The 115343-nt window shown below is 61.5% G+C and carries 99 protein-coding genes and 1 tRNA gene (1 of these 100 running past the window's edge); 53 read left to right on the top strand and 47 right to left on the bottom strand.

The genetic code is table 11. The features are described 5' to 3' along the window. From HK439_RS10540 to HK439_RS10510, 7 genes are all read left to right on the top strand, one after another. Positions 1–710: the 3' portion of a formate dehydrogenase subunit gamma gene (locus HK439_RS10540; RefSeq protein WP_190291368.1), read on the top strand. It extends 409 nt beyond the left edge of the window; the window shows 710 of its 1119 coding nt (coding positions 410–1119); its start codon lies beyond the left edge, outside the window; its stop codon occupies positions 708–710. A gap of 9 nt (positions 711–719) precedes the next feature. After that, the gene (locus HK439_RS10535; protein WP_209011713.1) at positions 720–2105 is read left to right on the top strand and encodes a c-type cytochrome; all 1386 of its coding nucleotides are present in this window, start codon (positions 720–722) and stop codon (positions 2103–2105) included. Continuing rightward, positions 2102–2269 (top strand): hypothetical protein, encoded by a 168-nt coding sequence (locus HK439_RS10530; RefSeq protein ID WP_190291367.1) that lies wholly within the window; start codon positions 2102–2104, stop codon positions 2267–2269. The genes HK439_RS10535 and HK439_RS10530 overlap by 4 nt, the downstream gene beginning before the upstream one ends. 135 nt (positions 2270–2404) lie before the next feature. Continuing rightward, on the top strand, positions 2405–2596 hold the full coding sequence (locus tag HK439_RS10525) for a DUF6494 family protein (protein WP_190291366.1): 192 nt from the start codon (positions 2405–2407) through the stop codon (positions 2594–2596). Between the two features lie 9 nt (positions 2597–2605). Continuing rightward, positions 2606–3391, top strand: a complete 786-nt coding sequence (locus HK439_RS10520; protein WP_190291365.1) for a biotin/lipoate--protein ligase family protein — start codon at positions 2606–2608, stop codon at positions 3389–3391. A 1-nt stretch (position 3392) separates the two neighbouring features. Next, a complete protein-coding gene (locus tag HK439_RS10515) occupies positions 3393–3887 on the top strand; it encodes a DUF6505 family protein (RefSeq protein WP_190291364.1) in 495 nt (164 codons plus the stop codon). Further along, complete coding sequence (locus HK439_RS10510; protein WP_190291363.1) at positions 3887–4900, top strand: DUF6352 family protein; 1014 nt, start codon at positions 3887–3889, stop codon at positions 4898–4900. The genes HK439_RS10515 and HK439_RS10510 overlap by 1 nt, the downstream gene beginning before the upstream one ends. A 29-nt stretch (positions 4901–4929) precedes the next feature. Here HK439_RS10510 and HK439_RS10505 read toward each other — a convergent pair whose 3' ends face one another. Both HK439_RS10505 and HK439_RS10500 read right to left on the bottom strand, forming a co-directional pair. Next, the gene (locus HK439_RS10505) at positions 4930–5388 is read right to left on the bottom strand and encodes a hypothetical protein (RefSeq protein WP_190291362.1); all 459 of its coding nucleotides are present in this window, start codon (positions 5386–5388) and stop codon (positions 4930–4932) included. A gap of 102 nt (positions 5389–5490) precedes the next feature. Beyond that, entirely contained in the window at positions 5491–5673 is a 183-nt protein-coding gene (locus HK439_RS10500) for a hypothetical protein (RefSeq protein WP_190291361.1), read from the bottom strand. A gap of 406 nt (positions 5674–6079) precedes the next feature. On the opposite strand from HK439_RS10500, the gene HK439_RS10495 reads away from it, so the two are divergent. Next, positions 6080–6964, top strand: a complete 885-nt coding sequence (locus HK439_RS10495) for a DMT family transporter (RefSeq protein WP_190291360.1) — start codon at positions 6080–6082, stop codon at positions 6962–6964. Between the two features lie 83 nt (positions 6965–7047). After that, positions 7048–8295, top strand: a complete 1248-nt coding sequence (locus HK439_RS10490) for a multidrug effflux MFS transporter (RefSeq protein WP_190291359.1) — start codon at positions 7048–7050, stop codon at positions 8293–8295. Positions 8296–8568: 273 nt separating this feature from the next. On the opposite strand, the gene HK439_RS10485 is transcribed toward HK439_RS10490, so the two are convergent. Beyond that, positions 8569–10620, bottom strand: a complete 2052-nt coding sequence (locus HK439_RS10485) for a 4Fe-4S dicluster domain-containing protein (RefSeq protein WP_190291358.1) — start codon at positions 10618–10620, stop codon at positions 8569–8571. Between the two features lie 187 nt (positions 10621–10807). Here HK439_RS10485 and HK439_RS10480 point away from each other — a divergent pair, with 187 nt between their 5' ends. Both HK439_RS10480 and HK439_RS10475 read left to right on the top strand, forming a co-directional pair. After that, positions 10808–11341 carry a DUF3305 domain-containing protein gene (locus HK439_RS10480; protein ID WP_190291357.1) on the top strand — a complete coding sequence of 178 codons (534 nt, stop codon included), beginning with the start codon at positions 10808–10810 and terminating at the stop codon, positions 11339–11341. Next, positions 11338–12036 carry a DUF3306 domain-containing protein gene (locus HK439_RS10475; protein WP_190291356.1) on the top strand — a complete coding sequence of 233 codons (699 nt, stop codon included), beginning with the start codon at positions 11338–11340 and terminating at the stop codon, positions 12034–12036. Before HK439_RS10480 ends, HK439_RS10475 begins: the two co-directional genes overlap by 4 nt. Positions 12037–12056: 20 nt before the next feature. Here HK439_RS10475 and HK439_RS10470 read toward each other — a convergent pair whose 3' ends face one another. The 3 genes from HK439_RS10470 to moaA form a co-directional block, all read right to left on the bottom strand. Next, entirely contained in the window at positions 12057–12731 is a 675-nt protein-coding gene (locus tag HK439_RS10470) for a 2OG-Fe(II) oxygenase (protein WP_235987762.1), read from the bottom strand. Positions 12732–12812: 81 nt separating this feature from the next. Beyond that, complete coding sequence (locus HK439_RS10465; protein WP_190291355.1) at positions 12813–13133, bottom strand: hypothetical protein; 321 nt, start codon at positions 13131–13133, stop codon at positions 12813–12815. A gap of 4 nt (positions 13134–13137) precedes the next feature. Then, complete coding sequence (moaA, locus tag HK439_RS10460; RefSeq protein ID WP_190291462.1) at positions 13138–14181, bottom strand: GTP 3',8-cyclase MoaA; 1044 nt, start codon at positions 14179–14181, stop codon at positions 13138–13140. A 311-nt stretch (positions 14182–14492) separates the two neighbouring features. On the opposite strand from moaA, the gene HK439_RS10455 reads away from it, so the two are divergent. After that, complete coding sequence (locus HK439_RS10455; RefSeq protein WP_190291354.1) at positions 14493–15917, top strand: cryptochrome/photolyase family protein; 1425 nt, start codon at positions 14493–14495, stop codon at positions 15915–15917. Between the two features lie 49 nt (positions 15918–15966). Continuing rightward, complete coding sequence (locus HK439_RS10450; RefSeq protein WP_328804135.1) at positions 15967–16335, top strand: DUF971 domain-containing protein; 369 nt, start codon at positions 15967–15969, stop codon at positions 16333–16335. On the opposite strand, the gene HK439_RS10445 is transcribed toward HK439_RS10450, so the two are convergent. From HK439_RS10445 to HK439_RS10420, 6 genes are all read right to left on the bottom strand, one after another. Then, entirely contained in the window at positions 16332–16778 is a 447-nt protein-coding gene (locus HK439_RS10445; RefSeq protein WP_190291352.1) for a c-type cytochrome, read from the bottom strand. The two genes, HK439_RS10450 and HK439_RS10445, sit on opposite strands and share 4 nt — an antisense overlap. A gap of 127 nt (positions 16779–16905) precedes the next feature. Then, on the bottom strand, positions 16906–17502 hold the full coding sequence (locus tag HK439_RS10440) for a L,D-transpeptidase (RefSeq protein ID WP_190291351.1): 597 nt from the start codon (positions 17500–17502) through the stop codon (positions 16906–16908). A 326-nt stretch (positions 17503–17828) separates the two neighbouring features. Continuing rightward, a complete protein-coding gene (locus HK439_RS10435; RefSeq protein WP_235987760.1) occupies positions 17829–19466 on the bottom strand; it encodes a fumarate hydratase in 1638 nt (545 codons plus the stop codon). A gap of 144 nt (positions 19467–19610) precedes the next feature. After that, on the bottom strand, positions 19611–20168 hold the full coding sequence (locus HK439_RS10430) for a YceI family protein (RefSeq protein ID WP_190291350.1): 558 nt from the start codon (positions 20166–20168) through the stop codon (positions 19611–19613). Positions 20169–20189: 21 nt separating this feature from the next. Further along, complete coding sequence (locus tag HK439_RS10425) at positions 20190–20774, bottom strand: cytochrome b (protein ID WP_190291349.1); 585 nt, start codon at positions 20772–20774, stop codon at positions 20190–20192. 80 nt (positions 20775–20854) lie between these two features. Beyond that, positions 20855–21439, bottom strand: coding sequence for a YceI family protein (locus HK439_RS10420; RefSeq protein WP_190291348.1), 585 nt, complete (start codon positions 21437–21439; stop codon positions 20855–20857). Positions 21440–21841: 402 nt separating this feature from the next. Here HK439_RS10420 and HK439_RS10415 point away from each other — a divergent pair, with 402 nt between their 5' ends. The 3 genes from HK439_RS10415 (at position 21842) to HK439_RS10405 (ending at position 26667) form a co-directional block, all read left to right on the top strand. Next, complete coding sequence (locus HK439_RS10415) at positions 21842–22564, top strand: glycerophosphodiester phosphodiesterase (protein WP_190291347.1); 723 nt, start codon at positions 21842–21844, stop codon at positions 22562–22564. A gap of 257 nt (positions 22565–22821) precedes the next feature. Further along, positions 22822–23847, top strand: a complete 1026-nt coding sequence (locus HK439_RS10410; protein WP_209011712.1) for a FecR family protein — start codon at positions 22822–22824, stop codon at positions 23845–23847. A 6-nt stretch (positions 23848–23853) separates the two neighbouring features. Continuing rightward, a complete protein-coding gene (locus HK439_RS10405) occupies positions 23854–26667 on the top strand; it encodes an EAL domain-containing protein (RefSeq protein WP_190291346.1) in 2814 nt (937 codons plus the stop codon). Between the two features lie 95 nt (positions 26668–26762). Here HK439_RS10405 and HK439_RS10400 read toward each other — a convergent pair whose 3' ends face one another. Continuing rightward, complete coding sequence (locus HK439_RS10400; RefSeq protein WP_190291345.1) at positions 26763–28220, bottom strand: NAD-dependent succinate-semialdehyde dehydrogenase; 1458 nt, start codon at positions 28218–28220, stop codon at positions 26763–26765. 229 nt (positions 28221–28449) lie between these two features. Here HK439_RS10400 and HK439_RS10395 point away from each other — a divergent pair, with 229 nt between their 5' ends. Beyond that, complete coding sequence (locus tag HK439_RS10395; RefSeq protein ID WP_190291344.1) at positions 28450–29481, top strand: Ldh family oxidoreductase; 1032 nt, start codon at positions 28450–28452, stop codon at positions 29479–29481. A gap of 245 nt (positions 29482–29726) precedes the next feature. Here HK439_RS10395 and HK439_RS10390 read toward each other — a convergent pair whose 3' ends face one another. The 3 genes from HK439_RS10390 to HK439_RS10380 all read right to left on the bottom strand — a co-directional run bounded on the left by HK439_RS10390 (position 29727) and on the right by HK439_RS10380 (position 32539). Next, entirely contained in the window at positions 29727–30119 is a 393-nt protein-coding gene (locus tag HK439_RS10390) for a helix-turn-helix domain-containing protein (protein WP_190291343.1), read from the bottom strand. A 161-nt stretch (positions 30120–30280) separates the two neighbouring features. Then, positions 30281–31192 carry a bifunctional methylenetetrahydrofolate dehydrogenase/methenyltetrahydrofolate cyclohydrolase FolD gene (gene folD, locus HK439_RS10385; RefSeq protein WP_190291342.1) on the bottom strand — a complete coding sequence of 304 codons (912 nt, stop codon included), beginning with the start codon at positions 31190–31192 and terminating at the stop codon, positions 30281–30283. Between the two features lie 165 nt (positions 31193–31357). Then, entirely contained in the window at positions 31358–32539 is a 1182-nt protein-coding gene (locus HK439_RS10380; protein ID WP_190291458.1) for an AGE family epimerase/isomerase, read from the bottom strand. A gap of 355 nt (positions 32540–32894) precedes the next feature. On the opposite strand from HK439_RS10380, the gene HK439_RS10375 reads away from it, so the two are divergent. The 5 genes from HK439_RS10375 to HK439_RS10355 are packed head-to-tail and all read left to right on the top strand — an operon-like array spanning position 32895 to position 39244. Beyond that, complete coding sequence (locus HK439_RS10375) at positions 32895–33953, top strand: polysaccharide biosynthesis/export family protein (RefSeq protein WP_209011711.1); 1059 nt, start codon at positions 32895–32897, stop codon at positions 33951–33953. 59 nt (positions 33954–34012) lie between these two features. Next, the gene (locus HK439_RS10370) at positions 34013–35371 is read left to right on the top strand and encodes a capsule biosynthesis protein (RefSeq protein ID WP_190291340.1); all 1359 of its coding nucleotides are present in this window, start codon (positions 34013–34015) and stop codon (positions 35369–35371) included. Continuing rightward, complete coding sequence (locus HK439_RS10365) at positions 35355–36659, top strand: capsule biosynthesis protein (protein WP_190291339.1); 1305 nt, start codon at positions 35355–35357, stop codon at positions 36657–36659. The genes HK439_RS10370 and HK439_RS10365 overlap by 17 nt, the downstream gene beginning before the upstream one ends. Next, positions 36656–38368: a hypothetical protein gene (locus HK439_RS10360; protein ID WP_190291338.1), complete on the top strand. Its 1713-nt coding sequence runs from the start codon at positions 36656–36658 to the stop codon at positions 38366–38368. The genes HK439_RS10365 and HK439_RS10360 overlap by 4 nt, the downstream gene beginning before the upstream one ends. 60 nt (positions 38369–38428) lie before the next feature. Beyond that, positions 38429–39244 (top strand): SDR family NAD(P)-dependent oxidoreductase, encoded by an 816-nt coding sequence (locus HK439_RS10355; protein WP_190291337.1) that lies wholly within the window; start codon positions 38429–38431, stop codon positions 39242–39244. 17 nt (positions 39245–39261) lie between these two features. On the opposite strand, the gene HK439_RS10350 is transcribed toward HK439_RS10355, so the two are convergent. The 3 genes from HK439_RS10350 to HK439_RS10340 all read right to left on the bottom strand — a co-directional run bounded on the left by HK439_RS10350 (position 39262) and on the right by HK439_RS10340 (position 50336). Next, complete coding sequence (locus HK439_RS10350) at positions 39262–40635, bottom strand: aminotransferase class I/II-fold pyridoxal phosphate-dependent enzyme (protein WP_190291336.1); 1374 nt, start codon at positions 40633–40635, stop codon at positions 39262–39264. After that, on the bottom strand, positions 40632–48224 hold the full coding sequence (locus HK439_RS10345; RefSeq protein ID WP_209011710.1) for a type I polyketide synthase: 7593 nt from the start codon (positions 48222–48224) through the stop codon (positions 40632–40634). The genes HK439_RS10350 and HK439_RS10345 overlap by 4 nt, the downstream gene beginning before the upstream one ends. A 570-nt stretch (positions 48225–48794) precedes the next feature. Beyond that, positions 48795–50336, bottom strand: coding sequence for a trimethylamine methyltransferase family protein (locus HK439_RS10340; RefSeq protein ID WP_190291335.1), 1542 nt, complete (start codon positions 50334–50336; stop codon positions 48795–48797). Positions 50337–50667: 331 nt separating this feature from the next. Between HK439_RS10340 and HK439_RS10335 the strand changes: the two genes are divergently transcribed. The 4 genes from HK439_RS10335 to HK439_RS10320 all read left to right on the top strand — a co-directional run bounded on the left by HK439_RS10335 (position 50668) and on the right by HK439_RS10320 (position 56433). Further along, positions 50668–53229: a GcvT family protein gene (locus HK439_RS10335; RefSeq protein WP_190291334.1), complete on the top strand. Its 2562-nt coding sequence runs from the start codon at positions 50668–50670 to the stop codon at positions 53227–53229. A gap of 5 nt (positions 53230–53234) precedes the next feature. Beyond that, positions 53235–54245, top strand: coding sequence for a betaine--homocysteine S-methyltransferase (gene bmt, locus HK439_RS10330; RefSeq protein WP_190291454.1), 1011 nt, complete (start codon positions 53235–53237; stop codon positions 54243–54245). 85 nt (positions 54246–54330) lie between these two features. Continuing rightward, positions 54331–55158: a DUF1194 domain-containing protein gene (locus tag HK439_RS10325; RefSeq protein WP_190291333.1), complete on the top strand. Its 828-nt coding sequence runs from the start codon at positions 54331–54333 to the stop codon at positions 55156–55158. Between the two features lie 42 nt (positions 55159–55200). Next, entirely contained in the window at positions 55201–56433 is a 1233-nt protein-coding gene (locus HK439_RS10320; protein WP_190291332.1) for an APC family permease, read from the top strand. Between the two features lie 9 nt (positions 56434–56442). Here the strand turns inward: HK439_RS10320 and HK439_RS10315 are convergent, their stop codons facing one another. The 5 genes from HK439_RS10315 to HK439_RS10295 form a co-directional block, all read right to left on the bottom strand. Then, positions 56443–58470, bottom strand: coding sequence for an ASKHA domain-containing protein (locus HK439_RS10315; RefSeq protein ID WP_190291331.1), 2028 nt, complete (start codon positions 58468–58470; stop codon positions 56443–56445). Positions 58471–58489: 19 nt separating this feature from the next. Next, on the bottom strand, positions 58490–59443 hold the full coding sequence (locus tag HK439_RS10310; protein WP_190291330.1) for a methyltetrahydrofolate cobalamin methyltransferase: 954 nt from the start codon (positions 59441–59443) through the stop codon (positions 58490–58492). A 16-nt stretch (positions 59444–59459) separates the two neighbouring features. Then, entirely contained in the window at positions 59460–59780 is a 321-nt protein-coding gene (locus HK439_RS10305) for a virulence factor (RefSeq protein ID WP_190291329.1), read from the bottom strand. Positions 59781–60118: 338 nt separating this feature from the next. After that, the gene (locus HK439_RS10300) at positions 60119–60766 is read right to left on the bottom strand and encodes a DUF1638 domain-containing protein (RefSeq protein WP_190291328.1); all 648 of its coding nucleotides are present in this window, start codon (positions 60764–60766) and stop codon (positions 60119–60121) included. A 22-nt stretch (positions 60767–60788) separates the two neighbouring features. Continuing rightward, complete coding sequence (locus tag HK439_RS10295; protein ID WP_190291327.1) at positions 60789–61490, bottom strand: corrinoid protein; 702 nt, start codon at positions 61488–61490, stop codon at positions 60789–60791. A gap of 182 nt (positions 61491–61672) precedes the next feature. On the opposite strand from HK439_RS10295, the gene HK439_RS10290 reads away from it, so the two are divergent. Then, on the top strand, positions 61673–62023 hold the full coding sequence (locus HK439_RS10290) for a hypothetical protein (RefSeq protein WP_190291326.1): 351 nt from the start codon (positions 61673–61675) through the stop codon (positions 62021–62023). A gap of 203 nt (positions 62024–62226) precedes the next feature. Here the strand turns inward: HK439_RS10290 and HK439_RS10285 are convergent, their stop codons facing one another. After that, the gene (locus HK439_RS10285) at positions 62227–63897 is read right to left on the bottom strand and encodes a formate--tetrahydrofolate ligase (RefSeq protein ID WP_190291325.1); all 1671 of its coding nucleotides are present in this window, start codon (positions 63895–63897) and stop codon (positions 62227–62229) included. Positions 63898–64275: 378 nt separating this feature from the next. Here HK439_RS10285 and HK439_RS10280 point away from each other — a divergent pair, with 378 nt between their 5' ends. Genes HK439_RS10280 through HK439_RS10265 form a run of 4 tightly spaced genes read left to right on the top strand, consistent with a single transcriptional unit; the run spans position 64276 to position 66508 of the window. Next, positions 64276–64989 (top strand): alpha/beta fold hydrolase, encoded by a 714-nt coding sequence (locus HK439_RS10280; protein WP_190291324.1) that lies wholly within the window; start codon positions 64276–64278, stop codon positions 64987–64989. Beyond that, positions 64982–65338, top strand: a complete 357-nt coding sequence (locus HK439_RS10275; RefSeq protein WP_190291323.1) for an extradiol ring-cleavage dioxygenase — start codon at positions 64982–64984, stop codon at positions 65336–65338. Before HK439_RS10280 ends, HK439_RS10275 begins: the two co-directional genes overlap by 8 nt. After that, complete coding sequence (locus HK439_RS10270; protein ID WP_190291322.1) at positions 65331–66173, top strand: class III extradiol dioxygenase family protein; 843 nt, start codon at positions 65331–65333, stop codon at positions 66171–66173. The genes HK439_RS10275 and HK439_RS10270 overlap by 8 nt, the downstream gene beginning before the upstream one ends. 11 nt (positions 66174–66184) lie before the next feature. After that, the gene (locus HK439_RS10265) at positions 66185–66508 is read left to right on the top strand and encodes a YciI family protein (RefSeq protein ID WP_190291321.1); all 324 of its coding nucleotides are present in this window, start codon (positions 66185–66187) and stop codon (positions 66506–66508) included. A 132-nt stretch (positions 66509–66640) separates the two neighbouring features. Here HK439_RS10265 and HK439_RS10260 read toward each other — a convergent pair whose 3' ends face one another. Next, positions 66641–67180 (bottom strand): PilZ domain-containing protein, encoded by a 540-nt coding sequence (locus HK439_RS10260; protein ID WP_190291320.1) that lies wholly within the window; start codon positions 67178–67180, stop codon positions 66641–66643. A 155-nt stretch (positions 67181–67335) separates the two neighbouring features. Here HK439_RS10260 and HK439_RS10255 point away from each other — a divergent pair, with 155 nt between their 5' ends. Continuing rightward, on the top strand, positions 67336–67650 hold the full coding sequence (locus HK439_RS10255; RefSeq protein WP_190291319.1) for a hypothetical protein: 315 nt from the start codon (positions 67336–67338) through the stop codon (positions 67648–67650). Positions 67651–67920: 270 nt separating this feature from the next. Then, positions 67921–68481: a ZIP family metal transporter gene (locus tag HK439_RS10250; RefSeq protein WP_209011708.1), complete on the top strand. Its 561-nt coding sequence runs from the start codon at positions 67921–67923 to the stop codon at positions 68479–68481. Between the two features lie 122 nt (positions 68482–68603). On the opposite strand, the gene HK439_RS10245 is transcribed toward HK439_RS10250, so the two are convergent. Together HK439_RS10245 and HK439_RS10240 are read right to left on the bottom strand one after the other, a co-directional pair. Beyond that, a complete protein-coding gene (locus HK439_RS10245; RefSeq protein WP_190291318.1) occupies positions 68604–68807 on the bottom strand; it encodes a YgaP family membrane protein in 204 nt (67 codons plus the stop codon). Between the two features lie 77 nt (positions 68808–68884). Next, positions 68885–70117, bottom strand: coding sequence for a winged helix-turn-helix domain-containing protein (locus HK439_RS10240; RefSeq protein WP_190291317.1), 1233 nt, complete (start codon positions 70115–70117; stop codon positions 68885–68887). Positions 70118–70262: 145 nt separating this feature from the next. Here HK439_RS10240 and HK439_RS10235 point away from each other — a divergent pair, with 145 nt between their 5' ends. After that, positions 70263–71009 carry a sulfite exporter TauE/SafE family protein gene (locus tag HK439_RS10235; RefSeq protein ID WP_190291316.1) on the top strand — a complete coding sequence of 249 codons (747 nt, stop codon included), beginning with the start codon at positions 70263–70265 and terminating at the stop codon, positions 71007–71009. 35 nt (positions 71010–71044) lie between these two features. On the opposite strand, the gene HK439_RS10230 is transcribed toward HK439_RS10235, so the two are convergent. Beyond that, on the bottom strand, positions 71045–72013 hold the full coding sequence (locus HK439_RS10230; protein ID WP_209011707.1) for a GlxA family transcriptional regulator: 969 nt from the start codon (positions 72011–72013) through the stop codon (positions 71045–71047). Between the two features lie 393 nt (positions 72014–72406). Here HK439_RS10230 and HK439_RS10225 point away from each other — a divergent pair, with 393 nt between their 5' ends. Together HK439_RS10225 and HK439_RS10220 are read left to right on the top strand one after the other, a co-directional pair. Continuing rightward, positions 72407–73219 carry a ferredoxin--NADP reductase gene (locus HK439_RS10225; RefSeq protein WP_190291314.1) on the top strand — a complete coding sequence of 271 codons (813 nt, stop codon included), beginning with the start codon at positions 72407–72409 and terminating at the stop codon, positions 73217–73219. 203 nt (positions 73220–73422) lie between these two features. After that, a complete protein-coding gene (locus HK439_RS10220) occupies positions 73423–74298 on the top strand; it encodes a class I SAM-dependent methyltransferase (protein WP_190291313.1) in 876 nt (291 codons plus the stop codon). Positions 74299–74317: 19 nt separating this feature from the next. On the opposite strand, the gene HK439_RS10215 is transcribed toward HK439_RS10220, so the two are convergent. The 6 genes from HK439_RS10215 to HK439_RS10190 form a co-directional block, all read right to left on the bottom strand. Continuing rightward, positions 74318–76186: a tetratricopeptide repeat protein gene (locus HK439_RS10215; RefSeq protein ID WP_190291312.1), complete on the bottom strand. Its 1869-nt coding sequence runs from the start codon at positions 76184–76186 to the stop codon at positions 74318–74320. 164 nt (positions 76187–76350) lie between these two features. After that, entirely contained in the window at positions 76351–79191 is a 2841-nt protein-coding gene (locus tag HK439_RS10210) for a toll/interleukin-1 receptor domain-containing protein (protein ID WP_190291311.1), read from the bottom strand. Between the two features lie 317 nt (positions 79192–79508). Beyond that, complete coding sequence (locus HK439_RS10205) at positions 79509–79976, bottom strand: TspO/MBR family protein (protein ID WP_190291310.1); 468 nt, start codon at positions 79974–79976, stop codon at positions 79509–79511. A 217-nt stretch (positions 79977–80193) separates the two neighbouring features. Then, positions 80194–80268, bottom strand: a tRNA-Val gene (locus HK439_RS10200). Between the two features lie 130 nt (positions 80269–80398). Further along, on the bottom strand, positions 80399–81067 hold the full coding sequence (locus tag HK439_RS10195) for an HAD-IA family hydrolase (RefSeq protein ID WP_190291309.1): 669 nt from the start codon (positions 81065–81067) through the stop codon (positions 80399–80401). Positions 81068–81165: 98 nt separating this feature from the next. Then, complete coding sequence (locus tag HK439_RS10190) at positions 81166–82932, bottom strand: methyl-accepting chemotaxis protein (protein ID WP_190291308.1); 1767 nt, start codon at positions 82930–82932, stop codon at positions 81166–81168. Positions 82933–83280: 348 nt separating this feature from the next. Between HK439_RS10190 and rpiA the strand changes: the two genes are divergently transcribed. The 3 genes from rpiA (at position 83281) to gor (ending at position 86147) form a co-directional block, all read left to right on the top strand. Beyond that, a complete protein-coding gene (gene rpiA / locus HK439_RS10185; protein WP_190291307.1) occupies positions 83281–83976 on the top strand; it encodes a ribose-5-phosphate isomerase RpiA in 696 nt (231 codons plus the stop codon). Positions 83977–84036: 60 nt separating this feature from the next. Beyond that, a complete protein-coding gene (locus tag HK439_RS10180) occupies positions 84037–84606 on the top strand; it encodes a DUF2059 domain-containing protein (RefSeq protein ID WP_190291306.1) in 570 nt (189 codons plus the stop codon). 164 nt (positions 84607–84770) lie between these two features. Continuing rightward, entirely contained in the window at positions 84771–86147 is a 1377-nt protein-coding gene (gor, locus tag HK439_RS10175) for a glutathione-disulfide reductase (RefSeq protein ID WP_190291305.1), read from the top strand. Between the two features lie 49 nt (positions 86148–86196). Here gor and HK439_RS10170 read toward each other — a convergent pair whose 3' ends face one another. From HK439_RS10170 to HK439_RS10155, 4 genes are all read right to left on the bottom strand, one after another. Continuing rightward, positions 86197–87711 carry a diguanylate cyclase domain-containing protein gene (locus HK439_RS10170; RefSeq protein WP_235987779.1) on the bottom strand — a complete coding sequence of 505 codons (1515 nt, stop codon included), beginning with the start codon at positions 87709–87711 and terminating at the stop codon, positions 86197–86199. A gap of 271 nt (positions 87712–87982) precedes the next feature. After that, positions 87983–89257: a flavin monoamine oxidase family protein gene (locus tag HK439_RS10165; protein WP_268956887.1), complete on the bottom strand. Its 1275-nt coding sequence runs from the start codon at positions 89255–89257 to the stop codon at positions 87983–87985. A gap of 61 nt (positions 89258–89318) precedes the next feature. Beyond that, positions 89319–90839, bottom strand: a complete 1521-nt coding sequence (locus tag HK439_RS10160) for a diguanylate cyclase domain-containing protein (protein WP_209011706.1) — start codon at positions 90837–90839, stop codon at positions 89319–89321. 164 nt (positions 90840–91003) lie between these two features. Then, positions 91004–92191, bottom strand: a complete 1188-nt coding sequence (locus tag HK439_RS10155; protein WP_190291301.1) for an aminotransferase class V-fold PLP-dependent enzyme — start codon at positions 92189–92191, stop codon at positions 91004–91006. 68 nt (positions 92192–92259) lie between these two features. Here HK439_RS10155 and HK439_RS10150 point away from each other — a divergent pair, with 68 nt between their 5' ends. Further along, positions 92260–92853, top strand: a complete 594-nt coding sequence (locus HK439_RS10150; protein WP_190291300.1) for a gamma-glutamylcyclotransferase family protein — start codon at positions 92260–92262, stop codon at positions 92851–92853. 3 nt (positions 92854–92856) lie between these two features. On the opposite strand, the gene HK439_RS10145 is transcribed toward HK439_RS10150, so the two are convergent. Next, on the bottom strand, positions 92857–93987 hold the full coding sequence (locus HK439_RS10145; RefSeq protein WP_190291299.1) for a carboxylate-amine ligase: 1131 nt from the start codon (positions 93985–93987) through the stop codon (positions 92857–92859). 88 nt (positions 93988–94075) lie between these two features. Next, a complete protein-coding gene (locus HK439_RS10140; protein WP_190291298.1) occupies positions 94076–94798 on the bottom strand; it encodes a VIT1/CCC1 transporter family protein in 723 nt (240 codons plus the stop codon). Between the two features lie 197 nt (positions 94799–94995). Between HK439_RS10140 and HK439_RS10135 the strand changes: the two genes are divergently transcribed. The 5 genes from HK439_RS10135 (at position 94996) to gltX (ending at position 101548) form a co-directional block, all read left to right on the top strand. After that, positions 94996–96378 carry a class II 3-deoxy-7-phosphoheptulonate synthase gene (locus tag HK439_RS10135; RefSeq protein WP_190291297.1) on the top strand — a complete coding sequence of 461 codons (1383 nt, stop codon included), beginning with the start codon at positions 94996–94998 and terminating at the stop codon, positions 96376–96378. 155 nt (positions 96379–96533) lie between these two features. Further along, the gene (locus HK439_RS10130) at positions 96534–97076 is read left to right on the top strand and encodes a response regulator (protein WP_190291296.1); all 543 of its coding nucleotides are present in this window, start codon (positions 96534–96536) and stop codon (positions 97074–97076) included. Between the two features lie 47 nt (positions 97077–97123). Continuing rightward, positions 97124–98812 carry an NAD+ synthase gene (locus tag HK439_RS10125; protein WP_235987757.1) on the top strand — a complete coding sequence of 563 codons (1689 nt, stop codon included), beginning with the start codon at positions 97124–97126 and terminating at the stop codon, positions 98810–98812. 94 nt (positions 98813–98906) lie between these two features. Beyond that, the gene (locus HK439_RS10120; protein WP_190291294.1) at positions 98907–100133 is read left to right on the top strand and encodes an MFS transporter; all 1227 of its coding nucleotides are present in this window, start codon (positions 98907–98909) and stop codon (positions 100131–100133) included. A 50-nt stretch (positions 100134–100183) separates the two neighbouring features. Then, positions 100184–101548 carry a glutamate--tRNA ligase gene (gene gltX / locus HK439_RS10115; RefSeq protein ID WP_190291293.1) on the top strand — a complete coding sequence of 455 codons (1365 nt, stop codon included), beginning with the start codon at positions 100184–100186 and terminating at the stop codon, positions 101546–101548. Here the strand turns inward: gltX and HK439_RS10110 are convergent. Together HK439_RS10110 and HK439_RS10105 are read right to left on the bottom strand one after the other, a co-directional pair. Then, complete coding sequence (locus HK439_RS10110; RefSeq protein WP_190291292.1) at positions 101508–102881, bottom strand: DUF2865 domain-containing protein; 1374 nt, start codon at positions 102879–102881, stop codon at positions 101508–101510. The two genes, gltX and HK439_RS10110, sit on opposite strands and share 41 nt — an antisense overlap. Before the next feature lie 139 nt (positions 102882–103020). Continuing rightward, complete coding sequence (locus HK439_RS10105) at positions 103021–103524, bottom strand: MarR family winged helix-turn-helix transcriptional regulator (RefSeq protein WP_190291291.1); 504 nt, start codon at positions 103522–103524, stop codon at positions 103021–103023. A gap of 488 nt (positions 103525–104012) precedes the next feature. Here HK439_RS10105 and HK439_RS10100 point away from each other — a divergent pair, with 488 nt between their 5' ends. Both HK439_RS10100 and HK439_RS10095 read left to right on the top strand, forming a co-directional pair. Then, a complete protein-coding gene (locus HK439_RS10100) occupies positions 104013–105158 on the top strand; it encodes an MBL fold metallo-hydrolase (RefSeq protein ID WP_190291290.1) in 1146 nt (381 codons plus the stop codon). 120 nt (positions 105159–105278) lie between these two features. Continuing rightward, on the top strand, positions 105279–105782 hold the full coding sequence (locus HK439_RS10095) for a CreA family protein (RefSeq protein ID WP_190291289.1): 504 nt from the start codon (positions 105279–105281) through the stop codon (positions 105780–105782). Positions 105783–105875: 93 nt separating this feature from the next. Here HK439_RS10095 and HK439_RS10090 read toward each other — a convergent pair whose 3' ends face one another. The 3 genes from HK439_RS10090 to HK439_RS10080 all read right to left on the bottom strand — a co-directional run bounded on the left by HK439_RS10090 (position 105876) and on the right by HK439_RS10080 (position 108269). Continuing rightward, complete coding sequence (locus HK439_RS10090; RefSeq protein ID WP_190291288.1) at positions 105876–106220, bottom strand: ArsR/SmtB family transcription factor; 345 nt, start codon at positions 106218–106220, stop codon at positions 105876–105878. Positions 106221–106285: 65 nt separating this feature from the next. Continuing rightward, complete coding sequence (locus tag HK439_RS10085; protein ID WP_190291287.1) at positions 106286–106474, bottom strand: sugar transporter; 189 nt, start codon at positions 106472–106474, stop codon at positions 106286–106288. Positions 106475–106610: 136 nt separating this feature from the next. Next, the gene (locus HK439_RS10080; protein ID WP_209011704.1) at positions 106611–108269 is read right to left on the bottom strand and encodes a L,D-transpeptidase family protein; all 1659 of its coding nucleotides are present in this window, start codon (positions 108267–108269) and stop codon (positions 106611–106613) included. A 306-nt stretch (positions 108270–108575) separates the two neighbouring features. Here HK439_RS10080 and cysS point away from each other — a divergent pair, with 306 nt between their 5' ends. Genes cysS through rarD form a run of 5 tightly spaced genes read left to right on the top strand, consistent with a single transcriptional unit; the run spans position 108576 to position 113523 of the window. Beyond that, entirely contained in the window at positions 108576–109997 is a 1422-nt protein-coding gene (gene cysS, locus HK439_RS10075) for a cysteine--tRNA ligase (protein ID WP_190291286.1), read from the top strand. Beyond that, complete coding sequence (locus HK439_RS10070) at positions 109994–110482, top strand: GFA family protein (RefSeq protein WP_328804133.1); 489 nt, start codon at positions 109994–109996, stop codon at positions 110480–110482. Before cysS ends, HK439_RS10070 begins: the two co-directional genes overlap by 4 nt. Beyond that, positions 110479–110946: a GFA family protein gene (locus HK439_RS10065; protein ID WP_190291285.1), complete on the top strand. Its 468-nt coding sequence runs from the start codon at positions 110479–110481 to the stop codon at positions 110944–110946. The genes HK439_RS10070 and HK439_RS10065 overlap by 4 nt, the downstream gene beginning before the upstream one ends. A 25-nt stretch (positions 110947–110971) precedes the next feature. Further along, the gene (gene cimA, locus HK439_RS10060) at positions 110972–112567 is read left to right on the top strand and encodes a citramalate synthase (protein ID WP_190291284.1); all 1596 of its coding nucleotides are present in this window, start codon (positions 110972–110974) and stop codon (positions 112565–112567) included. A gap of 23 nt (positions 112568–112590) precedes the next feature. Beyond that, complete coding sequence (rarD, locus tag HK439_RS10055) at positions 112591–113523, top strand: EamA family transporter RarD (protein WP_190291283.1); 933 nt, start codon at positions 112591–112593, stop codon at positions 113521–113523. 34 nt (positions 113524–113557) lie between these two features. Here the strand turns inward: rarD and HK439_RS10050 are convergent, their stop codons facing one another. Then, positions 113558–114163 carry a TIGR00730 family Rossman fold protein gene (locus HK439_RS10050; protein WP_190291282.1) on the bottom strand — a complete coding sequence of 202 codons (606 nt, stop codon included), beginning with the start codon at positions 114161–114163 and terminating at the stop codon, positions 113558–113560. A 250-nt stretch (positions 114164–114413) separates the two neighbouring features. Here HK439_RS10050 and HK439_RS10045 point away from each other — a divergent pair. Continuing rightward, positions 114414–115343: Ig-like domain-containing protein (locus HK439_RS10045; protein ID WP_235987755.1), on the top strand; the 930-nt coding region annotated here is incomplete at its 3' end.

Here is a 115343-nt window from a genome sequence, read left to right as displayed (position 1 = left end):
AGGCGGTGGAGCGTTTCGGCCACTGGATGACCGCTGTCTCGTTCGTCATCCTGGGCCTGACCGGGCTGAACGTCCTCTACGGCCGTTACGTGCTGAAGCCCATCCTCAGCGACAGCATCTTCGGCTTCATCTCCCAGATGGGCAAATACCTGCACAATTATCTCGCCTTTGCCTTCATGGCGGGTCTGGCGATGATCTTCATCATGTGGGTGCGCCACAACCTGCCGGACCGGACCGACATCAAGTGGATTCTGCAGGGCGGCGGCATCTTCTCCAAAAAGCTGCATCCGCCGGCGAAGAAGTTCAACGCCGGCCAGAAGGTGATCTTCTGGCTGGTGATCATCGGCGGCGTGTCGCTGTCGCTCTCCGGCTGGGCGCTGCTGTTTCCGTTCACCACCCACTTCTTTGCCGGCACCTTTGCCAAGGTCAACCTGATCTTCGGCACCGACCTGCCGACGGCGCTGACCGCGCTGCAGGAGCAGCAACTCAACTCGCTGTGGCATTCGATCATGGCGGTGTTCATGATGTGCGTGATCCTCGCCCATATCTACATCGGCTCCATCGGCATGGAAGGCGCGTTCGACGCCATGGGCTCCGGCGAGGTCGACCTGAACTGGGCGAAGGAACACCACTCGATCTGGGTGGAAGAACACCTTGCCGACATCCACAAGGCCTCCGGCTCCGGAGGCGCCCCGCAGCCGGCCGAGTAGGACTGTGTCATGGCAAAGGCGCCACGGCTCTGGCCCGTTGCGGCCGTCATGGTTGCCCTGGTCGTGCCGGTGATGCTTTCCTGTAAAGCGTTCGCCGGCTGGCCGGAGCGGCTGGCAGGCCATGGCGGTCCGGTCAAATCCGTCAGCCTGGACCCGTCGGGCAAGCGCTTGCTGTCGACGTCATTCGACTATTCGGCGATCGTGTGGACCTTGCCTGAAGGGGAAGGGGAGCCGACGCTCGAACGGCTGATCGGCCATAACGCGGCGGTCAACGACGGCCGCTTCCTGAGCGGCAATCGCGCCGTGACCGTGTCGGACGACAGCGACATGATCCTCTGGGACCTGACGACCAAGTCGGTGCTCTCCCGATTTTCGGGAAAGGGCGAGAAGGTCCTGAGCCTCGACGTGTCGCCGGACGAGCGCTACGTCGCCGTCGCCTCCTGGGAGAACGAGGCGCGGGTCTACGACATTGCCGCCGATCCGCCGCGCCAGGCCTTTGCCCTGACCGGACATCGCGGCAACGTCAACGCCGTTGCGTTCTCGCGGGATGGAGCCAAGCTCTATACCGCTTCCTACGACGGCGGCATCCGGCAGTTCGAACTGGAAACGGGCGCCCTGGAACGCGAACTTTACAATTTCGGCTGGGGCGTGAACACGCTGAAGGCGCTGCCCGACGGCAAGACGCTGCTGTTCGGCGTGACTGACGGCAAGGTCGGCGTTATGGACATTGCGACCGGTGAAGAGGTGAAGGTCCTGCCGCCGCACCAGCGGCCGGTCTTGTCCCTGGCGGTTTCCCATGACGGCAAGCGGGCGGCGAGCGGCGGCGGAGACGGTGTGATCCGCGTCTACGATCTGACAAGCTTCGAACTGATCGAGGAATTCGAGAATCCCTACGGCCCGGTCTGGGGGCTGGACTTTACCGCCGACGGCAAGAAGCTCTTTTACGCCGGTCTCGATGACCAGATCCATGTCTGGCAGATCACGCCGCGCAAGCCGTTCGAACCGGTCGATGTGGATTATCCCCGCCGGTTCCAGGTGACCAATACGGACGATCCGGGCGAGCTTCAGTTCGCGCGCAAGTGCTCCGTGTGCCATACGCTGACGCCGGACGGCGGCAACCGGGCAGGTCCGACGCTCTATGGCGTCTTCGGGCGCAAGGTCGGCACGCTTCCCGGCTACCCCTATTCGAAGGCGCTTCTGGACGCGGACTTCGTCTGGAACGAAAAAACGATTTCCGATCTTTTCGATCACGGTCCGGACGTGGTGACACCCGGATCGAAGATGCCGCTGCAGCGGCTGAAGACTGTCGAGGATCGGGACGCGCTCATCGCCTTCCTGAAAAGGGCCACCGACCCGAACGGCCCGAAAACCCAATCCGGAGGAACCGCCAAATGAAAGCCTTCATCTCAGGGATCTGTGCCATGGCCGTGATCGGCGTGGCGGCCTGGTACGTTTTGACGAGACAGCTCGATTATTCCTCCATGGCCGTCTACACGACCGGTCATGATGCAGTCCGGCTTGATCCCGGCATGGGACAACGGCCGGGCGAACACATGTGAGCCGGAAAATAGTATTATATTCAATGGATTATAGCGCCTTTGTGAATCAGCTCCGAAGGTGCTTGAATCAGTGCCTCAACAACCTGAATCACTTTGTCAGAAAGGACGGGTTGGATTTGGGAGGGAATCGATAAAATGAACAATGACAATTTCAACATGTCCATGCGCAAGTTCCTGAAGCAGGTCGGCGTGACATCGCAGCAGGCCATCGAGGAACACGTGCGCAAGGCGGGACTGACAAGCGGTCAACTCGAGGCGAAGATGACGCTGACCATCGAGGGCGCGGGCGTCGTCCACGAGGTCAAGGGACGGATAGAGCTGGATTAGACCCGCCTCATGACCGTCGCATTGAGTTTCGATCCATCTTTTCCGCCGCTTTTGACAAGCCGTCCGGTGGTGCCGCCCATCGATCCGCTGGCGGCCGCCGTGGATGCCGCAAACCGCGGCGCGGCGGAAGCCGGTGACGTGTTCTGGTCGTGCGACACGTCCGAGATCTCCTGTGCGGTTTTTCTCGAGCCGGATGTTCCGAGAGCACGCGCGCAGGAAATGCTGTTTGTCGCCATGACCGCCATGGCCGACGCCATCGGCGCGCTCTGTCCTCCGGAACTGGGCATCACCTGGCGTTGGCCGCATGTCGTCTATGCCAACGGCGCCGGTCTCGGCCAGGCCCGCATGGTGGTCAGCGAAGACGACGATGAGGACGGCTCACCGCTGTGGATGGCGGTCGCGCTCAAGCTGGCACTGACACCGACGGACACCAGCGAGCCGGGTCGGACCCCGGACCGCACGACCTTGTGGGACGAAGGCGCTGTGGAACTGGAAGCCCTTCCGGCGTTGGAGTCTCTCTCCCGCCATTTCCTGACCTGGGTCCATCGCTGGGAAGTGGACGGTTTCAAACCGGTGCACGAGGCATGGCTGTTCCGCTGCGACGGCTACCGGGAGGAGGTCGCCGTTGCCACAGCCGAGGGCGTCGTGCAGGGAACCTTCACCGGACTGGACGAGAGCGGCAACCTTCTCCTGAGCGAAGGCGGGGAGGGCGGACCGGTGAAGATCCTGAATGTTGCCGAGCACCTCGGCGACGACCGGGTCGCCAGGCCGCTTGCCTCGGTCACGGAGCGCTGACGTGGCGCGTTTCCTCAGAGCTATCCGCTTTGACCAGTCGGATGCCCATGTCTTTCCACGCGCTGCGGGCGAGAACGACTGGGCCATTCCCGGCAGTTTCGTTTTCGCCCATGGCCAGTTCGGCGATCCGGCAGACCTGACGGGCAAGGAGCGGCAGGCCTTCGTCAGCGGCTTTCTGGCGCTCGGGTCTTTCGGCTTTTCCACGCTCGTCAGCGTGGCGGATGCCGGCGAGGAAGATATCGATGCCTGCACCGAGCAGCTGACCGGCCATCTCCTGGATCATTACGGCGCTCCCTCCGAGCGGGCCGCCCGGGAAGCGGCCGAAGCCGAAATCGGCTTTGGCCGCGAGTTGGCGGATGGGCTTGAGTTGAATACATTGCTCGCCCTGAAGCGCGAGATCGGCGAAGACGGCCGGATCCGCGAAAGTTTTCATATCGTGACGCCCCCCGGAGAGAAGCCCCATGCGCGGATCTGGGATGTGGTAGAGGAGCCTTGATGCCCCCTTTCTGGAAATCCGCCGGTTATCATCTGGTCGAACGTGAAAAGAACGGCTGGCTGCTCGTGACGCCGGATCTGCTGCGCGCTTATCTCACCCGGCCCGAAATCCATCCGGTCGAGGAATCCTGCCCGGCCGAACACCGATTGTTCGAACGCCTGATGGACGATCCCTTCGCGTCGGTGAGCGAGAGCGAGCTGCAGGAAATCCAGGACCGGGACACGGCGGACAATTACAGCGTGGTGCTCGCCTTTCGCGATCACCTGGTGAAAAACAAGACGGTGGAAGGCGCCTATTCGGCCCTGTTTCGCGAAGGCACCATCTCGGTTCCGCCGGTGTTTCTCGACCAGTTGGTTCACCTGATCCTGCGCAACATCCTGCGCAACTGCCAGGACCCGATGCGCCTGCGCGCGGCCGAACTGTTCTTCCGCGAACAGGTGGTCACCCTGAATGAGGGAACGGTCACCATCGCCGATGCGGAGATCGTCGAGATGATGTCGGAAACCGGCGGCCTCGGCGGTCTCGGCGCGCTCTTGATGGAATCCGGCACGCCCATGCGCGAGGTCGCGCTCGATGTCTTAAGCGAGGAAAATGCGGAGATCTACTGGGACCGCTCGGACCGCTTCGACACCGCGCTCGATTTCCGCTTCACCCAGCCCGGCCCGGACGCCTTTGCCCGGGTGCTGGAAGCCTGGATCCGCCATTTCCATCAGGTTCAGGTCCGCATCCAGCCGGTCCAGCAGATCCGCGACGAGCACTGGTCCTGGCACATCGGCCTCGACGCAGACGCGACCGCGATCCTGAACGCGCTCTTCAACGAGGAACCGCTGTCGGAAGCCGACAACCTGCGCATCCTCGGCCTGTTCCGCCTGGATTTCGAAAACCGCTCCGACATGCGCGCCGACCTGCGCGGCAAACCGGTCTGGCTCGGCCTTGCCATGTCGCCCGACTACAAGATCCGCATGAAACCGCAGAACCTGCTGGTCAACCTGCCGCTGGCTTCGGAGAGTTGAAGAGGCGCGAGTTTAGTATCTGCGACTCGTCAGCTTTTTTCATCTAGTTCCCAATGAAAGGTCTGTCCGAACAACAGGCCGCTCGGGAAGGCCGTTCGTTCGACGTGATTGATCGAAAAATATTCGATGATCTCTTTGAAGAAGTCTTTCCTCTCTATAAGGAGGGCGGAAACCTCTTCCCATAGCCGTAGTTCTTCGCTCGTGTAGGCCTTCGTTACGTCGAAACCGCAGTTTTCCATGATGTCGTAGAAATCCAGCTCGATATCCGACATCCGGTCCCAGATCCGAAAATCAAACGATGCGACGATCAGCCAAACCAGGCCGAAGGCCAGTTCATCGTCGTCCTTGATCTCCGGATAGCCGGCGAGAAATTCCTCGGTCCGGTCATCGTCTGCAAGCTCGACCTCCCAATCCTGCTCCTGTCCGGTGGCGGGAAGGGAAAACATCCGGCTCAGAGTGTCTTCGGCGTATCGGGTGACGTACTTCATGCCGCGCTCCCATGAGATCTCCGAGAGATCCGGAAACCGGGCGCTGCACCCGGGCGAATCTTCCGGACATGGGATAGATGATCGCTGACATGGACGGCTTGTTCAATCGTCCCGTTCTTTGAGCGGCCCGGCAAGCGTTCCTTCCGGCAAGGTGTAGCCGCACTCGGCGCATAGTTTCGCGCGCGGCGTTCTGAACGGCTTCTGGCAGTTCGGACACAAGGAGCCGTAGTTCGCCATGCGGACGCAGTAAATGGCATTTGGATTATAGAGCGGAAAACCTGTCATTTTCCCGTAAAGGTCGAGGGCTTTGTAGCGCCGAGGTAGGCGAAACCCTGTAAATCTGGCGAGATACTTGTTTATCCTAATTCGCCTGAGATTGGATCGCCAATCTTTCTCAATTACCTTCTCGACCTTCCGCCACTCTTCTTCATTGAGAAGAGGGGCTCTCTCTCTAAATCGATAAGAATATTCCGTTCTCGACAAGGCAGGTCTCCCCTACGCATGGCGTGACTGTTGCTCTCCGCAGTAGCGGCCAAACGAGAGTTACAACTTGGGTATTCTGTCCGGATTCCATCTTTAAATGCAATGCCATCGCACCGCACCACAAGACGGCGCTTCCAAGCGGAATGCTTCATATGATAAGGAAAGCGAACTAATTAAATCTCGGTGCCCGCTTCCCCTGGAGATGAGCTTGGACTTTCGCGACAATGGCCGCGCGATTGCAGCGATGACGCTGTCTACGGCCGGATTCATTTTCAACGATACGCTGGTCAAACTGTCCGCGGACGATCTGCCGTTCGGCCAGATCCTGATCGTGCGCGGCGGCTTCAGCATCGTCCTGATGCTCATCGCGTTCATTGCGACCGGCGGCCACCGCTATGCCCGCAGCCTGCTGCACCCGGCGGTGGCAATCCGGACCCTGGCCGAGACCCTGGCGACCCTGTTTTATCTGACGGCCCTGTTCCACATGCCGATCGGCAACTCGACGGCGATCCTCCAGGCCATGCCGCTGCTGGTGACCGCCGGTGCGGCGATCTTTCTGAAGGCGCCGGTCGGCTGGCGCCGCTGGACGGCGATCGGGATCGGCTTTATCGGGGTGCTGTTGATCGTCAAGCCCGGCCTGGCCGGGTTCAACATCTGGTCGTTGAGCGCCCTTGCCGGCGTCATGTGCATGGCGGTCCGGGATCTCGCGACCCAGCGGATGCCCCGGGAGGTCTCCACCTTCGGAGTTGCACTGGCGTCGATCACAGCGGTGACCATCCTCGGTATCGGTTTCAATGTCAGCGAGGGCTGGCATCCGATGGAGCTGAAGGTCTACATTTATCTGGCCGGTGCGGCGACGCTGATCGTGATCGGATATGTCTCGCTGATCATGGCCATGCGCATCGGAGAGATCTCCGTCGTCGCCCCGTTCCGCTATGCAGCGGTCTTGTGGGCGCTGCTGACGGGATATCTGATCTGGGGCGATCTGCCCGATCTGCTGACGGTGATCGGGATCTTGATCATCATCTCGACGGGCATCTATACGTTCTTCCGGGAACAGCGGCTCAGCCGACCAGCTGTAAGGCGAAGTTGAAAACTTTTCTATTAAGGGTTGTTCGGGCAGTATGCTCCATCAGTCTCTACAACCAGACCACGAAACGGATCGTTTGAGTTTTAATGACCGCTGAATTTCAATCCGAGGTGACTACCGCAACTCGGCAGAGACCGGCAAGGCCGCCGTCCCTGTGGATCCTGATCGCCATTTCGACGATCAGTCCGCTGTCCATGAACATTTACCTGCCGTCCATGGCGGGCATGGTCACAGCCTTCGATACGACCACCGGAATGGTTCAGCTCACCATGTCGCTGTTTCTGGTGTCGATTGCGGTTTCGACCATCGTTCTGGGGCCGCTGTCGGACCGGTTCGGCCGCCGCCCCGTGGTTCTGTGGGGCATGGCGCTCTACGTGGTCTCCAGCGTTCTGTGCCTGCTGGCGCCGACCATCGAAGCCCTGATCGCGGCCCGCGTCCTTCAGGCGCTCGGGGGCTGCACCGGCATTGTTTTGAGCCGGGCGATCGTCCGTGACCTTTACGAGCGCGACAAGGCGGCCAGCATGATCGGCTACGTCACCATGGGCATGGCGATCGGCCCGATGCTGGCGCCCGTGATCGGCGGCCTTCTGGACCAGTTCTACGGCTGGCGCGGCGGTTTCTACACCATGCTGGTGCTCGGCATTGCCGTTCTCGGGATCGCCTGGTTCAACCTGCACGAAACCAACTTCAAGCGCTCCGAAGGGGCCGGTCTCGGAACCCTGTGGCGGAACATGCGCACGGTGATGCGCCTCCCCGTGTTCTGGGCCTTTTCCCTGGTCGTCGGTTTCACGTCCTCGGTCTATTTCGCCTTCCTTGGCGGTGCGCCTTTCATCGCCGGCAATATCCTCGGCATGCCGCCCAGCGAAATGGGCTTCTATTTCACCTTTATCGCCGTGGGTTACATCATCGGCAACTTCATATCCGGCCGGATCGCGGAACGGATCGGCGTGTATCCAATGATCGTTTTCGGCTCCGTCCTGCCGACCATTGCGGTCGCCGCCGTCAGCCTGGTCCTGATCCTGGATATCGGCCATCCCCTTGCCCTGTTCGTGCCGATGTTCTTCGTCGGGCTGGGGAACGGGATCTGTCTGCCAAGCGCCGTGTCAGGCGCCGTCAGCGCGAAGGCGGACCTGGCCGGTGCGGCATCGGGCCTTGCCGGCTCGATACAGATCGGCTCCGGCGCCATTACCAGCGCCCTGGTTGCCTGGATGCTGTCCGACACCATGTGGCCGACGACCGCCTGGCCGATGGTGGGCGCGATGATCGTCTGCGTCATCGCGACCCTGGTGAGTGTCGTCGCCATCAAGGTGTTCGAGGAACGCGAGAGCGTCTGAACGCCCGCGCCAGGCCATACCCTCGTAAAATAGACTGAAATGGCGCGGCAAACGGCAATGAGCTGCAAGGAAAAGCGTGAAAAGCGGGCTTCTGCCCGGTTGAGCGGTTAGACGCAGCAGATCGAAGCCGTTTTTGCGTCCCTTCAGGATAGGGTGAATTTGACCGGCTACATCGTTGCAAAACTTTGAAAACCGAGTGGTTTCCTGCAGCTTTGCACCTCGTATCCGAACAAATTCATCCCTACCATTTAAGCCTATTTTATGAGGGTATGGCTAGTCTTCCTTCAGGAAGTCATCCACCGAAAGTCCCTGCTTGTCGGCGTTGCGGTAGTCTTCGGTCGTGCGGATGCGCGGGCGGCTGCCGCTTCTCAGCAGGCTGTCGTCCATGTTCCACTGGGCATTGATGCGGCAGTCGTCGCACATCTCGATCAGGCGGATCTGGGCTTCCGATTTGAACATGTGATGCTGGCCGCCGAGCCGCGACTTGATCCGCTCGATGGTCGAGCGCGTACCGAACGGCTTGCCGCACGAGACACAGGTTGCCGGTTCCTCCTCGTGCAGGATCACCGGGCGCATGGCGGTTTCAGCCGTGTTGAAGCGCGGCTCCAGCGTGATCACCCTTTCCGGGCAGGTGGTCTGGCACAGGCCGCACTGGACGCAGGCCGTTTCGATGAAGCTGACCTGCGGCCGGTCCGGGTTGTCGCTGAGCGCGCCGGCCGGGCAGGCGGAAACGCACGACAGGCACAGGGTGCAGCCGTCGCTGGCGACCGTGATGCGGCCGTAAGGGGCGTTTTCGGGAAGCGGCACGATCTCCGGGGCGCGGGGGCTGGCCGCATGGAGCGCGGATATCGCCATGCGCGCCACGTCGCGCTTGCCGCCCACCGGCGAGAACCGGTGCACCTCGGACACGATTCGGGCGCCGGTTGCGGCACCGACCGCGGCGGCCAATGCATCCGGGTCGCTGTCGGTGAGGATCTCGATCCGGCCGTCGCTTTCGTGTCCCATACCGGCAAGCAGGGCGCGGGTGAGATCGGCTTCGACCTCGAGCGGCGCCAGTTCGTCGCGGTGTTCCGGGTCGCAGAGAACGACGATCCGCAGCGCGCCGGAATTGAACGCGGTCACCATGGCGTCGTGTCCGAGAGCCGTAACCGCATGGAGCGACAGCGGCAGGACATTGGCGGGCAGGCCGTCGCCGAACCGCGCAAGCGCATTGATCACCGCACCGCCGTGATCGGCTGAATGCACCAGCAGAACCGGAGCCTTGCCGCCGGCGGCGCCATAGGTGGCGAGCAGCGTCTGGATCCGGTTCAGAAGGTCGGCCCGGTAGGGATATTGATAGGTGATCGCGCCGGTCGGACAATTGGCGGCGCAGCTGCCGCAGCCGCCGCAGATGCCCGCATCGATGGCTACCTTTTCACCGGTGGAGGTGATTGCGCCCGCCGGGCAGGCGTCGAGACACTTCGAACAGCCCGTCTTGCCCGCATGGCCGTGGGCGCAGATGTCTTCCCGGTAGGAAACGTAGAGCGGTTTTTCGAACTCGCCGACCATTTCGGACGCTTCGCGCAGGACGCCGGCGATCCGGACCGGGTCGGAGGAGTCCGCACGGAAATATCCGTCGCGCCGGTGCGGCGCCGTCAGCGGCGGTGTGTCTCCGCTGAGATCCACGACGAGGCTGCAGGTGGAACGCGCACCGTCCCGGGGCATGAGGAATTCCGGTTTGCCGCGCGAGGACGGCAGCATCGGCGCGTAATTGTCCAGCGTGACCTGGAACCCGCCCAGCGAGCCGGTCAGCATCTTCAGCTTGCCCTGAAAGATCGGAAACGGCAGCACTGAAGGAAGAACGATGTCGTGGGCGGAACTCAGGACGAGGGTGACCGACAGGGTTTCTTCCAGCTGCAGGGCCGCATCCAGGGCTGCCTGTCCGGCTCCGTAGACAAGGCACAGTCCATCGGATTCGATCGGCTTGACCGGTGTGGGCTGGGCCTGCTCCTGAAGGCTTGCGTCTTCCAGAAGCGCGAGAATCTTCGCGGTCGCCGCCGTGCCCTTTTTCGTCCAGCCGGCCGTCTCGCGGATGTTGGTGAAATGAACCAGGTCGTCCGCGTCGGCTTCCTCTGCGATCTCCAGAAACAGCGGAGCTTCCTGGGTGCAGGCGACCAGCAGCGGTTCGCCGGAATTGATGGCGCTCTCGAAGACGGAGAGCTCTCCCCGGCAAAGCTCCGTGCAGACCGGCGCCTGAAGCTGGTCGGACAGGCCCTGGGCGGCTTTTTCAAGCTCCATGGTCTTGTAGCAATTGCAGAGCAGGATGCGGCTGGAACTGGCTGACATCTACTTCCTCCGGATGGGGACCGACCCCGGATTTTTGTTTTCTGAAGTCTAGCGTTTGCAGGCGTGTTTTCAAGCGCGGGGAAAGGCAAAGGTGTTGTCCTGGCGCCGGGGTAAACGCGTAGTTTCAATTGTTTGCCTAGGGCGCTTCATCGCCTAGAATAGAAGTCAAAAGAAAGGGAGGACGCAGGTGAAACGGGAAATCACCACATCGGTCGGGATCATCGTTGAGCGGCGTGAGAGCGCCAGCAAATGGGTGGACCATGTCTGGACCGCTCCGGCCGTGGTTCCCGACGCACCGCCGACGGACGGCTGGCAGTTGCTGCAGCAGGGCGAGGGGGTCGTCAGCTATCATTATGCGCCGGTGCGGGTGACCCTCCATCGCAAGCTGGGCGAAGCCTATGACGCCAATGTGGAAACCGAAGCGCCGTCCTTGTGGATCCTGCTCGACGATGCCGATACCGAGCCGGTTCCCTACACGGTCCGCGGCGTGACCGCCGATCCGTATGAAGCCATGGGCGTGCTCGATTCGGGTGAAGGTCTCGTCGAGCGGGTGCCTATGCCGGCCGAGCTGGTGCGCTGGATGGCCGATTACCTGAAACAGATGCCGGAGCCGGAAAAGTTCCGGAAACGCAAGCGGACCGCCGCCACGGTGGAGGAACCGCAATTCGGCAAGGAGCCGATCTTCGAACAACGGCGCCGCCCCGGAGGTCAGGACCAATGAGCCGGAACCCGCAAGACGGCGAAGGCTTCCTGACGCGCTGGTCGCGGCGCAAGCGCGAGCGCCACCATGCACCGGAGGACGTCGAAGACGCCGTCCTGACCCCGGCCGATGCGGTTGCGGAGCCGGAATGCGTTCTGCCGGAAGATCAGGCTGGTCCCTCCGAGGATCCGGAGCTTGTCGCCAACCGCGAGGCAGCCGAAGCGGTCGATCTGGAAAGTCTCACCTACGAATCCGATTTCACCGTGTTCATGAAGCGGGGGGTGCCGGATGCCCTGAAGAACGCGGCGCTGAGAAAACTCTGGCGCAGCAATCCGGATCTGGCGGTGCTCGACGGGCTCAACGACTACGACACGGACTTCCGCACCGCTGAAACGGCGATGGAAGGCTTCCAGTCTGCCTGGAAGGTCGGACGCGGCTATGCCGACAAGGCTGAAGAGGTGAAGGCGGAAATGGAGGCCCGGTTGGCCGGAACCGAACCTTCCGAAGACGTTGGCATTGCCGAAGCTTCTGCAATTGAAACCCGGCCGGAACTGGAAACAGAGGAGCCGGACGAAGCAGCAGAGGCTTGTGAAACGGAACAGCCGGAAGCCGACACGGACGCCGGCGAAAAGTCCGACTATGCGGACGTCAGAACCGGCGACGCCGTCAAAAAGGTATCTATCCGACGGCGTATGAGTTTCGAGGGTGACGGGTAAAGCCTGTTTGGGTTCTGGCTCTAGCGGCCGAATATGCCTTTGAGGACCTTGGCGAATGTGTTGCGCTTTTTCTTGCGCTCCAGTTCGGCCGCATCCCGGATCCAGGCCGTCTGAACGACCCGCCGTTCGCCGGCAAAGGGCGGATGACCGTGCCAGGAATGGTCGGAGCGCAGAAAGCCGAACACCGTGCCCATGACCGGCGGCACCTCGCAGGCGTAGGGTTCGAAGTGCTCGCCGTCGTAGAGCACGCGCAAACGGCCGGCGCTCTCGGCATCCCATGTGTCGTTCAGATAGACGAGCATGGTCATCACCTTGCTTTGGCCATCTGTGTGGATGCGTCCGTCTTTCAATTGCGACAGGCGGCGAATGGTGGTCAGTCTCGGAAACGGCGTGAGATCGAGCCCGAAGCGGTCCGACAGGACCTCGGTCAGTTCCGGGCTTTCGATTTCCTCGATCAGCTGCGTGAAACTGTCGGCAAGGGTGATGTCGCCGACTGTCAGAAAGCCGGGCTTGCTGACCGGGGAAATCGCGCCGCATTGCGTCGATCTTGTCTTCCCGGATGAAGTTTGAGCCGAGGAAGTGCGGATAAGGGTCTTGCGAATAATTGCTGCTACGTATGGCTTCCGGCTGGAGAATTTCGAATTCCATGGCCGCCCCCGGTCGACTGAATGTCGACCGACTATAGCGCACAGCATCGTGGAAAACCACAGGGTGCAGTCTTCGCCGTTTTCAATTCCCGGCCCTGTCGGGAAAGGACGCGGCGCAGCCTTGGCGGATCAGTTGCGCGGAAACTGCGCTTCGCAATAGTCAACGGCGCGTTGGTGGAACTCGTTGTACTGGGCGGCGTTGATGATGCCTTCCTTGCGCATCTTGTCGACGGCGCCAGACCGGTCTTTCAGACAGGCATCCAGCTCGGGATTACCCGTGCTTTCCTCAACTGGCCCTGTCCCGGAAACAGTGACCATCAGGCCGCGGATAACCGGCATGTCATTGCGGCCGATCCAGACCATGAGGGCAAGCGCACACAGGGCAATCGCCAGGGCCGCGATCCGCGCGGCGGCGGAATCCAGTGACGATGTCCGGCTTTGTGCGCTCATGGTCTTATCCCCCGGTAACGCTCATGTGCCGGGAGACCGCGGGCTGCCGGGTGCGCCGGTCGATGACGAAATCATGGCCTTTCGGCTTGCGCCCGATGGCCTCGTCAATCGCCGCATTCAAAAGGTCGTTGCCTTCAGACGCGCGCAAGGGAGCCCTGAGATCCGCCATGTCGTCCTGGCCGAGGCACATGTAGAGCTGGCCGGTGCAGGTGATGCGGACCCGGTTGCAGCTCTCGCAGAAATTATGGGTCATCGGCGTGATGAAACCGAGCCGCCCGCCGGTTTCCTTGACTTCCACATAACGGGCGGGGCCGCCGGTCTTGTAGGGAATGTCCTCCATGGAAAACTGTTCCCCGATCCGGCTGCGGACCAGAGACAGCGGCAGATACTGATCGGTGCGGTCGCCGTCGATCTCGCCGAGCGGCATGGTTTCGATCAGCGTCATGTCGTGACCGTGGGCATGCGCCCATTCCATCATCGGAATGATCTCGTGCTCGTTCACGCCCTTCAGCGCGACCATATTGATCTTGATCTTCAGCCCCGCGTCGGTGGCCGTCTGAATGCCTTCCATGACCTTGTCGAGTTCGCCCCAGCGGGTGATCGCCTTGAAACGGTCGGCGTCGAGCGTGTCGAGGGACACGTTGAGGCGGCGGATGCCGCAGTCATAGAGTTCCGACGACAGCTTGCTCAGCTGGGAACCGTTGGTGGTCACCGTCAGTTCCTCAAGCGCGCCTGTTTCCAGATGACGGGAAAGATTGCGGATCAGGCTCATGATGTTCTTGCGCACCAAGGGCTCGCCGCCGGTCAGGCGCAGCTTCTTCACGCCCTTGCCGATGAAGGCCGAGCACAGCCGGTCGAGTTCCTCCAGCGTGAGGACTTCGCGCTTGGGCAGGAACGTCATGTTCTCCGCCATGCAATAGACGCAGCGGAAGTCGCAGCGGTCGGTCACGGAAACACGCAGATAGGTGACCGCACGGCCGAAGGGATCGATCATCGGCGCCGTTCCCTGGCCTGATAGCGATGTGTTTGAGGACAGCGGCTTGTCCATCGTTCCGCCCGTCATTCAGGTCTCCCTCGCATGTCCGGCATCCGGGCCGGATATTTTCCACCTAACCTAGTGCAATTTCAGATCGACGCAATATCCCGTGAGGACAAAGAATATTGATGGTTTTGCAGGATTGGGAATGGATTTTGCCCGTCAGCGTTTCGGGAAAAAACGGATCCCGGTTTCCGGCGCCGAATTCGGCCCTATAACTTCGTCCAAACAGGTCGAAGCCGGCTGCGGTTATGGGACAGTCTCGAACCCGGTCGGTTTTCGCCTGAAAATTTAAAAGTGCACGCCAACCCGCAGATATCCGAATGACCGCAATCGTCTGGTTCCGCCAGGATCTTCGCATCGCCGACAATCCCGCTCTCCATGAAGCCGCACGCGCAGGGAAGGTGCTCCCCGTCTACATCCTGGAAGATGCAGACCGCGTCGGCGATGCCCATCCTCTTGGCGGCGCGAGCCGGTGGTGGCTGCATCACAGTCTTGAAGCCCTGCGCCGCGATCTCGGCGGCCTGATGTGCCTGCGCGGCGATGCGCGGGTGGTCCTGCCGTCTCTGGTCCGGGACACCGGGGCAACGGCCGTCTACTGGAACCGATGCTATGAACCCCAGGCAATCGAACGCGACAGCACGATCAAGGCCGATCTCAAGGCGGACGGCATCGATGTCAGGAGTTTCAAGGCTTCCCTCCTGTTCGAGCCCTGGGAAGTCGAAACCAAGGCCGGTGGGCCGTTCAAGGTCTATTCTCCCTTCTGGCGGGCCCTGCAGGAGAAATCCGTCACCGAACCGCTTGGCGCGCCTGAGCGGCTTGAGCTGGCAAGCGGCCATACCGGGGAAAATATCGCCGATTGGGGGCTGCTGCCTTCCGGACCGAACTGGGCGCGGTCCTTTGCCGATGTCTGGCAGCCCGGCGAACGCGGCGCAATGAATCGCCTTGAGAGCTTTCTGACGGAAGGACTTGAAGATTATGGGATTTTGCGCGATCGGCCGGACCTGCAGAACGTGTCGCGCCTGTCACCGCATCTGCACTTCGGTGAGATTTCGCCGCGCCAGATCTGGCACAAGACGAAACGGCTGGACCGGTATCCCGCCGATGCCGGAAAATTCCTGAGCGAGATCGCCTGGCGGGAGTTTTCCTACCATCTTCTCTATCATTTTCCGGCCATGCCTTCGAAGAACTGGAAGCCGGACTTCGATGCCTATCCCTGGCGGGACAGCCCGGAGGACCTCAAGGCCTGGCAAAGGGGAAAAACCGGATATCCGATCGTCGATGCCGGCATGCGCGAACTTTGGCAAACCGGCTACATGCACAACCGCGTGCGCATGATCGCGGCGAGCTTTCTGGTCAAGCACCTGCGCCTTCACTGGCATCACGGCGAAGCCTGGTTCCGCGACACGCTTGTCGATGCGGATCTGGCGAACAATTCCGCAGGCTGGCAGTGGGTGGCCGGCAGCGGCGCGGATGCGGCCCCTTATTTCCGGGTTTTCAACCCCATGAGCCAGGGGGCGAAATTCGATCCCGAAGGCGCCTATGTGCGCCAATGGTGTCCGGAGCTTGAAGCGCTGGAAACGGCCCATATCCATGCGCCCTTCCTGGCGCCGGATGACGCGCTGGCCAGGGCGGGCGTGACCCTTGGGAAGACCTATCCGAAGCCGATCGTCGACCATGCGGCCGCCCGCAAGGCGGCGCTTGAAGGATATGAGGAGGTCAGACGGGCAAACGGGAACGACGCTTGATCTTTCTCCAAAGCAGCTTATCGTCCGCGGCAAATGCGGGAGACATGACGTGACCAACGAAACAAAGGCCTGGCCGACCGAGATCCGGTTGAAGGACGACAAGAAGACGCTTGTCATCTCCTTCGACAATGGCGAGGTCCACGACTATAGCGCCGAATACCTCCGGGTGTGCTCGCCCTCCGCCGAAGTGCAGGGACACGGGCCGTCCCAGAAAAAGACCGTTCCGGGCAAGATCGATGTCGGCATCATGAAGATCGAGCCGGTCGGCAATTATGCGGTCCGGATCCATTTCGACGATCTGCACAACACGGGCATCTTCACCTGGGACTATTTCCTGGAACTCGCCAACGATCGCGAGAAACACTGGGGCGGCTACCTGAAAGAGCTGGAAGGCAAGGGCCTAACCCGCGAACGCTAGTTCCCCTGGTTATCCGTCTTGCCCAGCCTTTCGGCCATGGAATTCACATAGGCGAGAATCGCCTCGATATCGTCATGGCTCAGAATGACCTCATAGGTCGTGACCGGCAGGTTTTCCGGCCGGGGATCGTCGGTCTCCAGCCGGATATGCGCAGGGTGGGGATTGCGGGCCATGAAGGTCTGGAACCGGTCCTGCCAGTCCTTGAGAACCTCGATCATGATCTTGAACGACGGGGTTGAGGAGATGCCGGTGAAGCGGTCCTTGTCGCTGACAATGTGGCAGCGGGCGCAATGGCGTTTCGAAAGGTCGAGCCCCTTTTGTATCAGGCCGGTTTCTGCAGCGGCAGCGGACCCGCCGCACGCGATCATGCCGCCGATAAAGACAAGGGCCAGAACCGGGTTCAGGCGGGATGGCTGACGTCGCCGCGTCCTCCTCGCGGGCATCGGGCTCTCCTTTTGTTTTTTCTGATCTTAAGCCAGGATTGGCAATGGAAGCCAGAGCCGATGGGACAGCGGAAAAAAGAAAAGCCGGCTCGAGGCCGGCTTTCCTGTTTTTCACTCGGAACGGGTGTCAGCGCTTGACGATGACCTTCGCGCCGACATCGACCGACTTGTAAAGATGGATCACATCTTCATTGGCCAGCCTGATGCAGCCGGAAGAAACGGCGCTGCCGATGGTCCAGGGCTGATTGGTGCCGTGGATGCGATAGAGCGTGTTGCCGATATAAAGGGCGCGCGCGCCGAGCGGATTGTTCGGGCCGCCGGGCATGTGCGCCGGCAGGATGCGGCCGTTACGCCGTTCGCGAACGCGCATTTCCGGCGGCGGGGTCCAGCCCGGCCATTCGGCCTTGCGGGTGATGCGGTGCACGCCGGACCACTGGAAGCCTTCCCGGCCGACGCCGATGCCGTATTTCATGGCCCGGCCGTTATCCAGGATGTGATAGAGGCGGCGTTCCTTGGTATCGATGATGATCGTGCCCGGCTGTTCAGGTCCGTTGTAACGGATCCGCTTGCGGTGAACCGGCGACTTGCCGCCGTAACCGCCCGGGCCATAGGTAACCCACTCTCTTTTCTGCAGGTCGAAATAGGTGCCGCCACCGAAGGCGAGCGCCTGACCGCTTGCTATTGCGAAACACAGCCCGAGGACTGCCAGTACCAGCTTGCGCATAAATAACCCCCGAAATCCCGAAGATGAGGAATCACACTGAAAACTCTAGGCAAAGCTACAAATCTATCCTTGCCGGGTTATTAACAATGATGGCGGCAGTATAACAAAATCAAGGCTTGGCGACCATTCCTCGGGCTTCATAGAAGCGATGTGTTGCCGCAGGGCAACGAAATTCATCCTGTGGTTGAACTGGATTTTTACGCTACGTAAGAAGTGCGCGCGCTTCAGGCGTCCATCTCGCTCTTCAAAAGGCGATTGGGAGATCTTCTATCCGAAATGCAAAGGCCCGCGAAATGCGGGCCTTCGGTCTTTCGGAACGGGCCTGCTCAGCCCAGGTTCAGTTCCTTGAAGAAGTCGTTGCCCTTGTCGTCGACGACGATGAAGGCGGGGAAGTCCTCGACCTCGATCTTCCAGATCGCTTCCATGCCGAGTTCCGGATATTCGACGCATTCCACCGACTTGATGCAGTCCTGGGCAAGTCGTGCGGCCGGGCCGCCGATGGAGCCGAGATAGAAGCCGCCATGGGCCTGGCAGGCGCGGCGCACCTGGGGCGAGCGGTTGCCCTTGGCAAGCATGACCATGGAGCCGCCGGCGGCCTGGAACTGGTCGACGAAGGAATCCATACGCCCAGCTGTGGTTGGCCCGAAGGAACCGGACGGCATGCCTTCAGGGGTTTTTGCCGGCCCGGCGTAATAGACCGGGTGATCCTTGATGTAGTCCGGCAGCGGCTCGCCGGCCTCCAGCCGCGCGCGCAGCTTCGCATGGGCGGCGTCACGCGCCACGATCAGAGGACCGGTGAGGCTGAGGCGGGTCTTGATCGGATGTTTGGTGAGTTCCGCAAGGATCTCCGGCATCGGTTTGGTCAGGTCGATCTTGACCACCTGGTCGGACAGATGCTCGTCGGTCACTTCCGGCATGTATTTTTCCGGATGCATCTCCAGCTGCTCCAGGAAAATGCCGTCCTTGGTGATCTTGCCCACTGCCTGGCGGTCGGCGGAGCAGGAGACACCGATGCCGATCGGCAGCGACGCGCCGTGGCGCGGCAGGCGGATGACGCGCACGTCGTGGCAGAAATACTTGCCGCCGAACTGGGCGCCGACGCCGGTCGCCTGGGTCAGCTTGTGGATTTCCTCTTCCATGGCGAGGTCGCGGAAAGCGTGCCCCAGCTCCGAGCCCGCCGTCGGCAGGTTGTCGAGATAGCGCGCCGAGGCGAGCTTGACCGTCTTCAGGTTCATTTCCGCCGACGTGCCGCCGATGACGATCGCCAGGTGATAGGGCGGGCAGGCGGCCGTCCCGAGCGTCAGGATCTTTTCCTTCAGGAACTCGATCAGCCGGTCGTGGGTCAGGAGGGACGGCGTGCCCTGGAACAGGAAGGTCTTGTTGGCCGATCCGCCGCCCTTGGCCATGAACAGGAACTTGTAGGCGTCCTCGCCCTCCGAATAGAGCTCGATCTGGGCCGGCATGTTGTTGGCGGTGTTCTTTTCCTCAAACATCGACAGCGGCGCGAGCTGCGAATAACGCAGGTTCTTCCTGAAATAGGCGTCGCGCGCGCCTTCACCGAGGGCGGCCTCATCGGAGCCGTCGGTCCAGACCCGGCGGCCCTTCTTGCCCATGACGATGGCCGTGCCCGTGTCCTGGCACATGGGCAGGACGCCGTGGGAGGAAATGCTGGCGTTCTTCAGAAGGTCGAAGGCGACGAACTTGTCGTTCTCGGTTGCTTCCGGATCGTCCAGGATCTTCTTGAGCTGTTCTAGGTGGCCGGGGCGCAGATAGTGGTTGATGTCCTTGAAGGCCTCCTCGGCCAGAAGCCGCATGCCCTCGCGCTCCACGACGAGCACTTCCTCACCGTTGAACTCGGCCGTCTTCACGTAATCCGAGGTCAGCTTGCGATAGGGCGTTGTGTCCTCAGAAAGCGGAAACAGGCTGCTGTGCTTGTAATCGGGAGGCGTCAGGGGAGCGTTCATGGGTCTCAAGGTCTTTCTGGCTCTGGCGTCCGGCGCAGGGAAGCGTCGACCGGGGCTGGATCAGTGTCGAGGTCTTTTACGCAAAACGACCGGAAACGCCAAGCGCTCCGGTCGTCAACCTTGGTTGAAATGTCGGACAAGCGTTCAGCGCGTCGCCTTCAGGTCGAGTTTGACCTTGACCGCATCGGCGAGTGTGTCGGTCGCAACGCTCGCTCCGACCTTGTGCGCCGTGCGGCTGACCGTCGCCGTTCCATCGGCAACCGCCGTGTCGCCGGTGATCGTCAGGGTGAAATCGAGGGTGACCGGCTGGCTGATGTCGCGGATGGTCAGTGTGCCTTCCGCGCGATAGGCGTCGCCGCCGAGCGCCGTCACCTTGTCCGATTCGAACACGGCCTGCGGAAAACCGGGCGCATCGAAGAAATCGGGCCCGGGCAGCATACCGTCGAACTGGGCGCTGCCGGTGGCGGCACTTGCCGTGTCGATTGTGGCCTTGATCTTCGCCTGTTCCGGAGCTGCCGGGTCGAAATCGATGACGGCATCCCAGGAAGAGAACGAACCGCTCACGGTCCCTTCTCCCTGAACCACTTCAAAGGAAAGGCTGCTCTTGTCCCTGTCGACGGTCCAGGTGTCGGCGAAGGCGGGATGGGCGAAGACCGTTGCGAGCAATGTCAGCGCCGCGATCGCGTGATGTTTCAGATGCATGGGATTAATCCTTGATTGGGATCACGCTGCGCTTTTGGCCGGGGCGGTGGAGACCATCCGGCGCAGGGTTTCGTCGCGCGCAATGAAATGATGTTTCAGGGCCGCGCCGATATGGGCGACGAGCAGCCCGACCAGGGTATAGGCGGCAAGCGCGTGAACGGTCTTGAGCGTGGCTTCGGCCTCCGCCTTCTGCCCGAGCGCTTCCGGCACGGGCAGGTGCGGCACCGGCAGCACATCGAACAGGACCGTGGGAATGTTCCAGGGCGATGCGGACACCATCAGCCAGCCGGACAGCGGCAGGGCAAACATCAGCGCATAGAGCCCGATATGGCCGGCATGGGCGGCGAGACGTTCCCAGGGCTTCATTGTGTCGGGAAGTTTCGGTGCAGGGTTCAGGAACCGCCAGAAAAGGCGAAGGACGGCAAGCGCCAGTACAACGAAACCGACGGACTTGTGCAACTGGTAGAGGCGGAATGTCGCCGGATCCGTTTGCGGCAGTTCGTGCATGTAGAGGCCGAGAACCAGCATGAACACGATCAGGACGGCCATGGACCAGTGAAAGGCGATGGCCACACGGCCGTACCCGCCAGGCGTATTGCGGATCATTGCGGACTCCTTGGAGGAAGAGACTGGCCTTGGAAGGAAAAGACCGGCCCCGGGGAGGTCGGGGCCGGATTGCTTGCGCCTCAGTTGGTCGCTGCCGCCTGCAGGCTCTCGCCGTGGAAGGTCACGGTGACGTCGTCGCCCACGTAAGGCACGTACATGTCCATGCCGTAGTCGGAGCGCTTCACGGTCGCGGTCACGGCAAAGCCGGCGCCCGGCTTCTTCGCCATCGGATGTTCGCCGAGCGCGGTGACGTCGACATCAAGCGTCACCGGCTTGGTGATGTCCTTGATGGTCAGGTCGCCGGTGACCTTCAGCTTGTTGTCGCCGACCTTTTCCACCTTGGTGCTTGTGAAGGTGGCCTGCGGGAATTTTTCGACATCGAAGAAATCCGCGCTGAGGAAGTGCTTGTCGCGGTCCGCGAAGAATGTGTCGAGGCTGGCGACGTCGATCACGAACCGGATGGAGGAATTCGACGGATTCTCCTGGTCGATGATCAGCTTTCCATCCCAGTTGCCGAAACGGCCTTCGGTCGTGGAGAAGCCCAGGTGGTTGTAGGAAAAGGACAGGTTGGCGTGGGACTTGTCGAAGGCGTATTCGGTCGGCTCGGCGACCGCAGTACCCGTCAGTGCGACGAGGGCTACGAAAATGCTTGCAGGGCGGATCATGTTCAAACCTCTGGTTCTGATGACGATGACGCCCGGGGAGACGGGCGCTCACTCGCTAATTAATCCGTCCTCTGAAAGAAACAATTTTACTGTCTGTTCACTGCTGGGAAACAGCGAGAAACGGAAAATCGTTGGGTAGGCGAACGCCTGGAAAATTGCGGATATCGCGGTTGATCTGTCTTCAATGTGACGTTCGTCGAAATGGATCAGCGTTTTGAAGATCGGAAAGCCGTCGGTGAAAATCTGCGATTATCCGGCTGCCTGTCATTAATTCATCAAGAAAATCAGGCACTCAAATCTATCTTCTTTGCAGCGACTCAAGCAGCGCGTTCCGGATGCTGCGCCCATCACAGCCCCTTCACTCAAACCCTGCGCGCCCGACGCGGGACAGGAGACCACAACGTGAAAAAAGCCGTCATCGTTTGCCACCGGGGCGCCTGTCTCAAGGCGCCGGAAAATACGATTGCCGCCTTGGACGGCGCGATAGAACTTGGGGCGGACGTGGTTGAATTCGACATCCGCACCAGCAAGGACGATGTGCTTTACGTGATCCATGACGAAACCGTTGATCGCACGACGAACGGCACGGGGCGGATTGCCGATCTCACGTCCTTTCAGATCGATCAGCTCGATGCGGGCAGCTGGTTTTCACCGGAATTCGCCGGCCAGACAGTGCCCCGGCTGACGGATTTCCTGGATACCTGTGCCGGGCGGATTGCCACTTATGCGGAAATCAAGATGGCGGATCCGGCACGGGTCAGGGACATGCTCGCAGCCCGCGGCATGTTGCAGACGGCCTGGACGTTCTCGTTCGAACAGTCCATCCGGGCGGAGACGCGCGCAAAGGTTCCCGATTTCCGCAGGATGGTGCTGTTTTCCCATGTCGGTTCGGTCGAGAGGGCGATCGCGCTCGACGCGCATATTCTCGAATTTCACATCGAGAACCTGACGGCAGAACGCGTCGCTGCCGCCAAGTCCTCGGGGATCCGGACGCAGTTTTTCTATGACGGCAACGATCCCGCTGTCTTTGCCGATGCGATCAAGTGTGGCGTTGAGCAAATGAACATCAACGAGGTGGAATTGTTCCGTGAAGTCGAAGCGGAACTGAGATCGGCGGTGGCCTGAAGCGGCCGCGTCATAAACGAATGACGACTGGCGTAAATATAGGCTGGCGGCGTACGGCGGGTTTTCTTAAGAATAGTTTAAAAGCGGTATTTTAGCGCGCGTATAATTTGATAAATAAAACCATGGCGAGTATAGACCTAGGGTTACTCAGGCGCATTACCGGATTCCTGAAAATTTTATCGAAATATTTTCATCTGATGTTAAGTCGTGAACATTAGAGTTTTTGCAAATTAATACCTGTAAAAGGTGCGGCAGCTGTGTTCATATTTGCTAAACCCATAGTAAAAAATGCGGAACTGTCAGTCAGTTACGGTGCCGGTCGCTCCGTTGCTGTCCTGTGTCGTTATGTACTGGCCGCCATAGTCTCCCTGACTTTGCTCTTGTCGGTTTGCGGACCGGTTTCTGCCGCAGATTGGGTTTTTGCGCGCGTTTCGGGAACCGTCTATGTCGTCGCGCCGGGGGTGAAGGCTCAACGTGCCCAGAAAGGCATGGTGCTCAGTCCCGGGTACACGATTGCCACGAAGAGCGGTTCACGGGCGATGCTCGCGCGCGGCAAGGAAACCATTATGGTCGGGCCGAAGACGACCTTTGCGCTTTCCAAATATCGCACAAATGCCCGCTGGACGACTTTGCTGCAAAAGACCGGCAAATTGGTGGTCGACGTCGAGAAGAAGGCGAACCCGCATTTTTCGGTCGAAACGCCCTTTCTTGCCGCCGTGGTCAAGGGCACCAGGTTCAGCGTGAACGTCGATACCAGATCCGCGAGCGTGAATGTCGAACGCGGACTGGTCGAGGTTGATGATTTCGCGAGCGGCGATATCGCTCACGTGGGACCCGGACAGGCCGCATCGACCTCGCCGGGCAACAAGGTCGGTTTGTCGGTCACAGGCAGTCCCGCGCCGTCCGTGCGTTCCGGACCGGTAAGAGCGCCGGCATTTGTAACGCCTGCCACGAAGAACGTGCCCGCCAACGCGGCCGCCGCCGCTGCCGCAAATGCCGCAAGCCATGGCAACGGCAACGGTGTCGGAAACGGCAATAGCAACGGGAACGGCAACGGCAACGGGAACGGCAACGGCAACGGCAACGGCAACGGCAACGGCAACGGGAACGGCAACGGGAACGGGAACGGCAACGGCAACAGCAACGGCAATAGTAACGGCAATAGTAACGGCAATAGCGGGAACGCGAACGGGAACGGCAACGGAAACAGCAACGGAAACGCCAACAAAGACACTGGACCCGGCAACGGCAACGGCAATGGCAATGGCAACGGGGAGAGATGACAGGGGGTGAGATCTTTGTTCGCGTCCGTTTCATCCCTGATTACCGGCCGCCGCCAGGCCTACCTGGTTCCGGCGATGGCTGTTTTATGCGGCATCGCCCTGACTGTCCTGCTGCTGGATTTCGCAGGTGTCCCCTCGGCGATGACCCGGTTGCTGACCGGTGCTCGCTTTGAACTTCTGGAACGCGAGCCGACCGGAAAGATCGTTATTGTCGATATCGACGCGCAAAGCCTTGCCGATGTTGGAGTCTGGCCATGGCCACGCCGCCTGTATGGGGACCTGATCGACCGGCTGGTTGAGGATGGGGCGGAACAAATCGCCCTCGATATTGATTTCAGCACTGTCAGCACAACCGAAGACGATGCGGCTTTCGCTTCCGCAATGGAACGGGCCAACGGGATCGTCAGCCTGGCGATGTTCCGTCAGAAGTCCCATCGGTCCGCCGCCCGGGACGGCGAGATGATGGTCAATCGGCCGATCGACCGTTTCCTGGACGTGTCCTGGCCGGTCGTCGTCAGCGTTCCGATCGAGGCCGACAGCAGGGTCTGGCGCAACTATTGGGGAGAGGTGATCGACGGGATTCCGGAGCTTTCCCTTTCCGCATTCCTGGGTGATGCGTCCGGTCCGACGGATGGCAATTTCTGGATAGATTACAGTATCGATCCGTCCAGGCTCACGACGGTTTCCTTTACGGACGTCCTCAATGGCACCTTTCCGAAGGACACGTTCCGGGGAAAGAAGGTCGTTGTCGGTGCGAGCGCGCAGGAATTGAGGGATCTTTTCCCGGTACCCGTCTACGGCATTCTTCCGGGAAGTGTCATCCAGTCCATTGCCGGCGAGTCCGTCCTGCAGAACAGGGCGCTTTCCATGACGGGGAGGGATCTGCTTCTCGCCCTTGCTCTCGTTCTGGCATTTCCGCTGATCTTTGCCATCGACACCAACTGGAAAAAGCGCCTCGCGGGCCTCGTCGCCATCTCCGCCGGCCTGGAACTGGCCGGTCTGATGATCCAGTCCCGCTATCCGGTCATTCTGCAAACCGGGCCGGCCCAGGTGGCGCTCATTCTCGCCGGATTGCATCTGGTGCTCAAGCAAATCGGGTTTCACCAGTTTCTTCTAAGGATTGCACGCGCCCAGACCCAAAACAGCCGGCGCATGCTCGGACAGGTCTTCGATGACAGTTTCGATGCCATCGTCGTGATGAATGCCCACCGGGAAGTCGTTGCGGCAAGCCGGGCAGCGATCGGCATGTTTCCTGCCGGCTTGAAGCCCGGGGTCATGGCGTCGGATTATCTGCCTGCGGAAATGGTTGAAGGGGCCGTTGCGGTTCTGGATCAAAAAGGCCCGGCGGCGGCCAAGCCGGAAATGAAAACCGTCAGGTTGAACGACAAGTCCGGTGAACCGAGAATGATCGAATTCATCGCGACGGGGTCATCGCACCTCGACATCTCCGACGAGGGCGTCAGTGAGCAGTCCGCGGTATCTCTGGCCTCTCTCACTTGCCGGGATGTCACGGAAGAACGTCTCGCGAATGAAAAACTGGCCTATCTGGCGAAATTCGAGCCTCTGACGGGCCTTTTGAACAGAAACAGCTTTGTCGACGGGATTGCGGAACATCTTCTGCCGATGAACCTGCAGCAGAGGCCCTGCATCCTTGCGATCTTTTCCGTCAGGGATCTGGACAGGATCACCGCGTCTCTGGGCTTTTCCTATACGGACAGGCTCCGGAAAAAAATCGCCCGGCAGTTGACCGGTTTCCTGAATGCGAACGATCTTGCTGCCTCGATCGGGGATGACAGTTTCGGCTGCCTGGCCTGGGTCGATGACACGGCTGCAGCGCCCGGCGAATTTGCAGCCCGCCTGCGCGATGCCGTCGCAACCGGATACGATATCGGCGGCAACAGGATCCCGGTGACTGTCAACGTCGGTTACACGGTTGCCATCGGTGAAATCGAGGATCCCAACACATTGCTGCGTCAGGCGCGAAATGCCTTGTCGCGGGCGCAGACCGGCCTGGCGAGCGAGATCGTGGGGTTCGACAAGAACATGGAAGACGGGGTCAACCGTCGTCAGAAGCTGGAAGTCGAGCTTGCCAGGGCGCTGGAACGCAATGAAATGCATGTGCTTTATCAGCCTCAGGTCGATCTCGCGACCGGAGAGATGATCGGCGTCGAAGCGTTGATGCGTTGGAAGCACAGCGAACTCGGCATGATTTCGCCGATTGAATTCATCAGTATTGCCGAGGAGAGCGGGCGCATTATCGAACTGGGCGCCTGGGTGCTGGAGCAGGCGATGCGGGATGCAGCCACGTGGACGCGGCCGTTGCGGCTCGCCGTCAACGTTTCCGCCGTTCAGTTGACCCGAAGCGACCTCCCGGCCGCCGTGAAGTCCGCGCTGACGAAAACGGGATTTGCCGCGGACCGGCTTGATCTGGAAGTCACCGAGTCGCTTTTCATTGATGAAAGCATCGACCTGAAAAAGCCGATTGCCAAACTGCGCAAGCTTGGTTGCTCGCTGGCGATGGATGACTTCGGAACAGGCTATTCCGGTCTCGGCTATATCCTCAGGTTCCCGTTTGCCAAGATCAAGATCGACCGCAGCTTCGTTGCGAATATGGAAAAGGATCGGGCGAATATCGCCATCGTGAAGGCTGTGGTGGACATGGCGGAGGCCTTTGGCATGACGGTCGTTGCCGAAGGCATAGAAACGATCGAACACCAGAAAATGCTGCTCGATCTCGGCTGCACTGTCGGTCAGGGCTATTATTACAGCCGTCCGGTCCCCGCCTCGGAGATCGCAAACCTGCTGAAGATGGCGGCGTAACCGGCCAGACCGAAATCACCGGGGTTCTGACCCTGGGTGCATAAACAAAAGGCCGGACGAATTGCCCGGCCTTTTTCAGTTGAGTGAGCTTTGCCTCAGAGGCCGAGACCGCCGATGCAGGAATATTTGACGTTCAGGTAGTCATCGAGGCCGTATTTGGAGCCTTCGTTGCCGATACCGCTTTCCTTGACGCCGCCGAAGGGCGCGACCTCGGTGGTGATGACGCCTTCATTGACGCCGACGAGACCGTATTCAAGCCCTTCGATGACCCGGAAGACGCGGCCGAGATCCTGGCTGTAGAAATAGCAGGCAAGCCCGTATTCGGTGTCGTTGGCCCGTTCAATCGCTTCTTCTTCCGTTTCGAATTTGAACAGCGCGGCGAGCGGTCCGAAGGTTTCCTCCCGGGCGACCTTCATGTCCGCGGTCGCGCCGGTCACCAGCGTCGGCTCGAAGAACGTGCCGACATTGCCGAAACGCTTGCCGCCGGTGGCGACCGTGCCGCCCTTGGCAACGGCGTCGCTCACATGGGCATCGACCTTGGCAAGGGCCGCCTCGTTGATGAGCGGGCCCTGGGTAACGCCCGCTTCCAGGCCGTTGCCCGGCTTGAGTTCGGCTTCGATGGCCGCCTTCAGTTTGGCGGCGAAGGCATCGTAGACGCCGGCCTGCACATAGAGGCGGTTGGCGCAGACACAGGTCTGGCCGGAATTGCGGAACTTGCAGGCGATGGCGCCCTCGACCGCCCGGTCGAGATCGGCATCGTCGAAGACGATGAACGGCGCGTTGCCGCCCAGTTCCATGGAAATTTTCTTCATGTGCTTGCCCGCGTTGGAGGCCAGCAGCTTGCCGACGCGGGTGGAGCCGGTGAAGGTGATCTTGCGCAGGTGCGGGTTTTCGCACATTTCCGCGCCGATTTCGGCGGCATTTCCGGTGAGGATGTTGATCACGCCGGCCGGAATGCCGGCCTTTTCGGCCATGATGCCGTAGATGAGTGCGGAGTAGGGGGTGAATTCCGACGGCTTGATCACGATGGTGCAGCCGGCGGCAAGGGCCGCGCCCAGCTTGCGCGCGATCATCGAATTCGGGAAGTTCCACGGCGTGATTGCGCCTGCAACGCCGACCGGCTCCTTGGTCACCAGAATGCGCCGGTCGCCCCAAGGGGAGGGGATGACATCGCCGTAGACGCGCTTGGCTTCCTCGGCGAAGAAACGGATGTATTTCACGCCGCCGGCGATCTCGCCCCTGGCTTCGGCGAGCGGCTTGCCCATTTCGGTCGTCAGCAATCCGGCCAGATCGTCGATATTGGCCATGATTTCGTCGCAAAGCTTCTGCATCAGCCCGGCCCGGGCTTCCGCGGTCATTTTTTTCCAGGAGCCGAGGGCCTGATAGGCCGCTTCGATGGCGCGCGCGGTCTCGGCGCGGCCGCAATTCGGTACCGTTCCGATGATCTCGCCGGTCGCCGGATTGGTGACCTCGATGGTCTCTCCGCTATCTGCGCCTGCCCATTTGCCGGCGATGAACACAGCTTCCTTTTTCAAGGACGGATCAAAATTCATCCCTTGCTCCCTTCGGCGCGACGGCGCCCTTGTGCTGATGAAGGGCCATGCGGCTGCAGGACCCTGGTGGCCACTTGATAGAGGGAGGGGCCTTCGCCATGCAAGCCGGATTCGCGGGAAGCAGTACACCTGGAGCAAGGCGGCCCGTTCTAAAGCCGTCGCAGGCGGGTTCAAGTCGTGATAGAGGGAAAATCCCTTCACCTACTCCCTCTGCAGTTACCGGGACCCCATGGCCGAGACAGACGTGATTTCGATTGACGCCGCGCAGCAGCTTGCAACCGCGGCCCTGATTGCCAACAGGACCGCGCCCGACATCGCCGCAAGGGTCGCCAGCGCGCTCGTGGCTTCCGAAGCAGCCGGCCAGCCGGGCCACGGCCTGTCGCGCGTTCCGTCCTATTCGGCGCAGGCGCAGTCGGGAAAGGTGGACGGTTTTGCCCGGCCGTCACTGGAGCGGGTCACCGGATCTCTGGTTCGGGTCGACGGCGCCTTCGGCTTTGCCTACCCGGCACTGGATCTGGCCCTCGATGCCCTGCCGGAGATGGCGCGCGGAAACGGCATTGCCATGGCCGCGGTCCGGCGTTCCCATCATTTCGGTCAGGGCGGGCTGCATTGCGAACGCCTGGCCGATCAGGGGCTGGTCGCGCTTGTTTTCGGCAATGCGCCGAAATCGATCGCTCCCTGGGGGGCTAAGGAGCCGCTCTTCGGCACCAACCCGATCGCCTTTGCGGCTCCGGTGCCCGGTTCCGCTTCCCTGGTGATCGATCTGGCGGTCTCCCGGGTCGCCAAGGGCAAGATCATGGCGGCGGAAAAAGCGGGGCGGCCGATCCCGGAGGGCTGGGCCCTGGACAGGGACGGTAACCCGACCACCGATGCCGCCGCCGCCATGGAGGGGACAATGCTGCCGATCGGCGACGCAAAGGGGGCCGCGCTCGCCATGATGGTGGAGGTGATGGCGGCGGCTCTTGTCGGCTCCAGTTTCGGCTTTGAGGCCTCGGGTCTTTTTTCGGGGGAGGGAGACCCGCCAAATCTCGGCCAGACGATCATTGCAATCGATCCCGGCCTTTCGTCGGGCGGAACTTATGGCGAGCGCATCGCGGCGCTGATGACAGCCATGGCCGGTGCGGAAGGTGCACGCCTGCCGGGCAGCCGCCGCATCGGGGCGCGTCTGAAAGCCGAGCGTGAGGGTATGGAAGTTCCCCGTCTCATTCTCGACGAAGTGCGCAAGCTGGCGGGGGGGCAGAGCCTTTCCCGGTTAGATTGAAGCATTCTGTTTGCCGTCCGGCGAGGCGATCTGCGCGGAGGGGCGTGAAGCCCATAGCGGGGCTATGGGCAAGCGGCCCGACAAAGCAGGCGTCCGCCGGACACAAACCCGAATGGGCCGGGCCGGTTTGGTCCAATGCCGTCGGGCTTCGCCTCGACCGTGCAGCCAGCACGGCCTTCGTCAAATCCCTCGGCCTTGAACCAAACCGCCTCCGGCAGAATGCTTCAATCTAACCGGGAAAGGCTCTAGCTGATATCGCCGTCGATCCGTTGTTTCAGCCGTTCGATGTCCTCCACCAGGGCCATTGCCTGGTTGTGGATCCGGTCGAGCGCGAGCCGCACGTTATCCAGTTGGGCATCGTCGTCATCTTGGATCGGAGCCGAGCCCCGTCCGACCAGAAGCCATGTCGGGCTGACGTTCAGGAGGCCGGCGAGCAGGACGAGTTTGTTGGAACGCGGTTCGGAACGGTCGCTTTCCCAGCCTTGCAGGGTGGAGGTCTTGATGCCGAGGCGTCTGGCAAGCTGCGCGGTGGAAAGGCCGACGGCATCCCGTGCCTTGCAGATCCGTTCACCCAGCGTGTAGTCGGTACTGGAATCTGCCCCGTCCTTGCCGGGCTGCGAAATTGATCCGATTGCCATGACCGGCTCCCTGAAAAATTCTTATATCCTTGGATAAGGACCCAAGCCTGACATGATCTGCGGGTCTTCTGCAACCGCAGTCGGAACAATGTCGCACCTGTTACGGTTCCCGACGGTTATTCGCCGGGAATCCGGTGTTCGGCCTCATGTTACGGTGGAGATCAGAACAGCGGCTCTTCCTCGGGGAGGCCAAGCTGCCGGCGGGCTGCGGTGAGCGTATTGGCCATCAGCATGGCAATGGTCATCGGTCCGACGCCGCCGGGCACCGGTGTGATGGCTCCGGCATGGGGAAGGGCCTCTTCGAATGCCACATCGCCGACGAGCCGGGTCTTGCCTTCGCCGCGTTCCGGAGCGGGGATGCGATTGATGCCGACGTCAATGACCGCGGCGCCCGGCTTGATCCAGTCACCGCGCACCATCTCCGGGCGTCCGACGGCGGCCACAACGATATCCGCTTCCCTGACGACGGCAGGCAGATCCTTTGTCCGGCTGTGGGCAATCGTGACCGTGCAGCTTTCCTGCAGCAGAAGGTTGGCCATCGGCTTGCCGACGATATTCGACCGTCCGATAACGACGGCGGACAGCCCTGAGAGATTTCCGCCCAGGGTGCGTTTCAGCAATACCAGGCAGCCTGCCGGCGTACAGGGAACCAGAGCATGGTCCCGTTCGCCCGTGGTCAGCAGACCCACATTGATGGGGTGGAAGCCGTCGACGTCCTTTTCCGGCTTGATCAGGCGCAGCACCTTGCTTTCGTCGATGTGTCCGGGAAGCGGGAGCTGGACCAGAATGCCGTGGATTGCAGGATCCTGGTTCAGCCTGTCGACAAGGGCAAGGACGTCCGTCTCCGGCGTGTCGGCGGCCAGGGTATGTTTCACGGAATGAAAACCGCAGGCCTCGGCCGTTCTGTCCTTGTTGCGGACATAGACCTGACTTGCAGGGTCCTCGCCGACAAGAACGACGGCGAGACCGGGGCGGACGCCTTTCGCCTCCACAAGGGCTGCTGCGCGGCGGGTGATTTCCTCGCGGACGGATTCGGCAACAGCCTTGCCGTCGATGATGCGTGCCGGAGACATGATTTTCCTCCCTGGGAGACCGGACCGGTCATTTCGTGAACCACGTGCCCACCTCTATAGAAAGAAATTGGCTTTCGTGGAAGGGTGTATACATATTTTATTGGTGGGCGTTGGAGGACTTGCCGGAGATGGTGTTGGCGTAGTGATCCAATTCATCGGGAAAAATCAAATTTGACTACAAAAGTCAGACAGCTCAAGGGCGGCGCAGACAATGTGGTAGAAAGAGCTGGCTGGAGCTGGCTCTGTCTTGAATGTATACATTTTATCGAATTTGTCTTTCCAAAGACCATCGGGTACGTCCTCGAAATAGGTTTCGAGCGCTTTCATGGCGCGAAGAACGTCGGCCAGATAGGCGTCGCGTTCGCAGCCGATGGAAACACCGGCCATCGAGACGGCTGCCTTCAGCCATTCGGTTTGCCCCCACAAGCGGGCCATCGGATTAAAGACGGAAAAATCATCATGGAGTGTCATGATTGCGACCTGGCGTTCGGGATCAACGCCATGGGAGATGCCGATCTGGTAGAGGCGGCGTGCTTTCGCCAGGGCTTCGAAGTCGTTTCGGGCCTTGCCCCATCTGGTCAGCAGCCAGCTCCATTCGAACTGGTGGCCGGGTTCCATGATGCGGCCCTGCTCTCCGGCAAAAGGCGACCAGTCGAGGTTGAAGAATTCGCGCAAACCCCCGGAGACGGGATCGATGAACTTGTCCATGGCCAGACGGGCGATCTCGTCGGCGAGGTCACTCCAGATGCTGCCTGCGCCGACTTCTTCCAGCGCGAGGGCGGCTTCAAACAGGTGCATATGCGGGTTGGAGCATAGCGGCAGGCGATCCGGATTGGCCTCCCGGAAGCCGGCGGCCGGATGCCCGTAGTATTCCCGTAGAAGGGTCAGCAGACCGGCGGCATCCGCGAACAGGTCGGTCCGCCGTTCGGTGAGGACATGGCCCGCATGGGCAAAAGCCAGAAGGGCAAAGGCCTGATTATAAAGGTCAAAATCGGAATCGAGATGGGTGCCGTCGGTTGCGACCACCGCCGCAAAGCTCGTGTCGGGGATTCTGCAATGCTCCAGGTACCAGTTCAGGCCGTGCGCGACGACCTCCCGCCAGGGACCTTGCCAGCCGAGGGTTCCCGCCTGCGCGAAACAATAGATCTGGCGTGCAGGCACGCGGGTGCGGACGGGCGCATCCGTTCCTTTTCCGGAGACGATGTCGATGGTTTCGAAAAAGGCCCCGCTTTCCGAATCGTAGCCGCCGGAATGCCAGCGGGGAAATGCCGAATCGACAATCCAGTCAGAAAGCCGGTTTGCCGCTGTTCGAATGTCATTTTCGAGCGTTTCTTGGGTCGGCGACATGGTTGGCTGGCTCCCGGTTTTCATTTGCTGCGGCCGATGTCTGAATAATGCAGAAAACGAGTGATTCTTATCGTAGGATTGAAAAAATGTCGTTCTGGAACGGAATGCTCCGGAATTAAAAAACAAAAGCGACTCAAAACATTAAGGAATACCGGGTTCACTGTTGCCGAAGAACAACAGCAGGAATTCCTCAGGGGACTTGGGGCGAGCATTCTTGGACAGGTGAATACTCGACATGCTACGACACCGCTAAAGGATCGGGTGGAACGGAATAAGTATGAGATTTTCCGCAGTTTTGATTTTGGGGGCGGCTCTGGCGGGGTGCGGAGCACTGCCGTCAGAAGGTCCCGCGGCGATGAATATTACGTCGCAGGATATCGAATCCAATTCTCAGGAAGGTGCCTATTCGATCATTTCGATCGATCCGTCGAACATCGATATAATCAAGCGTTACCGTCCTCTGGCATTTGCAAATGAATTCCATGGTGTCGGCCAGGGCAACAAGAGTTACCTGCTCGGTGTGGGCGACACTCTCGAGGTCGGTATCTGGGAAGCGTCCAAGGACGGCCTGTTTGCCAGCAGTGACAGCGCAAACAGCACCATCCCGGTCGTTATCGATGAATCCGGTTATATCTTCATCCCCTATGCGGGACGGGTCCGGGCTGCGGGTCTCAGCGTCGAGGGATTGCGCCAGTCGATCCAGAAAAAGCTGGTCGGCAAGGCAGTCGAACCTCAGGTGCTGGTCACCCTGAAAGACAAGCTCAGCGCGACCGCCGTTGTCGTCGGCGATGTCGGCTCGCCCGGCGTCTATCCGTTGCCGCTCAGAAATACCCGTCTTCTGGACCTTGTGGCCACGGCCGGCGGCTCCCGTGAGGCGACCTATGAAACGGTCGTCACCCTGAAGCGGGGCAACCGGGCAGGCACCACCCGCCTGGAACATCTGATCGACTATCCGGAAAACAACGTTCTGGTCTCGCCGAACGACACAATCCTGTTGTCGCACCGACCGCGGACCTTCTCTGCTTTCGGAGCCGTGAAGGCGAACCAGCTCGTCCCGTTCAAGACCAAGAGCGTGACCCTTGCCGAAGCCCTTGCAACCGTTGGCGGCCTGAACGACTATCGTGCCGATGCGGCCGGCATCTTCCTCTTCCGGTTTGAAGACACCGATCTCGTGCGCGAACTGCGTCCCGAGATCGCAAACAAGCTGGGCAACGAGAGCAGCGTGCCGGTTGTCTACAGGCTGAGCCTGCTGGATGCGAAAGGGTTCTTCCTGGCCCGTTTCTTCGAGATGCGGGACAAGGACATCCTGTACGTCGCGAACCATCCGACTGCTGAGTTCGGCAAGTTCCTGCAGATCATCGCGCCGTTGATCAGCAACGTCTCGAGCGTCCAGAGTATCGGTAACAATTTCTAAGGCAGAGCCGCGAACGCTTCGACAAGAGAGGGGACGGCAGTCGGAAAAACAGGTGTAAGGTGTTAGCGAACGGACAGCCGGCTTCAAAGGTATTCCTGTTCCTTCAGGGGCCGCCTGGGATCTTCGCCCGGACTGTTGCAGACGAGCTGGAACTTCTCGGCTGCCGCACGCTGCGCATCAACCTGTGCCCCGGAGACTGGTTCTTCTGGCACGACCGCCGCTGTGCCTCCTACCGTGGCTCGCTGGAGGACTGGCAGGGCTGGCTCAAGGCGTTCTGCCTTGAAAACGGCGTTACCGATATCGTCTACTATGCGGACCGGATGCCCTATCACGTGGCCGCAGCCGAAGTCGGGGCGGACCTCGGCCTGACCTGCACAGCCTATGAATTCGGATATCTGCGGCCGGACTGGATCACGCTGGAGCGAAACGGGATGTCCGCGCATTCGCTGTTTCCCAACGATCCCGACCGGATCCGGGCTGCGGCCGAAGGCCTGCCGGAGCCCGACCGGCGTCACCTCTACACCTATCCGTTCTACGCCGAAGCCGTGAACGAGGTGACGTTCAACATGTCGAACGTCCTGTTAAAGCTGCTTTATCCGAACTTCGTGCGCGACAAACTCTACCACCCGCTGCCCGACTACCTCAGCAACATTCCAAGACTTCTCCTGGCGAAACGGCGCAACCGGAATGCGGCCCATCTGATCGACGATGTGATTGCGGCCGGCTGTCCCTATTTCGTGTTTCCGCTTCAGCTGCAGAGCGATTATCAGCTGCGCTACAATTCCCCTTACGATCATATTGCCGAGGCGGCGGAGGAGGTCATCCGGTCCTTCGCCAAGGTGGCGCCCGTCGCCGCCCATCTCGTGTTCAAGCTGCATCCGCTTGATAACGGGATCGAGCCCTGGCGGAAGATCCTGCGCAAGCTCGCACGGAAATACGGTGTCAAGAAACGCGTCTATGTCATCGACGGCGGCAATCTGGATCGCCTGCTGCGCAATGCCGCCGGTGCGCTGACCATCAACAGCACCACCGGCATTCACGCGTTACGCGCCAAATGCCCGACGAAGGTTCTGGGCATCGCGCTCTATGATATTCCCGGGCTCACCTGCCAGAAGCCGCTGGATGATTTCTGGAAGGATGGAACCCGGCCGGACAGGACCCTGGTGGAAGACCTGGAACGCCTGCTCGCCAGAACCATTCAGGTCAAGGGGTGCTTTTATACCGACAGGGGACGAAGGGCCGGGGCGAGGGACATGGCCCGCAAGCTGGTCGAAGGCTCGGTCAACCTTCCCGGCGCGCTCTGCGAGGCCCCGCCGCGCCTTGAAAAGGCCCGGCAGATGGGGATAGCCACCACGTTCGCCGAGCAGATGGCCAACCGCTCGAAAACCGAATTGTGGTCCTATGCCTGGCGTGAATGACCGGAAAGAGCCGGACCGCCGCAGAGTCCTGTTCCTGCAGGGGCCGCTGTCGCCGCTCTTCCGCCTGACGGGAAACCGCATCCGCGAAGCCGGTCACGACGTGTTCCGTATCAATCTGTGCGCCGGAGACTGGCTGCACTGGCACGGCCCGGAATGTTCGTCCTTTCGCGGGCGGCCGTCGGATTGGCCGGAATTTATCGACCGGTTTCTGGAAGAGAACCGGATCACCGATCTGGTTCTCCACGGCGATCAGCGCGTCTACCATCGTCTCGCCATAAAGTGCGCCAAACAACAGGGCATTCAGATCGCCGTGACCGAACTCGGTTACCTGCGTCCCGGCTGGATGACCCTGGAGAAGAACGGTTTGTCGACGCTGAGCCATTTCCCCGACGATCCGGTGCATGTCAGGCGGATCGCGAACGCGGTCGGCGACGTCGATTTCACGCCGATGTTCCCAGGCTCCTTCTATCTGCAGACTGTTCCCGACGTGATCTACAATCTGGCGAATGTCATTTTGAAGCCGCTTTATCCGCACTATGAGCGCCATACGATCTACCACCCGGTTCCCGAATACCTGCGCGGGGCGATCCGGCTCCTGGGCGAGAAGAGGCGCAACAGGCAAGCGGACACGGCTCTGGCCGGGCTGGTCGAGAACGGCACGCCGTTCTTTATCCTGCCGCTCCAGCTGGAAGGCGATTTCCAGCTGCGCCGCCATTCGCCCTACGCCAGCTTCGCGGACGTCATAGACCTGGTGCTGAGCTCTTTCGCAGAAGCGGCGCCGACGGCCGCACACCTTGTTCTGAAAAGCCATCCCCTGGACGTGGGCTATGAAAACTGGCCGAAGGTGATCGGTGAGGCCGCCGAACGCCATCGGCTTGAAGGCCGGGTTCACTTCTTCGATGGCGGCAATCTCGGTGCCTTGTTCAAGCACGCAAGCGGCATGGTGACATTGAATTCCACGGCAGGCCTTGAGGCGCTGCAGGCGGGCTTGCCGGTGAAGACACTGGTTCCCGCCCATTACGATATCGCCGGTCTGACATCCCGCGCGCCGCTGGAAGCCTTTTGGACGAGGCCGGAAAAGCCGGACCCGGAGTTGCTCGAGGCATTTCTGCGTGCGATTGCCGGGACGATCCAGGTGCGCGGCTCGATCCACAATCGGCAGGGCGTGCCGGTTGCCGCAGACAACATCGCGCGACGGATCCTGAATCACAGCCTGAATGAACCGGACGCCTGCGTCGACCCGCCGCCGCGCCTTGAGCGCGCTCGGGCGCTCGGGGTGCCGCTTTGAACGCGCAGACGGCGGCGGAGCAGACCTTGCACGGCCTGATCGTCTCCGGAGAACGTCCTGACTTCGACAGCCGGATTGCCGAGGGCCTGGGCGTATCGCCGGCCAAGACAGCCGGGGAGGCCGATTTCGTGATCTCCGGCCTGAATCAGGAGGCTTTCGACACGGCGCGGCGCGAGGCGTTGGCCAACGGCAAGTCTCTCTGCCTGGTCATACCGGGTCCGTTGCCGTTCCATTCGAAGACGACACCGTCCTCGTTTTCCTATGTCATGCTCAAGGCGACGATCCTGTCACGCTACGGGCACGCCGACGAAGCGGCGATCCGGGCATTGCTCGCCGATGCCCTTCAGGCCGGGCGGACCGTAGACACGTCGGTCCTCGGGCAATGGCGCGCCCTGCCGCCAGCCGATGGGCGCAGCCCGCGGCGACAGGAAGCCGACATCGAAAACCGGGCGCTGCAGATCCTCATGGAGACCGGCGGACTTCCCGATGCCGAACCGGATGGGTTCTGGCGCGTCCTCGCCGAGGCCTGTGCCGGATCGCAACTGGAGCTTGACCGTGTGATCGGTCCGCTCCTGCAGAAAAACACCGCCTGGTTCGAGCCTTACCGCCAGAGCGTGATCGATGCGTCTGGCGCGTTGGAAATCTTGCGTCTCATTGAAACGCGCAGGGCGGAGAACAACCGGCCTGTCCATTGTTTCGGGGTGGCACCAGGCGGCCGTCCGATTATCTCCGCTGCATTTGCCGGAGACGGTGGACCGGTGACCTGGCACGACAACGATGCCGAAGCTCTGGCCGCCGCGGCCCGGCAGGGCGGCGTTATCCTGTCTGCCGGCGGGCTGGGCGCGGGCTCACTGGAGCAAGCCTGCCGCGACAGAGGTGTCGACCTGCTGCACATGGATGACGACTTCCTGTGCTTTACCGGTCTTGAGGCAGTGCTCCCACCGGCTGCCATGCTCACGGCCGATGATCTGGGGCCGCATGACGATGCGGCTGGTTCGAGCCGACTGGAGGCGCTGCTTCAGAATTATGAACTGAGCGCCGAGGAAATGAGCCGCGGGATTGCTCTTCTCGACAGGCTCGCCCGGGTCCACGATTTGAAAGACGGTCCGGATAAATCACGGGCGATCGCAATCCCGAAAGGCCGGCAAACAGTATTGGTGCCCGGCGAAGCCGGACGGGTTGATGAGGCCGCCGCCGCCACCTCGGAACGCAATCTGCATTTGTTGCGGCGAGCTCGGGAAAGAAACCCGGATGCCTTTATCATCTTCAAGCCGCACACCGACCTGGAAGCAGACCGGGCCTCAACCCGGGAAGCGCGCCGTTACGCCGATCTCGTTGAAAAAAAGGCCGATATCTCCGACCTGGTCGCGCAGTGTGATGCGGTGGAGACATTTTCGGCGCCGACGGGATTTGCCGCGCTTTTGCTGGGCGTGCCTGTCACCGTCCATGGCCTGCCGTTTTACGCCGGTTGGGGCCTGACCGAGGATCTATCGGTTTTTCCGAGACGCACGACCCGTAGAACCCTTGCCGAACTCGTCTACCTGGCCCTGGCCGTTTACGCCCGCTGTACCGATCCGGTGAGCCTGTTGCCGTGTCCGCCGGAAGTCCTGATCGACAGGGCTGTCGCCCGGCAACAGGAGATGCAGCGGCCTGCGCGTTCGCCTATGCTGAACCCGATGTCCTGGCTTGGCCGTAAACTGGGCTTGTAGTTCCTGCTATCCGGTGTTTTATCCGGAACATCGGCACGACCCTTGAAAGAAAAGACCACCATGGCTGCGCGAGATCCCGAAGTGATTGTCCTGACCGGTGCGAGCGGAGGCATCGGAACGGCCCTTGCCCGAGAGCTGGCGCGCCCGGGGCGCCGGTTGGCATTGATTGCGCGGGACAGGGAGAAGCTTGAGGCGCTCGCCGAAGAGGTTCGGGGGCGGGGGGCAGAGGCGGAAACGGCCGCACTCGATATCCGCGACCGGGATGCCCTTCATGCGTTTCTGGAGGATCTGGATCGAAGGCATCCGGTCGACCTTCTGATCGCCAACGCCGGCGTGACGGCGGGACTGGGGCCGGGCCGCAGCCGGGAAGCCGATCATGCGGCCGACCGGCAGATCGACATCAATTACCGCGGCGCGGTCAATACGGTGACCGGCGTCGTGGAACCGATGCGCCTGCGCGGGCGGGGACAGATCGTTCTTGTCGCCTCGCTTGCCGGCATGCGCGCCTTGCCCGACATGCCGAGCTACAGTGCAACAAAGGCCGCCGTTATCGCCTATGGCCATTCCCTGCGCGGCTGGCTTGCGCCCTTCGGCGTCGACGTGACGATCATTTGTCCGGGGTTTGTCACGTCGCCCATGTCGGCCCGGCACAAAGGCTCCAAACCATTCGAGATGCCGGCGGAAAAGGCGGCGATCAAGATGCGTCGGGCGATCGAGAAGCGAAAAGCTTTCTATGCCTTCCCCTTCATCCTGGCGACGGGCATCCGGCTGCAGAACCTGCTGCCGGCACGGATTTCCGATCTCTTCATGGGTGGCTTTGCCGCCGATATCGAGGAAGATCCGAGGTATTCCGGCAACGGGAAAGACGGCGGCTGACCTTCGGCCAGTGGACCCTATCGCGTTGCCTTGATCAGCCGGTCGACCGCCGAACCGTCATTCTTCAGCCTGGCAAGCTCCTCGACCGTGATCTCGATGGCGCGGTCGATCTGCTCTTTCGTGTGCTCGCTGGTGATGAAGAAGCGGATGCGGGCCGATTTTTCCGGAACCGCGGGGAAGATGATCGGGAGTGCGTTGACGCCACGTTCCAGAAGCCGGTTCGACAGGACCGCGGCGCCGACGGAATCGCCGACAATGACCGGCACCACCGAATAACCGGCGCTCGGCCCGGTATCGAGGCCGGCTTCGCGTGCCTTTTTCAGGAAGTATTGGCCGTTTTCCTGAAGCTTTCCGACCCGTTCCGGCTCCCGTTCCATGACCTGGATGGAGGCGATCGCCGATGCAGTCAGTGCGGGCGACAGGCCGACGGAAAAGACGAAGCCCGGCGCGGACACCTTGAGGTAATCGCACAGGGCCTTGGAGCCGGCGATGTAGCCGCCGCAGGAGGAGAACGTCTTTGACAGCGTCCCCATCCACATTTCGACTTCTCTGGGGTCGATGCCGAAGTGTTCGGCAATGCCGTGACCGGTCTTGCCGAGGACGCCGATGGAATGGGCTTCGTCGACCATCAGCCAGGCGTCATAGGACTGCTTGAGGGCGACAAGCCGCTTCAGGTCCGGGAAATCCCCGTCCATGGAATAGAGGCCTTCGACGATGATCAGCACATTGTCGAACTTGTGCCGGTTTTCAGAAAGCAGCTTTTCCAGTGCGTTCAGATCGTCATGAGGGAAGTTGATCCGGGTCGCCCCGGACAGCCTTGCACCTTCGGCAATCGAATTATGCACCAGGGAATCCGTCAGGATGAGATCGCCCTTGTGCATCAGATGGCCGATGGTGGTCACGTTGGTCGCATGGCCGCTCACCATGACGATGGAGGATTCAACGCCGTGCACGCGCGCAAGCGCCTGCTCCAGCTCGCCATGCAGCGGACGCTCCCCGGCAACGATGCGGCTTGCCGAAACGCTGGTGCCGAAGGTGTCGATCGCCTCCTTGGCGGCCTGGTTGACTTCCCTGTGGCCGTTGAGGCCGAGATAGTTGTAGGAAGCGAAATTGTCGTGGGTCTTGCCGCCGATTTCCGTCGTGCCCGTCGCCAGCCCGTCATGCGGCCGGAAGAAGGGGTTTTCGATCCCCATCATGTCGGCCGCCGCACGCTGCATCTGCAACTGCTTGATCTGCGGCAGGGTCTTGAAATCGAAAGCTTTTCTCTTCGGCGCTTCGGGTTTCTCCGAGGTCGACGAGGGCCGCTTGTCACGTACCGAGCGGCGCCCGGCACGGACGCTGTCCATCAGTTTGGCGCGCTCATCCGCGCCCAATCCCTTTGGTCCGGTCATAGGAATGATCCCAGTTCGCGGCTCTTGTTTTCCAGTTGCGCTGCGACGTCCGAAAGGTCTTCCGTTTCCGTGCGTTCGTTGTCGGTCATGTGCTGGCTCGCAAGCTGCTGGGAGTCCGCGGAGTAGCGGTCGTCGCCTTCCTCGCCCAGCACACGGTTGGCAACGCGGCTGGAAAGATCGATCAGCGTTGCGCCGTTGGCAAGCGACATCAGCGGAATGTCGATGCCAAGCTGGCGTTCCGCGCTCATGCGCAATTCCAGCGCCATCAGCGAATCCATGCCGATATCCGACAGCGGCTTGTGCGCATCGATTTCATCCGGCGAAATCCTGAGGATCTTGCCGATTTCCGCTGCGAGCAGCTTGGCAACGGTCTGGGCTGCCGTCGTCTTGTCCATGCCGTCGAGCAGGGCATGCAGATCGATGGCGCCTTCCGCGCCACTGCCGTCATCTCCGTCGCCAAGACCCAGAAGCTGGATCAGCGGGGTGCCGAGCAGGGCAAGGTCCTTGCGGGCCGACTGCCAGTCGATGCGGGCATAGCCGACCGCTGCGGTTTCCAGGTCCTGCTGGGGCAGGGCCATCAGCGACATCAGGCCGTCGAGCGCTTCGCGGGCGGTCAGGGCATGGCGGCCGAGTTTGCGCGAGAGCATCTCGTTGACGTCCTCGTTGCGGGCGAGATAGCCCGCATCGGAGATGGCGCCCCAGGCAACCGTGAGGGCAGGGCGGCCTTCCGCGCGGCGCTTGCGCGCAAGCGCTTCCAGGTAGCCGTTGGCCGCCACATAGTTGGCCTGTCCCGGGTTGCCGACCAGGGTCGTCGCAGACGAATAGAGCACGAAGTGGTCGAGCGGATCGTCCTTGGTCAGCCGGTCCAGCAGTTCCGCGCCACGGACCTTGGGCGCGAGCACGCGGGTCAGTCCGTCATGCTCCAGATTTGCGATCAGGACGTCGTTCAGCACCATTGCCGTATGGAACACGCCGCAGATCGGATGTCCGGAAGAACGGATCTCTTCCAGCGCCGATTCCATAGTCGCTTCATCGGTGATGTCGCAGGCATGGGCGGAAACCGAAACGCCCCGCTTCTCAAGCACCTCGATGGCCTGCCGCGCATCGTCGGAGTCGCCGCCGCGGCGGCTGAGCACCGCCAGGTGCTTCGCGCCCTTGTCGGCAAGCCGGTTGAGCAGTTCCACGCCGAAGCCGCCGAAGCCGCCGGCAATCACGTAGACCGCGCCGTCCTTGAAGGTCAGATGCGGCGTTTCCGGCAGGTTTTCAGGCACTTCCGGCGGCCGCAGGACGATCTTGCCGATATGGCCGGCCTGCTGCATCAGGCGGAAGGCGTCGACCACCTGGTCCGCCTCGAACACCCGGTAGGGCAGGGGCGAAAGCGTCCGGCTCTCGAATAGCTCTACCAGCTTGGTGAACAGCTCGACTGCGAGCTGCGGCTGGCGGGTCAGAAGCTGGTCGGCGTCAATGCCGAAATAGGTCAGGTTCTGGCGGAACGGCCGGAGACCGATCCGCGTGTTGCCGTAATAATCCCGCTTGCCCAGTTCCAGGAACCGGCCGAAGGGCTTCAACACGTCGATGCTGCGTTCCATGGCCTCGCCGAAGAGCGAGTTCAGGACCACATCGACGCCTTCACCGTCGGTTTCCTTCATGACCGCGTCGACGAAGGAGAGGCTGCGAGAATCGAGCACGACATCGGCCCCGAGCAGCTTCAGGACGTTGCGCTTTTCCGGAGAGCCGGCGGTGGTGATGATCCTCGCCCCGCGCCACTTCGCGATCTGCAGAGCGGCCAGGCCGACACCGCCGGCGCCGCCGTGGATCAGGACCGTTTCGCCTTCAGCGAGACGGGCCAGATGGACCAGGGCGTAATAGGCGGTGAGGAAGGTCACCGGGATGGTTGCCGCTTCCTCAGGAGAGACCGTGGACGGCATCGGTGCGCAGCCGCTTTCGTCCACCGTCACATGGCTTGCGAAACAGGCCGGCGCGAACGTGATGACCCGGTCGCCGGGACGGAAGCGGGTCACACCCGGGCCGCAGGCAACGACGGTGCCGCAGCATTCCATGCCGAGCGTCGGTCCGGCAAAACCGTCTTCCAGCGCCTCTTCCGGCAACAGGCCGAGGGCCCACATCACATCGCGGAAATTCAGGCCGCTGGCTTCAACGGCGATCTCGACGTCCGATCCTTGAGGGTCGGCCCGGTCGAGCGCCTGCCATGACAACTGGTCCAGTGCGCCCTGGCGCAGGATTTCCAGCCGCATTCCGGGGCGGGCGCCGCCGGAAACCGTCTGTTCGGGAAGCACGCCGCCCTGAAGGATCCTGAGGCCGGACCGGTTCCGGCCGTCCAGAACGACTTCCCGCTCTTCGCCGTCGCGCAGCAGTTCCTCGGCAAGCCGTGATGCGGCAATGCCCGGTTCCAGCGTCGGCGACAGGTCGATCAGGCGGACATTCGCCTGGGGGAACTCATTCATCGCCACACGGCCATAGGCCCAGGTTCCGGCCTGATCCGGGCAATGGGCGACGCCGCCTGCGAGGTCCTGTGCGCCACCGGGGGCAACGATGACGATCTCACCGTCATCGGCGCCGAGCGTATTCAGGATCCGCGTCAGCGACCATGTGCGCTTGTCGACGACATTGAGGGCATCCGCCTTGTCGGCATATCCGCCCTGAAGATGAACCAGACGCCCGCTTGCCTTGCCAAGCAGCTGCTTCAGGACGCCGCTCTCGCCATCGACATCGATCATCCAGATGCCTTCGGAAACCTCTTTCGTTTCCTGGCCGGCGATCAGCAGGGTGGTTGCGACCTGGTCCCGGTTGAGGCAGACGGACAGGCCGTCTGCCAGCTTGCGGGCAGGGCCTTCCTCATCCGTGAACAGAAGGAAATGCCGGGTTTCGACAGCAACCGGTGCTTCTTCGCCGTCTGCTTCTTCTGCAGCCTGCTCCGCCTTGGCGCCGGCACGGGCGGCAATCAGATCGCCTTCGGCAACGGTGCTGTTCAGCGTTGCCGTTTCGATCTGTCCGAAACCGGCCTGAGTGAGGATTTCGCTCCAGTCCTCGTTCAGGCGCGACAGCGCAATGTCGCTGTCTCCGTCCTGCCACCAGTCCTGCCCGATGCCGCGGATCAGATCCGTAAGCGGAGCGGCAAGATGTTCGGCAGCCACAAGCAGGGCGTCTTCCACCGCCATGTCGGCGATCTTCGAAAGCTGGCCTTCCCGCAGTTCGGCCATAGATGCGCCGAAGACGATGAGGTCGAACGGCGCCTGCTTTGCAAGCGTGTCGTCTTCGAATTCGTGGAACTGTGTCGACGTGCTTCCGGTCCAAAGCCGTGCTGCACGGCCGAGATGACTGTCCGACGGATCCGTAACCGCGACGGACATCCGGCGCGGATCGAGCTGGCGATCGAGCGACTGGATGACGTCGTGCGCGGAGGCGCCGACGACGAGGCAGCGCAGGGCCCGGTCTTCCGGCCAGTTGGCCACCAGTCCCAGGATTGCGGCCTTCAGGGCGCCGGAAATGGCCGTTGCCGCCGGGGAGGCGGTCAGATAGGCGTCGTAAAGCCCGCCGGCATAAAGATCCCCGGCCGAAGCGGGCAGACCGTCCCGAAGGACATCGGCAAGCCCGGTGTAGAGGCGTGCGAGAAGCGATGCTTCGGCAATATGGCGCGCGCCTTCCAGCGCGATCGTCTGCATCAGCAGGGACGTATCCGGTCCATCTGCCGGGTCAGACAACTGCCAGCCGCCCTCGGCTTCTCCGGCAAGTCCGCTTTCCTCAAGCCAGCCCAGCAGGGAATGAACGAGCGGGCGCGCCGTCTCGTGGATCTTGTCCGTCCCGATCAGGGCCGTCAGGTCGAACTTGCCGTTTTCTGCGAAGTTCCAAAGCGTCTCATGGGCAATCGTCCGCCCCATGGCCTCGATGAGAAGCACGGAATCTTCCAGTTCCGGCGCTTCGTCGGCCGCGACGCCGATATCGCCGGCAAAGGCCGCGAACCCGTTCGGGAGAACGGCTTCGGTCGGGGCCTTGCGATCGGCATCCGGCAGCAGCGTGGCAAGCTGCCTGTAAATGAGTTCGTTCGGGCGCGTTTCCCGGCCGAGCTTGACGGCGCGGAACCGGGTTCGAGCCAGGCGGGCGATCACTTCGTCGTTGGCGTCGATATATTCGAAGGTCGCCTCGATGGAGCGCGGCGAGGCCTTGGTCACCTTGATGCGGACCGCTTCCGGCTTCACTTCCGGCTGCAAAAGCCGCAGGCTGCCGATGCGGATCGGCAGGAAGCTGGTCTTTTCCGGAACGCCGGAAACCGATTGCAGCAGGGCGAAAAGGCCGTGGAAGCCGGAATCCACCAGCGTCGGGCAAAGGGACAACTCGGTCTGCGCAAGGCAGTCGTCCTGCGGGCGCAGGTAGACGGTCGCGGAGCGTTCGTCATGGGTAATAACATGGTCGGCGCGCCGGAAAACCGGGCCGTATTCCAGGCCGAAGGACCGGGTGATCGTGTAAAGCGCGTCGTGATCCAGCCGGGAGGTTTCCTGTTCGCCTGCCGGCAGCCAGGGCGTATGGTCGGTCTCCGACGGTGTCACGAAATGACCGCGGGCATTCAGCGACCAGTCGCTGTCCTGCAGACGCGGTCTGGAATAGATTTCCACGACCCGGTCGTCCGGCGAGATCCGGACTTCCGTTTCCCAGGTCTCGCCGCTGTCAATGACCAGCGGACGCAGGATGTCCAGGTCGCGAATTTCGACCGTATCGCTCTTGGTCCAGTTCAGGGCGGCCCTGAGCACCATTTCCGTGTAGCCGGCGGCCGGGAAAACGACCGATTCCTCCACCTTGTGATCCGCCAGCCAGGGAATGGCGACCGCGTCCACATGGTTGAACCACTCCGCCACGTCCTGTCGCAGGCGATAGCCGAGCAGGGGCCAGGTCCGGCCGAACATGAAGTCGACCCGTTCCGACGTGGGGTCGGGCATATAGGGCGAATTCTGCCAGGGATATCCGGGAAGTGCGGTCAACGCATCCGGCCGCGGGGCAACGAACCGGGAGAGATCCACCTTGCCGCCATGGGCAACGACACCGCTCGCCACCTTGGCGACCGGGTTCTGCACCGGCGCGCTGTTCTTGCCCGGCTGTTCGAGGCTCGCAAGCACCGTCGCCTTCTTGCCGTCGCTGCGCAGGACGTCGTTCATATAGGTGCCGAGCACCGCCTTCGGGCCGATTTCCACCAGAACGCCGAAACCGTCTTCGCTCATCTTCGAGATGGCGTCGGCGAATTTCACCGGCTGGCGGACGTTGCGCCACCAGTAGTCGCTGTCCAGCGTCAGGCCTTGCGCCTCCGGCTCGACGGTCGAGTAGAAGGGCAGGGCCGGTTCCTGCGGCGTAATGCCGGTGAGCGCCGTCAGAAGCGGCTCCCGGATCGGGTCCACCAGCGCGCTGTGGAACGGATAGGCCAGGTTCAGACGGCGCAGGGCCCACTTCTTCTTGCGGGCGAATTTCGCGAAGGCGTCCAGGCTTTCGGTGTCACCTGAAATGGTGACACTGCGCGGGCTGTTGATCGCGGCCAGTTCAAGCCGCGGCAGGCCGCTTTCCTCCATGGCCGCCAGTGCCTTGTCGGCCGGCAGCAGAAGCGCCGCCATGGAGCCGAGGTCGCGGACCACTTCCTGTTCGCTGGAGCGGGCGTGAATGACCTTGACCGCCTGTTCCAGGGTCAGCGCGCCGCAACACCACGCGGCAGCGACTTCGCCGACACTGTGGCCGCAGGCGCCTTCGGCCTCGATGCCGCGGCTTCGCAACGCTTCGACAAGCGCGACCTGAATGGCAAACAGCAGCGGCTGCGAGATTTCCGCGCGCTCGATATCGTTTTCCAGGTCTTCGGCGAACAGCGTGGTCAGAAGCGACCAGCCGCCGATGCCCATGAAGATCTTGTCGACCCGTTCGAAGGCGAGCCGGAAGGTCTCGTCCTTCTGGTAGGCTTCCTGTCCCATGCCGGCCCATTGCGAGCCGTTGCCGGAGAAGACAAAGCCGATCTTTTCCTTCGGCTTGAGGGCCTCGCCGGCGATCGCCTCGGGCGTATCCTCTTCGGCGATAAAGGCCTCCAGGGACGCAAGCCGGCTTTCCGGGCTGTCGCCGCAGATAACCAGGCGCTGTGCCAGGAGATCCCGCGCGTGGGCGGCGGAAACCGTTACCCGGGCCGCGTCTTCACTATCCGCATCCTTCAGCCGGTCGCGATAGCGCGTCGCCAGTTCCTTCAGCGCATCCTTGGACCGTGCGGACAGGACCAGCGGTGCGCCAGGCGAAACAGCGTCGTCCGCCACCGGTTCTGGGTCGCCGTCCGCGATCACCGTATGCGCATTTGTGCCGCCGAAGCCGAACGAGTTGATGCCGGCAAGGCGCGGCTTGTCGGAGCGGGCAAGCGCGACCTGTTCGCTTGCGACCTTGAGGTTCAGCTCCTCAAACGGAATGTCCGGGTTGGGCGCGTTGAAGTGCAGTGATTTCGGCAGCGTGTCATGCTTGAGCGCCAGAAGCGACTTGACCAGTCCGACGAGGCCGGACACCGGCTCCAGGTGACCGACGTTGGTTTTGACCGATCCGATCGGCAGGACTTCGGAGCGTTTCTGGCCGATGACCTTGCCCAGGGCGTCGGCTTCCGCCGGATCGCCGACGCGGGTTCCGGTGCCGTGCGCTTCGACAAAGGCGAGCGCGTTCGGGTCGATTCCGAGGCCATCGTACATTTCGCGCAGCAGGTCCGCCTGGGCGTAAGGAGACGGCAGGGACAGGCCGACCGTGCGGCCGTCGGCATTGATGCCCGAGGCCAGGATTTTTGCATGGCTCCGGGCCCCGTTGAGCACCTTTGCCCGCTTTGAACGCAGCACGATCGCAACGCCGCCTTCGGAACGCACGTAACCGTCGCCATTGGCGTCGAAGGCCTGGCAGAGGCCCGTCGGCGACAGCATGGTCGCCCGCGAGAAGCCGATGAAGGCGAACGGGCTCAGAAGCAGGCTGACGCCGCAAACGATGGCCGTGTCGATCTGGCCGCTCTCGATGGCGGAAATCGCCTCATGCAGGGCGACGAGGGACGAGGAGCAGGCGGTGTCGACCGTGAAACTCGGGCCGCGCAGGTCGTAGATATAGGAAATGCGGTTCGAAACGATCGACAGCGTGTTACCGGTCATGAACTGCATGTCGGCGGTTGCCGGGTCGCCGATGAACCGGTGGTGATAGTCAAGCGAGGAGGCGCCGACATAAACGCCGGTTGTCGTACCGGCCAGTTCGCTCGGCGGGATATTGGCGTGTTCGAGGGCTTCCCAGACCAGTTGCAGCAAGAGGCGCTGCTGGGGATCTATCTGGAGGGCTTCGCGCGGAGAAATGCCGAAAAAGGACGGATCGAAACCCCAGACATCATCCAGCTGGCCGGCAGCCCAGGTGTAGGTCTTGCCCGAAACGGACTTGTCCGGATGCCCGAAACGGGCCAGCGGCCATCTGTCATTGGAAACCGATGTTACTGCGCATTTTCCATCGCGCAGAAGCGCCCAGAAATCTTCCGAAGTGTTTGCGCCGGGCAACCGGCTCGCATAACCGACGATATCGATATTGGAATGTAAAGAAGCCACTGAGCAACCTTCAGCGTATTTCGCCGTAACCAGCGATCGATGGGAATACGAATAAGGTGAGTGGAACGCGGCGCGCGCTATGCATTTTTATTAACCACCCTCCATGAGTTGCCCTTAGGGCACTCGCCTCTCGATTAATGGCTCACGGCCAATGCTGCACCGCAGGCATACCGGCGGTGTTTAATAAGCCTAGCGGAGACTTGCAAGAGTTTCCACTGCCTAGACGGCGCCATTGTGGAGGACGGCCGTTGCCTGGAACTGTCAGGTGTCCAGGCAACGGCTCTGAAATACTCGGAAAGGGTGTTTAGGGTCAGGACCTATTAATTTTGCTCATTCTGTTTGTCAGGGAAGGTTGGAATGAGCGTAAGAGCGAGCGCGGGACAGGGTTTTCCTATCCAAGCTCGATTTTGCGGTCAGGACGGCCTTCCGTGTTAAACCCGAAGGGCGGGGCGTCTTTGCCTCCTGACGGCGTTAGAGACCCTTGAAAACCGAATGGTTTCCTGTGGATCTCTGCCTTGTCAGCAAACAAAGCCACTCCCGCAGAATGTGTAAAATTAATGGGTTCTGACCCTAAACGTTGCTGTCCGGGAAAGAAGCTTTTCGATTTTCCATAAAATCCTGCAGGGCTTCATCGATTGCCGGATCGAGTTCCGGACCGCCGTAAGCCGCCAGTTGTTCCTTCCAGATTCGGTTGGCGCGCCGGGCTGCATCCAGTTCGCCATCCGCCAGCCATTGCTCATAGGAGTTGTTGTCGGCGATCGAGGAGCGGAAGAACGCGCTTTCGAAATTGCGCTGTGTATGAGCCGCTCCGAGGAAGTGACCGCCCGGTCCGACTTCCTGAAGCGCGTCCATGGCCATTGCCTCGTCGGAAAGATCGATTCCCCTCGCCAGCACATGCATCATGCCGAGCTGGTCGGCATCCAGGATGAACTTCTCATAGGAGGAGCACAGGCCGCCTTCGAGCCAACCGGCCGCATGAAGCGCGAAATTGACGCCGGATTGCACAGTTGCGGTAATCGTGTGGGCCGATTCCTGCGCCGACTGGGCATCGGGCACTTTGGAGGCCGTGAACGAGCCTCCGGAACGGAACGGCAGATTGAGCCTTCGGGCAAGCTTTGACGCCCCGTTCAAAAGCAGTGTGCCTTCCGGGCTGCCGAAGGTCGGTGCACCGGATTGCATGGAAATGGAACTGACGAAGGCGCCGAAGACGACCGGTGCTCCCGGCCGCAGGAGCTGGGTCAGCGCGCATCCGGCCAAAGCTTCGGCCAGAACCTGCGCCAGGGTGCCGGCGACCGTGACCGGGCTCATGGCGCCGGCGAGAATGAACGGCGACACGATGCAGGCCTGGTTGGCGCGGGCATAGACCTTGAGCGCGCCGAGCATGGTGGCGTCGAAAACCAGCGGGGAATTGGCGTTGATCAGCTGGATCATGACGCAATTCTGGTCGACGAATTCCTCGCCGAACACAATTCGCGCCATCTTCACCGAATCTTCCGCCCGTTCCGGCGCCGTCACGGAGCCCATGAACGGCTTGTCGGAATACTTGATATGGGAATAGACCATATCGAAATGGCGCTTGTTCACCGGCAGGTCGACCGGTTCGCAGACGGTGCCGCCGGAGTGGTGCATCCACGGCGACATGTAGGCCAGTTTCACGAAATTGCGGAAATCCTCGATCGTGCCGTAGCGTCGGCCATTGTCGAGATCCGTCACGAAGGGTGGGCCGTAGACGGGGGCGAACACCAGGTTGTTGCCGCCGATTTCCACGCTCCGGGCGGGATTGCGCGCATGCTGGGTGAACTGGGCGGGCGCCGTCTTGACGAGCTCCTGCAGCATGCCCTTGGGAAAGCGGACCCGCTCCCCGTCGACTTCTGCGCCGGCTGCCTTCCAGATGCTGAGGACTTCCGGGTCTTCCCGGAATTCCAGGCCGATTTCCGCCAGAATCCGGTCGGCATTGGCCTCGATCTTCTCCGCGCCTTCGTCGCTCAGGACATCGTAAAACGGGATGTTCCGGCTGATATAGGGCGTGCCGACACCGCCTGATCCGGACATGCGGCGTTCTCGGCGGGCCGATCTCCCGCGGCGTCCCGCGGATACTGCGGTATCGGACATGATTGAGCCTCCATCTGGCTACTCGAACGAGGGAGTGCGAGTGTGCGCGAGACCGGTTTAACACCTCCGTCCGTATCCGTCTCAGCCTTTTCTAAAAACGTCACGGACCGTCCTGCGTCAGGGCGAATGGCGTCTTGACGACAGAGCATGTCGGCTTGCCGCATCTGATCTTTGGAAACCCAACCTAGGCTTCCTCGCAAACGGGAATGGCCGGCAGACGATGCCGCACGGATTCGCGGTGCCTGAAGGATGAACCCTAACGCTCCTGTCCTTGGACTCAAAGGCAGTGTGCAAGGCGCTTCGGGTCCGGTCTATTGAAGAGGAATGAGAAATGTCAGCATTTCCTGACAAGGCACAAGTCGTCATCGTCGGTCTGGGCGGCATTGTCGGCGCTTCGGTGGCGCATCACCTCATCGAACGCGGCTGGACCGACATCGTCGGCATCGACAAGTCCGGCATTCCCACAGACATCGGCTCGACCGCGCACGCCTCCGACTTCTGCTACACGACCAGCCACGACTATCTCTCGGTCTGGACCACCCAGTATTCCATCGATTTCTTCGAGAAGATGGGCCACTACGCCCGGATCGGCGGCCTGGAAGTGGCGCGTACCGGCGACGACGCCTGGATGGAAGAGATCAAGCGCAAGGTGACCTCGGGCAAGGCCTTCGGCACCAATGTCCGTCTCGTCACCCCGGCCGAGATCAAGGAGAAGTTTCCGCTGATCGAGGAGGACATGGTCCAGGGCGGCATGTTCGATCCCGACGCCGGCCTCGTCGTTCCGCGTTCGCAGACCGTTGCCGGCAAACTGGTCGACGCGGGCGAGCAAAGCGGCAAGCTGAAGGTCTTCGCCAATACGCCCGCCAAGTCGCTTCTGGTGGAGAACGGCCGCATCACCGGGGTCGTTACCCATCGCGGCACGATCATGGCCGATCATGTCATCGTCTGCGCCGGTCTCTGGGGCCGTCTGATTGCCGAAATGGTCGGCGAGGACCTGCCGGTCATGCCGGTCGATCACCCGCTCACCTTCTTCGGCCCCTATAACGAGTTCGCCGGCACGGGCAAGGAAATCGGCTTCCCGCTGATGCGCGACCAGGGCAATTCCGCCTATATGCGCGACACCGGCGATCCGAAGACGACAGAGGGCGGCCAGATCGAGTGGGGCTATTACGAGACCACCCATCCGCGCATGTGCCACCCGCGCGATCTCCTGGAAAAGGACGTGGCGCGCCTGTCGCCGTCCCAGCGCGACCTGGAGATGGAACAGGTGATCGAGCCGCTCGAACGCGCCATGGAACTCACGCCGATCCTGGGCGAACTCGGTTACAACGAAGGCCATTCCTTCAACGGCCTGCTGCAGGTGTCCGCCGGCGGCGGACCGTCCTGCGGTGAAAGCCAGAAGGTGCGCGGCCTCTGGTACTGCGTCGCGATCTGGGTCAAGGACGGCCCCGGCTACGGTAAACTGATCGCCGACTGGATCACCGACGGCCGGACCGAAATCGACCACGCGTCGATCGACTATGCGCGCTTCTATCAGCACCAGCTGGAAGAAAAGTTCATCGAGGGACGCTGTTACGAGGCCGCCCAGAAGATCTACTTCCCGGCAATCCACCCGCGTGAACCCTATGCGACGGGAAGGAACGTCAAGCGTTCGCCCTTCTATGAGCGGGAAGTCGAACTCGGCGGGTATTTCATGGAACTCGGCGGCTGGGAGCGCGCCCACGGCTATGCCGCCAACGAGCATCTGCTGGAAAAATACGGCGACAAGGTTCCGGTTCGCGAGAACGAATGGGACAACCGCCATTTCTGGCGCGTGTCCAACGCCGAACACCTGGCATTGAGCGAGGACTGCGGCATCATCAACCTGTCGCACTTCTACATGTTTGACGTCGAAGGCCCGGACCATGTGGCGCTGATGGAATGGCTGTGCGCGGCAAAAATCGGTGGTGACAACAACATCGGCAAGGGCATCTACACCCACTTCCTCGACGATGAGGGCATGGTGCGCGCCGACCTGACGGTGATCCGCATGGCCGACCGCTGCCGCGTGGTCGACGGCGCCGATGCCGGCCCGCGCGACTACCACTACGTCAAGCGCATCGCCGAGGACAAGGGCTTCGACGTCACCGTCACCGATGTGAGCGAGCAATATACGACCATCGGCATCTGGGGTCCGAACGCCCGGGAAAATCTGAAGAAGGTCGTGGCCGACCCGGCCGGCCTCGATCCGGAAAATTTCCCCTTCGCCGCGATTAAAGAGATAGAGATCGCCGGCAAGACCGTGACCGCCTTCCGCCTGTCCTATGTCGGCGAGCAGGGCTGGGAACTGCACATGAAATACGAGGACGGCCTTGCCGTCTGGGATGCCCTGCGCGCAATCGGTGTCATGGCCGTCGGCGTCGAGACCTACGCCAACTCGCGCCGCATGGAAAAATCCCTGCGCTTGCAGAACGCCGACCTCTTGACCCAGTACAATCTGATCGAATGCGATCTCGCCCGTCCGAAAGTCAAGGAAGCCGACTTCCGCGGCAAGGCAAAGCACGTCGAGTACAAGGCGCGCGAACACCAGCCCGCCATGCTCTGCACCCTGGTGATGACGGAAAACACAGACGCAAGCGGCGTGAAGCGGTATCCGGTGGGCGCCATGCCGGTCATGGACCCGGATACCGGCAAGACGCTTGTCGATGAGCTGGGCCGCCTGTCCTACACGACTTCGGTCGCCTATGGCCCGACCGTCGGCAAGAACATCGCGCTCGCCTACCTGCCGCAGGCCTATTGCCAGGTCGGCCGCAAGCTGAATGTCGAGTATTTCTCCGAGACCTATCCGGTCGAGGTGGTCGCCGTCGGCTATACGCCGCTCTACGACCCGGAAAACCTGAAGCCGCGGTCCTGATGTCCATGTCGAGATTCGAAGAACTCCTCGCTGAAAAAGGTGCGCTTCTGGCCGATGGTGCGACGGGCACGACGCTGTTTGACATGGGGTTGACCTCGGGCGATGCGCCGGAACTGTGGAACGTCGAGGAACCGGACAGGATCAGGGCGCTGCATCGCGGCTTCGTTGAGGCAGGATCCGATATCATCCTGACCAACACCTTCGGCGCCAACAGGCACCGGTTGAAGCTGCACGGGGCGGAAGGCCGGGTCAAGGAACTGAACGCCGCCGCCGTTCGCCTGGCCCGCGAAGTAATCGAAGACGCAGGGCGTGACGTCCTGATCGCAGGCTCGATCGGCCCGACGGGCGAACTGTTCCAGCCGCTCGGCGCCCTGAGCCATGAAGATGCGGTCGAAGCCTTCCGCGAACAGATCGAGGGGCTCGTCGAAGGCGGGGCGGATATCCTCTGGGTCGAGACCATGTCCGCGGCGGAAGAAATGAAGGCGGCGGCCGAAGCCGCACACGGCAGCGGACTGCCGCTGGTGATCACCGCCAGCTTCGACACCGCGGGCCGGACCATGATGGGCCTGCCGCCGAAAGGTCTCGGGTCGCTGAAATCCGAATTTGCCTGCACGCCGGTCGCCATCGGTTCCAATTGCGGGGTCGGGGCGTCCGATCTCCTGGCGGCGATCCTGGAGATCACCGAAGCCGACCCGGAAGCCATCGTCGTTGCCAAGGGAAACTGCGGCATCCCCCAGATCCGGGGCGACGAGGTTGTCTATACCGGCACGCCGGAACTGATGGCCGACTACACCCGTATGGCGATGGATGCCGGTGCACGGATTATCGGCGGCTGCTGCGGCACCTCCGCCGGCCATATCGCCGCCATGCGGCAAGCGATGGACAGCCACGCGGGAGGAGAGAGGCCCTCCCTTGAGGAGGTCCTTGGCAAGATCGGACCGCTTGTGTCGCCGCCTGCAAATCCTGCCAGTGGAGAGGACCGGGGCGCCCGGCGCCGGCGCCGCCGGGACGCCTGATAACGAGACCTGATAACGAAGGCGTTATCGGTCGCACGAACAATTGCCTCTAGGCGGAATATGCCTGCCTGATTTACGCTGAAGCATGCGTATTCCGGGATGTCTCAGGCCGGTTGCCGGCGCATTGCTGCTTTTCCTGGTTTTCCTGCCTTCTGCGAGGGCGCAGGAGCGGGTCGATGTTGCGCTTGTGATCGCCGTCGACGTCTCCCGGTCCATGTCCTATGAAGAGCTGCAGATCCAGCGCAAGGGCTATGCCGCGGCAATAACCAGCCCCGAAGTCGTCCGCGCGATCCAGGACGGCGTCTACGGCCGTATCGCTGTCACCCTCTATGAATGGGCCGCCGACAGTTACATCCATGAAATCGTCGGCTGGACGCTGATCGAAAACCAGGCCGATGCCGAGGCGATCGCGGCCCTGCTTCTTTCGGAACGAAGCATGGGCGCGCGGCGCACGTCCCTGTCAGGTGCGATCCGTGCGGGCGTGAAACGGCTTGAAGCGGTCCCCTATGCGGCGGACCGGCTCGTGATCGACATCTCCGGGGACGGTCCGAACAATCAGGGCGTTCCCGTAACCGAGGAGCGGGACAAGGCCGTGGCCAGGGGCATCGTCATCAACGGCCTGCCGCTGATGACCTCGAGCGGTGTGGGGTCGGCTTTCAACATTCCGGATCTGGATCGCTACTATTATCGCTGCGTGACCGGCGGTCCGGGCAGTTTTGTGATCCCGGTGACCGAATGGGAACAGTTTCCCGAAGCCGTCCGGCGTAAGCTGGTGCTGGAAATCGGCGGTGTGGAACAGCCGGAGCCTCGGGTGATCCCGGCCCAGCTCTTCAAGGAAGAGCCTTATGACTGCCTGATCGGAGAAAGGATCTGGCAGCAGCGGATGTGGCAGTTCGACGATTTCGACCGCTAATCCTGATCGACTTCCCTCGGTCGGATCTGCATTAATGGCCCCATGAGCGAGCCAGAATCAAAACCGGCGACCCTGAGGCGGGCCCTGACCCTGCCGTGGCTGGTCTTCTACGGCGTCGGCGTCACCGTCGGCGCCGGTATTTTTGCGCTGATCGGGGAGATCCTTGCGCTGGCGGGCAGTTACGCGCCCCTGTCCTTTCTGCTGGCCGGGCTGATTGCCGGTGTGACCGGCGTTTCCTATGCGCTTCTGGTCAGCCGGTTTCCGAAGGCGGGCGGCGAGGCGGTCTTTGTTCATCGCGGGATTGGCGCGTTCCCGGGGCAGCTTGTGGGCTACGGGGTCTGTGCGACCGGGACGATCTCAAGCGCCGTGGTCGCCCTTGCCTTTGCCGGATACATGCAGGCCCTGGTGCCGCTGCCGCAGGAGGTTCTCCTCGTCGCCGTCGTTTGCGGACTGGCGGCCATTGCCTGGTTCGGCGTGCGCGAGAGCGTGCTTTTCGCCGGGCTGATCACGTTTCTGGAGGTCGGCACCCTCATTATCGTCATCATCTTCGGCGCGCCGTTGATCGCGGACGTACCGAAATGGGCGCCCTCGTTCGTTCCGCCGCCGGACGGGACCCTGCTTGCCGGCATCCTGTCGGGCGGCGTGATTGCCTTTTTCGCCTTTGTCGGCTTCGAGGATATCGAGAACATGGCCGAGGAAACGGTGGAGCCGGAGCGCACCGCGCCACGGGCCGTGTTCTGGACGCTCGGCATCACGGTCGTGCTCTACGTGCTCCTGTCCGTGGTCGCGGTCATGGCGCCGGACAGGGAGGCGGTTGCCGGATCGACCGCACCGATGTCGGACCTCTTCGAGCAGATCACCGGGTTTTCCGGCAAGCCCGTCGCGGCGGCCGCGGCGATCGCCATGATCAACGGCATCCTGGTGCAGATCGTCATGGTGAGCCGGGTTCTTTACGGCATGGCGAACGATGGCATTGCGCCCGGGTGGTTTGCCTGGGTCGGTCCGCAAAGGCGGACGCCTGGTCGGGCGACGCTGGTGGTGACGATCGTCATCCTGGTGCTGGCGTTTTCATTTCCGCTGGTCAAGCTGGCCGAGGCGACGAGCCTGGTGACGCTGGCGGTCTTTGCCCTGGTCAACCTGTCGCTGTTCCGCCTCGGCAGCCGTCTGGGCGACAGGACACTCCATCGTTTCCGCTGGTGGGGCCTTGCCGGCACGGTGATCTGCGTCGTTATTGCCGGTTTTCAGATCGGAACCGGCGCGCTGGGCGGTCACTGAGGATCGGAGCTAACCCCGGCGACGACGCCTGCGCCCGCTGCCTGCATCGCCACCGGCCTGGAGCTTGCGTTCCGGCAGGGCCACGGCTTCGCGCAGGTTCGGAAACGGGTCTACCTTGTTGGGAAGGGCCATGGCGTTGACGAAATGCTCCTGGAACTTCGGCTCCAGCGCGGTCTCGATCTTTTCGATCTCCCGGACAGTCTGCTCGATCTCGCGCCGGTAATCGGTGTTGAGGAGCGCCATGCGCGCGCCTGTCCCGGCCGCATTGCCGACCCCCGCCACACCGTCGATCGGGCAGTCCGGAATGAGGCCCAGCACCATGGCATAGGTCGGGTCGATATAGCTGCCGAAGGCGCCCGCAAGCCGGATCCGGTCGATCCGGCTGGTGCCGAGCTTGTCCTGCAACAGCTTGACCCCGGCATAAAGGGCGGCCTTGGCAAGCTGGATTGCCCGGATATCGGTCTGGAGGATGGAGATCTCGATGCCGTCCGTTGCAATCACATAGGCAAAGGTCCGGCCCCTGGGAACGATACGGACCGTCCGTTCTGCCATCGCGCCGTCGATGACACCGTCCTCGGTGATCAGGCCGGACAGATACATTTCCGCCACCGCCTCGATGATGCCGGAGCCGCAGATGCCGGTGACGCCCACCTGGTCGATCTTTTCGGCAAATTCGGGCTCGTCGGACCATTCGTCGAGGCCGATCACCTTGAAGCGCGGCTCCAGGGTGTCCCGGTCGATCCTGAGGCGCTCGATGGCGCCGGGGGCGGCCCGCTGGCCGGAGGAGATTTCCGCACCCTCGAAGGCGGGCCCGGTCGGGGAACTGGCGGCAAGCAGCCGGTCCTTGTTGCCGAGCACGATTTCCGCGTTGGTGCCGACATCCACCAAAAGGGTGATGTCGTCCCGCTTGTAGGGCGCTTCGGACAGGGTGGCGGCCGCCGCATCGGCGCCGACATGGCCGGCAATGCAGGGCAGCATATAGACCCGCGCGCCGCGATTGAGGTCCAGATCGAGATCGCGGGCGGGCAGGGTGAAGGCGTCGGAGACCGCGAGCGCGAAGGGCGCCCCGCCGAGTTCCACCGGGCTGATCCCGAGGAACAGGTGATGCATCACCGGGTTGCCGACGAAGGTGGCGTCGAGCACATCGGTACGCTCCGCGCCCACATCGCCGGTGAGCTTGCCGATCAGCGCGTTGATCGCATCGCGCACGACCCTGGTGAGGTCCGGCAGCTTTTCCGGGTTCATCTGGATGTAGGAGACCCGGGACATCAGGTCTTCGCCGAAGCGGATCTGCGGATTGGAGGTTCCGGCGGAGGAAACCGTGCGGCCGGTCTTAAGGTCGCAGAGGTGGGCCGCGATGGTCGTGGAGCCGATGTCGACCGCAAGACCGTAAACGGTTGCCTTTTCTCCAGGCCAGAGCGCGGTGACCATCGGGTCAGAGGCATTGTCCTGGTGGATCGCGGCCGTCACGGTCCAGTTGCCCGCACGCAAGGTCGCCTGGACCGAGGCGAGCAGGGCCGGGTCCAGAATGAGCCCGGAAAGACCGGCCTTTTCGGCCAGGGCCTCGCGCAGCCGGTCGGCATCGCCGCGCGGCAGGTCCATGTCCGGTTCGGCGATGGTGACCGTGGCAAGCGTAATCGACGACTTCGGCTCGATCGCCCGCACCTCGGCGCGCTTGCGCACGATCTGCCGGTTGGTCTGGGCATCGGTCGGAATATCGACGATGAGGTCGCCCTGGATCTTCGCCTGGCAGGAGAGGCGCCGGTCGCTGGCAAGGTTGCGCAAGCCCCGGTAGCGTGCCTCTGCCTCGGTTTCACGGGCAAGGTTTTCGGCCGCACTGGTCAGGGCTTCCTTGGCGAAGGTGCCTTCGGACACGGAAATCTGGCAGCGGCCGCAAATGCCACGCCCGCCGCAGACGGATTCCACATAGACCCCGAGGGAGCGGGCAGCATCGAGCAGCGGCGTTCCGAGCGGAAACATGCCCCGCCGGCCGCTCGGCTGGAAGACGACCTTCGCCAGATCCTTCGTTTCAGTCATTCCGTTCTTTCAAATGTCTTCAGACAGCCGCTCCGCGCCGGCCCTCGCGTCCGCCGCGTCGGCGGCCGCCAGCCGGGGCGGCGGACGCCGTTGCCGGGGCACCCGCCGCAGCCGGCGTATAGTCACGATACTTCATGATCCATTCGCCGCAATTGGGATCGTGGCCGGCAAGCACGTTGGCCGCGCGCACCGCTTCCATTTCCTGCGGCCGGCAGGGGTTCATGATCGCGCTGGTCATTCCGGAAGCAACCACCATCGGGATGAAGGCGGCGTTGATGCCGTGGCGATGGGGCAGGCCGAAGGAGATGTTGGACAGCCCGCAAGTGGTGTTGACCTTCAGCTCCTCGCGCAGGCGTCGGAGCAGGGCGAACACCTGCCGGCCGGCTGTGCCCATGGCGCCGATCGGCATCACCAGCGGATCGACCACGATGTCATGGGCCGGAATACCGTAGTCTGCGGCCCGTTCCACGATCTTCTTGGCGACCGCAAAGCGCACGTCCGGATCTTCGGAAATGCCGGTCTCGTCGTTGGAGATGGCCACCACCGGCACGTCGTATTTCTTGCAGAGCGGGAGGATCGCTTCCAGCTTTTCCTCTTCGCCGGTGACCGAGTTCACCAGCGGACGGCCCTTGGCGACCTTCAGGCCGGCCTCGATGGCCGCCGTCACGGATGAATCGATGGACAAGGGAACGTCCACAAGTCCTTGAACGATCTCGAGAGTTTTGACGAGCAACGGCGGCTCGGTCTCGTTCGGATTGACCGCCGTCACGCCCGCGTTGACATCGAGCATGGTGGCGCCGGCCGCGACCTGGGCGAGGGCATCGGCCTCGACCGTATCGAAGTTTCCGGCGATCATTTCGGCCGCCAGCTTCTTGCGTCCGGTCGGATTGATCCGCTCTCCGATGACACAAAACGGCTGGTCGAAGCCGATGATGATTTCTCTTGTGGCAGAGGCAACGACGGTGCGTGTCATGGCTGTCCCTCAGGGGTCAGGAGGAAATATCGGCAGAGGAAGGCTCGAAGCCTTCCCGTGCCATGAGGTCTTTCAGTCTGTCTTTCGGATAGGCGGCAATGAGCGCTTCAGCCGCCGCATCCGCTTCGCTTTCCAGGTCGTCGGAGACATCGACGGGATCGCTCCGCCGCCACTCCGCCAGATAGGCGTCCGTATCCTTCGCCCCGACCCGCATCGCGCAGGCATCGACCGTTTCCATGAAGACGGCCGGCAACTCGCGCCGCGCGGCCTTGCGGCCCTGCTTTACCAGCACCTGCGCCGGGATATCCCGCCAGTAAACGATGATCTTCTGCGCCATGGGAGAGCGTCCTTTCGATGCCCATGATTGCCGGAAGTCCGGGTTTTCAAGACGCGGGAAAGCGGCACGGCTAGGTGGAAATGCGACGCGGGATTTTTGTGACTTTCAAACACGCTTCCTAGGGGGATGGCTCGGCCTCTTCACACCCCTTTTCGCCCACCGGATTTGCGGCGAGGTGGATTGGATCACCCGGACTTCGCCGTGTGACGCAGTTTGTGTGGGAAGGCCTTGCCCTTCCCGGTGTCATTGCACGGCGAAGTCCGGGCAATCCACTCGCATCGGCCGAATTATCAGGCGGCTGGGCGGCGCACGGTCTGTCCCGTCCGGCGTATTTTGCTTCAGCCCGCCGTCCTCTCCCCCAGAAACGTCTCCAGCATTCCATACCCCGTCTTCTGCATTTCAAACGCCAGTCCCAGGCGCTCGGCAGCCTTGCGGGCGGCGTCCTCCAGCTTCGGGTCGTCGGTCTGGGCCAGGTAAAGCACGCGGGTGTAGTGGGCGAAGTAGAGGTCGCGCAGGTGCGGGTGCCAGTTGAGGCCGAGCGGGGCCATGACCATGGTCTCGAAATGCCGGGCCAGGAAGTCGGTCAGGTAGAAGGTGCCGAGCTGGTCTTCCTCCAGAGCGTCGAAGGCCTCAAGCCCGGTGAAGAAGGCGTAGCAATGGGCGCCGCCGATCCGCTTCGCGCCGGTTTCTTCCAGAACGTTGTCCAGAAGGCCGCCGGTGCCGCAATCGGCATAGGCCACCAGGATCTCGTCGTAGAGGTCGCGCTTCTGCAGAACCGCCGCGCGCACGGCCTCCGGGATCTTTTGCGGCGTGTTGTGCAACTGGGCGGGAAGGCAGGTCAGGTCGATATGGGTGAACCCGTTCAGCTCCCGGATCGCCTTGATCTCACGGGCAAGAGCGCCGCAGGCAATCACCAGGACACGACCGATCTTCCGGAGCGGAGCCGGCTCCGGTTCAAACGGAAAAAGCGGTACACCGGAGGCCATTCCGTCGCCTCCCTGTCTGCTTTCAGGCTTTTCCGGCAAGCATGTTGTGCCTGCGGGCGATCAGATCCTTGGCCATTTCCACCGCCACGGCCGCATCCCGGCAATAACCGTCCGCGCCGATGGCGTCGGCGAATTCCTCGTTGAGCGGCGCGCCGCCGACGAGGACGATGTAATCATCGCGCAGGCCCTTTTCGGTCATGGTGTCGATGACGACCTTCATGTAGGGCATGGTGGTGGTGAGCAGCGCCGACATGCCGACGATGTCCGGCTGATGTTCCTCGATGGCGGCGAGGTAGTTCTCGACCGGGTTGTTGATGCCGAGGTCGATCACCTCGAACCCGGCGCCTTCCATCATCATGGAGACCAGGTTCTTGCCGATGTCGTGGATGTCGCCCTTGACCGTGCCGATCACCATCTTGCCCACCTTCGGGGCACCGGTCTCCGCCAGCAGCGGCCGCAGGATGCCCATCCCGGCCTTCATGGCATTGGCCGACAGGAGAACTTCGGGCACGAACAGGATGCCGTCCCTGAAGTCGACGCCGACGATGCGCATGCCTTCGACAAGCGCCTTGGTCAGGATGTCGTAGGGCGCCCAGCCGCGTTCCAGCAGGATGTTGACCGCGTCCTGGATTTCCTCCTGAAGGCCGTCGTAAAGGTCATCATGCATCTGCTCGACGAGTTCGTCGTCGGAAAGGCTGGCTAGGTCGATATCATCGTCGGACATGGCAACTCCAAAACGGCTGCGGCAACGTATTCGGACGACAATGAATTCGAGCGGCTTTTTCCAATATCTTTAAAACGACATCTCAAGTCGCACCTGCGACAGGGGCTGAAATCGGGTATAAATTTCTTGCCGTTAGAAGGAAGGCGCGAACGGCTGCGCTTACCCGAAAAGGAGCCTGCACCATGAGGCCTCGTATCGTCATGCTGTCCGGTCTCACCCGTCAAAACCGGCACGCGGTCATGGGCGACCTGAACGATGCGATCCTGAAGGCCGGCGGCTGGGTCGAGGGCCATTCCCTGTTTTCGAATATCGCGACCACCTTCCGGCTGGTGCTGCCGGCGTCAGCCCTGGGGCTGTTCCGGACTGCCGTCCGGGATACAGGTGTTGCGCTCGATGACGACAGCGCCGCGAAACTGGACGATCTGGGCGCGGCTGAACGCAGCGGGGACGAGGAAGTCAGCCTGACCCTGAACGTGACCTTCATCCACGAGGAGCCCGACCTGCGCCGGGACGTGCCGGCGGTGCCGGGGTAGGCGGGGTACCGCCCTCAGACTGCCAATAAAGTCCACCCTCTCCTTAGTCACCCCGGCCAAGCGACAGCGCGAGCCGGGGCCGGGGAGCCCGGGTCTGTCTTTGGTGATTTGATCGGCACCGGTAGCGAGGGGGCTCGCCGATCCCGGATCTCCGCCTTGCTCCGGCCGGGATGACGACGTCGGGTTTTTTGTGGGTTCCGACCCTAGAACAGCCCCTCGATCTGCCCGTTTGCATCCAGCCCGATGTGGTTGGCCGAGGGTACGCTCGGCAGGCCGGGCATGGTCATGATTTCCCCGCAGATCACCACGATGAAGCCGGCGCCGGCGGACAGGCGCACCTCGCGGACGGGTACGCTGTGCCCGGTCGGGGCGCCGCGCCGAGCCGGATCGGTAGTGAAGGAATATTGCGTCTTGGCCATGCAGACCGGCAGATTGCCGAAGCCGTCCGCCTCCCAGCGCTTCAACTGATCGCGGATGCTCTTGTCGGCCAGCACCTCGTCGGCCCGGTAAATCCGCCGGGCAACGGTCTCGATCTTGTCAAACAGCGGCATGGTATCGTCGTAGAGCGGCGCGAACTGAGCCTGACCGCTGTCTGCGAGCCGGGCGACGTGGGTGGCGAGTTCCTCGGTGCCGGCCGAGCCGTTCGCCCAATGGGAGGCGAGGACCGCGTCGACACCGAGGTCCCGGCAATAGGCCTTGACCGCCTCGACTTCGGCTTCGGTGTCCGCCGTGAAATGGTTGATCGCGACGACCGCGGGCACGCCGAACTGTTTGATGTTCTCGATATGGCGTCCGAGGTTGGCGCACCCCTTGGTCACGGCCGCGACGTTCTCGGCGCCCAGATCCTCCTTGGAGACCCCGCCGTTCATCTTGAGCGCCCTGACGGTGGCGACGATGACGACCGCATCGGGGGAAAGGCCGGCCTTGCGGCATTTGATATCGAAGAATTTTTCGGCCCCCAGGTCCGCGCCGAAACCGGCTTCCGTGACCACATAATCCGCTAGTTTCAGGGCCGATTTCGTCGCCATGACCGAATTGCAGCCATGGGCGATGTTGGCAAATGGGCCGCCGTGGATGAAGGCGGGATTGTTTTCCAGGGTCTGCACCAGGTTCGGCTGGATCGCTTCCTTCAGGAGCACGGTCATGGCGCCGTCGGCCTCCAGTTCCCGGGCCGTGACGGCGGTGCGGTCGCGCCGGTAGCCGACGATGATGTTGCCGAGCCGCTGCTGCAGGTCCTCAAGACTGGTGGCCAGGCAGAGGATCGCCATGATTTCGGAAGCCACCGTGATGTCGAACCCGCCTTCGCGCGGAAACCCGTTGGCGACACCGCCGAGCGAACAGACGATTTCGCGGAGCGCCCGGTCGTTCATGTCCATCACCCGCTTCCAGGTGATCCGGCGCGGATCAATCTCCAGCTTGTTGCCCCAGTAGATATGATTGTCGATCAGGGCGGACAGCAGATTGTTGGCCGAGGTGATGGCGTGGAAGTCGCCGGTGAAATGAAGATTGATGTCCTCCATGGGCACCACCTGGGCATAGCCGCCGCCGGCCGCACCGCCTTTCATGCCGAAGCAGGGGCCGAGCGAGGGCTCGCGCAGGCAGATCATGGCCTTCTTGCCGATCCGGTTAAGCCCGTCGCCGAGCCCGACCGTGGTGGTCGTCTTGCCTTCGCCGGCCGGTGTCGGGTTGATGGCGGTAACCAGGATCAGCTTGCCGTTGGGCCGGCCGTTGAGCCCGGCGAGATAGTCACCGGAAATCTTCGCCTTGGTTCTGCCGAAGGGGATCAGGGCGTCGTCGGGAATCTCCAGCCGTGCGCCGATTTCCGAAATCGGCTTCATCTTCGCCTTGCGTGCAATCTCGATATCGCTGCTCATTCCCTGGCGCTCCCTCTTTTATTTCCGCTCGGCCGGTCTTCCTTGCGCGGGAATCAGGCCTGGCAATTGTGTTTTCGACAGGCTAGGCGAGAAGGTGTGTATACAAAAAGCGCAAATGCGACCTGGGGCGGACTGGATGCGACGAAGTCCACAGGCCACATATTTCGGCTGATTTTCCGGCTTCCCGGAAATTCTGAATGCCGGGAAGAGCGCCGATTGCTTGACTTCTTGTGATGCTATGTATACAAAATCATGCGTAATTGAGTATGAGTGGTCGCATGGGCGGAGAAATGTATGCACGCGGCCATTCCGAGGAGGGTGGCAAGTGCCGGTTTTCACCAGGCGTTCCATTGAGATGACACACGACAAGGCATGCGGATGACAACGCTGGTACTCGTTCCGGGGCTGCTCTCGGATGACATCGTATGGCAGCCGCTCGCAGATGCTGTCGCGGACAGGATGCCCGTGTACCAGGCGGATCTGAACGGCGGCAATTCGATCTCCGGCATGGCCCGTGATCTGCTGGACAAGGTGCCGGGAGACCTGATCGTCGTCGGCCATTCCATGGGCGGCCGGGTCGCCATGGAAATGGCCCATCTCGCGCCGGAGCGGATCAAGGGTCTTGTGCTCGCCAATACCGGCCATGGCCCGAAGCGCGAAGGCGAGGACGTCAAGCGCCAGGCCATGATCGATTTGGGCAACGAGAGCATGGAAAAGCTCGCCGATCAGTGGCTGCCGCCGATGGTCGACGAACGCCGCGTCGGCGACGCAGACCTGATGAACAAGCTGCGCGCCATGGTTCTGCGCGCCAACGCTGAAATCCATGAAGGTCATATCCGCGCGCTGGTCGGACGCCCCAATGCAACGGCCTACCTCACCGATATCGACTGTCCGATCCTGCTTCTGGTCGGCCGTCAGGACCGCTGGAGTCCGATTGCCCAGCATGAGGAAATCAAGGCGGCCACGAAGAATTCCGAACTGGCCGTCATCGAGGATGCCGGCCATTTCGCGCCGGTCGAGCGGCCGGAAGACGTGGTGAAAGCCGTAACCGACTGGCTCGGCAGGACTTTTGGAGACGAGTGCAATGGCTGATCAGCAAGATAACATTCCCGAAACGCCGCTCTTTGACCGGGCGCGCTCGCTAAAGGGCTACAAGCTCAACAAGATGGCCAATGCGCTCGGCGACCCGGCCAACCGCGAAGCCTTCAGGGCCGATGAAGACGCCTTCCTCGACCGCTTCGGCCTGTCGGCGGAGGAAAAGGCCGCGGTCAAGGCGCGTGACTGGCACGAGATGGTGCGGCTCGGCGGCAATCTGTTCTTCATTTTGAAAATCTCCGCGGTCGACCCGGTGCCGATCACCCAGATCGGCGCCGCACAGGCCGGCATGCCCCATGAGCAGTTCCTTAGCGAACGGCTTGGAAAGAAGGTGAACCATGGCTGAGATCATTGGTGGTATCGGCACCTCCCACGTGCCCTCTATCGGCGTCGCGCTTGACCGCGGTCTGACCGAAACGCCCGACTGGAAACCGTTCTTCGATGGCTACGAGGCCGCGAAGGAGTGGATGCGGGAAGCAAAGCCCGATGTGGCCGTGGTGATCTTCAACGATCACGGCAACAGCTTCTTCCTGGACCGGGTGCCGACCTTCGCAGTCGGTGTTGCGGAAACCTACAAGCCGGTCGATGAAGGCTGGGGCCGCCGCGATATTCCCGACTTCGAAGGCGCGGTCGACTTCTCCTGGCATTTCGTCGACAAGCTGGTCGAGCGCCATTTCGATCCGCTGGTCTGCCGCGAGATCGACGTCGATCACGGCCTGCAGGTGCCGATGGAACTGATGTTCGGCCGCCCGGAAAAATGGCCGGTCAAGATCGTGCCGATCTGGGTCAATACGGTCCAGTACCCGATCCCGACCCCCCAGCGCTGCTGGGAAATGGGCCAGGTGCTGCGCGAAGCCATCGAAAGCTGGCCCGGCGACGAACGCGTCGTGATCCTGGGCACCGGCGGCCTGTCCCACCAGTTGCAGGGCACTCGTGCCGGCTTCATCAACCGGGAAGCCGACCTGGCCTGGCTCGACGGTATTGCCAATGATCCGGAAACCTATCGTAATATGACCCGCGAGGACTACGTCGAGCAGTTCGGTTCGGAAGGGGCGGAACTGATCATGTGGCTGGTCATGCGCGCGGCAATGAACCCCCATGTCAATCTGCTGCACAAGCACTATTATGCGCCTGCCTCCATGACCGGTGCGGGCATGGTGCTTCTGGAAAACGCGGCCTGAGCGGGATCGACATGTATTTTCTGATGGTTTGCCGTCATCACGACGGTGTGGACGAAAAGCGCAGCTCCGTGCGCGACCAGCATAAGCAATGGGTAATGTCGGGCGGCGAAGGTTCTGCATCCGTCCTGATCGGCTCCGCCACGGTTGGCGAAGACGGCAAGGCGAACGGCAATTTCGGGGTTCTGGAAGCAAAGGACGCGGCGTCTGCCCGGGCCTTTGCCGAAGGCGACCCGTATAACCGGGCGGGCATCGTGGCAGCGATTGAGATCACGCCGCTGCCCGATACCTTCCAGGCGCACCGGATTTCGGAGCCGATGTCCAAGTCCAACGATTGAACCGCGCACCGTGAACGCGTCATTCCGCCCGTCTCTTGGGTAGAACGGAATCTACACCAAATTGTAGGATAATCAGTATCTTAGTTCATAATTCCGGTACCCATGATGGGTAAGCGAATTTCAGTGATGAACTCAAATTGGTCCGCTCATGTGGAGATGATCATTCCACAACAGGTGAATACCGGCAGAAGTTTCGTTGCGCCAGGCGAATTCGCCCTTGATCGGCTTGTCGAACTTCTTGATGTTGAGCAGGATTTCGTCAGGTAGTGATTGCAGTCCTTCCGCGATCACCCGGCAGCCATGCTGTCCTGCATCGACGATTGTGCCCGGGATCTCCATGATATCTTCCTTGTCGCTTATGGTGACCGGTATGGAGACTTTGTGCCGGCTTTCTCGGCGCTGCTCGTGACCCATGCTATCGCCCTTCGGGAACAAGATGGCGGCATCGTTCCCCTTCACCGAGGTAACATGCGCCTTGATCAGCTTTTCATCCTCGCTGAACCGTATGCCGATGTGCTTATGCAATTCGCCGATATGGTCGGAGGTCAACCGGCAGCCCCACTCGCTGACGTTCGATACGACTGCCTTGATGCAAGCAAGATTGTCTAAATCGATGACCAGAACTTCTTCTGAGGTATCTTGTTTATCTTGTAAGTGCGTCAAGCCAAGCATTACTCTTCTCCAAAGATCACCAGAATAGAAGTAACAAAAAACCGTTGCGGATCACTTAAACCGACACTCCCCTGATTGATCATCTGTTTCCTTAACGTAACAATGGACTCACTCAAACGCGGAAGATCGTTCATGCTCATAGAGGTGCAAAATTTATGGCTTCCGAACAGAACAATCCGGGCTTCGACCGGATCCTCCTCGATCCCGCAGCCCACTACGACAGTCCCGCGGATGTGGTTTCGGACGAGCAATTCCCAGTATCCGCCCGTATCGAGATCCTGCGCCGCTGGGAATACGACGCTGCCGACGCGAGCGTTGCCGCGGAAGAAGGCATGCCCGGCGGCAATGGCGAACTGATCGCCGACATCATCAAGGCGCTACAGGATCTCGGAGCCGAGATCGATACGGAACGGACCGCCCCGACAAAACAGGGCGGCCTCGGCCGGTCTTCCATCAAGACGGACAAGTGATCCCGTGAGCGGAGCCTGCGGCCCGGATCGGGTGTTCTGATAAGGGCGGAGGGATCATGAACGTCGTTGTTCTCGGTTTTCTGGGAAGCCTCGCGGCGGGGATGATGACCGCCGTCGGCGCCGTTCCGGTTCTGGCCGGCCGAAAGGTGTCGCAGCGGCTGAACGACACGCTTCTCGGATTTGCCGCGGGCGTCATGCTGGCGGCGTCTTTTTTCTCGCTGATCGTGCCGGGACTGGAAGTCGCCGAAGCCCTTCACGGGGGGGCGGCTTGTGCCGGCCCTGATTGCCGTGGCCGGCATAAGCCTTGGCGTCGCTTTCATCTACATTCTGGACGAGCGTATTCCGCACCAGCATTTCATCAAGGGACGGGAAGGGCCCGAAGCGGAGACGCTGAAGCAGATCTGGCTGTTCGTCATTGCCATCACGCTGCACAACATCCCTGAAGGCCTGGCCGTCGGTGTCGGTTTCGGTGGCGGCGATCCGGGGGCCGGGACAACGCTTGCCTTCGGCATCGGGCTGCAGAATGCACCGGAAGGTCTGGCCGTTGCCCTGGCGCTGCAGTCGGAAGGCTACGACAAGCGCTATGCCTTTGTCGTCGCGTGCCTGACGGGCCTCGTGGAGCCTGTGGCCGGGCTGATGGGAGCCGCAGCCGTCAGCCAGTCTCAGGTGCTGTTGCCTTGGGGACTGACATTTGCCGCCGGCGCGATGATTTACGTCATCTCCAACGAAATCATTCCCGAAACCCATCGCCACGGCCACCATAAGGCTGCGACGACCGGGCTGACGGCCGGACTGGTCGTGATGATGTTTCTGGATGTGGTGTTCGGCTAGATCAGCCGTTGTCCCGCAAGCGCGGGAAGTTGCCGCCGAAAAGCCTCTCCGGAGCCTTGGGGAAACTCCGGAGTGGGGGGGAGGAAGGGCTTTTCAGCGGCTATCCCGGTATTCGCGGTAGATCAGGCGATCGAGCCGCGGGTCTTGAAGCCGACTTTCTTCAGGATGATCGTCAGCGGGCAGAAGCCGGTGAAGGAGAACTGGATCAGGTTTGCGCCGATGAAGGCCGTGAACCAGAGCCAGTTGATGTTGTGATAGATGGCAAGCGCAAGGCTTGCCAAAATCATGCAGCCGACGATCAGCGTAAAAATGCGTTCCAGAGGCATGTGTCCGTCCTTTATATTCACTAATGTGAAAATAATACTGTAGCGCGCCAATTTCAATACGAATATTTCCGGATCGGTTAAGAGGTCCTCGGCGCGGGTTCCCGCAACCAGTCCTGTTCGTAGGTTACACCTGAACACCCTGCAAATCGCGCGATCCGGTCAAGTTCGGCGGCAAGCTTCTGCAGACGGCCTTTCGATGGCCTGACGCCCTGTTCCGGCCAGAAGGCGCGCACATGCAGCCGGTCTTCGTCGCGGAACGCCTTCATGTCGATGCGTCCGGCAATCCGGTCGCCTTCCAGAACCGGAAAGACATAATAGCCGTATTGCCGCTTGGGCTCGGGCACGAACACCTCGATCCGGTAGTGGAAGCCGAACAGGCGTTCGGCGCGCTTGCGGTCACGCAGCATCGGATCGAACGGGGACAGGATCCGGATACGCGCCGGTGGCTCCGGCAAGCCGGCGATCTCCGCCAGGGTCTGCGGAAAGACAAAGACCTTGCGCGCGGTCCTGCCGTCGGCGCAGGTCACGTCCACTTCCTGGATCTCCCCGGCCTCAAGAGCCCGGGCGCACCATTGTTTTGCTTCTTCCGGCGTGATCAGGTCCCAGAAGGCGGCGATCTCGCCGGACGTGCCGAAGCCCAGGCGTGTCAGGGCCGACCGGCAGGCCCAGTCGATCGTTTCTTCCGGATCGGGCAGGTGAAGCCGGTGCGGATCGGGGATGACCCGCTCGGTCAGGTCGTAGACCTTCTGAAACCCGTCGCGCCGGCACACCGACAGCGCGCCGGAGCGCCAGAGGAATTCCAGGGCCGTCTTGGACGGGTGCCAGTCCCACCAGCCGCCGCTCTTGCGTTCCTCATCGGCGCCGACATCGCCGGAGGTGACCGGGCCATGGTCGCTGATCTGTTTCAGCACCGCCTCGAATTTTTCCTCGAAGCCGTCCCGGCGCCAGTTGCGCCAGCGGGAAATCAGTCGCTCCCGGTCCCGTTGAAACCTGAGCTGCCAATGGGGAAAGAATTCGGTCGGAATGATCGAGGCGTCGTGGGTCCAGTGCTCGAACAGCGAGCGGTGCTTTTCCAGAAGCGGCTTCAGGTTCTTTTCCCGGTAGGCCGGCCGCCGCGCCGCCAGGATCATGTGATGCGCGCGGGCAACCGTATTGATGCTGTCGACCTGGACGAAGCCGAGCCTGTCGATGACGGCGCCCAGATCGTCGCCCTTCGCCGGCCCCTTCGGCGTTTCGCCAAGGCCATGACGCTCCATGAAGAGTTTTCGGGCGTCGCTGTTGGTCAGACGGGGGAGGGCGCGTGCAGACATGACAGAGAAGAACTTTCACGTAAATCGGCGGTCAGGCAATCCGAAAACAGATTCGGATCCCAGGGTCAGGCCCCTGACCAAAGCATGAGAACGGACAGAGGGGAATGGCTTTCTCTGCCCGGGGAATCCCTCTACAGCTAGGTGCATGACGGATCCGATCATCGTTCTGGCGACGACATTGGTGTTTTTTCTGGCTGGAGCGGTGAAGGGCGTCATCGGTCTCGGCCTGCCCACGGTCAGCCTTGGGTTGATGACGGTGATCATGGATCTGCCGACGGCCATGACGCTCATGCTCGCGCCGACCTTCATCACCAATGTACTTCAGGCGACCACGGGCGGTTATACGATGGTGCTGTTGCGCCGGATCTGGCCGTTTCTGTTCTTTGCGACCGTACTGGTCTGGCCGGGCGGGCTGGTCCTGAAGGAAGCGGACCTGTCGCTCATGGCGGCCTTTCTGGGAGTGGTCCTGGTGGCCTATGCGCTGACCGGCTTCTTCGGCCTGCGCATGACGACCCGGCCCGAGCGCGAGCGCGGCATCGGCGTGGTGACGGGCGCAGTAAACGGCGTCCTCAGCGGGATGGTCGGGTCCTACGCGGTTCCCGGTGTGATGTACCTGCAAAGCCTGGAACTGCCGCGCGACCAGTTTGTGCAGGCCATGGGCATGCTGTTCCTGTGCACCACGATCGCGCTGGGCGTGACCCTGTCGGGCACGAACCTGATGACCCTGGACATGGGCCTGGCGTCCGTGCTCGCCGTCGTGCCGGCCATTCTCGGGTTCTTTGCCGGCCAGCACATCCGCAAGAAGCTGTCGGAAGGCCTGTTCCGGACGCTTTTTTACGTGGCGTTGCTGGTTCTGGGCGCCTTCATCGCCGCCAAGGCGCTGCTCTTCTGACGAAGCGGGGAGGACGGCGTCCTGTGTCGCCTCGCCTATTTCGAGACCAGCCTCACGGATTTGGATCCCGCGGTCTTGTCGCCGCCCGGCCGGTTCGCCCACTGGTAGGCTTGCCGTTCTTCCGTCGGCGTGCACAGGAACCGTTCCCGGTAGCACTTGGTGAAGTGCGACGTGGAGGCAAAGCCGCAGGCAAGGGCGACATCGAGCACAGGCCGGCTGGTCCGTCGTAACAGGTCCCGCGCGGTTTCCAGGCGCAGGCGCAGGTAATATTGGCCCGGCGTGCAGTTGAAATGGCGGCGGAACAGGCGCTCCAGCTGTCGCGGCGACAGGTTGACCGTCATGGCGAGCTGCTGGCAGCTCAGCGGATCCTCGATGTGGAGATCCATGATCCGGATGGAATCGAGGATTTTCTCGTTGGAAATGCCGGTGCGCGCTTCGATATCATGGCGCTGGGCGGATTCGCCGGCCCGCGTGTTCTGGTAGAGCGCGACCTCGGCGACCTCATGGGCGATATAGGCGCCGTGCTGAATTGCCACGAGGCGCAACATCATGTCGAGCGGCGCCATGCCGCCTGCACAGGTCATGCAGTTGCGGTCGATGGTGAAAATGTCGCCGATGACTTCCAGATGCGGAAATTCCTCGCGCAGAGACCGCAGGTTTTCCCAGTGGATCGTGCAGCGGCGACCGTCGAGGAGGTGATAGCGCGCCAGAAGATAGGCCCCGGTGCAGATGGCGCCGAAGGTCCGCCCCATGGCGTTCAGGCGGCGCAGGCGGTTGCCCAGGTCTGCGTCGAGCGGCAGGCGCTCCACGTCGAGGCCGGTACACAAAAGTGTTATGTCGGCATCATGCAGATCTTTGACAGAAAAATCGGCCTTGATTTCGCAGCCGTTGCTTGCAGCGACCGAATTGCCGTCCAGCGAATAAATTTTCCATTGATAATAGTTGCGGCCGAGCACGCGGTTCGCCAGTCTCAACGGTTCCACGACCGATGAGAATGCATTCATGGAAAACCGGTCAAGGATAACCAATGCTACGGTTTGACCGTTTTCTTCTTTAACAGCATCGGACATATACTCTGTCCTTTATAAGGTCTCTGGAGAAGGCTTTGTAATTTTGTAGTAAGGTCGGTGTTTTTTATAAGTCTGTCAAATAGAAAGCTGTTAAAGACGTGTATTCATTGAAATGTTATAAACGCAAATTAACGGCCGCGGCACGCCAACCCTGCCGACGGGGTGCCGGGGAGGGGCCCGGCGGCGGCCGGCGGTGGACAATTCGAACGAATTTTTTGCTATTTTGCGGTTTCGTGGTTGCAGATTGCTTCAAGTCAATGCAGGACCGGTGTTAAACGGACCCAATCGCCACCGATCAAACATCACCCAACGGAAGATGCACGACACATGAATGTTCTTGCCAAGCCCGCCGAACTGGAAGCTGCAGCTCCGGCAGGCGTCTTTGTCCAGGAAGTCACCACGGTCCAGCACTATACGGACCGGCTGTTCAGGTTCCGCATGACCCGCCCGGCAAGCTTCCGTTTCCGCTCCGGCGAATTTGTCATGATCGGCCTGATGATCGACGGCAAGCCGCTGTACCGTGCCTATTCCATCGCGAGCCCGGCGTGGGACGAGGAACTCGAGTTCTTCTCCATCAAGGTGCCCGACGGCCCGCTGACTTCCGTCCTGCAGAAGATCCAGCCCGGCGACGCCGTTCTGATGAAGAAGAAGCCGACCGGCACGCTGGTCAATGACGCGCTTCTGCCCGGCAAGCGGGTCTACATGTTCTCCACCGGCACCGGCATCGCGCCGTTCGCCAGCCTGATCCGGGACCCGGACACTTATGAGAAGTTCGACCAGGTGATCCTGACCCACACCTGCCGCGAGGTGGCTGAGCTGAAATACGGCGAGGATCTGGTCAATGAGACCGTCAACGATCCGCTGATCGGCGAGTTCGCCAGGGACAAGCTGGTGCATTACACCTCTGTCACCCGTGAGGACTTTCCGCGCACGGGCCGCATCACCGATCTGATCGAAAGCGGCAAGCTGTTCACCGACCTCGGCGTGCCGCCGCTCGACCCGGCCATCGACCGCGGCATGATCTGCGGCTCCATGAACATGATCAAGGACACCAAGGACCTTCTGGAGAAGGCCGGTCTGACCGAGGGCGCAAACAACAAGCCTGCGGAATTCGTGGTCGAGCGCGCATTCGTCGGCTGACGACTGCCGACACGCATTCGAATTTGAAATTGCAGACCCCGAAGCCGGCCCTGGTTTCGGGGTTTTCTGTTGCGCGGGGCAGGTCGACCCGCGGATAGTGGCGGCAAGAGCCGAATCGGCGGGAAACAGTCTATATTGCCTGACACCGATTAGGCAGGCGCAGCAGGCGATGCTTGAACAGACACCGGCCTTCAGAGACAGGAATGATAAAAAGCATCTTTGAAACCCTGGAACTGCTTGGGGTCGCCAGCCGGGATACCCGGGAGGAATATGCGTCGGAAACCCGTGACGTGAAGCCGCTCAGGGTCTGCCGGGACAGCGCCTCCGGCGTGATCTACATCGACGGCTACTACACCGGCGACGACACCTACAAGAAGGGCGACTACCGCCAGGAAACGGTCCAGCGCGCCGGCGAACCGAGCTACGAGCGGCAGGCGGATGCGACCCGCCGCGCCAACGCCTTCCGCAGCTACTATTCGGGAAAGAAGATTGCCGATTTCGGCTGCGGACTGGGCGACTTCCTGCGTCTGGTCCAGGCCGAGACCGCGTCCTGTGTCGGGATCGAACTTCAAAAGGACGCCGTCGACTCGTTGAGAGAGGCCGGCATTGACTGCGAAACCTCCATCGATGCGCTGGAGGAAGGTTCCCTGGATGCGTTGTTCAGCTTCCATGTGCTGGAACATCTGCCCGATCCGCTTGAGATCCTGACGCTTTTGAGACCGAAGCTGAAAGAGGGCGGTTATGCGATCTTCGAAGTGCCCCATGCACGCGATTTCCTGCTGGACTACGTCGACAGCGCGCCGTTCCGCAAATTCACCCTGTGGAGCCAGCACCTAGTCCTGCACACACGCGACAGCCTGAAGCGGATGCTGGAGCACGCAGGCTACCGGGACGTGGTCGTCACCGGCGCGCAGCGCTATCCGCTGTCCAACCACATGCTGTGGATGACCAGCGGCCGTCCGGGCGGACACAAGTCGAAATTCGCCGCCATCGACACGCCGGAGCTGACGGCGGCCTATGAAGCCGCATTGTCGAAGATCGACGCCACCGACACGCTGATCGCGGTCGCCCGCAAATAGCCTGCCAGTCCAAAGCAGTCTAGGCCAGGCCGAGCCGCTTGTCCCGCCGTTCCGGAGAATATGTCTCCAGCCATTCCGAGATGGCCGCCTTGAGGTCTGGCACAACCGCGGTGGCCGGCTTCTTGCTGGTCAGCAGGAAGTAGCGCTGGGACGGGTGCCAGGGCGGGTTTTCCTGTCCGAGCAGAAGCGGCGGTTCGTTCTGGCCGAACCGGAAGCTGGGTACGTCGAGAACGCCGGCAATTTCGGCAACGCTGGTATTGGCCGTGACGACAAGATCGCAGCAGGCGGTCAGGGCCGCGGCGGCCAGCAGATCGTCCAGCAGATCGACATCGTCGAGGCTGACGAACGCACCTTTCGTCTTTGCCTTCAGAAAGTCGATTTCCCGCTTCACCGCCGCATATTGCAGATTGACGAACGTCACGTCCTTAAAATCCATGATCGGCGCGAACTGCGGCGCGGACAGATAGAGCCGGGCACGGGAGACGGCCAGGTTCATGGACCGCCAGCCGACGCCGATGATCGGCTTGTCTCTGCCGTGTTCCTTCAGACGCTTCAGGTAGCCCTGGGCCTGTTCCTGGTCGAAAGCGTAGGCGGGGCGCTTGGCCGTCTTGAAATCGTCCAGACTGTTGCGGAAGAACCGGGCCAGGTCGGTGATGTTTGCATGGACATCGTAGTCCGAATAGATCGCCTTTTTCTCCGCGTCGAAGGCGGCGGGACGGCAAAGGGCTTCGGGAAAACTCTTCTTATACCAGGGGGTTGCCTTTTTCGACAGTTCGATGATCACCTTGCCGGCGCGCTCGATCAGGTCGGGCAGCATGGTTCCTGCCTTGAGGGCGTCGCCGAGGCCCTGATCGGCCCAGACAAGCACGGTCTTGTCGGAAATGTCCTCGCCTTCCCAGGCCGGCACGTCGAAGGTCCGACGGATGACCTGCGAAGCCTTGTCGTCGAAACGGGAACGGTGCAGGCGCCAGCCGGTTTCCAGATCGCCGAGCGCCAGGGACGCAAGAGACAGGTTCCAGTCCAGGCCGACGAAGCTTTCCGGCGCCAGTTCGCGCGCTTTCTTGAACTTTTCGTAGGCCTTCTCTGGCTGATCGAGCATCAGATAGTGGACGCCCAGGGTGACGAGGCGGTGATAGTCCCGCGGCGAATCTTCATGCGCCGCAATTGCATATTTCAACCCCTCGCCGGTCTCGCCCATCTTGAACAGCAACCGGGCAACCTCGTGCTTGATGTTGCCATTGTCCGGGAACCGTTCCAGGGCATCGGCCAGCTCGGATTCGGAGTTCTTGAAATCTTCGCATGCCAGCCGGGCACGTGCCCGCTCCACATAGTTCTCCGGGTTGCCCGGATCGAGCAGCGTGGTCTTGTTGAAGAAGGCGATGGCCTTGTCGTAGACCTTTTCGTCCCTGAGCAGGATGCCGTAGTTCCGGAAGGCATCGGGATAATTCGGATACTTGACGATCAGGAACTGGAAGATCTCCTCCGCTTCGAGTTTGCGGTCCATCCGGCTCAGGGAGATTGCCTTGAGATTGAGGGCTTCCAAAAGGTTCGGATCGAGAGACAGGGCCTTTTCCGCGACCGCCAGAATGCTTTCCGGCTCGGTGAAGGCTATGTCGGACATGGTGCGCGCCAAATTCGCGTAATACGGCGCCCGGTCCGGTGCGAGTCTGATTGCCTTCTGAATGTATTCGAATGCCTGTTTGGGGTCGCCGAGCTGGCGATAGCTGACCCCGAGCAGGTGGTTGGCGTCCGGCGAATTCGGCGCCTTCTTCACCACCAGCTTGTAGATCTTCTGCGCTTTTTCCACCTCGCCCGCCTGCTGCAGGGCAAGAGCCTTCTTGAGTTTCTCAAGCAGAGGGTTCGGCTTTGGCGCGAGTTTGGTCGCCATGACGTCTCCGGTTCGGCAGGCTTCAAAGAATCACAGGTAATTATTCTACAGGAGCGGCCCCGATCTAAGGGCAATCGGTCAATTTGCTGGGGATCGGGCGCGAAAACCTTTTTCTTTCCGATTACAAGGGAAAATCCCGGGCATGCGTTTCCCGTCGGGACGGATCAAAGCTTCGGCCAGCAGGGCGAATTTTCGAAACCGCCCAGTCCCGTCGGCAGACATTTCCCCGGCAGGCCGGACTGGACCGTTTCCACGAGACTTTCGAAATCCGGAATTTCGTAAACCCTGAGCTTGCCTTGACTGACCTCATCGGAGTTCGACAGCAGAACCTTGTTGTCCGTTGTGAAGGCCACTCCGTACCAGCGGAAGATCTCGCCGAAATCGAACCACTTTTCTTTTCCGGCAATCGAGTAGAGATAGGTCTTGAAACTGTGGCCGCCCAGCGCCTCCACGATAATCAGCGTCTTGCCGTCGCCATCCGGTTCCGCCAGAAAGATCTGGTTGTCGCTGTTGTAAAGGATCGACGATTTCCAGGCGTGATCACCGGTGTCTTGTTTCCAGATTTTCACCTGGGAGGTCATGTCGCTCGCGACCACATCGACGTTGTCCAGGAAGAACGCGGAGGTGGTCTGTTTGCCCAGATCCGCGATACCGGCGTCTTTCACCTTGCCGGTCGCCTTGAGCTTTTCCGTGTCGAGCAGGTAGGCCGGCCCCATCCAGCCCGTTTCCGCCAGCAGATATTTTCCGTCCCGTGACAGGGTCAGGCACTGGAACCTGTCTGAAAGGTCGGCCCCAAGCTTTGAACCGAGCGTTTCCGCGACCCTGTCGTGCAAGGCCGCCGGGTCGATGTCGATGACGGCGCCGCCTTCAAACGCTTCCGCGATCAGATTGTTGTTCCCCCGGCAACCGTGATTGTTGCGCAGCGTGAATTTTTCGCCGGCATTCGCATAGCGATAATCGTTCTGGCTGGCGCCGAACCCGTAAACCTCAACCGTGTCTTCCTCCGGCATCACCACGGCAACATGGTCGGCATCGGTGAAATAGGCGAGTTTGGGTGTGGAGCGCAGCCGCCGGTGATAATGAAAGCCCTCGGAGAAGACGTAGAGATCCCGGTCCTGGATTGCCCCGATGATCTCCTCGGACGCATACCGGTTCACGTCCAGCCATGTGAACCCTTCGTAAGTCAGGGGCTGGTCGAATTTGTCCTGGATCAGATCCCGCACTTCCGTTCCTTCGTCGTCGGTCTCTGAATCCAGCAACACCGCATTCTGCTCCGGTCCTTCCGACGTGTTTCCGTAGTGGATCGCAAGAAAGCGAGGGCCGTTGCCACTGCAGGCGAACGCGTAGGAGGTGAATTGGGGATAGGAATATCCCTCGCCGATGTAGGACTTCAGCTTTCCCGTTACGGACGGCATCGGGTCATGATAAATCCCGCGCGAGAAACAGGCGCGCATGGTGAGGTCGAAAACCTCGTCCCGGGACAAGGACGCCGGCTTGAGGCCGGCTGTGCCGTCCGGGCCGGTCACGATCTCGTAGGAGACCGGACTGTTTGCCTCGGAAGCGCCTGAACCGGCTTCTCCCGTCCCGGAATCTCCCGCTCCGGACTCCCCTCCCGGCATTTCCGGCTGGGTTTCCACGAAATAGCTCTTCGGGAACAGAAATCTCCGGCCTTCGCCGTCGCGGACGAATTCATAGCCGCAGCAAAGGTTTTCGGAGATCACCGATCCGCTGTCGGGCACTAAGATCCAGACGGTCTCCTTCTCCGGATCCTGAAAGACGACGGTGCCGTCTTCATGGACTTTCAAGTCCTGATCTTCCGAGGTCCGGTATTCGAAAGGCGTCGGAAAATCGTTGGCCGAAAGATCCGCGTCCGGAATTCTCGACAGGTCGGTCAGGGCACCGCTTCGCGTATCGATCTGCGCAACGACGCCATTCCGACGGACCAGCGTGATCAGCTTGCCGTCGCCGGCCGAATTGAGCGCCACGATAGGGCTGTCTTCCGCTGCTCCTTTCAGGATGTCTCTTGTTGTGGCGCTATGGTCGAGCGATACGATTGATCTGTCGCCGTCCTTCAGGACGTAGAGCGCATTTCGGGCCGGAACGTAATTCGTGGCATCGGGGAACTTGATGGTGGTCACGCCGTCGAGCAGATGCGCGGCGTCCTTCAACAGGATGGGCAGCCGTCCGGGAGCGGTGTCGGCATCGAATTGCCCGGCGGATTTCAGCAGCACGAGGGCGGCTGCATTGACGTCACCTTCGACCATCAGGTCGTTGGCGGTGCCCAGTGCAAGGCGGGCGGAGGATGCCTCCGCCGCGTTCCGCTGGGTCCAGGCGAAGACGCCGAGGACACCGACCACGAATGCCGATGCCAGCGATGCCGCGGCGATGATCCGCGACCGCCTGTTGGCGGCCCGGCGGCTTTCGTAAATATAACTTCGGTGCAGGTCGGTCGGGGCAGGGGCGTTTTTCGGCTGGAGGGCCAGCCATTGCTCCGCCCGTGTCAGTTCCGAGCCGCGCAGTTTCTGTGCGCCCAGCCGTTCGGCACTGCGCCACCGGTTGGCGAGATCCCCGAGCCTGGTGTGTTCCCGTATCCAGCCGATATCCGTGTTCAGCGCCTGGATCAGATGGACGATGCCCTTCTCGAACTCGTCCTCGGGCGTCAGGAAAATGTAGTTGTAGCGGCTGAGTTCAGGCGGGATGCGGTCCGGGGCCACCGTGGCGATCACGACAGGGGCGATCCGCTTGTTGTACCGGCCGGCGACCTCGACCTCCCAATGGCAGACCTCGGACGACGCCGATGCCGGGCTTAGAGCGAAGACCACCGTATCCGCCTCGATGATCAGCTGCTCCAGCCGCTGTTTCCACTCCTCGGTCGGCAGGATGTCTTCCGTATCGCGAAAGACCTCGATGTCGTCCTCCGCGCCGAGGCGCTCGGCGAGCTTCGCGACCTGCCGCCGGTCCTCACGAGAATACGAAATAAAGACCTTTGTCTTTTCCCCGGCCATGCCCCACTCTCCCTCCAGGAAAGCCTCCCTCTAAGGAACGGCACTCATGACGACAGATCGAACCGGTCGGGCCTTTGCCTGGCTGATGCAGTTCCTTCGTCTATCCGGAAACGCAGCCTGGCTGCCGATCTCCCTCTGTCTGTCTTGCTGAAATTGTCACGGAGCGAAGCAGGCCGCAATCGGGGATTTTCGGACCAGGCGATGCGGCCCCACACCTGCCCGGCGTAGATTTGTCCGATCCGGGAATTCGGGAAGAAGAGGGGCGGTGGATTCTGCCACCCCGGTGCAGGGACACCGCTGCCTAAAGTCCCTCCCGATTACCCGCTTATTGGTGTGTTCAGATACAGCAGCGAGCCATTGAGTATCGCCGCAAAGGCGACCCAGGCGGCGTAGGGCAGGAACAGCAGCGCCGCGAGATCGTCCTTGGGTCGGGCCTTGACGATGAATGTGATGATGGTGATCAGCATCAGGATGATGATGCCGAGCGCGATATCCATCCGATGGGCAGAAAAGAACACCGGAGACCAGATGAAGTTCAGCGCCAGTTGCGCTGCCCATAGCTTCATGGCCCAGCCGCCCGGTTCGCGCAGCCAAACGCGCCAGCCGGCAATCGCAATACAGATGTAGAGCGCCGTCCAGACCGGGCCGAATATCCAGTTCGGCGGATTGAAGGGAGGTTTGATCAGGCTCACGTACCAGGCGCCGGGCGCGGTTGCGATACCGATGGCGATGCCGCCGCCGACGACCAGGATGAGAAAAAAGGCAAGGGAACGGATGTTTTGCATAATTCATGGATATACGATTTTTATTCGGTATCCGGAACTTTCCCTCGGAAGTGAACAGCTTGTTCCATGACGGACACAGTGGCTGACAGTTGGAACGGGCTACCCTGTAAGCAGCTGTTCTTCCTGGCAGGCATTCCCCATTTGGATTTCCATTCCGCGTGGTTCGGGAATTTAAGGAAGTCAAAAAGCTGTTTAGACAATAACTTGAATGGGAAGATGGTGGGCGATACTGGGATTGAACCAGTGACCTTTCCGGTGTGAACGGAACGCTCTCCCGCTGAGCTAATCGCCCCGACTTTCGAAGGGCAGCCGTGGTGGCTGGTGGGCGCTAGGTAATTCAAAACGCGGTTTCAGGCAAGAGCAAAGCGCGCATTTCTTCTCAGGACGGTTTGCGGGACGGTATCCGCGCCGGGGAGCGTGCTCTAAGCCACGGCCTTCAACGCCTGAATGGCGTCGTGCAGCTCGTTGAAGTGCGAAATCACCCGGTCCGGGCCGAGCTCGGTCACCGGGACCTGGGTGTAGCCGAAATCGACGGCGACGACCGGAATGCCGGCCGCGCGTGCGGCGTTGATATCGGTGGCTGAGTCGCCGATCATGACGGAGCCGGATTTCCGGCCTCCGGCGCGTTCGATGGCGCCCAGCACCGGTTCGGCCTGCGGCTTGGCAACGGCGAAGGTGTCGCCGCCGACGATGGCGTCGAAATGCCTGGTCATATCCAGCTGGTCGAGAAGGGGCAGGGTCAGCCGCTCCATCTTGTTGGTGCACACGGCAAGCCGCCAGCCTTCGGCGCGGAACCGTTCCAGGGCGTCGATGACGCCGGGAAATGGGCGGGTATGGACAGTGAGGTTCTTTTCGTAAATAGCCAGGAACTGCCGGAACAGCGGCTCGATCGTGTCCTCGTTCCAGGCGATCCCGTTCACCTCCAGGCCCCGCTGCAGCATGAATTTGGCGCCATGGCCGACGATGCTGCGAAAGTTTTCCGGCGGGACGGCCTGATGGCCGGCGCCCGTCAGCACCGTATTCAGCGTTGCGGCAAGGTCTTCCATCGACGAGACCAGGGTGCCGTCGAGATCGAAGACGAGAACGGACATGAAGGCTTCCTTTCGGCCGGGAAGGGGCGGGTGACTGGCTCCCGGAACCTAATAACCAGTCCGCCCGCATTCCTCAACCACTGGCGAAGGAGCCCCTGCTAGAGTTTATAGGCGGTCCTAAAACCGCCCCAGTGACGGCCGTTGATGAAGATGGGGGCATCCACCTCCTTCATCCAGACGATGTTGCCGTTGCCCATGTCGCGGGCATAGGTCTGGATCAGGACGGGACGGGTATTACGGGCCGCGCACAGGCCGGCCCGGTCGTCGAACATCCGCATGTTCCGGCTGTTGGCCGCATTCCATTCCGGATCGTCCGGCCGCTGCGGCTTGGAATAGATCTTGTTGTGGACCGGCAGGTAGCCGTTGCGGTCGACGGCCGCGCAGAACGCCATGGACTGGGCATTTTCCAGGATTTCCTCCTGGATCGGCGGCAGCACCTCTTCAAGCCGTGCCACGAAGCGGGTGCGGACCTGGAGGGGATTGGATCCCGGGATCGGCTCGTAATTGGTGTCGAACAGGTCGCTCTGGGAAAGCTTGCCGTCTTCGACAAGCCGGGTCAGTTCACCCGATATGCGCGCAGCACCCGACTGGGCCAGCTCCACATACGATGCGTGCTCTTCCTGGAACGCGGTTATCTGCCGGTCGAGTGCGTCCCTGAAGCCGCCGTCCATCTCGCCAAAGGTGCAATGATAGCCATTCACCGAGTGGCCGACGACCCGGATCGGCACGCTGCCAATGGTGTCGAGCGAGAGGTCGGCAGTTTGTTCCGGAACCAGGATGCCGTCTTCCTCGCATTTCAAAAGGGCGCCGCCGAAGGAGATGTCCAGTGACTGGACGGAGGCGGTCCGGCCGTTCACGGTCACATGGCCGTTCAGCTTGATCGGCAGGCGATCGAACTTGCGCCGGTCGCCCAGTTCGTTCTGGCGGATCATCATGGTGAACCGGCTGCCGAGGGCCTGGATCGCGGCCCCCATCTCGTTGCCGGCCATGTTGGCCGCCTGGCCGCCTTCTTCGGCCCGTGCCGCGGACGTGTCGATGGTATCGACACGCCGGGCGACTTCCTCCACGAAATTCGCCGTGTCGCCGGCATGTTCGCGGATCGCCGTCGTTGTGCTGACCTGTTCCTGTACGGCATTTTCCACCGCCGCGAAACTCGGACGGATCTGGCCGATCACCTCGATGATGCGGTTGACCGAGGCGATGCTCGCCTCCGCCGATGCCTGCAGACGCTCGATATTGGAGACGATTTCGTCGGTCGCGTTCTGGGTCTCGACCGAAAGCGATTTGACTTCATTGGCGACGACCGCAAATCCCTTGCCGGCCTCGCCCGCCCGGGCGGCTTCGATGGTCGCGTTGAGCGCCAGAAGATTGGTCTGCTTCGCCACATCGGAAATCAGCTTTACGACATTGGTAATGTCCTCGATCGCCGAATGCAGTTCCATCACGCCCGAATTGGCTTCATCGGCGACCTCGCGGGCCTGTTCGGCAAGCTGGTTCGACTTGACGACCTGCTGACCGATTTCATTGCTGGAGGTGGCCAGTTCGCTGATGGAATCCGCAAGATCCGTGGCGTTCTTGTGCGCCAGGCCGCTTTGTTCGCGCAGCGCCTTGCTGTCGGTCCGGATCGAATCCAGAAGGCCCAGCTGCTCGGTGATCCGGCTTCGCACCTTTTGCATCGAACCGCTGATGGATTTGGCGGAAACCTGAAGATCGTCCTCGATGGCATCCAGCGCATAGGCAAGCATGTTGTCCATCTCGTCGGAATCGGCCGCGGCCGTCACGTCGAGGTCTTCGTCGATCTCGTCATGGTGAATTTCGGCAGTAAGTATATTGTTGTTGTTATGGTTTTTTCTTTTGAAGAACATTGCCGTCCTCCCGGGGTTCTTCGGAGCATGCTTCTGATAATTTCTCTATGACTTTCAACGGTAATGATATTCGCTGAAATTATAGTTAATAAGTTATAGCGATCCTGATGGCAGATGCCGGTGCGGCTGAGGGAAACCGAAACGGCCGTCGAGGGCGGGCGAAAAACGTGCGCTTGGCAGGATTTTCCGGCCGATCTTGCAGCCTGCGGAGAAGGGGCGGTCCCGATGCCGTCGTCTCCCCTTTGCCGGGGGGGCGCCGGGAAGCGGAATTTTATGAGTCCATCACCTAGACCCTGTATCGCAAGCCATGCTACTGAGCCCCGAACCTTGGAATGTCTTGGAGAGGCGATGAGTGACGCTTGGAAACGCCTGGCGGCCGAAAAGGCGGTGGAAGACGTCCGGCCGGGGATGAAGCTCGGTATCGGAACCGGGTCCACTGCGGAGCATTTTGTCAGAGCTCTCGGCGCGCGCGTTCGGGAAGGTCTGGATGTGACCGGCGTGCCGACTTCGGAACGGACGCATCAGCTCGCGAGCGAAGAGGGGATACGCCTTTCCACGCTGGACGAGATGCCGGAGCTCGATCTCACGGTCGACGGCGCCGATGAAATCGACCCAGAGATGAGACTGATCAAGGGCGGCGGCGGCGCCTTGCTGCGCGAAAAGATCGTTGCGGCGGCGTCGAAGCAAATGATCGTGATCGCCGACGAGAGCAAGCTCGTCGACGTTCTCGGCCGCTTTCCGCTGCCGATCGAAGTGGTGCCGTTCGGCCTGGGCGCGACCACTCTCGCCGTCAGGGACTGCCTGTCCGGGCTGGGATTGTCCGGGCAATTGACCATCAGGGGCGGGGATGAACATCCTTTTGTCACAGATGGCGGGCATTTCATCCTGGATGCTGAACTTGGACGGATACCGGACGCCGACGCTTTGGCCGATAAGCTGGTTGCGATTCCCGGGGTCGTCGAGCATGGTTTGTTCATCGGCCTTGCTGCCAAAGCCTATGTCGCCGGAGCAGACGGTGTGCGGACCATTGTCGCTAGCCGCTAGATAATGTGAATTGAGGCCCTCGGAAGAACATGTGCCCGGGGCCGATGTTGGAGTTTGATTATGGTTCTTAAAAACTGCCTGAAGGCCGGAACCCGGATTGCCGCTGCAGCGCTTGTGGCTGTCACCCTGCTTCCGGTCATGGTCAATGCCCAGGACAAAGAAGTCTCGGAAGCCCAGCTCGAGGCGGCGCGCAAGGTTGTCGTCGCGAACAAGGCGCTGGATGCCTTCGACGAGATCCTGCCGCTCATGGCCGAGCAGACCCGGACGATCTTCATTCAGGCCGATCCGTTCAAGTCCGACGAGGTTTCGGCGATTACGAATGAAGTTGCCCTGAAGCTGGCTGCCAAGCGCAAAGATCTGAACGAGATGATTTACAAGATCTGGGCCAACCGGTTCTCCGTGGAAGAGCTTGAGCAACTGGCGGAATTCTACAACTCTCCGATTGGTCAGAAGCTTGCCACGGAAACGCCGAGCATCACCGCCCTGTCGATCGGTGCGGCCCGCCAGTGGCAGGACCAGATCTCCACGGAAATGGTCAGCCTCGTGCGCGAGGAAATGCAGAAAAGGGACCAGGAAAACGCCGACGCACCGGCTGCCCCGGCAGCCCCGGCCGGAAAGCCTGCCCAGTAAGGTCCGGACAAACACCGGTTTGACTGCGTGAATGTACAAGGCCGCGTTATGCGGCCTTGTTTTTGCCGTGTGGAAACCGACATTGCGGAAGAGGTTCCGTCGGTCTGGCTGTCGGAAATTTATAGATATGCCGAACAGCAGATCGGCGGGATTACGAGGCGATAATGAGCGATTTTGACTACGACCTGTTTGTGATCGGCGGCGGATCGGGCGGCGTGCGCGCCGCAAGGATTGCAGCAAACCATGGTGCCAAGGTCGGGATCGCCGAGGAATATCGCTACGGCGGCACCTGCGTGATCCGCGGCTGCGTTCCCAAGAAGCTCTTTGTCTATGCCTCGAAATTTTCCGAGGAGTTCGAAGATGCCGAGGGTTTCGGCTGGACCGTTGGCGAAAGATCCTTTTCCTGGGAAAAGCTGGTGACGGCGAAAGATCAGGAAATCACCCGTCTCGAAGGCATCTACCGGCGCAATCTTGAGCGCAGCGATGTGGAGCTGCATGACAGCCGTGCGGTTCTGGAAGGACCGAATACGGTCCGCCTGCTGGCGACCGGCCAGACGGTGACGGCGAAATACATCCTGATCGCGGTCGGCGCCTCACCCAATGTGGACGCGGATCTGCCCGGCGGCGAGCATGTCATTACCTCAAACGAAGCCTTCCATATGACCGATCTCCCGGAAAAGATCGTGGTCGCAGGCGGCGGCTACATCGCGGTCGAATTCGCCGGGATCTTCAACGGCCTCGGCGTCGAGACGACGCTTCTTTATCGCGGTGAGGAAATCCTGCGCGGTTTCGACATGGACATGCGCAAGGGAGTCCATGAGGAAATGGAGAAAAAAGGCATTCGCGTCATCTGCGGCGACGTCTTTGCCTCCATCGAAAAAGATGCATCCGGTGTGCTGACGGGCAAGACGAAAGGTGGCGAGATCCTGACCGCCGGCCAGATCATGTTCGCCATCGGCCGGTCGCCGCATACCAACGACCTCGGCCTGGAAAAGGCCGGTGTCGAGCTCGACCGGATCGGGGCGATCAAGGTCAACGACCAGTCGCAGACATCCGTCCCGTCCATCTATGCGGTCGGTGATGTCACCAACCGGGCCAACCTCACTCCGGTTGCCATTCGCGAAGGCCATGCCTTCGCCGATACGGTGTTCGGCAAAAAGCCCTGGACGGTCGATCACAGCCTGATCCCGACGGCCGTCTTCTCCCAGCCGGAGATGGGCACGGTCGGTCTGACCGAGGAGCAGGCGCTTGAGAAGACGCCGAACCTCGACATCTACAAATCGAGCTTCCGGCCGATGAAGCACACGCTTTCCGGACGTGACGAGAAAATGCTGATGAAGCTGATCGTCGACGCGGACACGGACAAGGTGCTCGGGGTCCACATCCTCGGCCCGGATGCGGGTGAACTGGCTCAGGTTCTCGGCATCACGCTGGCCATGGGAGCCACCAAGGCGGATTTCGACCGCACAATTGCCGTTCATCCGACCGCGGCAGAGGAACTTGTCACCATGCGCGAACCGACGGAGCGCCTGCGCGGCTGACCGGTTCGGGCATGAGGCGAGAGACCCGGCGCATTTTCGCAAGGTTCAATCAGGCAGCGTCGCTGGTGTGATCATCCTCGGCGCCGCTGACGGACATGGCGAACAGGTGCTTGATATCACGGGCGAAAGCGGCCTGGCCTCTGCCGTTCTCCTTGGAATAATAAAGCGCATCGTCGGCGGCGGCCATCAGCCCCTCAGGGGTTGAGCCGCATTCAGGGGCCGTCACGATCCCGATGCTCAGGCCGATTTCCGCCGTCTTTCCGTTGTCAAGCGGGATCGGCGCTTCGACCGCGCCGATAAGCTGGCCGGAGAGCAGGGTCAGGCGTCCGCGGTCGGTGAAGCCGCGGTAGAGGATGACGAACTCGTCGCCGCCAAGGCGGGCGACCAGTCCACCTTTACCGATAATGTCGGTCATGCGCTGAGCAACCGCCTTGATCACCGTGTCGCCCGCCGCGTGGCCATGGGTGTCGTTGACGGATTTGAACTTGTCCAGATCGCAATGAATGATGGCGAACGGGGACGCCGGCAAGTCATCGGTCGCGGATTTCAGAACCCGGTTGAACTGCAGCCTGTTGGCAAGGCCGGAAAGCGTGTCGTGCAGCGCCAGATGGCGGTTCTGGCGTTCGCTTGCCTGCAGGGAGCTTGTCAGCCGGCCGATACGCCAGGCGATCCCGAACGCGAGCACTGCCAGAAGAAGGCTGAGGATCAACACGATCGGGATGACGGTCGGCCAGATCGAACTGCCCAGCGCCCGGCTCTGCCAGGAGAAGCTGCCCAGGGGCTGACCGTTGGCGTCGCGGACGAAGTGAGACGGGCTGCCCGGAGCCGCGATCACATCTCTCAGGAAGGTGAGATTGGTGAAGGAAAGCTGGCCATTGAGGCTGGACAGCATCTCCTCATCGATAAATTTGGCCGACACCAGGATCACCGGCTGGCCGGCCGGTAAGGTTATCTTGTCCTGGTCCGGAACGATCGGCATGGCGGTTGCGAGCGCCGGCTTGTCATCGATCACGATGAACCCGACAGCTGCGTATTGCGGCGGCTCAAGGCCTTGAAGGGACCTGTGGCTATAGCCTCCCGGAATCCGGACCCGGTTGGACATGTAGAGCGCACGCGCCTTTTCAACGAGCGGCAGGTAGCCGGGTGTTTCGTTCAGGGGCCGGTTGATGATGTGGGTGTAGTCCTCGAAGGATTCTGCAAGGACCTGGTTGCCGTGGGCAATGATCAGGACCTTGTTGTAACTGTAGTCCTTCCACAGGCCACGGATTTGGCTGCGGACGAAATCGTAGTCGAAGGTCCGGATGATATTGCGGACGGACTCGTCCCAGTGCGAGACCTTCAATTGCTCGCGGATCATCCGGTATTTCTGGTTTTCAAGCGTATGCTGAAACAGGCGCTTTTCGTTTGCGATCGCCTGCTGGTCGGACGCCTGCGAAGCCACATAGCCCACGAACAGCAAGGATGCGGAGGTCACGGCGATCAGGATCCCGGCCAGCAGGAATGCAAGCTTGGAGATATGTTGCCGGGGGGGCGATGCCTCCCGGTTGCTGAATTGCCGGTTCATCTTCGTCACGCGTTGGAACCTCGCTCAGAAACAAAGATCGCCGTCAGAAAAGTCATGATTGATCCGGACACCTGAAAAAATCTGCCCTAACGTTACCGTCGATGAGTTAATATGAAGTGGAATTGCACGGTGAATATCCGTTAACTAGCTAATATTACGGATGTTTTTCAATCACAGGTTTTCTGGTGGGCGCTTGCATCCAGGTTTCTGAAAGCCTTTCGGATGCCCGTAAGCGCTCCTGCAGTTTTATTGCCTGATATTTCCGGTGTTGTTATTTCAGCAGCCCGTCTGCCGCCTGCAAGCCACTCAGATAAGCGCCATGAACCGTGCCCCGGTAACGCGCCGTCGTGTGCTCTCCGGCGAGCCGGAGTGCCGGGCCTGACGGCTGGGCAAGGGCATCGAAATCCGACGGTGTGCTCCCGACGGCCGCAAAGGAATAAACGCCGCGAGCAAAGGCGTCTTTTGACCACGCTGACCGCATGACGCCTGCGGGGGCCGGAAGCGCGGACCCGAAAAGTCTGCGCAATGTCGCCATGGCATCGGCGATAATCACGGCATCGGACATCCCGTCAGCCTTGAGCGCGGCGTCGCCGGAACAAATCAGCATGAGGCTGTCCTGACCGGTAACGGCTCGCAGGTTGAATATGCTCGGCCAACGGCCGCGTGTTGCGTCCGCATTGAGGAAGAAATGCGGATCGCCGGGCCAGACGGGAGTATCGAATGTGAGCGCAAGCTTTGCCATGTGCCCGAAGCCGATCCGGTCGATTGCCTTCGCCTGCCGGGCGGGCAGGGGCGGGTCAAAGCGGATTGCGCCGGCTTTCAGCACCCCGAGCGGGACCGTGCAAATGACGTGATCGGCCTGATATTTTCCGGCGTCCGTCTCAACGACCGCATGACCGGAGCCGTGTTGGATAGTGCGGACGGTTTCGTTGAGCCTGATCGTCAGGTCACGCGCCAGCAAACCGCAAATCCGGTCGTACCCCCCTTCAAGGATCGCATCAGGTCCGTCGAACGCGTCATCCTCGTCGAAATAATAGGCCGACAGGTCTTCAAGCCGTCCGCCGGTATCGGCTTCCGTATCCGCGCCCAGGGCGCAAAGAAGCGGATCGTCGAGAAATCGCGGCATTTCGGAGAGAAGCGCCGTCAGAAGAGGGCGGTCTTCATCCTTGTCCAGGCGCGCGTCGATCCTGTCCAGAAGGGTCTCGTATCTGGCTTCCGCCTTCTCCGGCACAGCGTCGGGAAGCAGTGCGCCGTCCGGCCCGAAGGCAAGCAATTCGTCATAGTCGGTTTCTACCGGATCCGCCCCGGCCTGCCGGGCCAGCTTCATGAGCGGGTTGCCGTTTACCCCGTGAATCCAGTTGGCGCCCCTTTCCAGGACTTCGCCAAGGGACCGGTCGGTGTCGATCCGCCCGCCGATGCGGTTTCGTGCCTCCAGAACCAGAACATCCCAGCCGGCATCCTTCAGGGTTCGCGCCGCTGCAAGACCTGACATGCCGGCTCCTATGACCAGAACGCTTTTCTGCCGGCCTGCCGCCAGCACGGGCATTGCTAGGGACGATGCGAGGGTTCCCAGACCAAGGGTCTTCAGAAGACGTCTGCGCGTGATCTTATGCGGCATGGAAGGTGTCAGCCGATTTGCGCTCACGCTGCTTTTTTGAGGAGACCAGGTCCCTGGCGCTGAAGACAGCCCGGTTGCGGCCGGCATCCTTCGCTTCGTAAAGCGCCTCATCGGCTGCCGCGAAGATTTCCGTTTCCAGAGATCCAAGTTGAGGAGCAAATGCGATGCCGAGGCTGATGCCGACGCTGGCGTTGTTGCATGCGTCCAGTTTGATCGGGCGGCAGACGCTTTCCAGAATATCGTCGGCGAGGGCCTTGAGGCTTTCCCGGTCCGAACGGCCGTCGAACAGGATGACAAATTCATCGCCGCCGATCCGTCCGACCGTGCCGGCGTCGCCGACGGCCACCTGAAGCCGTTTGGCGACTTCGCAAAGCACGGTGTCTCCGGCGGAGTGGCCGTAGGTGTCGTTGACCGCCTTGAACTTGTCCAGGTCACAGGCTGCAAGCGCGAAAGGACGCTCCGGCAGGCGGTCGATTGCGTGAGAGAGGAGATCCGAAAACAGCATGCGGTTGGCAAGACCGGTCAGCGGATCGTACTGGGCGAAATGGCGGTTTCGAAGTTCGCTTTGTTCCAGCGAGGCCGACAATCTGCCGATTTGCCGTGAAACGACGAGTGCTGCGACAGATAGAAGAGCCGCCAGCGCCACGGCTATGGGCACGACAAGTCCCCAGATTTCCTGCCCCGGCGTGTCATGCGTCCAGACAAAATGGCCGATCTTTTCGCCTTGCAGCCCGGTCAGGGCACGGCGGGCGGTTCTTCCTTCAGGTGCTTCACCGTCCAGAAAGGCAATGTCTTCCAGGGACAGCGGGGCATTGAATTCCTTGACGAAGGCATCGTCGATGTGCTTCGCCGAAATCAGGATCACGGGAGGCTCTTCGCCCAAGGTGACGGTGCCGTCGTCCGGCACAATGGCCATGGCGCTCAACAGCACCGCCTGTCCGTCGATCCGCGAAAAGGCGAATTCGGAGACATCGGCCACCTGCCTCGTCGTTATCCGTTTCTGGCCGTAGCCGTCCCCCAGATCGATCCGGTTGCGTTCGAATTTTGCACGAGTGCGGTCGGCGAGGATCTTGAGCGGATCGCCCGGCTTCAAGGTCTCCGGCGTGAAGTCCACCTGGTGTTCCAGGGAGCGGGCGAGAACCCGGTCGTCCGGCCCGATCAGATAAGCCCGATGCAGATTGTAATCGTACCAGAGCGAGTCGATGAACTCGTCGCGGACGAAATCCTGGTCGAAATCATGTGCGATGTTTTCAACAGACCGGTCCCAGCGGGCGACGCTGAGCTGGTCGCGGGCGATCAGCAGCTGCCGGTCGTAAAGCGCATTGTCGAAGATCAGGGTTTCGTTTTCCAGCGCCTGCCGGTCTGCTGAGCGGGAGGCGACATAGCCGACCAGAAGCAGCGACATGCTGGCAAGCAGGATCAGCATGGCCGCAAGCCCGTAAACGCGGACCGCAATCCGCCCTGCCGGCTTTTGATCGCCGGCGCCTGTCAAAAAACTATCGGTTTTCAATTGCTGACTGCCCACCCCGAACAACCAGCAGCTCTCGTACGTGCCGGGATGAAAATGTCCCCGGCAGCGAACCGGCGCCGCTGAATTCATTGTCAGAATAACGGAGAAGCGTTAAAGCCTGATGGCCAACTATGGCAAACAAGTTCTTTACGGATTTCTTTGCTTCAGCCGATACCGACCGCCTTTACGAAAGCGTCGATTTCAGCCTCCGTATTGAACGCATGGACCGAGGCGCGCACCAGGGCATCGAGCCCGCGTGGCGGCAGGTCGATCTGCGCTGATGTGGCTCCGGAGACCGATACGTTGATCCGGTGTCCGGCGAGCCGGGCCTTCGTTTCCGCCGGATCTTCGCCGTTCTTGAGGAAGGTGACGATGCCGCCCTTGTGCAGTCCCTTGTCGTGAACGGTGATGCCGTCCCGTTTCGACAATTCGCTTCTGAGCTGAGCGCCGAGCTCGATGATGCGCCGGGAAAGACCGTCCATGCCGAACCGGAGAGCGTAACCGGCAGCGACCCCCAGGCCGATCTGGCCGGCGACATAGCGTTCCCAGTTTTCGAAACGCCGCGCATCCGGTTTCAGGACATAACTTTCCGGTCCGGTCCAGGTCGTGGCCTCCAGATCCACGAACGGGGGCTCCAGCTGATCGAGGACCGTATCGCTGACATAAAGGAACCCGGTGCCACGCGGCCCGCGCAGGTATTTCCGTCCGGTGCCCGAAAGCAGGTGGCAGCCGATTTCGCGAACGTCAAGCGGCACCTGGCCCGCGGATTGGCAGGCATCAAGCAGGTAGAGAAGATTGTGTTTTTCGGCGATCCGGCCGACTTCTGCGGCAGGATTGATCAGCCCGCCGAACGTGGAGATATGGGTCAGCGCAATCAGGCGCGTCTTGGGAGTAATGGCAGCTTCCAGCCCCTTGAGGTCGATCTGTCCGTGTTCGTCGTCATCGATCAGGTCGATCTCGATTCCCGCCTTTCTTTTCATCTGCAGGAGCGCGACGAAATTCGAGACATATTCCGACCGGCCGGTGATCACCCGGTCGCCGGGCCGGAAGTCGATACCGTAAAAGGCCATGTCCCAGGCGCGGGTCGCATTCTCGACAAAGGCGATTTCGGAGGTATCCGCGTTCAACAGGGCCGCCATATTGGCGTAGAAGGCATCGGAGGTTTCCTGGTGAGCTGCCGCGGCCTCGTAGCCGCCGATCCTGGCTTCCAGATCGAGATGATCCTTGACCGCATCAAGCACGGGTTTGAGCGCAAGGCCCGTACCGGCATTGTTGAAATGTATGACGTTTTCGCAGCCGGGCGTATCGCGGCGCAGAAGAGTAACGTCTTCTTCGTTGAGGCTGTCGCTCATGTGGATTTCCCGGCTCCTGATCGTCGTGGCGTCTTTACGGGACGGCGGTTCGTCCCTACATCCGGACTATGACCATTAGTTATTTCGGCTACGGCTCCCTCGTCAATTCTGCCACTTTGCCCGAGACCGCACAGGTAAGGCCCGGGCGGCTGGAAGGCTGGGTGCGGGAATGGCGGATCCGCGGCTCCAACCAGACCGGCCGGGGCGTCTGTTCCCTGAGCGTCGCTCCGGAAGAGGGCGCGAGAATCCGGGGTGTGCTTGCGACCGAGCCGAAAGACGGCCTGGCAAAACTGGAACAGCGGGAATGGAAATACGACCGTATCGACGGGGTCGGAGGCGCGTTCCGCTGCGACCTGGAAAACCTGCCGGGCCCTGACGACATGTTCCTGTTCCGCTCAAAGCCGGAACATAACGACTGGGGCGATGCGGATCACCCCATCCTGCAAAGCTATCTCGACTGCGTCCTCGCCGGCTTCCATGCGCTCTGGGGAGAGGATGGGGTCATCCACTTCCTGGAGACGACCCGAGGCTGGCACGTGCCGATCCTGGCGGATCGCGGCGAGCCGATTTATCCGCGTGCGATCCGCCTTGAAGCGGTGATGGCGGAAATGATCGACGATCACCTTGCAGGACAAAAGGTGCGCTATCTGGCGCCGGCCTGAGTATCAGCAGTCTTCCACCGTTTCCGCGATCAACTGGTCGACGACGCCTTTCAAAGCCTCATCCGAGGATGAGCCGCCGGAGATCATTGTCTCGTAAAGGCCGATCTGCCGGTCGGCGGACGTGCCTTCCGCGACGATCTTGCGGATCCGCGCGATTTCCGCCTCGCAGCCGAAGAAGGCAATGTCCTCCTGAAGCAGGTCGATCATTTCCTCGATCAATTCGCCATAGGGCATCAATGTGCCGCGGCCGTAGTCGATGAGGTCCGCGCCCGTGCCGTGGCGTTCCGCCAGCCAGCGGTTTTCGGCAATGAGAAACCGGGAATAGGTCCGCCAGCGCATGTTGGATCGCCGCAGGCGGTAAAGCATGCGGCACAGGCAACGGAACAGGGCCGCGATCGCGATCGCATCCTCCAGCCGGGTGCACAGGTCGGTAATCCGCATTTCAAGCGTGGGAAAGCGGGCAGACGGGCGCAGGTCCCACCAGATCTTGGTCCCGTCCTCGATCACGCCGGCCTTGATCAGGACGTTGATGGTGCGCTGGTAGTCGGAAAAGCTCTCGAAGGTTTCCGGCAGTCCGGTTCGGGGCAATTCGTTGAAAACCGCCATCCGGTAGGACTTCAGACCGGTATTGCGTCCGCGCCAGAAGGGGGACGACGTGCTCAGCGCCAGAAGGTGGGGCAGGAAATAGGCGATCTGGTTGAACAGGTCGATCCTCAGTTCCTCATCCTCGATGCCGACATGAACATGCATGCCGCAGATTAAAAGCCGGTCGGCGACGACCTGCATCGCCTTGGCGATATCGTTGTAGCGGTCCTTGTCCGTGTGCGGCTGGCGCATCCATTCCGCAAACGGATGCGTGGAAGCGGCAATCGGCGCCAGACCGTAAGGGTGGGCCTTTTCCGCTATGGTTCGCCGCAGGAACCGCAATTCCTGTCGGGCCTCGTCCAGCGACGCGCAGACCGGCGTACCGACCTCGATCTGGCATCTCAGAAATTCGGGACTGACCCGGCCTTCCAGGGCGGCTTCGCAATCGGCAAAAAGCTCGGCGGGCGGGGCGCTCGCAAGGTCACGGGACCCGCGGTCGACAAGAAGATATTCCTCTTCGATGCCGAGAGTGAATTGAGGCTCGATCATGGAAGAAGCTTCGGCTTTGCCGGCAAGGCCGGTCAAGTCCGTTTATTCCCGGACTTCCGCCGGTTTGGGCGGATATGAACGCCGAGGCCTAGCCCATTAGCCCCTGAAGCAGGTAGCCGACAATCCAGGCGATGGCCGCCGCCGCCATCCCGATCACCGTGGTTTCCAGTCCGGACCAGAACCAGTGCTGGGTCGACCAGCGCGACTTGATCGAGCCGATGCCGAAAAAGGCGCTCGCCGTCAGCAGTGTCGTTATCTCGGCGGACGCCGGTAAACCGAATACGAACGGGATCAGCGGCAGGCTGCCGCAGATCACGAAGGCGGCGAAGGTCGACAGGGCGGCCTTGAAAGGCGAGCGCTGGGCGGCGGACAGGCCGTATTCCTCCTGCATCATGGTGTCGATCCACGTTTGCTGCTGGGAGGTGATGATGCCGACCAGGGTTTCCAGCTCTTCGCCAACGTAGCCTTTGGCACTATAGATCTGGCGGATTTCCTCGCGTTCGCCCTCCGGTTCCAGTTGAATATGCTTTTCCTCCACCAGCTTGAGGCGGCGGTAGTCGTCTTCCTCCGTCTTGGTGCCCGAGTAGTTCGCCGCCGCCATGGAAAAGCCGTCGGCGAAGAGGTTGGCCAGTCCGAGGATCAGGATGATCGGGGTCGACAGGTTCGCCCCGACCGCACCTGCGACCACGGCAAAGGTGGTCACCGCACCGTCGATCCCGCCATAGACCCAGTCGCGCAGGTAGTTGATCGTCGGCCCGTCATGCAGCCTGTCGGCAATATCATCCGGCGCATGGCTGTGTTCGAGGCTCATCTGCGGTATCCTTGTCGTTGCTGCTGGCGTTGACCGGTAAATTCACTCTACTACCTGTGGTCTTGGAGAAAAGACCCGTGTATAACCCGCGCACGTTTGCTCATGAGGTGCAGCGCGATAGATCAATCGGACCAATCCGGGCAGAACAAATCATAAGATTATGGGTGCGCCCGGCACCGAGTGCAGGAGTTGAAACAATGGCGGAGAAGTGGACACCGGACAGCTGGAGATCGAAGCCGATCGTTCAGGTGCCGGATTATCCCGACAAAGAGGCCCTGGCAGAGGTTGAAGGCCGTCTGTCGACCTATCCGCCGCTGGTTTTTGCAGGTGAGGCGCGTGACCTGAAGCGCCAGCTTGCCAATGTCGCGGCCGGAAAGGGTTTCCTGCTTCAAGGTGGTGACTGTGCGGAGAGCTTCGCCGAGCACCACCCGGACCACATCCGCGACTTTTTCCGCGTCTTCCTGCAGATGGCCGTTGTTCTGACCTATGCCGCCAGCCAGCCGGTGGTAAAGGTCGGCCGAATTGCCGGCCAGTTCGCGAAACCGCGCTCTTCCAATACCGAGAAGAAGGGCGATGTCGAACTGCCGAGCTACCGGGGCGACATCATCAACGATATTGCGTTCACGCCGGAAAGCCGGATCCCGGATCCGAACCGGATGAGCATGGCCTACCGCCAGTCGGCCGCGACGCTGAACCTGCTGCGCGCGTTCGCGCAAGGGGGCTTCGCCAATCTCGACCAGGTGCACCAGTGGATGCTCGGTTTCATTTCCGACAGTCCCCAGGGGCACCGTTACAAGGAACTGGCCGACCGGATCACCGAGTCGCTTGCGTTCATGCGCGCCTGCGGTGTGGATTCCTCGAGCGTTCCGCAATTGCGCTCGACCGATTTCTTCACCAGCCATGAAGCCCTGCTTCTGGGCTATGAACAGGCGTTCACCCGCGTCGACAGCACCTCCGGCGACTGGTACGCCACCTCCGGCCATATGTTGTGGATCGGCGACCGGACCCGCCAGCCCGACCACGCTCATGTGGAGTTCTTCCGCGGTATCAAGAACCCAATCGGCCTGAAATGCGGCCCGTCGATGACGCCGGACGGTCTTCTGGAACTGATCGACATCCTGAACCCGGAAAACGAGCCGGGCCGCCTCACGCTCATCGCGCGCTTCGGCGCCGACAAGGTCTTCGACCACCTGCCGCAGCTCGTCCGCGCAGTGGAGCGGGAAGGCAAGGTCGTGGTCTGGTCCTGCGATCCGATGCACGGTAACACCGTCACCGCCGGCGGCTACAAGACCCGGCCGTTCGACCGGATCCTGAAGGAGGTCGAGGCCTTTTTCGCCGTTCACCGGGCCGAAGGCACCCATGCCGGCGGCGTTCATGTGGAAATGACCGGCCGCAACGTGACCGAATGTACGGGCGGTGCGCATGCGCTGACCGCGGAACAGCTCGGCGACCGCTACCATACCCATTGCGACCCGCGTCTGAATGCGGACCAGGCGCTGGAGCTCGCCTTCCTGATCGCTGAAAACCTCAAGAAGGAGCGGGACGGCCGCCGGTCGGAACCGCTGGCGGTCAACGCCTGACGGACACTGTCAGAAATACGGATAAAAGAGCGGCATTTTGCCGCTCTTCTCATTTAGGGGATGGCAAATCCGATTATCGATAATTTTCGCAAGGATTACTTAAGGTCATTTACGCATACATCGGGCGTGAATTGGGGTAGGGGATTTTTGCAAAAATGAATACGCATTGGGACCTGTCCGCGGTCTCGTTTCTGGTTATTGACGACAACATGCATATGCGCAGCATTTTGAGGTCCGTTCTCGGCGGCTTTGGCGCGCGTCATATTTTTGAAGCATCCGACGGGGCCGACGGACTCGAGGCCGTTCTGGATCGCAGCCCGGATTTTATCCTCTGCGACTGGGTCATGAAGCCGCTGAGCGGGTCGGAGTTCATCCGCACCCTTCGGGCCGAGCGGGACAAGCTGCTGAGTACCCTTCCGGTGGTTGTGGTCAGCGCGCATTCCCATAAATCCACGGTCCTTGAGGCCCTCAATCTCGGCATCCACGGGTTCATCGCCAAGCCGGTCTCGCCCGCCGTTCTTTACCGGCACATCAGCGACACCTTGCAGAAGCAGGCGCTCTACGGACGCACGCGAGGGATCCTGTTCGACGCGACGCCAACGGACCGGCGCAACCGGTTCAGGGGCGACGACTATTCTTCTTCCCCCGGTAATCCGGCAGGAGAGATGATCGCGCCGGTCGATATGGCTTTGATTTAGCCTTTGCACCGATTGCAACTCATTCACCGTCACGCTAATCACGAAGGATGATGAGCGCTTCGAAACCCACAGCCCTTCGCGGCAAACTTCGCCTCGGGATTGCCCAGCTCAATCCTGTGGTCGGCGATATCTCAGGCAACTCGGATCTGATCCGCCGGGTCCGGGCGGAAGCCGCGCAGGAAGGCGCCCATCTGGTGCTTTGCCCGGAACTGGCCGTCGCCGGTTACCCGCCGGAAGACCTGGTTCTCAAGCCGGCCTTCGTGGAACAGTGCATGCAATCGGTCGAAGCGCTGGCGGAAGAAACCGCCGACGGCGGGCCGGGCATGATCATCGGCTCCCCCTGGCTGTTCGACGGCAAGCTCTACAACGCGGCCGTTCTGATCGATGGCGGCCGGATCCAGGCGGTTCGCTACAAGACCGACCTGCCGAATTACGGGGTCTTCGACGAAAAACGGGTCTTTTCCGCAGGGCCGCTGCCCGGACCTGTCGACTTCCGGGGCGTGCGCATCGGCGTGCCGATCTGCGAGGATATCTGGAACGACGAGGTTTGCGAGTGCCTCGCCGAAACCGGCGCCGAAATCCTCATGGTTCCGAACGGTTCGCCCTATTGGGAGAACAAGGCGGAGGAACGGTTGCAGGTCGCGGTTGCCCGGGTCGTGGAAAGCGGTCTGCCGCTTGTCTTCTGCAACCAGTTCGGCGGCCAGGACGAACTGGTCTTCGACGGCGGGTCCTTCGGGCTTCAGGCGGACCGGACGCTCGCGTTCCAGATGCCCCAGTTCGAGGCCGGTGTTGCCTATACGGACTGGGTGCTGAACGAGGAAACCTGGGTGTGCGAATGCGGCCCGGTGACCGTTCTGCCCGATGTGGACGAGGCCAACTGGAATGCCTGTGTCGTGGGGCTGCGCGACTATGTTTTGAAGAACGGCTTTCCCGGGGTCACGCTCGGGCTATCCGGCGGCATCGATTCCGCCGTGGTTGCGGCCATGGCCGTCGATGCACTTGGGGCCGACAAGGTCCATGCGATCATGATGCCCTACCACTACACCTCCGACGAAAGCCTCAAGGATGCGGCCGATTGCGCCACTGCGCTCGGCATCCGCTTCGACACCATCCCGATCGCCGACCCGGTCGAGGGCTTCACCAGGGTGCTGGCTCCGGTCTTTGCCGGCCGGGCTCCGGACACGACGGAGGAGAACCTGCAGGCGCGCTCCCGCGGCGTCATCCTTATGGCGATCTCCAACAAGTTCGGCTACATGGTCGTCACCACCGGCAACAAGTCGGAGATGTCGGTCGGCTACGCCACGCTCTACGGCGACATGAACGGCGGCTACAATCCGATCAAGGATCTCTACAAGACGCAGGTCTACGACCTGGCGGGGTGGCGCAACAAGAACCGTTCCGACTGTCTGATGGGGCCCGAAGGCGAGGTCGTGCCGCGAAACATCATCACCAAGGTTCCCTCCGCGGAACTCAGGGAAAACCAGACGGACCAGGATTCCCTGCCGCCGTATGATCAGCTCGATGATATTCTGTCCTGCCTTGTCGAGCAGGAAATGGCGGTGCGCGACATCGAAAAACGCGGCCATGACCGCGACCTCATTCACAGAATCGAGCATCTGCTCTACATTGCCGAATACAAGCGGCGCCAGGCGCCTCCCGGCGTGAAGATCACCGCCCGCAATTTTGGTCGGGACCGCCGCTATCCGATTACCAACCGGTTCCGCGACCGCAGCTGACTCAGGCAGCGGAACTTCCTGACAACGTCGAACGCTTCGCTTGCACCGCGCCCCGTGAGGCGACTGCGGGCGAGGCGGCATGCGGGGATCCGCCGTGGCTTTTTTCGCATTCGTGCGCGCCAATTTCCGCTGGCTTCTGGCCGGGTTTCTGCTGACGGCCTTTTCAGGTTTCGGCCAGACCTTCTTCATCGGCCTGTCTGCCGGCAGCGTGCGCAAGGAATTCGGACTGTCCAATGGCGAATTCGGAACGCTTTACATGGCGGCGACCCTGGCGAGCGCCATGAGCCTGCCCTGGATTGGCCGCAGCCTCGACCGTTACTCGATCCCGCGGGTCGCTGCCGTCGTCATGGTGCTGCTGGCGGTCTTTTGCGTCGCCATGGCAGGCGTTTCCTCGGTCATCATGCTGTTCTTCGTCATCTATGGCCTGCGCCTGTTCGGCCAGGGCATGATGTCCAACACGTCAATGACCGCCGTCGGCCGCTGGTTCGACGCGCAGCGGGGAAGGGCGGTCTCCATCGCCGGCCTCGGCTTTCCGGCGGCCGAAGCGACACTGCCGATCAGTTTCGTGGTGCTGAGTGCGGCCTTCGGTTGGCGCGTGACATGGCTGATCGCCGCGGCCGCTCTGGTCATCATTGCCTTGCCGGTCATCCTGGCCCTGCTGCGCAAGGAGCGGACGCCGCAAAACATGGCGGAGGGCGAGAAACCCAGACCGGTGCGCCACTGGACCCGGGCGGAAGTGCTGCGCGATCCGGCGTTCTGGATCATGTCAGCTGGTGTGCTCGCGCCGCCCTTCATTGCCACTGCCGTCCTGTTCCATCAGGTCTATCTGGTGGAACTGCGCGGCTGGACGCTGGAACTCTTCGCCAGTGCCTTTGCGGTCATGTCGATGTTCGCCGTGGTGTCATCGCTGATCCTGGGTGCCCTGATCGACCGCTACTCCGCCCGCGCGCTTTTACCGTTCATGCTGCTGCCGCTAACCGCCGCGTGCCTGGTCTTAGGATTGATCCATGATAGTTACGCGGCCTTCCTGTTCATGGCGCTGCTCGGTATCAGCAACGGTTTCATGGCGACACTGATCGGCGCGCTCTGGCCGGAAGTCTACGGAACCCGTTATCTCGGCGCTGTCCGTTCGGTGGTCTTCGCCCTGATGGTTCTGTCGTCCGCCATCGGGCCCGGGCTGGTCGGCTGGTTGATCGATCTCAAGGTCTCCTTCGACTACCAGATGGTCGGCATGTCTTTGTACTGCCTTGCCATGTCGGCCAACCTGACCTTCATTGCCGGCCGCGTGCACCGCAGGATGGAGGCGCAGGGCACCGGATAACGGCAATATCCCGCTTGCGTCTTCGCATTCCTCCCGGTACCTGAAACCCCATGACTGTCATCACACGTTTTGCTCCGTCCCCGACGGGCCATATTCACATCGGCAACAGCCGTCCGGCACTTTTCAACTGGCTCTTCGCCAAACAGGCCGGCGGAAAGTTCATCCTGCGCTTCGACGATACCGATCTGGAGCGGTCTAAGGTCGAATATGCAGTTTCCATCGAGCGGGACCTGCGCTGGCTGGGTATCGACCCCGATCAGATCGAACGCCAGTCGGAGCGGATCGCCAACTACGATGCGGCGGCAGACAAGCTCAGAGCCGCCGGGCTGCTCTATGCCTGCTACGAGACGCCGGACGAACTGGAGCGCCGCCGTTCGCGCGCCCGCGCGCTCGGCCGGCCGCCGGTCTACGACCGCGCCGGACTGAAACTGACGGACGAGGAAAAGGCGAAATTCGAAGCCGAGGGCCGCAAGCCGCACTGGCGGTTCCTCCTGCCGAACCATGACGGCGACCCTTTTGAGACCCGCCGGACAGACATCTCCTGGAACGACCTGTGCCGCGGCGAGCAGTCAATCGATCTCGCGTCCATGTCGGATCCCGTCCTGATCCGTGAGGACGGCAGCTATCTCTATACGCTGTGTTCCATTGTCGATGACATCGACATGGGCGTCACGCATATCATCCGTGGCGAGGATCACGTTGCCAACACCGCCGTTCAGATCGCCATTTTCCGCGCGCTTGGCGCGGAGGCGCCAATCTTTGCCCACCACAACCTTCTGACGACGGTCGATGGCGAGGGGCTGTCCAAGCGCAAGGGCGCGCTGTCCATCGGATCCCTGCGCGAAGACGGCATCGAACCCATGGCGGTGGCATCCCTAGCCGTTCTCACCGGTACCAGTCATGCCGTGGAAGCGGTGCCGGACATGGAAACGCTGACGGAAAAGTTCGATCTGGCGAGCGTGTCCCGCTCCGCCGCCAAGTTCGATCCGGCGGAACTTCTGGTCCTGAACGCCCGCCTGGTTCACGACATGCCCTATGCGGCTGCTTCCGATCGCCTGACCGCGCTCGGCATTTCGGGAGGCGAAGCCTTCTGGTCGGCCGTCCGCGGAAACTGCGAGAAGGTCGGGGACGCAAAGCTCTACTGGCAGATTATCGAAGGGCCGGTGGAAAGCCGGATCGAGGAAGAAGACCGGGACTATGTCTCAAGGGCGCGCGATCTTCTACCCGACGGCGAGGTGACCGCCGAGACATGGAGCGCCTGGACGCAGGCCCTGAAGGCCGAAACCGGCCGCAAGGGACGCGGGCTTTTCATGCCGCTGCGCCGGGTCCTGACCGGTCTCGATCATGGTCCTGACATGAAGGATCTGCTGCCGCTTATTGGGCGACAAAATATTCTGGACCGACTACCCGGATAGACGCCTTCGGCTGAGCATCGGCTTCCGCCTGCGCGGATGCCGGTGCGTTTTCCGTAAAGACCGGGGCCGGCGGCGGGGTATCCGGTTTATCGGAGGCCAGCACCGGCAGGCCGTGGGACGTTTCTATCTCGGCGGTTTCGTCGATCGGTTCCTTGTCGCCGGAAGCAGTTGTCCTGAGCGACGCCAGAAGGTTGAAACCCTCTTCGAGATTGAGCCGCGTATCCGGATCCAGATAGGCCGGAAGATGGTCCGGCCGGACCGGTTCGCGGGAAAGATTGAAGGCGGTTGAGCCCGGTTCATTGCCGTCGACGGTCAGCGACGCGCGAATCCCCTTCGCCTGACCCCGGAGCAGGACGGAAACCTTCGCCCCGTTGACGGTGAACAGATCGCCGGCGCTCTGGCTGATCACGGTCATCTTGCCGGCCGTGTCCTGGCGGGCAGGGGCCCTGCAGCTGCAGCCGGAAACGTATTCGGTCTTGAACCGGTTGGCATTTTCCAGGTCCCCGTAGGCAATGCCGGTCAGGGACGTCATATTTTCCTGAGTCTCGCCCGGGTTCCGGTAGACGAACAGTTCCGTTTCCGCTGCCGGGCAGATTTCGCTGCAGCGGGCGGCATCATTGACGAACTGGTCCCGGCCGGTCGCAAAACTGACCGGGAAGTAATAGCCGTCACAGGTGCGCACGCACATGGTCCGGTAGGTGCCGCCGGCCGGAAAGCGGACCCCGTCCGAACTGTTCGAGGAGGCCAGGCGCCTGCGCGATGTCAGTGCGTCCATTTCGCCGTCGCTTTCGATCACCTCCACATGGCGGGACCGCCCGAAGAGGCGCTGGAAGAAGTTGGGGCCGGAGACATTTGCGCCGCCGCTGCTTACGGTGATTTCCTCGCCGCGGCCGGGATAGGAGGCCTGAGCCGGCGCAAGGCAGTTTTGCCGGTCGAGCGATGCCCTGATCTGCCGGATCCGGCCGGCGCTGCCGGTCGTTTTCCGTTCCGCGCGGGCGGCCTGTTTCTCGATGGCGGCGAGATTGGCCTGCATTTTTGCGATTTTCGCGTTGAGCTGGCGGCATTTCGGAACCGTGGTCAGAGTGGCGCATTGAAAGTACCGCGCGTCACGCTCTGCAGCCGTGATTGCTTTTTGCTGGAGGCGTGCCTGTCCTTGCCATTTGGCGACCTCCGGCGAAGCGCCGCCCTGCCGTTCCAGGCGGTCGAGTTCGACCCTCAGTTTGTCGCAGCTTGCCGCCGAAGCGGACGTTGGCGGGGTGCCGGCCATCAAGGCAACGGCCAGGGACAAGACCCTGACCCAAATGCCGAACGCTGCCGGTCGAGTTGCCGTCATAGTTTATCCCTGACCCTTCAGGCGCACAGCCCCTGCGCCTTCCCTATCGTCACTATTGGTAGGAACGACAAGGATAGCAACCAAAGCTCTGCTTTGAAGTTAATATGGGATCGGCTGGCGCCTTTGCCGGGCGAAAATTTTATTTTCGGGAGGTGCGGAAAGAGCTCGAGGCCTTCGTCAACTGCGCAATGATCTCCTCCAGCGCCTTCCGCTGCTCCGGGGCCAGGGCTTCCATCAGCATCTTGGAAAAGGCAAGCGCCTTGGGAACGAGGTCCGCGTACATTTTTTGCCCCCTGGGGGTGAGCGTCAGGAAGCTCTCGCGCATGTCTTCCGGATTGGGCGCGCGGGTCACGAGGCCGGATTTTTCGAGATTGGCGACGGCCCGGCTGACCTTTGTCTTGTGCATTGTGCTGCGTTCGCCGACGACCTTCGCCGTCACCTGGTGGCATTGTCCGATGACGGCGACGACCCGCCATTCGGGAATGCCGATGCCGAATTCCGCGGCGTAGATCTGCGAAAAGGAACGGCTGACTTCTTCGGCCAGGACCACCAGGCGATAGGGCAGGAATTCCTCCAGCGCCAGGACGTCATCCTGTTCGGATCCCTGGTCCGCAGCTGGAGAAGATTTTTTTACATCGTTCATTTCCCGCCTATCCAACCTCGCACAAGGCTCATCCGGTATACCGGCCGCGGCAAGTTATGGCGCATCCGGCCCGGGTTTGCAGTGACCGGCAGGGGCGCCTTGCGTTCGTGAACGGCAGCGTGCCCCGATTAGGCCATGGTCAACCATGATTGGTATTACGAAATCGCTTGTCCAGATACTGCCATTGTTGCCGGTTAGCAAAAGCTGTGCGCGATGGCGAAAGCACTGCGAAGGTGATGACGCCGCCGTTGCGAAGAAACGCGCCGGCACCCGGAGCAAGAGGACTTTCTATATCTAGTAGTTGTCCACAAAATGTGATCTATCTGTTGAAAAGGCGGCGCTTGAGGAATGATTAGACGGCAAGTATTTGCGAATCGGTTCGTTATCCTGAGACCGTGTTCCATACCAGAGGTAATGGGAGCCTTTGCACAGGGATTGGTTCGCTCGACGGCACTCGCCGACCGCGCAGAATAAAACGAGAGACGGCCATGAACAAAAACGTTACCGCCAAGAACGACACCAGCAAGCCGGACAGGAAAACCACGTTCCGCGAAGTCGGGCGGGACTGTTACGCCTTTTGTGTCGAGGGGGGCTCGAATACCGGCGTGGTTATCGGCGAGAGTTCGGTTCTGGTCGTGGATGCCCAGCCGACGGCAAACGGCGCCGAAGCGGTGTTGGCCGAAATCGCCAAGGTTACGGACAAGCCCGTCAAATATGTGGTTCTGACCCACTATCATGCGGATTCCAGCCTGGGCGCTGCGGCTTTCCAGCCCAGCGAGATCATCGCCTCGGACCTGACCAGGCGCATGATCGAGGAACGCGGCCAGGCGGATCGATCGGCCTCTCTTTCCCGCACGCCGGAGCTTTTCGGCGGGGCGAAGCGGCTGCCGGCGCAAATCCGGCCGTCCATGAGCTTCGCGTCCTCCATGACAATCAACCTCGGGCGCAGGGACGTGCGGCTCATGCATTTGGGACGCGGTCATACCATGGGCGACGTGGTCGTCTGGGTGCCGGACGCGGGCGTGCTGTTCGCCGGGGACCTGGTCGCCAATCAGGCGGCCTGCTATTGCGGCGATGCCCATCTGACCGATTGGCCCAAAGCCCTCAGCCGTATCGCGGCTTTCCGGCCGAATGCGCTGATGCCGGGTCGCGGCAGGGCACTGGTCGGAGCTGAACGGATCGACGAGGCTGTTTCCGCGACCGCCGGTTTTCTGGTCCTCCTGCGCGATACTGCGGCCTTCTGCGTTCAGGAAGGCAAGGGATTGAAGGGAACCTATGCCGCAGTGAGGGAAGCCATGGATCCGGCCTTTGCCTCGTTCGTGGACTATGAGCGGCATCTGCCGTTCAACGTCGCCCGTGCCTATGACGAAGCCCAGGGTCTCGACATCCCCCAGATCTGGACCACGGAAAGGGACCAGGATCTGGCCGATGCCCTGCAGGGTGTCTCTGCGCAGGAAGAGCCCGAAGGGGCCGTGGAAAACACTGCCGGTGAAGAATCCGAGGTAGACGGCGATGTTCTCGACCTGTCGCTGGACGATATCGCAGGTGATACCGAGGCGGTCGAAAAGGCCGCGGATGGCGCGGACGGGGAAAAGGAAAAAACCGACCGAAACCTGGAACCGGCCGGCGCCTAGGGCATCAGGCGATAACCCTGTGAGGCATGCTTTAAGCCTGCCCCGGACTGGTGGACTGGACATGAAGGGGCGGCGTTCCCACATCGGAAACGTCTGACATTGTCTTCGAAGGAAAGTTCCATGCGCCTGGCAGCCGCCGCCCTTGCCCTTGTCCTGAGCGCGAGCTCTGTCTTTGCGGCCGATGAACCCGATCTCATTTTCAAGAAATCCACGGTCTGGAAGTTCCTGACACCGGACCACAAGCTGGCCACCTACGCCATCGACGATCCGATTATCGAGGGCGTCGCCTGCCACTTCACGGTTCCCGAGAAAGGCGGCATTTCCGGCTGGATCGGTGTGGCTGAGGAAGTTTCCGACGTTTCTCTTGCCTGCCGCCAGGTCGGGCCGGTCGTCTTCAAGGAGAAATTCGAGCAGGGCGAGGAGATGTTCCGCCAGCGCCGCTCGTTCCTTTTCAAGAAGATGCGCATTGTCCGCGGCTGCGATGCCAAGCGGAACGTGCTGGTCTATCTGGTTTATTCGGACAAGCTGATCGAGGGCAGCCCCAAGAATTCCACATCGACCGTGCCGATTATGCCATGGGGCGACGCAGCCGCGCCGCGCTGCAGCGATTACATGAAGAAGTGACGCCGGCGATTAACGGCGGAAAGCAAAAAGGCTGCCCGGATCGGGCAGCCTTTTTTGTCTGTCTGTGCCTGTCGGGTCGTGCCCGGCCAAGGTCTAGTCCGCGTGCTCTGCCTCGAGCATCTGGGACACCGTATCGGGAAGCTGCGGCTGGCAGAAATGCGCGTAAAGGATGCCCATGATGTCCTGGGCGGCCTTGCTGACCAGCTTGTAATAGATGGTCGTGCCGTCCCGGCGGGTTTCGACAAGGCCCTGCGCGCGCAGAAGCGAAAGCTGCTGCGACACGGTCGGCATGCGCATTCCCGTTTTCTCGGCAAGATCGCCGACGCTGCATTCCTTGTCCCACATCTGGCACATCAGCAGCAGCCGGGGGCCGGATGCGAGCATCTTCAGAAAGCCTGCCGCATCTTCCGATTTTTCTTCAAGTGCTTTGTAATCCATGGGACGGAACATGCCAAAAAATTGGAAAACCTGCAAGCAAAGTCAGGTTTTACGGTTAGGATTGTTTACATGCGCCCGATGGCCGGAAGCAGGATGTGACCGGAGCCGCAACCGATGCCTGTCGTCAGGCACATGCTTTTCTGCTGCATCGCAGCGTTGGAAGTGTGAGGGTAGCTGGCAAAACTTGCAAGTGCGGCCAAAGGTCCGATCAGCATTAAGGTTATGAATGCAAACGCAAGCAAACGGGCGAACATCTCGATACTCCTGCACTGGTTCCGACCCCTTGAAGATGTCGGGACCATAGGGGAGCGCGCTTGAACCGATGCTGAGCGGTGCGTTCAGCTTCCGTTCAAATAGCTTAACGGGATGTAAGTATTTGAATTTCCTTGTTTAAAGATTTTCTGTCATGGCGCGGGCCAGCGCTTTCAGCAAAACAGCGTCTCGTTTGTAGATATCCTTCCGGAAGTGGGTGGACCCGTCCTTGTTCATCCAGGCGGTCAGATAGGTGATGTGGACCGGGATCGGCTTTTGCAATTTGACGATCGTGCGTTCGCCGGTGTCCCGGATCGCTTCCAGGCGCGCCTTGTCGTAGCCCTGGTCGGCTAGCAGCATGTCGCCGAGCGTGAACGGATCCGATACGCGAATGCAGCCGTGGCTGAAAGAGCGCTGTGCCTTGTCGAACAGCGACTTGGCGGGCGTGTCGTGGATATAAATGTTGAACTTGTTCGGGAACATGAACTTGATTCGGCCGAGCGCGTTCTTGTTGCCCGGGTCCTGCCGCAGCTTGAAGGGGAAGTTCGACGGGGAAAAGGAACTCCAGGCAATCTGTGACGGCGATATCTCCGTCCCGCCTTCGAACAGCCGAATGTTCTGCGAGGACAGGACGCCCGGATTTTTCCGCAGCTTCGGCAGATATTCCTTGGTCGCGATCGAGTAGGGAACGTTCCAGTAGGGATTAACTTCCACGTAGGTCATCTCGCCGGTAAAGACCGGGGTGGCGTGATAAGGCTTGCCGACCACGACCTTCGTCGCCAACCAAGTCTTGCCCTTCTTGACCACCTTCAGCACCTGGTCGGCCAGATTGACGAAGACATAGGTCTCGCCGAGGTCATCCGGCATCCAGCGGCGGCGCTCCATGTTGAGTTCCATCTGGATCAGGCGCTGTTCGATCGGCACATTCATTTCGCTGAGCGTATCGGCGCCGATGACACCGTCGACGTCCAGGCCGTGATAGGACTGGAATTCCTTGACCGCGTCGACGAGCGCGCCGTCATAGACATCGCCGGTTGGGATGGTCGGGTTCAGATAATCTTCCTCGATCAGGCGCTGGCGCAACACGCCGAGGCGGCTGTCGGTCATGCCCGGTTTCAGGACCTCGCCCTCGGGAATGACCGTGAACCCGCCTTCGGCAGCCTTCTGGCGGTATTCCGCCAGACGCAGCTGAAGCCGGGCGTATTGGGGCGTGTTGGGCGGCAAGGTTTCCAGAAACGCAGCATAGTCGGTGGCGCTAACCACATTTTCCAGCAGGATGGACGTCTTCGGCCGGTGCGGGAAGATATTGAGCGCCTTGTTGACCTCGTTGGGCTGCACCCGTCCGGAGGACAGGTGCGTGGCGTAGCGCAGGAACTGGCGGGTGAGGTCCCGTTCGATGGAAGCCCAGTCCTCGAGCGAACGCGCGTTCTCGCTTCGGCTGATGAATTCAAGCGGCCCGTAGTTCTCCGGATTGAGCGCATGGGCATTGGCATCGGCGAAGGCGGCGATCGTCAGATGCGCCCGCTCGTTGAACCCGTTCTTGTTCAGCCAGATCGTTGCAAACCCGCGCCTGGCGTAAAACTCGGTAACCTCGGTATCGTCCAGTTCGGCAATCGCGTCGCGGATCCCCTTGGCAAGCGGCGTGTCCGGCTCCGGATAGGTTTCCGGGGCGGTGACCGCCGGTTCCTGCGCGGTCGATTGGGCCTGGGCGGTTCCGACAAGCGGCAGGTCGGAAAAGTGCGGAATCGCCAGAACCAGTCCGGCACAGAGTATCGATTGAAAGAACGTCATGCGCATGAGGAAAACATCTCGCCTTGATTCGCCACGACCGCGCCGAGCGTAGCGCAGTTCTGCGGACAGTCCAGTTAAACAAGGTCTCCGGCCGGATGCGGATAAAACTGTCGCCAAAACGGCAGGTTGAATTGCGCCTTGACCGGCAGGCGGAAAGCGGGCCATAACAGCGCCCATGATGACGGCCGCACGGAACATCATTTCGATCACCATTATTTGCAGCTAGCGACACCGCTGGCTGTGGCCGTTCCCTCTTGGCAAATTGCTCCTTAAGACGGACCGCCCGGCCAGCCGGCCAGGAGACCGATTGCCATGAGCGCAGCAACGTCCAATTCCAAAGGACTGAAGCTCACCAATACGTTGACCCGATCGAAGGAGGACTTCGTCCCGATCGATCCGGCGAACGTGCGCATGTATGTCTGCGGGCCGACCGTCTACGACTTCGCCCATATCGGTAACGCCCGGCCGGTGATCGTCTTCGACGTGCTGTTCCGTCTGCTGCGTCATCTCTACGGCGCGGACCATGTCGCCTATGTGCGCAACATCACCGACGTCGACGACAAGATCAACGCGCGGGCCCTGCGGGATTTCGGATCGGAGATTAAGGCGGGCCGCATGAGCCTCAACGACGCCATCCGTCAGGTGACCGAAAAGACGGCTAATCAGTATCACGCCGACGTTCGGGCGCTCGGCTGCCTCGATCCGACCGTGGAGCCGCGGGCAACCGAACATATTCCTGGCATGATCGGGATGATCGAGACCCTGATCGCCAGGGATCACGCCTATGTGGCGAAAGGCGAGGTGCTGTTCGACACGGCCTCCATGCCGGCCTATGGGGCGCTCTCGAAGCGCAATCTGGACGAACAGAAGGCAGGCGCCCGGATCGCGGTCGAAGGCCACAAGAAGAACCCGGGCGATTTCGTGCTCTGGAAACAGTCGTCCGCCGAGGAACCTGGCTGGGACAGCCCCTGGGGCCGCGGACGGCCCGGCTGGCATATCGAATGCTCGGTCATGAGCGAGGCCCATCTGGGCGAGGTATTCGACATCCACGGCGGCGGCCTCGACCTGATCTTTCCCCACCACGAAAACGAAATCGCCCAGTCCTGCTGCGCCCACGGCAACGACCGCATGGCCAACTACTGGCTCCACAACGGCTTCGTGCAGGTGGAGGGCAAGAAGATGTCCAAGTCGGAGGGCAACTTCGTCACCATCCACGATCTCCTGCACACGGAAACCTTCGGCGGCCGCCAATGGCCGGGCGAGGTCCTGCGTCTCGCCATGCTGATGACCCACTACCGCGAGCCGATCGACTTTTCCGTCCGCAAACTGGAAGAGGCGGAGCGGCTCTTGTCCAAGTGGCCGGATCTTGTCGAAGGGGCGGCAGCACCTGCTCAGGAGGTTGTCGATGCGCTGGACGACGACCTGAACACGGTCGCAGCCATTCAGGCGCTGCACGCACTCGCTTCCGAAGCGCAAAAGGATCCCGCAAGGCTGGCGGAATATTCTGCCTCTGCTTCCTTGTTGGGGCTTGCCCCGGTCAAGGCCGAAACAGCCGATCTCGATCATGCTGCGATCGACGCCCGCGTCGCCGAACGTCTGGCGTTCATCGAAGCGAAAAACTGGGCCGATGCCGACCGCGTCCGGGACGAACTGGCGTCTGAAGGAATCCTTCTAAAGGATTCAAAAGACTCCGAAACCGGCCAGCGCATCACCACCTGGGAGGTCAAGCGGTGACACAGTCTGAATCCCACTCCGGCGGTTGTCAGTGCGGGGCGGTGCGGTTTCGGGTCGATGGGGGGCTCGGGACGGCGTCCATCTGTCATTGCCGCATGTGCCAGAAGGCCTTTGGAGCCTTCTATGCGCCACTGGTCGGCATCGAAAAGGGGGCGGAACTCACCTGGACCCGCGGCGAGCCGGCCTATTTCCAGAGCTCCAACCATGTCCACCGGGGCTTTTGCCGGGACTGCGGCACGCCATTGACCTATGAGGCGCCCGACGGCCTCGGGCTGGCGATCGGCGCCTTCGATCACCCGCAAGAGATCGTGCCGACGGTCCAGTACGGCGTGGAAGGCAAGCTGCCCTATGCGGACCGGCTGACCGGCCTGCCGGGAACCCGCTCCGAAGAGGACGAGATTGCATTGCCGTTCCTCGCGACCATGGTGAGCTATCAGCACCCGGATGAGGACACGGACAGCTGGCCGCAGGGAGAACAGCAATGACGGCTGCGGGATCGGCTACAGGCGGCTGCCAGTGCGGCGCCGTGCGCTACGAGGTCCGCGCGTTCGGGCGCGCCTCGATCTGCCACTGCCGCATGTGCCAGAAAGCCTTCGGCAATGCCTTCGCCCCGCTGGTGACGGCAAAGAGCATTAAATTCACGCGCGGCGCGCCGAAACAGTTCAAGAGTTCGAGCAAGGTCCGCCGCGGGTTCTGCGGGACCTGCGGGACGCCGCTGACCTATGAGTTCGAGGACTTCGGAACCGAGATTGCCATTTGCACCCTGGACGATCCCTCGATCGCCGCACCGGTGCTGCAGGTCGGACTGGAAAGCCGCATCCCTTGGTGCGAGGGGCTGGACAAGCTGCCATCCCGCGAGCCGGCGGAAGCGGCCCAGGCCGAAGCGCTTTTTAAAGACCTTGTCTCCTATCAACACCCGGACCACGACACGGAAAACTGGCCGGCCTAAGAAGCCGGCGACAGGAACTAGAAAAATGACCAGGGAACGCCTCTACCTTTTCGACACCACCCTCCGCGACGGCGCGCAGACCAGCGGCATCGATTTTTCCGTGACCGAAAAGATCGCGATTGCCGAACTGCTGGACCGGCTGGGCGTGGACTATGTGGAGGGCGGTTACCCGGGCGCCAATCCGACCGATAGCGAGTTCTTCTCCGAAAGGAGGACGAACAAGGCGACGTTTACCGCCTTCGGCATGACCAAGCGGGCCGGACGCTCTGTTTCCAACGACCCGGGCCTGCAGGAAATCCTGGCGGCCAAGGCCGATGCCTTCTGCTTTGTCGCCAAGAGCTGGGACTATCATGTCGACGTGGCGCTGGGCTGCACCAACGAGGAAAACCTGGAATCCATTGCCGATACGGTGAAGGCGGCGGTCGCCTCCGGCCGGGAGGCGATGATCGACTGCGAACATTTCTTCGACGGCTACAAGGCCAATCCGGATTATGCCCTTGCCTGCGCCAAGACCGCCTATGAGGCCGGCGCGCGCTGGGTGGTTCTGTGCGACACCAACGGCGGCACGCTGCCGGACGAGGTCAAGGAGATTGTCGGCAAGGTGAGGGAGGTCGTTCCCGGCGACCATCTGGGCATCCACACCCATGACGACACGGGCCATGCGATCGCGAACACGCTGGCGGCCGTCGATGCCGGCGTGCGCCAGATCCAGGGCACGCTGAACGGTATCGGCGAGCGCTGCGGCAACGCCAATCTGATCACCCTGATCCCCACCCTGAAGCTGAAACAGGCCTATCGGGAAAAATATGAACTCGGGGTCACCAACGACCAGCTGGCCGAGATCACGTCCATCTCCCACGCCTTCGACGAGATGCTGAACCGGTCGCCGGACCGGCATGCTCCTTACGTCGGCGAAACCGCCTTCGCCACCAAGGCCGGCATTCACGCGTCGGCCATCCTGAAGGATCCGCAGACCTACGAGCACGTGCCGCCCGAGGCTGTCGGCAACCGGCGTCGTGTTCTGGTCTCCGATCAGGCCGGCAAGAGCAATCTGCTAGGCGAACTGGAGCGTCTCGGCATCAAGGTTGCCAAGTCCGATCCGCGCCTGGATCGGCTGCTTGCCGAAGTAAAGCAGAAGGAAGCGGAAGGTTACGCCTATGAGGCCGCCGATGCCTCCTTCGAACTGATGGCGCGCCGCGTGCTCGGCGAGGTGCCGCAGTTCTTCGACGTGAATTCCTTCCGCGTCATGGTGGAGCGGCGTCACAACGCGATCGGCAATCTGGTCTCCGTATCGGAGGCCGTGGTCAAGCTCGACATCGACGGCGAAACCCGCATGTCGGTCGCCGAAGGCAACGGTCCGGTCAACGCGCTCGACAAGGCGCTGCGAAAGGACCTGGGCAAATACCAGTCGGCGATCGAGGGACTGGAACTGGTCGACTACAAGGTCCGTATCCTGAACGGGGGCACCGGCGCGGTCACGCGCGTGCTGATCGAAAGCCACGACACCGGCCGTCACCGGCGCTGGTTCACAATCGGCGTCTCCAGCAATATTGTGGATGCATCGTTCCAGGCACTGGTCGATTCCATCACCTATGCGCTTTTGAAGGCCGAGGCGGCCTGACGCGCCCTCCGAAAGGTCAATCCATGACACAGGCGGCATCGGCCGGATCGGCGCCTGACGAAACCCGTACCGGGATTTTGTTCGCGCTCGGCGCCTACGGGCTCTGGGGCATTCTGCCTGGCTATTTCAAGCTGGTCGATACGGTTGCGCCGGAAGTCGTGGTCGCGCAGCGCATCGTCTGGTCCGTGCTCTTCGTCGGTGCCTTCCTGATGGTGATGCGCCGCACCCGGGAGGTCGGGGAAATTGCCCGCGATCCCCGTCTGGTCGGCCTTCTGTGCGTTTCCGCGGGGCTGATCGCCGTGAACTGGCTGGTCTTCGTCTGGGCCGTCGAGCATGAAAAGGTGCTCGACGTCAGTCTGGGGTATTTCATCAACCCGCTGGTCAGCATCCTGGTCGGGCTTGTTGTCCTGCGTGAAAAACTGTCGCTCCTGCAGGGCGTTGCGGTCGGCCTGGCCGCGGCCGGTGTGGCGCTGCAGGCGGTCCTGCTGGGCGGTTTGCCCTGGGTGTCGCTCTATCTTGCCTTCAGCTTCGCCGGCTACGGTTATATCCGCAAGATCACGCCGGTGCGGGCGACGCCGGGATTGTGGATGGAAACGGTGCTGCTGCTGCCGATCGCTGGGGGCTATCTGCTGCTGCAGGTCGCGTCCGGCGCCGACATCCTGAGGCTTGGCACGCCGTCCGTGTTCCTGGCGCTGGCCGGGCTCGGCATCGTGACGGCCCTGCCGCTCATCCTGTTTTCGGCCGCGGCCCGGCGGTTGCCGATGGTCCTGATCGGCCTGATGCAGTACATCGCGCCGTCACTGCATTTCGTCACGGCCGTGTTCATCTGGAACGAACCGCTCCACCCCGCGACCCTGACCACCTTCGGGTTCATCTGGTGCGCCCTGGCGGTGTTCAGCTTTGATTCCTGGAAGCGCTGGAAGGCAAACGTCCGACATACGGCAAAGAGCGCGTAGGTTCCCCCGCACATGGCCGCCGGCGATCCGGTTTTTACATGTTCTCGATCGGTGCGTAACCTGAGGGTTCGCCCTCGACGTCCTTGCCGGAAAGAACATCCTGGATCATCGGCAAGGCATCGTCTGCGCTCCGGGCCACCAGGTAGGGAACTTCCGTATCCGGCCGGATGAAGCCCTGGTGCCGCATATGGTCGAGCAGCTTCAGAAGCGGCGACCAGAAGCCGTTGATGTTGACGAGAACGACCGGCTTTTTGTGCTGGCCGAGCTGGGCCCAGGTCATCATTTCAACCGCTTCTTCCAGCGTCCCGATGCCGCCGGGCAGGGCGATGAAAGCGTCGGATTTCTGGAACATGAGCTGTTTGCGCTCATGCATGTCCTTGGTCACGATCAGTTCATCGAGGGCCGTGAGCATCGCCTCGCGTTTTTCCAGGAAATGCGGGATAATGCCGGTCACCAGGCCGCCTGCATCGAGAGCCGCCTTGGCGGTCGTGCCCATGAGGCCGACCGAGCCGCCGCCATAGACGAGACGCAGGCCATTTTCGGCAATCAACTGACCGATACGTGTCGCCGCAGCCTCATAGACCGGATCGGTACCAAAGCTGGAGCCGCAGTATACGCAAACGCTGGAAAATGTTGTCATAGGGAATGTGTGGCATTACCGGCCAGACCGGTCAAGCATTCGATTGTGCATGGCAGCGGAGAATTGGCCGGTTTTCTTGCCGACACCTAAAAAGACGTATATTCATGGCTTTAGACAAGGGTTGGCCGAAATAGTGTGAGCCTTGCAGGATCCGCCGCAGGCAGGTCGCAGGGCAGGACAATTAACAGGCCGGGAGATTGACGGATCTTGGCCGGGCAAACAGCCCGGGAAGAACCCGGATGGGATGGCAATGACGAAGCTGAGCGTGATCTGGAGCCTGATAGCTGCCGTCGTCGTGGGCGGTGCAGCGCTGACGACCGGTTACCTTTACATGGACCGGCAGGAGAAGACCGCCGAAGCACCGGCTTCCTCGGGCGAGGAAACCACCGAGGTTGCATCCAATACGGGAACGGCGGAGCCGAGCGCGTCGCAACCGGAAGCAGCCGATGCGGGAGCGCAAAAGGAAAACGGTCCGGATCTCAAGGCTGAGACGGAAAAGCTCACATTTGACGCGGTCGGTGTGGAGCCGACGGGCGAAACCGTCGTCGCGGGACGCTCCGACCCCGGTTCCATCGTCGCGCTGACGGCCAATGGGCAGGTTGTCGGCAAGGGCATTGCCAACAACAAGGGTGAATGGACGATCATCCTGGAAAAGCCGCTCGGGCCGGGTGACTACGACGTCGGACTTGAGGTCAAGGACGATGCCGGCAACACCACCCATGAATCGACCGAGCGCCTTGCCGTTTCGGTTCCCGATGACGGCAAGAGCCGGCCGCTGGTGGTGTTGAACAAGCCGGAAGGTCCTTCCGATATCCTGCAGAAGCCCGAAACGGTCCAGACCGCGGGCAGCGAGGAACCGGCCAAGGAGGAAACCGCCGGGGAAACCGTCGTCGCGTCCGCCCCCGAAACGGAAACGGCTGAACCCGTCGTGGAAACCAAGCCGGAGCCTGAAACAACGTCTTCCGGCGAACCGTCGGTCATGGTTCCTGAGACGGCTGCCTCGGCGCCGGAAGCGCCCTCCGCGACCGGCCAGGGCGAAGCGGAAAAGCCGGAAATGGCCGAGGCCCCGGCTCCGGCTGCCCCGGCTGCACCGGAGCAGGAGACGGCGGTCGCAGCGGCCGAGCCGGAAACCCCTGCTGAAACCGAAGCGCCCGCCGCCGAAGCCCCCGCCGCCGAAGCC

The organism is Roseibium aggregatum (assembly GCF_014692675.1).
GTDB classification, from domain to species: Bacteria; Pseudomonadota; Alphaproteobacteria; order Rhizobiales; family Stappiaceae; genus Roseibium; species Roseibium aggregatum_C.
Note: the sequence above shows the minus strand (reverse complement) of the source record. Positions and strands in the feature narration are given on the sequence as shown.

Coding starts and splice junctions, on each gene's coding strand:
- HK439_RS10465 (WP_190291355.1), bottom strand. CDS start 13,133: ATGAGCGCACAAAGCCGGACATCGTCACTGGATTCCGCCGCCGCGCGG.
- HK439_RS10095 (WP_190291289.1), top strand. CDS start 105,279: ATGCGCCTGGCAGCCGCCGCCCTTGCCCTTGTCCTGAGCGCGAGCTCT.
- gor (WP_190291305.1), top strand. CDS start 84,771: ATGAGCGATTTTGACTACGACCTGTTTGTGATCGGCGGCGGATCGGGC.
- HK439_RS10050 (WP_190291282.1), bottom strand. CDS start 114,163: ATGACAACATTTTCCAGCGTTTGCGTATACTGCGGCTCCAGCTTTGGT.
- HK439_RS10140 (WP_190291298.1), bottom strand. CDS start 94,798: ATGAGCCTCGAACACAGCCATGCGCCGGATGATATTGCCGACAGGCTG.
- HK439_RS10470 (WP_235987762.1), bottom strand. CDS start 12,731: ATGCTGTGCGCTATAGTCGGTCGACATTCAGTCGACCGGGGGCGGCCA.
- HK439_RS10320 (WP_190291332.1), top strand. CDS start 55,201: ATGAGCGAGCCAGAATCAAAACCGGCGACCCTGAGGCGGGCCCTGACC.
- HK439_RS10285 (WP_190291325.1), bottom strand. CDS start 63,897: ATGAGCAGCGATATCGAGATTGCACGCAAGGCGAAGATGAAGCCGATT.
- HK439_RS10335 (WP_190291334.1), top strand. CDS start 50,668: ATGTCAGCATTTCCTGACAAGGCACAAGTCGTCATCGTCGGTCTGGGC.
- HK439_RS10530 (WP_190291367.1), top strand. CDS start 2,102: ATGAAAGCCTTCATCTCAGGGATCTGTGCCATGGCCGTGATCGGCGTG.
- HK439_RS10520 (WP_190291365.1), top strand. CDS start 2,606: ATGACCGTCGCATTGAGTTTCGATCCATCTTTTCCGCCGCTTTTGACA.
- cysS (WP_190291286.1), top strand. CDS start 108,576: ATGAGCGCAGCAACGTCCAATTCCAAAGGACTGAAGCTCACCAATACG.
- HK439_RS10290 (WP_190291326.1), top strand. CDS start 61,673: ATGAGGCCTCGTATCGTCATGCTGTCCGGTCTCACCCGTCAAAACCGG.
- moaA (WP_190291462.1), bottom strand. CDS start 14,181: ATGGACAAGCCGCTGTCCTCAAACACATCGCTATCAGGCCAGGGAACG.
- HK439_RS10125 (WP_235987757.1), top strand. CDS start 97,124: ATGATGAGCGCTTCGAAACCCACAGCCCTTCGCGGCAAACTTCGCCTC.
- HK439_RS10525 (WP_190291366.1), top strand. CDS start 2,405: ATGAACAATGACAATTTCAACATGTCCATGCGCAAGTTCCTGAAGCAG.
- rpiA (WP_190291307.1), top strand. CDS start 83,281: ATGAGTGACGCTTGGAAACGCCTGGCGGCCGAAAAGGCGGTGGAAGAC.
- HK439_RS10210 (WP_190291311.1), bottom strand. CDS start 79,191: ATGGCCGGGGAAAAGACAAAGGTCTTTATTTCGTATTCTCGTGAGGAC.
- HK439_RS10485 (WP_190291358.1), bottom strand. CDS start 10,620: ATGTCAGCCAGTTCCAGCCGCATCCTGCTCTGCAATTGCTACAAGACC.
- HK439_RS10350 (WP_190291336.1), bottom strand. CDS start 40,635: ATGACCGGACCAAAGGGATTGGGCGCGGATGAGCGCGCCAAACTGATG.
- HK439_RS10215 (WP_190291312.1), bottom strand. CDS start 76,186: ATGGCGACCAAACTCGCGCCAAAGCCGAACCCTCTGCTTGAGAAACTC.
- HK439_RS10475 (WP_190291356.1), top strand. CDS start 11,338: ATGAGCCGGAACCCGCAAGACGGCGAAGGCTTCCTGACGCGCTGGTCG.
- HK439_RS10130 (WP_190291296.1), top strand. CDS start 96,534: ATGAATACGCATTGGGACCTGTCCGCGGTCTCGTTTCTGGTTATTGAC.
- HK439_RS10315 (WP_190291331.1), bottom strand. CDS start 58,470: ATGACTGAAACGAAGGATCTGGCGAAGGTCGTCTTCCAGCCGAGCGGC.
- HK439_RS10500 (WP_190291361.1), bottom strand. CDS start 5,673: ATGACAGGTTTTCCGCTCTATAATCCAAATGCCATTTACTGCGTCCGC.
- HK439_RS10510 (WP_190291363.1), top strand. CDS start 3,887: ATGCCCCCTTTCTGGAAATCCGCCGGTTATCATCTGGTCGAACGTGAA.
- HK439_RS10230 (WP_209011707.1), bottom strand. CDS start 72,013: ATGAATGCATTCTCATCGGTCGTGGAACCGTTGAGACTGGCGAACCGC.
- HK439_RS10205 (WP_190291310.1), bottom strand. CDS start 79,976: ATGCAAAACATCCGTTCCCTTGCCTTTTTTCTCATCCTGGTCGTCGGC.
- HK439_RS10305 (WP_190291329.1), bottom strand. CDS start 59,780: ATGGCGCAGAAGATCATCGTTTACTGGCGGGATATCCCGGCGCAGGTG.
- HK439_RS10440 (WP_190291351.1), bottom strand. CDS start 17,502: ATGCGCAAGCTGGTACTGGCAGTCCTCGGGCTGTGTTTCGCAATAGCA.
- HK439_RS10535 (WP_209011713.1), top strand. CDS start 720: ATGGCAAAGGCGCCACGGCTCTGGCCCGTTGCGGCCGTCATGGTTGCC.
- folD (WP_190291342.1), bottom strand. CDS start 31,192: ATGTCTCCGGCACGCATCATCGACGGCAAGGCTGTTGCCGAATCCGTC.
- HK439_RS10325 (WP_190291333.1), top strand. CDS start 54,331: ATGCGTATTCCGGGATGTCTCAGGCCGGTTGCCGGCGCATTGCTGCTT.
- HK439_RS10425 (WP_190291349.1), bottom strand. CDS start 20,774: ATGATCCGCAATACGCCTGGCGGGTACGGCCGTGTGGCCATCGCCTTT.
- HK439_RS10400 (WP_190291345.1), bottom strand. CDS start 28,220: ATGAATTTTGATCCGTCCTTGAAAAAGGAAGCTGTGTTCATCGCCGGC.
- HK439_RS10490 (WP_190291359.1), top strand. CDS start 7,048: ATGACCGCTGAATTTCAATCCGAGGTGACTACCGCAACTCGGCAGAGA.
- cimA (WP_190291284.1), top strand. CDS start 110,972: ATGACCAGGGAACGCCTCTACCTTTTCGACACCACCCTCCGCGACGGC.
- HK439_RS10270 (WP_190291322.1), top strand. CDS start 65,331: ATGGCTGAGATCATTGGTGGTATCGGCACCTCCCACGTGCCCTCTATC.
- HK439_RS10260 (WP_190291320.1), bottom strand. CDS start 67,180: ATGCTTGGCTTGACGCACTTACAAGATAAACAAGATACCTCAGAAGAA.
- HK439_RS10300 (WP_190291328.1), bottom strand. CDS start 60,766: ATGGCCTCCGGTGTACCGCTTTTTCCGTTTGAACCGGAGCCGGCTCCG.
- HK439_RS10110 (WP_190291292.1), bottom strand. CDS start 102,881: ATGACGGCAACTCGACCGGCAGCGTTCGGCATTTGGGTCAGGGTCTTG.
- HK439_RS10340 (WP_190291335.1), bottom strand. CDS start 50,336: ATGTCCGATACCGCAGTATCCGCGGGACGCCGCGGGAGATCGGCCCGC.
- gltX (WP_190291293.1), top strand. CDS start 100,184: ATGACTGTCATCACACGTTTTGCTCCGTCCCCGACGGGCCATATTCAC.
- HK439_RS10395 (WP_190291344.1), top strand. CDS start 28,450: ATGGCCGAGACAGACGTGATTTCGATTGACGCCGCGCAGCAGCTTGCA.
- HK439_RS10420 (WP_190291348.1), bottom strand. CDS start 21,439: ATGATCCGCCCTGCAAGCATTTTCGTAGCCCTCGTCGCACTGACGGGT.
- HK439_RS10150 (WP_190291300.1), top strand. CDS start 92,260: ATGACCATTAGTTATTTCGGCTACGGCTCCCTCGTCAATTCTGCCACT.
- HK439_RS10220 (WP_190291313.1), top strand. CDS start 73,423: ATGATAAAAAGCATCTTTGAAACCCTGGAACTGCTTGGGGTCGCCAGC.
- HK439_RS10240 (WP_190291317.1), bottom strand. CDS start 70,117: ATGTCTGCACGCGCCCTCCCCCGTCTGACCAACAGCGACGCCCGAAAA.
- HK439_RS10135 (WP_190291297.1), top strand. CDS start 94,996: ATGGCGGAGAAGTGGACACCGGACAGCTGGAGATCGAAGCCGATCGTT.
- HK439_RS10390 (WP_190291343.1), bottom strand. CDS start 30,119: ATGGCAATCGGATCAATTTCGCAGCCCGGCAAGGACGGGGCAGATTCC.
- HK439_RS10435 (WP_235987760.1), bottom strand. CDS start 19,466: ATGAACGCTCCCCTGACGCCTCCCGATTACAAGCACAGCAGCCTGTTT.
- HK439_RS10085 (WP_190291287.1), bottom strand. CDS start 106,474: ATGTTCGCCCGTTTGCTTGCGTTTGCATTCATAACCTTAATGCTGATC.
- HK439_RS10100 (WP_190291290.1), top strand. CDS start 104,013: ATGAACAAAAACGTTACCGCCAAGAACGACACCAGCAAGCCGGACAGG.
- HK439_RS10090 (WP_190291288.1), bottom strand. CDS start 106,220: ATGGATTACAAAGCACTTGAAGAAAAATCGGAAGATGCGGCAGGCTTT.
- HK439_RS10455 (WP_190291354.1), top strand. CDS start 14,493: ATGACCGCAATCGTCTGGTTCCGCCAGGATCTTCGCATCGCCGACAAT.
- HK439_RS10165 (WP_268956887.1), bottom strand. CDS start 89,257: ATGCCCGTGCTGGCGGCAGGCCGGCAGAAAAGCGTTCTGGTCATAGGA.
- HK439_RS10105 (WP_190291291.1), bottom strand. CDS start 103,524: ATGAACGATGTAAAAAAATCTTCTCCAGCTGCGGACCAGGGATCCGAA.
- HK439_RS10195 (WP_190291309.1), bottom strand. CDS start 81,067: ATGTCCGTTCTCGTCTTCGATCTCGACGGCACCCTGGTCTCGTCGATG.
- HK439_RS10310 (WP_190291330.1), bottom strand. CDS start 59,443: ATGACACGCACCGTCGTTGCCTCTGCCACAAGAGAAATCATCATCGGC.
- HK439_RS10505 (WP_190291362.1), bottom strand. CDS start 5,388: ATGAAGTACGTCACCCGATACGCCGAAGACACTCTGAGCCGGATGTTT.
- HK439_RS10245 (WP_190291318.1), bottom strand. CDS start 68,807: ATGCCTCTGGAACGCATTTTTACGCTGATCGTCGGCTGCATGATTTTG.
- HK439_RS10355 (WP_190291337.1), top strand. CDS start 38,429: ATGGCTGCGCGAGATCCCGAAGTGATTGTCCTGACCGGTGCGAGCGGA.
- HK439_RS10155 (WP_190291301.1), bottom strand. CDS start 92,191: ATGAGCGACAGCCTCAACGAAGAAGACGTTACTCTTCTGCGCCGCGAT.
- HK439_RS10280 (WP_190291324.1), top strand. CDS start 64,276: ATGACAACGCTGGTACTCGTTCCGGGGCTGCTCTCGGATGACATCGTA.
- HK439_RS10225 (WP_190291314.1), top strand. CDS start 72,407: ATGAATGTTCTTGCCAAGCCCGCCGAACTGGAAGCTGCAGCTCCGGCA.
- HK439_RS10265 (WP_190291321.1), top strand. CDS start 66,185: ATGTATTTTCTGATGGTTTGCCGTCATCACGACGGTGTGGACGAAAAG.
- HK439_RS10065 (WP_190291285.1), top strand. CDS start 110,479: ATGACGGCTGCGGGATCGGCTACAGGCGGCTGCCAGTGCGGCGCCGTG.
- HK439_RS10145 (WP_190291299.1), bottom strand. CDS start 93,987: ATGATCGAGCCTCAATTCACTCTCGGCATCGAAGAGGAATATCTTCTT.
- HK439_RS10255 (WP_190291319.1), top strand. CDS start 67,336: ATGGCTTCCGAACAGAACAATCCGGGCTTCGACCGGATCCTCCTCGAT.
- HK439_RS10235 (WP_190291316.1), top strand. CDS start 70,263: ATGACGGATCCGATCATCGTTCTGGCGACGACATTGGTGTTTTTTCTG.
- HK439_RS10445 (WP_190291352.1), bottom strand. CDS start 16,778: ATGCCCGCGAGGAGGACGCGGCGACGTCAGCCATCCCGCCTGAACCCG.
- HK439_RS10295 (WP_190291327.1), bottom strand. CDS start 61,490: ATGTCCGACGATGATATCGACCTAGCCAGCCTTTCCGACGACGAACTC.
- HK439_RS10190 (WP_190291308.1), bottom strand. CDS start 82,932: ATGTTCTTCAAAAGAAAAAACCATAACAACAACAATATACTTACTGCC.
- HK439_RS10375 (WP_209011711.1), top strand. CDS start 32,895: ATGAATATTACGTCGCAGGATATCGAATCCAATTCTCAGGAAGGTGCC.
- HK439_RS10430 (WP_190291350.1), bottom strand. CDS start 20,168: ATGCATCTGAAACATCACGCGATCGCGGCGCTGACATTGCTCGCAACG.
- HK439_RS10170 (WP_235987779.1), bottom strand. CDS start 87,711: ATGAACCGGCAATTCAGCAACCGGGAGGCATCGCCCCCCCGGCAACAT.
- HK439_RS10275 (WP_190291323.1), top strand. CDS start 64,982: ATGGCTGATCAGCAAGATAACATTCCCGAAACGCCGCTCTTTGACCGG.
- rarD (WP_190291283.1), top strand. CDS start 112,591: ATGACACAGGCGGCATCGGCCGGATCGGCGCCTGACGAAACCCGTACC.
- HK439_RS10380 (WP_190291458.1), bottom strand. CDS start 32,539: ATGTCGCCGACCCAAGAAACGCTCGAAAATGACATTCGAACAGCGGCA.
- HK439_RS10365 (WP_190291339.1), top strand. CDS start 35,355: ATGCCTGGCGTGAATGACCGGAAAGAGCCGGACCGCCGCAGAGTCCTG.
- bmt (WP_190291454.1), top strand. CDS start 53,235: ATGTCGAGATTCGAAGAACTCCTCGCTGAAAAAGGTGCGCTTCTGGCC.
- HK439_RS10080 (WP_209011704.1), bottom strand. CDS start 108,269: ATGCGCATGACGTTCTTTCAATCGATACTCTGTGCCGGACTGGTTCTG.
- HK439_RS10180 (WP_190291306.1), top strand. CDS start 84,037: ATGGTTCTTAAAAACTGCCTGAAGGCCGGAACCCGGATTGCCGCTGCA.